Origin of the sequence: Paenibacillus sp. ALJ109b, assembly GCF_010747435.1 — a bacterium.
In the GTDB taxonomy this organism is placed as follows: domain Bacteria; phylum Bacillota; class Bacilli; order Paenibacillales; family Paenibacillaceae; genus Paenibacillus; species Paenibacillus taichungensis.
The window spans coordinates 57,672-173,014 of sequence record NZ_JAAIFP010000019.1; the positions used below are offsets into that span (position 1 = coordinate 57,672).

Below are 115,343 nucleotides of genomic sequence, written 5' to 3' on the forward strand. Positions count from 1 at the left end.
GTGCTATAGGGTTTGCCGTTGTACTGGATATTTCCGCCATCCGGGTGGATCAGCCCAAGCACCATACGCATCGTTGTTGTTTTACCAGCACCGTTGGCTCCGAGCAGACCGTAAATCTCCCCCTCTTTTACATTAAGCGTCACACCATTAACTGCTGTTTTGTCTGCGTATTGCTTGACTACCTGCTTCAATTCCAATCGGTTCATCATTTATCGTCTCCCTTCGGTTATTTCCACTGTACGGGTGCATACCCGGCAATCCAGAATGCCAAGACTTCATCCAATTCCAAGTTACGGATCTTCAATACCCGGTTATTTGCCAGCTCCAGCCTTTCCTGCGCTTCGCTGACCCGGGTTGTTATGACACGAACCAGTCCTCTCTCTTCAGAAGAAGATTCCACAACCCCAGGGATACTCTCTGGTCGTAAATCTCCTTCATACCAGACTTCTTTCCACTGATCGAGCACCATATCTTTCTCGGCCATCCCCAGTGACTGACCACGGTGCATCAATACGATGTAATCTGCGAGCCTTTTGACTTCATCCGCAATATGTGTGGCAATCAGAATCGTGGTGTCTCCCTCAGCCATGAAGGTACGGAACTGGTCGACCATTACTTTCCAGGCAAAGGGGTCCAGACCTGATGAAGGCTCATCCAAAAGCAATAGTCTCGGGCGAGCTGCGATTGCAGCAGCGATCTCGAATTTCCGTCGTTCCCCCTTGGACATCTTGTTCAGCTTCACATCAACAGGTACTTCCATATCGTGAATCAGTTGGTTGAACAACTTCATATCCCAACGCGGGTACCAGTAGGCTCGAAAATCAGCTGCTTCCTGTGCAGTAATCCGGTTCTCTTCGAGCCCAGCGTTGTCAGCCACAAAACCGATCTGTTGTCTCAGTTCAATGGGAAGAGGCCCCTCATGTTCCTTCCCAAACCATATAATCTGCCCTGCATCAGGCAGTACCAATTGTTGTAGCATGTTAAGAAGTGTGCTTTTACCTGAACCGTTATGACCGAGAATAGCAACTACATACCCTTCTGGGATCGTCAGATCGATCGGGCCAATAACTCTGCGTTTTCGCATTTTGGATACGCCGTTCAACTGAACTGCGATAGGTTCCATGTATGAATCACTCCCTCACTTCGAGTAAATAGCCCTAAGGACTTCCCGGAACAGACTCTCCAGTTCTTCTTCCGTACATCCTACCGATTTTCCGGACTGCACCGCTGCCTGCATCGCTTCCTGTGCGGCCTTCAATCTATAATTTTCTCTGTCGCCGGCTTCTACCTGAGCCACAAATGTACCTGTCCCCTGCTTCGTACGAAGCAGACCTTCATTCTCCAGATCCTGATAGACCCGTCTAACCGTTATAACACTGCAATTCAGTGATCCGGCGAATTCGCGAATGGACGGCAAATGTGTTCCCTCCCCCAACTGACCCGTAACAATTAACGATCTTAACTGGTTTTCAATTTGGTGGTATAAAGGTTCAGCGCTATTTTCATTAATTTGAATGGGTATTTTCACATCTTGCACCTCGCCCTCCGGTACACTCCAGTCTGTTACCTGTCCGTGCCGGTTTCATCCTGTATTCATTTTTGCGTTCATCCCTCATACCGTTAACTCAAATCCCGAGTGGAAAGTTTCTTCAGCGTCAACCGACTGAAAAGCCATAATCCTGCTATGCCAGCCACCAAAGCAACCCACATAATCGGGGAAAGCAGCCCCCATGATTTACTCACATCAATTACAATCGAAAATCCGTAACTGCCCGACGTTCGGATCAGCAAGGATATGATGATTGTAAGCGGCAAGAACAGCGAACTGAGAAGCAAATATTTTTTACCACTGTACAGAAACTCTCCGTAAATATATAAGCCTGTCATGAGAAGTCCGTAACCTGTACAAGTTATGCCAAAGGCCAGGTACTGATCCCACCGGAACCCTTCCTCGTTCAACCCAACCACATACAGTGATCCATAGAAAAATATACCATTATACGTAAACGCCATCAGAGACTGCTGAAGTCTCGACCACATCACTGTCTCGTTTGGAATGGGAAGTCTGCGATAATAGGCCAACATCTGTGTATAGGAATCCTCCTGTATGTAACGGAAAGATCGTCTGCTGAACACGAATCCCTGAAATGGCACCATGATCAAAAAGAAAGTATCTACAACAGGATTAATGAAATCTGTCTTCTGTTGTCCTAATAACATCACACCACTCATGCCACCCGTGTATATCATAAAAATTGCAGTCCACAGCCATTGGAGCTTATCCTTGTTCATCTCACTGCGGGTCAACCACCACGCCTGCTTCCATGCGCTCATATCATTGCCTGCCTTTCCATCTGTCATTGGAACACCTTGCTCACTGTATCTACTGTATATATCAATATACACAGTATATAGACCCCTCCCTATTCCCGTCAACCCCTTTTTTTCCTGAATCAGGAAGAATGGATGGGATTCAGGTTAGAGTTACGATAAAATAAAACTTGATTCTGAACATACAATGATTCATTGTAAAATCATTCGTTCAACTTATAGAGATACTGAAGAGATAGATAGAAAGGATTGATTCACCTATGGATTGGCTAGTTGAGATCGGGTTTGTGCTCCTCTTCCTTATTGTGGTCATCTGGCTCATTGTTCGCGACGAACCCAAACGGCATTCTGCCAAAAAAGGCAGACATCGTGTGCGGCGTAACAACGGTTACGCCGACTCATCTCCGGCGTACCCGGTCATTACCACCAATGATGACTCCTATACTCAACATTCTAAACACACTCACGATCACAAGCATCATGATGGTGATTCTTTTTCGGGATCTAATCATCATCACAGCAGCGATAGCGGAAGTAGCAACGACAGTGGTGGAGATAGTGGTGGTGGCGACAGCGGCGGCGGTGGAGATTAAGATGACTCCTCAAATCAAAAAAAGAGCTGTATCCGATATTGTGCGAACACAATTCGGAACAGCTCTTTCCTTTTTCCCGGCACCTGAATACTGAAGAGGTTTAATCCTTAAACGAGGTTGTAGCCACTTGGCAGGCTGCGATTACTGCGAATCGCACGAATTTCGGCCAAAGTAAGCCGTTGATTGGTGGAAATCAAAGATTCCACATCATTGCCACGAACCAGATCATCCAAATCTCTCAAGTTGGTGTTCCCACGAAAGACGCGGAATCCGCCTTGAAAGTTAGGTCTCGTAAACACAACCAGCGTTGCATTCGAACTTGTCGAGAAGAAACGCAGGCTCTCTACCCCACCCAGAATGTTATCCAGATTACGCAGACCCGTGTTACCACGATATACTCTGCTTCTTCCGCGATAACCCTCTTCTGAATACACCGTGAGACGTGGATACGTTTGACTGACATGGACTGTTTTTTTCATTTGTTTTCCCCCTCTCGATCTCATTCTATGAATGAATGCGAGAGGAAGCTTGGACCAATCCACGGGTGGATTCATCCATTTTCATATTTTCAAAGAATTCAATTCATCACATTAAACACCCAGGATGACTTCCCATACCGGGCGTGTATGCCCACCTGGATACAGCAAGTACAACAGAACGTATACAATAACGCCTGTGATGGCACTGCTAAACCAGATCATGGATGTGAATCTCCCCCAGCGGCGATGTGTCTTGAATTTCTTTTTGAACCCAAGCACCAAAGTGGAGATACCGAAGACCGCTGCCACGGTAGCAAGGATAATATGAAAGATCAGAAATATCCGATAAAAGATCTCCATCTCCGGGTCTCCGCCCCAAGCTGTATTGCCAACAAAGATGGTACGAGACGTATATATGACAAAGAACAGCAGCGCAGCAACGGCCCCTGCAACCATCGCTTTTTGATGCGCCTCCCGTTTGCCACGAATAATCAGCACCCAGCCAATTCCAACCAGCACTGCGCTAATCACAATGAAAGAAGTACTGATCGTGGGTAGCAGAAAATACATATCCATCGTGTGTTTCCCCCTCTTGTCCAAACAAAACTTGTGTTATTTCGCTGCAGGATTAAGCGGTCCTCCCGTTTTCTCTACAGGGTATGGATCATCATCATCTTCCCGTTTTTCCTTGCGGTACCATTGGAAAAAGACATACGCCAGCATGGAGACGAAGATGCCTTCCTGTATGAATTTCATCAAAATACCGCCCACCTGCTGATCCTCCTTGGCAGAGGATAGGAAGTTGAAGAACGCCGGCCCACCGAATGATCGCAGCAATGCCGTGGAATCGCCGGATACACAATACCGCATTGCCTCAGCCCATACGGCAGGATTGCTGTAGGTCGCATACAACGGTTCGGAAGCAAAAATAATCAGTCCACAAGCTGGTGTCAGAAGCACCATGTTCAGAAAAATAAATCCAATCTTGGACAGCCCCGATGCTTGTCTTCCTTCCGGCAACGGATTGAGCAGCGTCCACCACATCAGCATAGATGTAATAAAAAGTACAATGTAATACAAACGGTGAACCGTAAAATTTAACATTACGTAATCATGTACTACTGGCAGATGATATAACGAGAACAATCCGTTAAACAGCACAGCCGCCACGATTGGATGAGCCAAAAAAGATAACTGCCGTGTCGGCAGCCACCGGATGATCCCACGCCATACCCAAAGGGGCAATCCCTTCATCAGTAACGGTGGCGCTACCAGATAGGACAGAGCCATACTCACCATATGGAAGCTGAACATCACATGCCCCAGCAGATTGAATGGCCCCGCTTGTGCAAGATACAACACCGTAAGCCCTGTGATAAACATCATTTTCTGTGCAGCCGTGGCCTGATCTGCCCCCTTGATCCGCTCACTGAAAGGACCAACGAGCACCAGATAAGCTGCGGCAATGAGCAGAAACAACGCCAGAATAAGTGGACTCCATAAATCGTTGAAACTAAAATATTGCAACCCGAGCATACGGGAGACCTCCCCGTGACCTGATTTGGTTGTTGCCTGAATCCATTGACGGATTGGTTCGCCTAAAAGGGGAAAAGACGGCGACACTGCGCCGCCGCCATCTCTTTTACCACCAAACCCAATAGAGTGCCATAATGATGCACGTAAAAGCTACGAAAAATCCGAAGCACATGAACAGGATCGGCATCAAATGCCCTTTATCCTTCAAGTGCATCCAGTAACCGAGCTGTACAAACACCTGCAGGATCGCCATAACCACCAATATAATAATGGTAAAGGTCGTATTGACTCCTCCCGCGGCAGCAGCCGCGAACGCAATTAGCGTCAGGATAATCGAGAAGATAAAAACAACGACGTGTTTCTGTGGACCTTCCGCCCGGTGACGATGCTTCACAGGCTGCTGATCACTCTTATCCTGTACCGACATGTGTTACCCCACCTTTCCGAGCAGGTACACGACCGTAAAGATAAACACCCAGACCACGTCAATAAAGTGCCAGTACATTGCGGAGACGTATACTTTAGGTGCAGTTACGACCGTTAATCCTTTTCTGAACAGTTGCCCAATAATGAGCCCGATCCACATAATACCAAATGCAACGTGCGCTCCGTGGAACCCAACCAGCGTATAGAATGCTGAACTGAATGCACTTGTGGTCATGCCGAACTCTTTATGTTTCACATATTCATAGAACTCGTAGATTTCCAGACCGAGGAATCCGAGACCCAGTACAACGGTAATGCCAAGCCAGAGAGCAAGAGCATTGCGCTTGCCCTTATGCATAGCCTGGATGGCAAATACACTTGTCAAACTGCTGACCAAGAGAATAAAGGTTGCGGCAGCCACGAGTGGCAGATGAAACAATTCATTCGCCGTCGGTCCGTCATTCGTTTGGCCACGGAGGGCCAAAAAGGTTGCGAAGAGGGTTCCGAACAATACGGTCTCGCCGCCAAGGAACAACCAGAAGCCAATAAGCTTGTTGCGCCCTTCCAGCGTTGCTTTCTCCGGCTCATGCGGCAATTTGCCGTTTACCGGTTCGGCATGTGAAGTTGTCATGTTCTAACCCCCTTCTCATCCTGATCCTCCGGTTCAATATGCCAGCCATGGTCATCGTAAAGTGACCGCAGCGCCATCGCACCAAATGTAATCAGAAGGCCAATAATGACCACAATGTAATTGTTGAACAATCCGTTCATAAACGCATTGCCAAAATCATCTTTGCTGAACATGAGACCAAGTCCTGCAATGAATATACCGACAGACATAACAAACGGCAGCGGCGTCGCTGACGGCATATGGATCGATCCTACAGGTTCAGCCGGTGTCATCTCCGTATGTCCTGCCATCTTTTCCTTCCAATACGCATCGATTCCACGTACCAGAGGCGTCTGCTTAAAGTTGTATTCCGGCGGTGGAGATGGAATCGACCATTCCAACGTACGGCCATCTTCCCACGGATCATTCGGTGCGTCTGCTGGTTTTCTCGTTGTGATCACGATGTTCACGAGGAACATGATAACCCCAACACCCATCAGGAATGCACCAACCGAGCTGACCAGGTTAAGCAGGTCGAAATCCTGATTCGGCAAATATGTAACGATCCGGCGCTGCATCCCCATCAAACCAAGGAAATGCTGTACAAAGAACGTTAGTTGGAAACCGATCATAAACGTCCAGAACGTCCATTTCCCGAGCGTTTCGCTCAGGACACGACCGAACATCTTCGGCCACCAGTAATGTAGTCCGGAGAACAAACCTAGCACCAATCCACCAACGATAACGTAATGGAAGTGAGCCACAACAAAGTACGTATCATGGAACTGGAAATCCGCAGGCGCAGAGGCCAGCATGACACCAGTTACCCCGCCCATAACGAAGGTTGGAACGAATCCAACAGCAAACAGGTTTGCCGCTGTAAAACGGATCTGTCCGCCCCACATCGTAAAGAGCCAGTTAAATATTTTGATCCCTGTTGGTACAGCAATCAGCATGGTTGAGATCGAGAACAATGCATTGGCGACTGTCCCCAGACCTGTCGTAAACATGTGATGCGCCCATACCATGAATCCCAGAAAGGCAATCAGGATGGTTGCAAATACCATGGAGCTGTAACCGAACAATCTTTTACGTGCAAAGGTTGGAATAACCTCTGAGATAATACCAAATGCCGGCAAAATGAGAATGTATACTTCAGGGTGCCCGAAGATCCAGAAGATATGCTGCCAGAGTACCGGGTTACCGCCACCTGCAACATCGAAGAAATTCGCCCCAAGTATACGGTCAAACGTTAACAGTACAAGTCCTACCGTAATGGCTGGGAATGCAAAAAGAATGATGGCTGATGTAATAAATGTGGTCCAGGTAAACATCGGCATCCGCATATAGGACATTCCCGGCGCACGCATCGTAATGATGGTCGCGAGAAAGTTAATGCCCCCGATGAGTGTCCCTAGACCGGCGATCTGGAGACCTATCGTGTAGAAATCCACACCGTGCGTCCCACTGTACTCGCTGCCAGAGAGTGGCGTATACGAAGTCCAGCCGGCATCCGGTGCCCCTCCCATCAACCAACTCAGGTTCAAGAGCAGTCCACCAAACAGGAACGTCCAGAAACCAAGCGCGTTAACAAAAGGGAAAGCAACGTCCCGTGCCCCAATCTGCAAAGGCACAACGGCATTCATAACGGCAAAAATAATAGGCATGACACCAAGAAATATCATTGTTGTTCCGTGCATCGTAATCAATTCGTTGAAGACCTGCGCCGACACAAAATCATTCATCGGTTTCATGAGCTGAATCCGAATCAAAATGGCTTCAATGCCGCCGATTCCAAAGAAAAATCCACCTGCAATTAAGTAGAGCACGGCGATTTTTTTGTGATCGACGGTGGTAATCCAATCCATCAAGCCCCTATACCGCTTGACGCTATGAGCATGAGCCAAGGTTGTGTACCCCCTTCTTCGTCCTTGCTGTTCTATTCATAGTCCAATTTGTAGTTGGCCAAATATTCGGCAATTCCGTCGATTTCTTCATCTGTGAGTCCAAGGTCTTTCGGATTAGGCATCGTATTGCCTGGCTTCACAGATTGTGGATCATGGAGCCATTCTTTCATGTTGTCCAGCACCGGATTACCGTCTTCCTGGCCTTCGCCCTGGTTCAGCAGAATACCTGCCACGGATTGCTTGCCACCGATACCTGTAAGGTTAGGCGCAACTGGCCCGCCCTGATCCCCAACTGCATGGCAAGAAAGGCAGTTCGTTTTGAACTTCTCAGCCAATTGGGTATCTTCCGGAAGTACCGCCGGAGCTTTCATTTCATTGACCCATTTGTCAAAGGATTCCTGGCTGACCGCTTTTACCTTGAATTCCATGAAGGCATGTGATCTGCCGCATAATTCAGCACATTTCCCTCGGTAAACGCCTTCATTTGGCGCCGAGAAGCTGAACTTGTTAAGCGTTCCATCCGGGTTTGTGTCCATTTTACCCGCAAGTGACGGCACCCAGAAGGAGTGAAGCACGTCAGCGGTTTTCAATTCGAATGCGATTTTCTTTCCGGTCGGGATGATGAGATCTTGAGCGGTGGTTACGTCATATTGAGGATAAGTGAATTCCCACCAGTACTGATGCGAGGTGACTTTGACCTGAATTGCATTTTTGTCGTTGGACAGATCTTCGCCTTGGGCAAAAATCGTTTTTACCGTCGGTACTGCCAGAACGATAACAAGCAACAACGGAATGGCTGTCCATATTACTTCCAGCTTGAAATTACCTTCAACCTGTTCGGGCACTTCATTCTGCCCGGCTCGTCTGCGAAACCGGATCAACACATACGCAGCAATAGCAAATACAATGATGAGCACCACGATCATAATCGTAATGGACAGCTTCATCAGATCATATTGGCCTTGCGCCACAGGACCCTGAGGTTTCATTACCGACAAGTCTTCCCGCCCGCATGCGGATAGCAGCAAAGAGAACACCGCCAGCAAGGGGAGAATTCGCTTTGCAACCTGCCACTGTTTCATCATTGATCTACCCCACTTTTTTAACATTTTCGTAGATTGCCGTTGTCGCCCGAAATAAACTCAAATCAGTTCATTCCAGCACGATACACGTAATCCTGTCCGACATACAGAATGCTTACAAAAATAACGCTTCCACTACTCCCGTCATTTCCTGCTAAGGGCATGTCTGCGCATTCTTCCAATTCATTCTATATGGTTCAATCACTTATTAAATATAAGTTGAGGGTATGATTTTGTCAATCTTTGGACACATGTTCACAAATTGTTCACTATATGTAAAAAACCGCACCACAACTTGATTTGTAACCGATTTCAGTTAAAAATATTACTCTCTACTTTTGAAAATTTTTGCCAAATTTCGGTGATGAAATTGATTTTTTTGCCGATATTTCTCACATTGAAAACATGCAGTATTATGCAAAAAAGAAAAGCATGCATCAGGTTGTCTCTCTTACAACTACTGGAAGCCGCAGTAAAGCCCCATACCGCTCCCTTTTAGAACCAAACGGCATGGAGCCTGACCTATTAAACATCCCAGACACCATTAACGCACTTTCTTACCAGCATTCCATAGATTCAGCGTCTAAGTACCATCAGTTAGTATAAGAGGACCATCACTTGTGATGGCTATCGTATGCTCATACTGGACGCCCCAGCTTCCATCCACTGTTCTCACCGTCCAGCCATCCTCATCCCATACAACCGCCCCTGAACTTCCTTTTGTAAATATGGGCTCAATGGTGATGACCATGCCTTCTGTCAGCATCATGCCCGTCCTGCGTTTCCCATAAGGGAGCACGTTCGGGGGTTCATGGATGTATTGACCGATCCCATGACCAATCAGAGGCTTCACAATCCCGTAACGATACAGCCTTGCTGTCCGTTCAATCGCGTTACCGATATCCCCCAGCGTATTTCCTGGCACGGCCTGTGCTATCGCCTTATGAAGCGCCCTTTCCGTTCGATTCATTAGTTTGCGTATGGACCTGCGTTGTTCACCGATCCCATACGTCCATGCAGAATCGGCAAGCCAGCCGTCTTTGTTCACCACCATATCAATAGTCACCACATCCCCTTCGGCCAGTTTCCGGTCATTAGGGAAGCCATGGCAAACCACCTCATTAACTGAAGCACATGTAGCGTAAGGATAACCTTTGTACCCTTTTTGCTCAGGTGTAGCTCCTCTTTCAGCTAGAAAAGCCTCCACCCGTTCGTCAATATCTCCTGTCGTTACACCGGGGGCCAGCCATTTTTCAATATGCTCATGACAGCTGCGCAGGATTCGCCCCGCTTCCTGCATATAGCTAATCTCTTCTTTTGTTTTCAAAATAGGGTCCACTTGCATTCATCCTTCCTGCCATATCTGTACTTCCATGTATATGCAGTAGGAACGAAACAAAGCCCCCAAAAGTAGAGGGAAAGCTTACCGGCTTATTGTGTTTACTTTAGATGAACGGTGTAACCATTGGAAATATATACATACGATTTTCTAAACAAAAAAAACCGTCTGCCGGAGCGTGATGCCCGGGAGACGGTTCTATTCATATCGGAACAGTATAATCAGAGTTGTGTGTGTTTCAGGACACGGAAGAATCCATCTTGACAAGCTCATGCTCAACCACAGAAGTCAATTCTTCCTCGTATCCACCCGTAATCCGGTATTTTCTCACGTACTCCTTCACGAATTTTTTTGGATCTTTAGGACGGAAAATCCGAGTCATTTCCCTCAAACTTTCTTTGACCTCATTGTGACCTTTCGTTGCCATTGTAATTCCCTCCCAAAACGTTGAAAGTGAATGCTCCGTTTAGAGAATGCCGAATAAGTCTTAAATGCCATCCATGAAGTTGTGTGCGCGGCTCAAAGCAAGCTTTAGGTCGGGAACCTTGCTTAAGCAAGTACCTGACACTATAAATACCCGATATGATTCGGAATGAATCATAATCTTATTGTAGCATATTCGGAAGTATCTTACGACTTGACGATTTTACCTAATATTTATAACGGTTTTTATGCCCAAAAAGTTTAATTCCGAATCATATGTTATAAATACGTTGCTTCTATACGGAATAATATATCCAGCATAACACTGTACTATTCGGGGGATATTATCACGGACAACCCATACAGTTAAATTACTGGGAACTAAGGAGGCGTTGTTTCATGGCTGAGAATGACAAAGAAATGCTGCCCCTTTCACATGAAAAGGTGGAAGTGGACGGAATATACACCAATGAGGCTGGACAAGAAGAACATCTGCATCGGGGACAACACTTCCCGGCTGATCCCGTTCTGGGCAAGACAGAATGGGAACTGACAGAATTCGCCTTTGACAACCATCACGAAGGTCGTACTGACGAGCGTTTGGTTCCTAAAGAAAATGACACCGATAAAATCGGCAAGATCACCCACCCACGAAGACACTTTCAGCGTGGCGACCGTTAAGTTCTGAACGCAATAAATCACTTTAAAACTAGGGCGCATCATACCAGTCATTGGTTGGTGCTGCCCTGTTTCCTATACTATATGCAATATACAGAGGGTTAGCTTGCATCCCTTAGATCGTTAAGAAGAATTTTCTGGGAACGCTGTTCCAGCTGTCGAAACTCCTCATTGATTCTTCGTTCTTTAGCAGCATCCGGCCGATACGCAGGAATCATCGCCCAGTGCTCACGAATCAATTCGATGCGATTCTTCATTGGAGGATGGTAGCTACGGTTTTGAGTATCGTTCATTTCCTGTATCCGCTGAATACGAAGAATTTCCTGAGTTGGAACGGCAGAAATCCGTTTTCTAAACTCCTCATACAGCTCTTTGTTATATTGATATTCCGCAACCTGTTCAGCCGTTTGTGCAAAAAGACCTTCCATCTCGGCCTTCAATAATAGAGATAACACTGCCTCACTGCCAGCTGTCTCCGATGCTTCATTATCTGCGATGTAGAATACTCGCTGCATCTCATTCCGCATGCTTTTGATTAACAATACATAGATACCGCCTATAACAGCAAATAACGATAAGCGTAGTATTATAAGTGGAAACACCACCCAATATAACAGGCCGCTATCTTGTGGATCAACAGTGTCAATCCAAGAATTCAGTACATGCATGGCTCTCTCGACCAATGAGCTTTTGGAAATGTTCGGATGTGCAAATTGACTCATATGGTGACTAATGGCGGCTATCTTCTCCTGTAACGTTAGGGCTGCAAAAAAGGGAATGCCCAGGACAAGTGCTCTCTTTTTTCTTTTGAGATGCAAGTTGTATGCGTTATATTCTTCACTAATGATGACCATATCCACAGGTGGAACATTCAAGCGCTCCCCTATCTCGTCAATCATTCCATACAGTTCTGGATAATCGTCTCTAGAGATCACCCTGCCTGGAAGTCGCTTCCGGTATGGCAATATAATTGTGATCCAGAGGAAAAGCAATGCAATACCAAATATGCCCAGCCATGTTGAATTGGTTGAAAAGAAAAATATTGCTACGCCCAAAATGGATAACGTTGACAGATGCACGGTTAGAGCAACAAAATAGGTGTAAAACCTCTGTTTAGTGAAGGGAAGGTCCCGATTGACGTTATACTTAAACTCCTCTAACAATCGGTCTGATGATCGTTCATCAGCATTCCTGTTCATCCCGTTTAACCCTTCATCTGTTCCTTGTCCTCTTTCATCCTCATAAACATTCCAATTACACTTCTCACACCAGGTGCTATACCCCGGATTCACTTTCATCTTGTTTGCACATTCCGGACAAGTCTCTTGCTCTGTGTAATCCAAAATTCCTTCCACTCCCTAACTACACTATGTAATATCAAATTCCGAATGAAGCTTGCTGTCCCCTCCCTTTCATCTAAATCTAAATCGGAATTTTATGGAATATTTTGAATATGTAGAAAGTCTCAAATTGGATGTGTATATACGCACTTCTATTTTCAAATGAATCTATAGTCTCACGTGGAGTTTACCTATACTGAGTGTTACATTTTCTTTGTCCATCTGGAACATTCCTTGATCAAACCGGTTCAGTTCTGTCCCACTCCCTCATAACCTAGTTAAAAAGGACAAAGGAGGCTGGACCGAATGTCCCCCATGAAATCATCAAGCGGTCTGGATGAAAATATTGCCGGCATGCTCTGTTATCTGTTCACTTTTGTAGGTGGAATCGTCTTTCTGGCTGTAGAAAAACGAAGCCGATTCGTTCTGTTTCATGCACTTCAATCCGTTACGGTATTTGGCCTCATTATGGTCGGTCATGTGTTGTGTGCATTCCTCCCACTGTTTGGGCCACTGCTGGCATCGCTATTGTCCTTGCTTGGTGTGGTGGTCTGGCTTCTCATGGTGGTGACCAGTCTGCAAGGCAAATGGCTGAAGCTGCCATGGGTCGGAGACTTTGCAGAGAAACAGCTGCGCCATCTGTAGTATGTAACGCTCTAACGGCTTCCTCCCAAAGTAATTCATCCCGTGAGTCTACATAATAATCCATCTTGTTTTCGGCAAAAAAAAGAAAAAACACCGGATCTCCTGCTCTCTAACGAGCAAGGTCTCCGGTGTTTCGTTTATTTCATTTATTATGCCTTCAATAACGATTCACAGGATAGATGATTCATCCCCTGAATAGTTCAGGCCGTTTAACTTTTTTATTCACAACATTTATTATTCAATCCATGAGGAATTTAAAGTTAACATAATATACATGATGAAGGCATCGGGTAATAACAACGACGATTTCAGCTCTTTACTTTTTACGCCGACTTGCCGTTATCTCCAAGGATCACATCCGCTTGACGTTCAGCCATTTTGGCAGCCGTTGCTTGAGTACCCAGACCATTAAACAGCAAATTCATGAAAATGGCCGTAAAGCTACCTGCAATAATTCCGTTACCGAGCATAATCTGTGCCCAGTCCGGCGCACCTGCGAACAATTGAGGCACAACCGTTACACCCAGCCCCATGCCTACAGAGCAGGCAATGATGAACAGGTTCTCATGACGGTTCAGATCAACCTGGCTGCCCAGAATACGAATACCTGACGATACCACCATACCGAACAATGCAACCATGGCCCCGCCAAGAACAGAACCTGGAACTAGCTGTGCCAATGCAGCAATTTTCGGTACAAAGCCGATAACCACAAGCAGTCCACCCGCTACAACGATAACATCGCGCGTTTTGACACGAGTCATCTGTACAAGTCCTACGTTTTGTGAATAGGTCGTGTATGGGAATGAGTTGAAGATACCACCCAGCACAATTGCTAAACCTTCTGCACGATAACCACGGGCCAGATCTTTCGAAGAAAGGTCTTTATCCAAAATTTTGCCTAGAGCCATAAATACACCCGTGGATTCAGCCACGCTGACAATCGCCACCAAAATCATGGTCAGAATCGGCACAATCTCAAACGTCGGTGTACCAAAGTAAAATGGCTGCACGACATGGAACCAGCTCGCTTCGCGAATTGGAGCAAAGTTCACTTCACCCATAAGCCCTGCTGCCACTGTGCCCACGAGAAGGCCGATCAGCACCGAGATAGAACGAACGAATCCTGTCGTGAACCGTGTCATCAGAATGATGAACACCAATACGCCGAATCCGAGCAGAAGATGAACCCCACTGCCAAAATCTTCTGCGCCCTGACCGCCGCCGAGATCGTTGAACGCAACCGGAATCAGGGTCAGACCAATAATGGTTACTACTGATCCGGTGACGACTGGCGGAAAGAGCCGAATCAATTTGCCAAAAATGCCTGAGAACAATACAACGAATATCCCTGATGCAATGATCGCACCATAAATGGCAGACACTCCGCTCTTCATCCCAATTAAAATCATCGGTGATACAGCCTGGAATGCACAACCAAGCATGACGGGCAGCCCCACTCCGAAGAAACGATTGCCCCATACCTGAAGCAGTGTTGCCACACCACAGGCGAGCAGGTCAATCGCAATCAGATAGGTCAACTGCTCCGTTGTAAAACCAAGGGCCTTGCTGACAATAATCGGTACAACGACAGCTCCTGCATACATCGCCAGCACGTGCTGGAGACCTAGCGAGAACGTTTTGATCGGATGCCGATGCCGCTGAAAAATACGTTCGCGTGCCATATTAGATCGTGACCTCCTCGTCCGCAAACGTAACTTTCCCGTCTGACAGCGCCCCAATGCGAACCAATGATTCCACACGGTATCCTGCTTCTTTCAGCAAGCGGCCTCCTGGTTGGAACGCCTTTTCAATCACGATGCCAATACCAACCACTTCAGCGCCTACTTGCTCCACAATGCGGGCCAGACCAAATGCTGCCTCGCCATTGGCTAGAAAGTCATCAATGATCAGTACACGGTCTCCAGGCTGCATGAACTTCTTCGCAACTGTAATTTCGTTGGTCTCCTGCTTCGTAAAGGAGTACACTTTCTCAACCAGAATGTCTTCCGTGAGTGTAAGTGACTTCTGCTTCCGTGCAAAAATAAGCGGAACATTGAGTTCCAGCGCAGTCATGATGCCTGGTGCGATCCCTGAGGATTCAATCGTCAGTACACGCGTAATGTTCTCCCCTTCAAAACGGCGGATGAACTCCTTACCGACTTCCTTCATCAGAACCGGGTCCATCTGGTGGTTCAGGAATGAATCCACTTTGAGTACCTGGTCGGACAGGACAATGCCTTCCTGTATTACCTTGTCTTTTAACAATTGCATCGTAATTCTTCCCCCTGTGCGCCATCCCGTACAGAAGCCTGCATGACCTCGATCCCCTCTGTAAAAAAACAAAAAGCCCGCCTTTTTACACGCTGCGGAAGAACCGGAGACGGGAAAAGACGGACTTGTACATATGTGGACAAGCCGCATGGATACTGCAAGTATAATGTAGTGGAAGAGCAGGATAACAGGATAACTAGAGCAAACCTCAAACTCCCTATTCAAGAAGGGATATGAAGCTGCCTGAACATCCTTTTTCAGACACACTGCCCGATAATCATCTCTCTCCATACCTTAACAACCTTGCAGGATCTTTCCCGTAGTCCGATCATTCCGGTGATCGGGTAGAAACATGCAGGCCTATTCCTGCACATATACGAGTCGGCATATTAAATTTTTTAAGCTCCATGATTCGTTACAATGTATGATCGCGAACCTGAATGTAAAAGTATGAACGGAACTGATAATGTTAGAAGTATACCGAATCGGCGCCGTGAAATAAAGAAGTATTTTCATGGAAGTTGCGGAAACTTGTCTTAATTTGCATTAAAGGGATGATTGCTGCGGTTTTTTTATGTACAATATGAGAACGGAAGCGCGTGTCCGAACGGAGAATCGATGGAAACGCCGCCTGTATTATAAATTTATTGGGTAAAGGAGATTTGCAGACATGAAAGGCGTACTAAAGGAATTTAAAGAATTTGCTGTACGTGGCAACGTCATCGATCTGGCGGTCGGTGTCATTATCGGGGCTGCTTTTGGTAAAATTGTTACGTCCCTCGTGAATGACATTATCATGCCACCGGTAGGTAAGTTGCTTGGAGGGGTTGATTTCAGTCAGAAAATTTTCAATCTGGATTGGGATATGCGAACTGCCAGCGGACAGGAGATCACAACTCTCGCTCAAGCCAATGAGGCTGGCGCTACGGTAATTGCATATGGGCAGTTCATCAACGTGATGATTGATTTTCTCATCGTCGCTTTCTGTATTTTCATGCTGGTGAAGGGTATCAATTACATCAAAAGCAAAGAACACAAAAAGCCCGAGCCGCAAAAAACGACCAAGGCTTGCAAATACTGTCTGTCCGAAATCCCGGCTGCGGCTACTCGCTGTTCACACTGTACTTCAGAGCTGGAAGCAGAAGGTAACGGCGCAACAGCTTAATCGATTCCATGTTTCAAGTTCATCAGAATTTAAAGTGTACCCAAACTCTATATAGAGGTCAGTAGAGGTACATTTTATTAAAGCTTTATGTAAAAAAAACTCCTGCTTGATCTGTCAGCAATACTTCTTCATCCGTGTTGTTGCAATCCCGCACGGGGCGGGTGGAATCAAATCGGCTCCCACATGAAAGGTCTCACCGTAAAGGTGGGGCCTTTCTTTCTTATCTCACAAGCAGGGTATGTTGCTCTACTGTCATTATTATCCTTACGCTCACCATGCTTACAAACTAGAATCGACGCGGCAACAAGTGTTCCAAAATCGACTTCAAATCCCGATCTTCCTTATAAACCTCTTCCCCGGTATCAAGCTCTGTTACCCGGATATAATCAAAATTCATCGACGCATCCACAGGTTTAAACAACAATTGGCTCTCGTCTTCCAAACGTACATTAAATCCCATATCCTTAAACATTGTTGTTAGCTGGCTATTCGCCGGTTCCTGACCCTGTCCAACAAATATAAGACCTCTAAGACTTTTACGTTCCTGAGGTTGCGGATAAATGACCTGAAAGTGTACAATGCATTCCATAAGATGGTTCCCCTTTCGTTTAAAACAAACTTTGTGAAATTTTGAACTTTAAAACTTGCTATATAAGGAGATACGTATCATGACCCCAGAACGTTTCGATATTTACGACGATCAGCAAAATTGGATAGGTACAGAGCTGCGCAGTGTGGTCCATGCCGAGGGATTCTGGCATCGTTCATTCCACTGCTGGATCGTGCGAGACGAAGGTTCACAGCGGTTGGTTCTATTTCAGCGAAGACGGGATATCAAGGATACCTTCCCCGGATGTTACGACATTACCGCAGCAGGGCATCTCACAGCTGGAGAACAGCTGCATGAAGCCAGTCGTGAGCTTGAGGAAGAACTGGACGTACAAACGCCTTTTGAAACGCTGACCTACCTGTTGACGGCAAGACAGCAACTTGAAGGACAGGTTCGCGGTGTACCTTTTATCGATCGGGAATTCAGCTCTGTTTTTGGCCTGTGCTTGAACCAGCCCCTCGAAGCCTATACCTTGCAGGCAAGCGAAGTCGACAGCCTCTACGAAGTGCCTTTGGATGACCTGATTGCCTTGTTCCGTGGCGAAACCCATGTGATTCAAGCCGCAGGAGTGCAAGCCGTGCAGTCAGCGTCCGATCAGGTGGATCAGGCAAATAGTAACTCTGTTCCTCTTCCCGTTCAAACACGTCACATGCGCGAGATTAGAGCAGACGAGTTCGTGCCACACGGTACGGAATATTATATCAATGTACTTGAAGCGTTAGTTCATGTGCCCAAAAACTAACCAATTTTGCCTATGATAAAGTTACGTTCATAGCTTCATTTTCTCAAAAATAGCATGAATTCATACCCTATTACATTAGCTCAACAGGGAACATTTGCTGTGATGAACATCACTGCTTCTGTTAACTAGCATGAAGAGGCGTCTGCCTCATGGCAACGCCTGCTTCCTTTAAGCATGTATTTTGGAGTTCGTACTCACTCTGAAGGTACTGACCAATAACGTGCCGAGAGGTTTTGGTATCGAGGCCCGTATCGAGACTCCAGTTCTTCCCCCATATCCTGCTCCAGTTCATACAACACCAATTCCTGAGCAAAATGATTCAGCAGCAGTCCGGTCATGACCGGATGTTCTGTCACCATCGCTTGAGTGGCGCAAGATTCCCCACGCATCCCTAACATGCACCAACGACGATCAATCACTAAAGAGAACTTTCGGCCATTACCGGCTACGTATGAAGGCAAACCAGGCCAAGGAGCGGGCTGATCCATAATACCCTCTCCACCATCACATGACCATAACAGGCGCACGCCTCGGTCTTCGGCACGCTGCAAGTCGGCACGCAACAACTCCGCTTCCTCACGCCACACGTCCACCACAATCTCATGTTTGGCCTCAGCCAGTTCACGGCTTAGATTCTCAAATACATTTTTGTCGCCTTCAATGTTGTAAAAGACCGGCTTCTCCGGCTCATGCTGCGGCATACTGCTCTGCACATATTCAAGAGATGCACGCATCTGACCGGAGATCATGCTTGTCATTTCCTCAGGCTTCAAGACACTGTATTTCGCGGGCTCGCCTGCGCTGCAACGCAGGAATCCCCGCTGTTCCAGCCGTTGCAGGGTGGCATATACATTGGAACGGGACACACCCAGCCTTTTCGCAACCTCATATCCCGAGGCCGAGCCTTGACGAGCGAGTTCGACCATAATTTTAGATTCCATCTCGGTAAACCCCAGATGACGCAAATGATGCAGCAGTTGGTCCATATTCCCGTCCCCCCATGCTGTAAGCAACCAGCGCTGCCACACAATGGTTCGGCAGCGCGTCTACTGCATCAGATCTGTTCTGCTCCGCAGCGTGGGCACCATTTCGAACCTTTAGGCAGCTCTGCTGCGCAAATCTGACAATTCACCATTTCGCGTGGCACTTCGGTCTGTACGTCCACCGTGTTCACGATCGGATTATTTTCTTTCCAGTACCGAATACGCTCATCCAGCTCCTGCTGGCGCTCGCGCTCCCGTTGCATTTCTTCATCCCGACGGCGTTCCCACTCGGCATCAAAGGCTTCCTTTTCCTCTTGGGTAAATTCCGTACTGTTATACTCGGATTCGGTCTCCAGGTCCGCAATGGACGGAATTACCGTGTGATACGGCTCAGCTTCCTCCAGTTCCTCTTCAACTGGCGCATCATAGATTGGTCGCTCCGGGCTTTGGGCCACGGCTGCTTCCTGTCTCGCAGGATTTGTTGCCCCTACAGATGCTGCTGCGGGTTTGAATTCACCCAACTTACGTCCACATTTCGGACAGAAGTTGGCGTCCAATGAAGCGACGTGTCCACACTCGCATAAGCGCTCATTTTTGAGTTGTGCAATCTTGTTGCGCAGACCATCGATCTCATCCTGCAATTCATCGCACAGCCCTGATAGATCCACCATCTCTTTTTCGGCACGCGTCATGTCCTGTGCGCGATAACCTTCATAGAAGATACGACCCATATCTGTAAAATGGACTTCCTGCTCCTGTTGCAAGCCCACAATCTGATTATTTATTTTTCCGATTTCAACGGCGTGCTGCGCACGCTCTGTTGCTTTGTTTGCTCCGTTTTTAATTCGCTGAAGCAGTTTCATGACTTCTCCTCCTCTGTCCCGTCAGAGTTGAACCTTTTGATTCAACACCCATTTGTTCCAAAACCCATTTTCATTTGATTTTTTTATAGTATATAACTTATACGATATCATGCCAAAAAGTTGCGAAATCTCGCGTGAATGCCCGTTTTCTGTCGATGCCGGATGAATTCGGGGGCTTTCGTCAGGACCATACGTTCGGGTATAATGAAGCTTTGGCCCTGCTGATCCGCCTATTTGGGCGGTTATTCCTATCATACCAATTTACAATGCGATTGTGAAAAGGGCAAATGAATTACTTTTAAGCTGGGATAGTCCTATCCCTGAATGCATATAGAGGTGGATGAATGATGTTAAGTCCGAACTCAACGTTTTACCCCCGTCCGCTCGGGGTTACCCCGGCGGCATCCCTGCCCCAATCCCCTTCAGCTCCGCTGGAGACCAGTAGGCAACTTGTGGCCAGCGATGAACGGGATGCGCCTTATTTCCGCTCTCTGGAAGAGGTGGGCATCCGTCTGAACGGACCCCAGATCTCAGCGGTTCGCCACGGCAAAGGACCCCTGTTAACTCTCGCAGGAGCTGGCTGCGGCAAAACAACCGTACTTGCTGCACGTGCTGGCTACCTGATGGAGGTTAGTGGTGCTCACGCGGGAAGCATCCTGCTGGTGACGTTCACGAACAAAGCTGCCACTGAGATGAAAGACCGCATCGCATCGCTGCCTGGCATTCGTCCTGCAGCCGCACGAGCGGTGCAGGCCCGTACATTCCACTCGTTCGCGTTGACGCTGCTGCGTCATTACGGCGTGCAGGAGGAGATTTTTGGTGAGTCCCGTGCGCAGCATACCGTGCTCAAGATGCTCCTGCGTCAGAATGGCATGAGTGAGGCTTTTCAGCCTGAGAGTCTGCTGGCTATGCTGTCCGCTTGGAAAATGCAAGGCTCAGAGACGAGCGATCTTCCCGAGAAATCACAGGAGGAACGGGATGCCAAACGTGTTCTCCTTGGTTATGAAGCCTGGAAGCGGGATCGTAACAAAATGGATTTTGACGATATTTTGCTGCGAGCTGCGGCTCTGCTTCGTGATCCTGCTGTACTGGGGCCGCTTCAGCAGCGTTTTCAGTACATCATGGTCGATGAGTTCCAGGATACCAACAGTCTGCAATATGAAATTGTACAAAAACTGGCTGCCGCCAACCGCAACCTGATGGTTGTTGGAGACGATGACCAGACGATCTATACGTTTAATGGGGCACGGCAGGAATCCATTTTGGAATTCGATAAAGTTTACCCCGGTGCACGCATCGTGACGCTGGATATCAACTACCGCAGCGATGCGCGTATTCTGGGACTGGGCAGTGAATTGGTCGCCCGGAACAAACGAAGACGTGACAAGCGGCTGCGAGCAGCCGGACATCGTGGAGATGCGCCCCGGTTCGCAACCCCCTCCAATGCCGAGGAAGAAGCAGCTTGGGTTGTTAACCAGTTGTGTCAGCAAGTCGAGGAAGGTCTTCATACGTATCGAGATATCGCGATTCTGCATCGGACAGCCAGCAGCAGTCGGGCTATATTTGAGCAGCTTGTGTTGAAAGATGTGCCGTTTGTACAACATGGTGCTTCCCCGGTCTTCTATGACCAGTCATTGATTCGACCTTTAATGGATCATATGCGCTTGTCCCTGAATCCACGTGCTGTAGATGCTCTGCCGAGTGCGCTTGGGCCTCTCTATGTTTCCCGCGATGCAGGACTGGAGTGGATTCAACGCAGTGAAGAGCAGCAAGCGAAGAAATATCCGCTCATCCATCTGGCCAAATGGGACAAGCTGAAGCCTTTTCAGCAGGAACAGGTCAAGGAACGTATCAAGCTGATCAAATCACTGACGAAGCTGAAACCGGTGATCGCGATCCAGGAGATGCGCCGCCAGTTTTACGACAAGTATATGGAAAGCGGTGATCCAAGCATCTTTACTCATTATAAGGAAACGATGCTGGAGACACTGGACGAATTCGAAGTTGCCGCCAAAAAATTCGAAACCGTTGAAGAGTTCATCCAATTCGCCGATGAACTCTCCCGCAGACACCGCGAGATGGAATCACTGCGCCGTTCACAGGACAGCGATGCAGTCCAACTGATGACGATTCACCGGGCCAAGGGACTTGAATTCCCATGTGTATACTGGATCGGCGCCAGCGAAGGAATTGTGCCTCACAGCACTGCACTGCGGCAGGATATCCCTGAAGACCAGAAGGCTGCTCTTACTGTGCAGCAGACTGATGCCGAACTAGACATGGCTCTGGAAGAGGAGCGACGACTCGCCTATGTCGCAATCACACGAGCCAAACAGTACTTATATGTTACATCGCCAGCAAGTCATCACGGCAAGCCAGCAGACGTCTCCCGCTTTCTACTGGAGGCCTTCGGCATGGAGGTACCGGACAAACGCAAAAACCGCGAGGATGCCCCAAATGGCAATCACGCGTCATATGGCAGCGGTAGCAGCAACTGGAAGGGTAACGGGAACACGAATGGTAAAGCTAACGGCAATGAGAGTAGAAATGGAAATGCAGCATACGCCCGTTCAGGTTCGCGGCCGCAGGGACGGGATGCAGTGAGTCCAGTTCAGCGTGGTGCAGATCAGCGCAGCGCAATCCGTCAAAGTGATCGGCGTGATTTTGAAGTACTCGATGAACGTGACGAAGATCGGCTCAGCGAACGGCGTGGCAGCGGGGTGATTCGCAATCACACGGCGTTCAGCACCACGGGTATAAGTCAGACCGCTTCGTCCTCCAGCAGTTCGGGGTCGCATTCTTCAGGTGCAGAACGTACAGAGACCGTAGCAATCTGGAAGTGCAGTTCTTCCACCTGCAAAGCATGGCTTCGTCAGAAACCTGATGGTGCTTCTGCCAAGTCATCTAAAAAGGCGACCTCTGGTCCTCCGCCCTGTCCGCTATGTTCAGGCACCATGGAGGCCGGCACCCGTAAGGTTCCGGTAACTAGCCGGTTCGGAAGGTAACAAGCAAGTATAACCAATGCACATTATATGACGTTCAGAGGAAGAGCTGTCCCGTAAGTCATGAGTGTATGCAGGTTGGCAGCTCTTGTTTTTTGCCTAACAAAACTAGCACACGCTATTTGCTTCGATTTGCTTAGAGCTGAGTTGTAACGAATCACAGAGACCTTATTTCATCTATTTTGGCCGGTTCTAGGTCCTAAAGCCTTTTGATACCTAAATAAGTTCACTGAAGTTCGTTAAAATATGTAATCTTTGAGAATTAGCCTTTTAGGATGCTGAAGGTTCGTTAACGCATGGAGCGAGAGAAACGTCCCTTTCAGATAGCCCCTTTGCTCAAAATTAGAAGAGGTGAGTTATGGAACTGGAAGCAGTAATTAAAGAGCGGATACAAGAAAGATTCGACATATTACAAGAACTGTATACTATATGGTTTACTGAAAATCCTGCTTGTATCGTCCCCAAAAAAAGATTCTATCCGGATGCACACATAGAGAGACAGAGAACGATCACATATTTATTGAACAAAGGATTTATTGTTGTAGATCCCGTAGAAAATGAACCAGAAATGGTTGCAGTGAGTATCACAGTTAATGGAATTGATTTTTTTGAGCAAGGTCGTTTAGATGGGAAAGGCAATGGATGGTCGGTTGTAACCGAGCACCTTGATGAGTAAGACGAAGATGAACGATTGCCATTCGTTTCAGGACGCTTCCTGCTGTTTATTAACAGTAGAAGCGTCTTTTTTCCATTTTAGAATGGAGGTTGGATTATGCAGGACGGCAAAAAGCATTACTTTGTATCGGTAACCCATAATCTCATCGAACAGACCAAGAACGAATCAACACCCTTTGAAGTCATGGTGGACGAAGAACAGCTAAATCGGCTAAAAGACCTGATGAAAGTGCTGGAGGATGAAGATGCCTATACATTGCAACGGGCTCCGGTACCCTACAAATCGGCGGATCATGACGAGGCCACAGAACAATTCTCAGATGGCATGACGTTGCTGTACACGTTTCTTTACGACCATGGCACCTCGGATACCCGGCAGGCGATTGAGAGCATGAACGTACTTTCACGGCTGCAAGATACGGATTATGATGATCCAGGGTATGAGAACTCACCGCTGAATAAATGAACTCTTATCACAAAGGCTTCCTCTCCGATGAATTCAGGCCAATGACCTGCTTCGGAGTAACGGAAGTCTTTATTTTTTTACAATTCAGCCCCAGTAGTATCATTATTGATACTATAAACCAAAAATGATACTACTGTTTATTTTCGATATTATACTATATATTTTATGTATAACTTATTTCTACGAGGAGGTTAACTATAGCGATGGGAAATCCAATCATGATGAAAGCGTTCGGATATTACGAACCTGGGCTAGAGACCGACATACCACCATTTCAGGAGGTAGAAGTTGAGAAACCAAAACCTACAGGAAAGGATTTACTCGTTGCGGTGAAGGCGGTGTCTGTTAATCCGACGGATTGGAGATCTCATCTTTCCAAACATCCGGACGATTTATCCCTGACCGTGCCTGGTCGTGATGTAGCGGGCGTAGTAGTGGACATCGGCTCCGATTGCAATTTGTTCAACGTTGGTGACGAAGTGTATTATGCGGGGAGCAATATGCGACCAGGCGGACACAGCGAGTTTCATTTAGTGGATGAACGAATTGTCGGCAGAAAGCCGAAAAATCTGGATTTCGCCCAGGCAGCAGCTTTACCTCTGACAAGCCTTACGGCAGGAGAAGCTTTTTATGAGCGCTTGGGCATTTCCAGGAATGCATCGGATAACGAAGGCAACACTATGCTTATTATCGGGGCAGCGGGAGGCGTCGGATCGATCGCTACTCAATTAGCCAAGTTGGCTGGACTTAAAGTTATAGCAACTGCCTCTCGTCCCGAATCAGTCTCTTGGGTAAAATCAAACGGAGCAGACCATGTGATCAACCATCATCAACCATTTGGACCACAACTTAAAGATCTCGGACTCGCTGGTGTACAATATATTTTCGTGCTAAATCATATAGATGAGCATATGGATGAGATGGCAGAAGTTATTTTGCCGCAAGGAAAAATTTGTTCTATTCTGCCATTCGAAAAACCAGCCCAACTTCAAAAGTTATTCTCAAAAAGCGTAACGCTCGTTTGGGAAATGATGTTCACCCGCCCAATGTTCCAGACAGATGATATGATTGAACAACATCTTCTACTTAATGAAATCGCAGATCTGGTGGATGCGGGCAAGATTCATACAACGATGGCAGAGCGGATTGAACCAATTAATGCAGCTAACTTGCTGGAAGCCTACCGAAAGAGCAAATCGGGCACTGCAATTGGTAAAATCGTGTTGGAAGGGTTTGAAAAGTAAATGTACATCCGTTTCGTCTGATCACGATCAATGAATCAACCAAAGGGTGTTGTCCCCTGCGTAGCGAGGAAGGTATATCCTTTCGGTTCGGCGTATGCGGAGCCTGAAAGCTTATTTTGACAAATCAAAAACAACCGGGTATTCCAGAGATTCCTGCTTTGCAGCTTGCAAAAAGTAAGCTTGGAGGTCGAGTGGCTTTGCCTTGCCCACAATCTGCTTAAAAATGCCGCAATGACGGAAAAATGCAAAAGGACCGAAGCAGGATGAACCTCTGCTTCGGCTTTTTTGCAAGTACCCATGGTAACTATTATTCACCGATAGTTTCTAAGAACTTTTGAGACAGCCTCTTTCTTAATTCGCTGAATTATTTAATTGCTTGTGTCCATTCTACGAATTTATTAGGTTCTTGCCACGATCCAGAATAGGGCCCAGAAATGTCACCAGAGAAATTACCTTTTCCTGTTGCATTCCATGTTCCGCGATTTACGAATGGCGTTATCCAAAAAACATAAGAAACAATACCGCTACCAACTTTCGGTCCTGAATATTTAGTATTTATGCTTTGGGTAATTTCACTAGCCAACCCAGCTTCGATTGAGGTTTTTAAACTAGATGGAATCGTTACACTAGCAGAGACATTAGCACTCAACTTGTATGTGGTATTTATAGTTCTTTCTTGAGACTGGCCAACGCTTGTTATCTGTTGAGCAGCTAAGGGAGTATCTCTTTGAGTTACTTGTTTAGTAATATCCCAAATAATGTGAGTATCATACCATGCACTTGGAGAGACAGTGTTTTGTGAAAAAGGAGAGATTTGATTTGTACCTTCAATAACATTTGAAATGATGATATCCCCTGTTCCATTAGCTTGCTGAGAAATAGCTTTCAATTCCTCATCGGTTATTTTTCCAACTACATTGGGTGAGATGGAAAAGTTCTTTCCATCAATAACCTTTTCAATATTACTAGAAACTGGAGCAACCGTATCCTCAATAGATTGGGCCATTGCTATGGACGATAAAGAACTACCCAAACATAATGAAGCTGCAACAACTGGTATAAAAATTTTTTTCCTAATAGACAACATATATTCCCTCTTTTCGTTTATAATTTGGTACATAATCCATAATAAAGGAAAAATATATATTTGTAAAATAATTCAAATAAAGGAGGTATTTAAATGAATTTCCGAACTGCAGGCATATTACTTTTATCTTTAGGAGGATTTTTATATACTCTTGAACGTGTGGTTGCCTATTTCTCTACCTACATTACAAGTATTGGCAAAGAGGGTATCTCTGTTGATTTAACAGTGTTATACCCTGGATTTTTCAGTAATCTCTTCATTCCATTTTTTGTATTCTTAGGATTAATCTTTTGCGTTATTGGTTTTTCGAGTAAAAAAAATGACTAAACGCGCTATGTAATTCCAGTCCAGTTGCAGAGAAATGAATATTGTAAATTAGTCCAAGCTACTATTTTAAAAAATGTTCTGGTAGATCGATTTCTACCAGAACATTTTAAGTGTAACAACTATTTCACGAAAGACACGGATCTAAATTTTTCAGTCCAGACGAATCTCCTGACCTTTTTCGGCTGACTCGTAGATTCCGCACAGCATCCTTGTCGAAGCCACACCATCCGCAATTGGGCTGATGGGCTCGGTACCATTCAGACAACAATCCACAAAGTGATCAATCTGATTCTGGAAGGCACCGTGAATATCGAGACCTTTATAGTCTGTCTGAGGTTCAATGTTCAAGATCGTATTGTGTTTCTCGGTGACGATTAGCGTTTCGGGCTCCAGCTCAATTCCACCACGCTCACCGTACAATTTGACTGAAGATGCTTCCCCACGTGCATGCAAGGTAAAGCTCACATCTACCGCCAAAGAAGCCCCGTTCTCGAAGCGAATCAGCGCATTCGCCATATCCTCCACATTGTTGACAGCGGAACTGTAATCTGCGGCTTTGTAAAAAGAAAGATGCTCGATATGGGCACGGTTGCCCAGTTTTCGATACGTATTGCCACTCACCGAAACAGGTTTCGGTTTGCCCATCAGATACCAGCATTGGTCGATAATATGTACGCCAAGATCAATGAGCGGACCACCGCCGGAACGGTTTTTGTCCGCAAACCAGCCTCCCGGATTTCCCAAGCGACGCAGGATAGAAGCTTTGGCATAGTACAGCTCACCAAACTCACCCGCATCAATGAAACTGCGCATCATCTGCATATTGTTGTCATAACGACGCACAAAGCCCACGATAAAGGTACATCCGCTTTGCTTCACAGCCTCTTCAATCCGCAGCGCATCCTCCACATTGGTTGCTACCGGTTTTTCCAACAGCACATGTTTACCTGCCTCCAGGGCAGCGATGGCAAATTCGGCATGCGTATTATTCCACGTACAGATACTAACGGCATCCACATGCGGGTCCTTCAGCATCTCGCGATAATCGGTGTACACAGATTGTGCATCATACTTCTCAGCAGCCGCGGCTGCACGCTGTTCATTCAAGTCACAGATGGCGTAAATGACGGCATTCTCGTTTTTGGCATAACACCTCATATGAAGATCCGAGATGGACCCTGTGCCGATCATGCCGATATGCAGCATTTTGCTCTTGGTCATCTTCTTCCTCCCTTCCTTTTCCAGAACATGAATATCGTCTAGTCTGCCCGGAGCATGCCTTTGTAAATCCCTGGTGTTGAATTTTCGATCTTCACGGCCCCCAGGGTCTGAGCATAGAAATCCACGGGTCCCGCCGATCCAATAATTGCGTAAGCGTAACCATCTGCCTTCATGGCATGCATACAGGCCAACAGCAGCGCTGTACCGACACCTTTGCCCCGTGCCTCCTGACCAACACCTGTTGGACCAAAGAAATTACGACACGTTGCTTCATAACAAGCGAATCCGATCATTTTCCCATGCTCAAGCGCAATATAACAAGTCACGGGTTGACGTGCAAAAGCTACATCACATTCATCCACCCAGGGCTGGCTAAAATGGGATCTCACCCAATCCAGAACAACTTGCTTCTCTGGTGCGATGGCTCTTCGGATGACAATGGAGGACTCCTCCAACTTCTTCAGTCCACTCTCTTGCTCTGGCAAATGGTAAAGCGCAACCAACATATCACTCATATGATTGCCTCCCTCCTCATATTTGGATGCTCCAAAACCCCATGTAATCCAAGGTTATTTCAAATTCTGAATCACACGTCTTCCACACATTGATCCTTAACCGCATCCTGCTTCTTATAACCGGCAATGTGGTCTGTTTTTCAAATAATAGACTAACATGCTGCTCACATTATTTACCTCAAAGTGCAACACTGGACGAAGTTGTCCCGTCTATAAGTTTGGAACGTGGCCTTAATAGGAGTTTACCGCGTCATAACCAAGATGAGAAGGGATGAAATCAACGATGAACAACAACATGAAAAAAGTTAGCGCCCTGATGGTCCTGTCCTTGGCCCTGGGCGGGGGAGCCGCATACGCAGCAAACCTGGACAGCATTCAGCCCGTCAATTCAACTTCCGTATCAGCCGATAGCAAAGGAACTGAAGCTGTAAAAGTATCTGTGAACGGTGCACCGATGACTGACGGTTATTGGAACAAGGATGGTCAAGAACCCATGATCGCACTGCGTGATCTCACAGAAGCTCTTGGCATTGAACTGAAATGGAACAAGGAAAACAAATCTGCTGAGCTGACAAAGGGTACCCTCTGGACAATCGTTACCACAGGCAAAGACCAGTATTCAGTTAATAAAATGCTGCTTAAGCTGGGAACAGCGCCTGAGATCACAAATGGCACACTGTTTGTACCCGCTTCTTTTGCAGATAAAGTACTGCACGCACAAGTGAATACAACAGGTAACCAAGTAACCATCTCCAGTGAAGAGGAAGTGAAAACCGTTACTGAGCGTGGGGTCATTACGGGAATTAACAGCGAAGGCAAGTATCAATCCATCCATATCGGCGGTGCAGGTACAGATGGTATCGTACTTAATGTTGGTGAGGATACCGCTTTCAAATCCGCGGATGGCAAGGATATCAAGCTTACTGATCTGACCATTGGCATGAACGTGGAAGCTGAGCATTCAGAGATTGCAACCCTCAGTTTACCGCCTCAAACACCGACTTACAAAGTCACTGTACTGGATACTGCTGCTTCGGAATCCGAAGCACAACCTAAAGAAGTTTTGGGTACAGCAGGCACGATTGAAAATGTAAAAACAATAGAAAATAATGGTACTCAGATCGAGATCTCCGGCTCCCGCCTGACAGAGACATCACCTGACCATGTTATCCTTAACATTAGCAAAGATACAGAACTGGTGAATCATCAAGGGGAAACGATCAAACCAGAGGAACTAACCAAAGGTGCCAAAGTGATTGGTTTCTATAGCCCTGTCCTGACCCGCAGCTTGCCGCCAATCGGAACGGCTTGGAAAGTAGTAATCGAAACACCAGCCGATCAACCTGAAGCGAAATAAGTTGCCAGAAAAGAAGGCTAGCCTTACTTATGCGTAGACGCAGTAGAGCTAGATCACACTATATCAATGCAGAAATAACCTTATCCCTCGCTTCCTCCTTCATGGAGGTTAGGGTAAGGTTATTTCTCGATACTGCATTTTGTATATATGTATATATAATAGCTCTATTCCGTTATTTCGGCATCAACCTCAGCTTGTGCTTCAACAATCGCTTCTGCCTCAATCTCCACCATTAGCAAAGGATCAATGAGTGCACTAACCTCCACCATCGTAGCGACAGGCTGGATCTGACCAAAAAATTCACCATGAGCCTTGCCCACTTCTTCCCACCGGGAAATGTCAGTAACAAACATGCGGGTTCTCACGACATGAGACATGTCTGCTCCTAATTCTTTCAGTGCATTTTCGATGGTCTGCAAAATAAATCTCGCCTGTGCATATGGATCACCTGCTCCAACCACAACACCGTCCTGCATGGCTGTAGTACCCGCAACCTCAATTCGGTTGCCAACACGAATGGCACGGCAATATCCTACAAGCGGCTCCCATGGAGAACCGGTAAACACCTGCTGTCTGTTCATTCTGCTTTCCCTCGCTTTACATGTGATTTGAACTCCTGATTAAACATGAATTATATCAGTCTGCCGACCTGCTGAACAAGCAAATAAAATAGGATATAACTGAATTTAGCTCAAACCAAAAAGCCCCTGAGTGATCTCCCGTGCCTTGGGCAAGGGTGAATCATTCAGAGGCTTTATGAAATTGAGATCCTAGTCCTCAATCAAAAGATGAAGCACCAGGCTTACAGCTTGATATTAGCCTCATCAAAGTATTCTTCAAGTGTCAGTCCACTTTTCACAACATCAGGAGCAAGATCAGTGCCGACATAGCGAATATGCCACGGCTCGTACACATAGCCGGTTATCGCTTCCTCACCTTGTGGATAACGGATGATGAACCCATATTCTGCGGCATGCTCAGCCAACCACTGGCCTTCTTTCGATGTGCCAAACACCTCTTCTATGGCATTGCCTACACTTGGACTGGAAACGTCAATCGCTAGTCCGGTCTGATGTTCGCTATGGCCTGGCACAGAGCTTACACGATCCGTGTATTCTTTACCTTTGGTTTTGACATTGTTGTTATAGATCGAAACCTGACGCTGATAAGAACGATATCCAGAAACCGCACGAAGTTCAATGTCGTCCGCTTTGGCACCGGCAAACAGCTTCTCCAACGCCTCGGCAGCTTCCTTGCGCATATGACGCTTTTCATGCGGCCCGTCGAAGGAAAACGGTACGTTAGGCTCCACCAGATCATCCGGCTCGTATCCTTCTGGCAAGCTGCGCTGTTTGTTAACGATCACTGTCATCGCTTCTGAATTGGTCACTACCGCTTGTGCATCAATCGTCGTTTGCAGTGCGCTAATGCTGCGTTTCTCCATCAGGGGATCCTCTGATGTGGCTCCATTGCCTGCGTCAGAAGAACCCTCTCCGCCAGTTGAAGCATCGCCGGAACCACTATCTGTACCCTCATTGTTATTGTCCGAAGATGAGCTGTCATCCCCACCTGTGTTGTTGCCATCCTTGCCAGTATCCTCAGTCAAATGAACCGTGGTACCGTCCGACTCTTGTTGTGCGCTTCCTGCTGCGTTCAGATTCTGGTTCTCCTCTGAGCCCGAACCGTCCTGGCAAGCGGATAACAAAGCTCCGCATATCATAAGTGAAGACAGCATAACCGCAACTTGGCGCTGTCGTCCTGTACGTAATTTCATGTAAAAACTCCTATCGCATAGTAATAATAATTGCAGTATTCGTGCATGTGGGCTTGTCTTCCCCTGCGACAGTATACCTTAAATTGCAGCGAAGCTCCACCGGTAAAGACCTCCTTGAGAGGATGTCACCCTAAAGATATGCCGGGTGTACAGCTTGTACGGTCGTTTTTTGGACTTTTAGAGCCCTATCCCAAGGTTCAACGCCATAGAAGCGAATTAGAAATGTATATATCCATTTTGGATAAAAAGGATTACGCCGATGCACATCACAAACAAGCGGGGATGATCTGAGATCTCCCCCGCTCCGAATGGTGCATCATTTGGTTGCCGGGCTGTCCTTCTTCTTCTTTTGGACAGCCTCCCACATCCGCGCAGCTACGCGCTCGCGGATCAATGCCAGCCCTGCGGTGGCAGGCACGCCTGGCAGCAGCGCCGCCAGCTCCGGCGTTGCCGGGGGCTTCCCCGGCTGCGCCAGCCGCACCTTCACGGCGCCGAAGCCAGGCCCCGGCTGGTGCATGGCGCCGTCCGCAGCTGCCTCGGCGATCCACTCGCCGACGGCTGCGCCGCCTTCGCCGCCCCGCGCCTGCGGGCGGCCGGCCGTTTCGGCTGCGCGGCCGGGGCCGCTGGGATCATGGGCGAGTTCCTCCGCCCATGATCCCAGCACGCCGGCGAGCAGCGCTTCGCGCGGCAGGCCGGCGTGCGCCAGCTGCAGCAGCGGCTCGGCCGCGAAGCGCGCGGCAACGGCGCGCTCAGCGGCCTCGGCATGCGCGCAGCCCGGGCGGCCGCAGGTGCACGTCGCTGCGCCGCCCGCGCTCAGAGAGCTGCCAACGGCTGTGCCCGGCACGGCCTCGCTTGGCGCATGCTGCGGCAGCAGCCCGTCGAGCTCCGCCGGGGCAGGGCCGCCGCGCAGCAGCGCGTACAGCGCCAGCGGACGCTTGCGCAGCTGTGCCAGCACAGCCTCGCGTTCAGCTTCACTGAGCTGTGGCAGCGTGCCTGTTACCGTGAACAAGCCTTCGGCTGATTCGGTCTTGCCTGCGGCGTCTAATGCTTCTTTGCTTGCATCAGACGCCGCACTTACTTCTGCTGTCCATCCACCGGGGGACATATGCAGCTCTACATTCCATTTTTCGCTCACAACAATCCCCCTTCCTATCACTATATTTTGCATTTACTATTTATTCTCGCAACCTACAGCCATGTCTCTCCCTGAAGCGAGATCAGGCCACGCAGCTCATCATCCGACATCTCGGTCAACCAGTTCTCACCGGAACCGACCACCTGCTCAGAAAGTGCCTTTTTACTCTCAATTAGCTCATCAATCCGTTCCTCCAGGGTACCCTGACATATCAGCTTATGCACCTGTACGTTTCGATTCTGCCCAATTCGGAATACCCGGTCTGTCGCCTGATTCTCCACCGCAGGATTCCACCACCGATCGTAGTGAACGACATGACTGGCACGCGTCAGATTCAGGCCTACACCCCCGGCACGAAGAGACAGGACAAACAAGGATGGGCCCTCCCCTTTTTGGAAGGTTTCCACCATATCATCCCTTTGCGACTTCGAAACACCACCATGCAGGAAATACGGTTCTTCCTCATACCGTTGTGTAAGCCTGGATACGAGCAGTTCCCCCATCGCCACATACTGAGTGAAAATCAGCGCAGATTCCCCGTTGTCACGGATCGCATCCACTAATTCCAGCAGACGTTCCATTTTGCCGGATGCCTCAGCCTTACCATGTTCCTTCCGGCTGCTGTCCGCCAGCACCGGATGATCACAGATTTGCTTCAGCTTGGTCAGTGATGATAACACAATTCCCTTACGGGCGATACCGTTTCGTCCATCCAATCCACCCATCAGGTCATCCACCACCCGCTGATAAAGAACGGTCTGCTCTGGTGTCAGGGAACAATAGGATTTCAGTTCCAGCTTCTCCGGCAGATCCTTGCGGATATCCGGATCACTTTTCAGCCTGCGCAGCATAAAGGGCGATACAAGCCGATGAAGCTCACGCAAAGAAGCTGCATTTTCTTCGGATGGGCCCAGTCCGGTATAGCGCTGGCGGAATGAAGAAGCCGTACCCAAATACCCCGGATTAAGGAATTGGAATATGGACCACAGCTCGCTTAGTCGATTCTCCACTGGCGTACCCGTCATCGCAATGCGATGCGGCGTAGACAGGCGCATGACGCTTTGCGCTTGCTTTGTGCGGTAATTTTTAATATATTGCGCCTCATCCAGCACAACGGTAGACCAGTGCAACGAAGCCAGATCCGGGCCATCCCGGCCAGCCAGATGATAGGTCGTCAGCACAATATCATGGGACTGTGCTTCCGCCTGGAAGGCATTGCCGTGCAACCGTTGTCCGCCATGATGAATATATAGCGACAGATTCGGGGCAAACCGCTTCAGCTCACGTTGCCAGTTCCCAAGCAGCGAGGTAGGGCACACAATAAGTGCAGGCAGATGCGCATCATGCACGTGCGGCTGTTCACCGTTCGCGGACTCTTCTTCCATCCCCATAAACGCTTCGTGCTCACGTGCTTCCTCCTCCGCGGCTTGCTGTTCCTCATGCTTCAAGTCCAGCAGGCAGGTAATAACCTGTATCGTTTTCCCCAGTCCCATATCATCGGCAAGACATACTCCGAACCCAAGCTCACGCATGGCGGATAACCATTGATACCCCCGCTCTTGATAGGGTCTCAACTCGCCATGCAGCTCTGCCGGAACCTGCCGAGGCTCAATGCTGCGGAGCACCTGTCCGTCGAGCAAAAAGGACAGCAGCCCCTCGGATTCCGCCCCAAAGACGGAAAGCCCCTTCCATGCCGTATCTTCGCCTTCTTCCGCTGCCAGATGCAGCCATTCGGAGAGTGGCATATATTGTTCTTCTTCTTTTTTCATATAACGCAGAACCTGACGAATCTCTTTTGTATCCACTTCAATCCATTCGCCGCGGAACATCACATAAGGTACCGTTGCTTCTGCAAGCGCAGCCAGCTCCTCCGCCGTAACCGGTTTGCCGTCCAGCATCGGTTCTGCCTTAAAGGCAACCAGCTGCTCCATACCCAGTGCAGACGGAGCCCCAACCGGTCTTTCTATTCCCCGATTGAGCATTTGCAGACGTAGTCCAGCGCGGCGTTTCCCTGCACGGCTCCAGCGGGAAGGCATTAACACGGTTACTCCCGCCTTCTGCAGACGAGGCACAGCGTAGGTCAAAAATTCAAAAAAGGCTTGCTGTTCCAGCTTCATTCCTTCCGGTCGTGCATGAAGAAGCGCTGGTTCCAGCTCCGGTGCCAGTTCTGATGCATGCCCCAGCGCCATCAGGAGCTGTTCTGCAGCTGAAATATAACGTACTTTGCCTCGGTCCAGATCTCGTTCCGGATGAGCCCAGATCGTACGTGCAGGCAATCTCAGGCCAGATTCCTGCACACTGTCTGCCCAGAAGGTAATCCCCCACAAGGATTCATGATCACCAAGAGGCGGTTCCAGCCGCAGTACCAGCTTCAACTCACCTTCCGTGGGAGCCGTTTCTTCACTGCCTACCACGGGTTTCGCAGTGCCGCCAGCTTCTTGCAGCGTTCCAATGAGTTCTGCCATTTCTTCCGTAGGTCCCTGCACCGTCACCGGACGGAACATCGAGATCAGACTATTCCACCACAGCTCTGCTACCGGAGAGGACCCACGCCGGAATGGCGTGCGGTAACGAGACAGCTCACTGTCCATGCTTTCCATCTCACCCGTAACAACCGCATGGATCATTCCGCTCATAAATGAAAATAATACGGCCGCTCCCGCTTCCTCCCGTGATTCCGGTTCAGAAGATGCGTATGCTCCAGGAGCAGACAATCCGATCGGCGGCATAGATTCCGCCAACTCCCGGAATCGTTCTACATCCGCTTCCTGCAACAGACGTGGACGCCATACGCCTGTCAACGTTTCCTGTCCGGTGCGACGACGCGCCCCCGTCTTGGCCGCAAACTCAGCCGACGGAGCAAATTCTCCGCGCAGCAGCAGTTCCTGTGTAAACTGTGCTGCTTTTACCCAGTAGCGAATCTCTTCTCCGGCCTGAATTCCCGCCGCGTTCAATATACTGTCGTCCCAATGGAGCAGCAGCTTGAATGTATCTTTGGGCGAGATTGCGAGCCCTTCCAACGTCCGTCCGAGCAATTGACGTCGCTTCGTACCCTTCGCTTCCGCGGCATTACGCATCGGATTGGGCCAACGAAGCTCCGCAAGTCGCAGAGCGGCAGGCTGAAACAGACGACCCCCGTCGCCAAAATTCAGCTTCCGTACCACGTGGCTCCACGCATCCACACGTGGTTCCGATGTTTCACCGGAAAAACAAAAAAATACGTCACCAAGCCATACTCCATACAGCGATTGCATCATTACAGTCTCCCGTCATCCCTTCGCATTGTTACTCTCCATCATATACGAAAATGCTCGGATTTAAAAACTTTTACGGATAAAAAGTGCTACATTGCTTCGAAAAACCATCTCCAAACCGCTTCATACTATATTATGTATGGCTGTTAAAAGGTGAAACACACCGCCTCATTGCATTCAAGGATAAGGTGATCACAATAAAAAATGCCCCTCATCCCCACAAAGGGGTAAGGAGCATTATTATAATCAAGCGGATATGTGCTTTGTTTATAACATTTCAACGTTGCTTTTACTGCGATTTGGTTAAATTTCCGAGCAATACATCCAAATTAAGAATGCCCGCCTCATGATCGTCATTGTGTGCGATTTCCTTGAATATTCCCGTTGTGTAGCGACGATATTCTTCTGTAGGCTCTTCAAACCGATCATACATCACCACGGAATCCACGGAATCGACGACGAGCGGTACATAATCGTCGTGGTACGGCACAACAATGATACGAGTGGAAGGTGTAGTCTCCTCATCAGGCATGCCGAGCAGGACGCGCACACTCACAACAGAGACCACTTTTCCGTACAAGGGCGTGAAACCCTTAATCTCAGGGCTTCCAAAAGGAACGGTGGTTACCGGGAGCATTTTGATAATTTCATGAACTTCATCAATACGAAGCGCACAAATCTGATTTCCGACCGAGAAATTAATGTATTGAATTTGAACTTCCTCATCCATAGATGTTTTCATACCCTTCTTGTCTTCAGTTTCAATAGAAGCTTTTTTATAGTCATCTTGATCATGAATAATTACATTTCATGTTGCATTCTCTGTGTTTATATCGGTTGAAGGGAGAAAAATTTTTACCCATTTCTTAATATGGAGATACTATCGTCAGAAATAAAGGCAGAAGAGAAGATAAAAAAAGAAAAACGCAAACAGAACCCCAGTAAACTGGAGGTTTGTTTGCATTTTCCGAACGTATTTTTCAGCTCAAATGATCACTTCTAATACAAATGACATGCCACCTGGCGTCCTGGTGAAATCTCCCGCAGCTCCGGAATAACAGAGCGGCATTCGTCCTTCACATACGGACAACGGGTATGAAACGTGCAGCCGGACGGTGGATTTTCCGGATTGGGCACATCGCCGCCCAGGACGATTCGTTCCTTTTGCACATTCGGATCAGGAACCGGAACAGCGGACATCAATGCTTTGGTATATGGGTGCAGCGCTTCGGTGAACAGTTCGGATGTGGGCGCAAGCTCGACCACTTTGCCCAGATACATGACAGCCACACGATCACTGATGAACTTAACGACAGACAGGTCATGAGAGATGAACATATACGTCAGTCCGAATTGTTCCTGCAGATCCTGCATCAAGTTCAGCACCTGTGCCTGAATCGACACATCCAGTGCTGACACGGGCTCGTCACACACAATGAACTTGGGATTCAAAGCGAGAGCACGGGCAATCCCGATCCGTTGCCGTTGTCCACCCGAGAACTCGTGTGGAAAGCGGTGTGCCTGATAGGGGGATAATCCGACCACTTCCATCAGCTCTTCGATTCGGCTTTTCAACTCGTTTTTTTTCAGATTATGGTGGGTGAGCAGCGGCTCCTCCAGTGTGCGCTGTACCGTCCAGCGCGGATCCAGTGAAGCGTATGGGTCCTGGAACACCATCTGCATATCCGTACGAAAACGGCGCAGCTCTTCTGGCGGAAGCTTCCGTACATCCTTTCCTTCGAAGAACACCTCGCCATCCGTCGGCTCAATCAGACGCAGGATGGCACGCCCCGTGGTGGATTTTCCGCAACCGGACTCTCCAACCACGGCGAGTGTTTCCCCACGCTCCACAGACAGCGTTACACCATCGACGGCTTTGGCGGCACCGACCTGTTTGGAAAACAGGCCCTTGCGGATAGGATAATGCTTCTTGAGGTTTCTGACTTCCAATATCGCACTCATATGATCCCCTCCTGTTGCAGCAGACAGCGACAGCTATGACTTGGTGCTGTCTCCAGTAATTCGGGTTGTATCGTCTCGCACCGTGCTTCCTTCACCGGGCAACGAGGAGCAAAGCGACAGCCGGACGGCATATGGGCGGGGTTCGGTACCTGACCTGGAATAGATTGAAGACGATCCTGATCCCCCGCAAGCTGTGGCAGCGAAGCCAAAAGACCGCGAGTATATGGATGCTTGGGATCGGCAAAAAGGGTTTTGACATCCGTCTCTTCCACCACTTGCCCGGCATACATCACCATGACGCGATCACACATCTCAGCTACAACACCAAGATCATGAGTGATCATCATGATTGCCATATTCTCTGTCCGCTGGAGGTCACGCATCAAGTCCAGAATCTGTGCCTGGATGGTCACATCCAGGGCTGTTGTTGGTTCATCTGCAATGAGCAGCTGCGGACTGCATACCATCGCCATGGCGATCATCACCCGCTGGCGCATGCCACCTGAGAGCTGGTGCGGGTATTGTTCTGCAATTTTGTCAGGACGGGGAATGCCGACTTTGCGAAGCATATCAACCGACCGTGCCCAAGCCTCTTTTTTGCCCAGCTTCAGATGGTATCGTGCCGCTTCCGAAATTTGTTTACCGATTTTGAATACCGGATTGAGCGAGGTCATCGGCTCCTGAAAAATCATGGCCATTCGGTTACCCCGAATTCGGCGAATTTCACGCCCGGACAGCTTAAGCATGTCTTTCCCCTGGAAACGGACTTCCCCTGACGCCACGCGGCCGATCTTTTTGGGGAGCAGCTGCATGATCGATAACGATGTAATACTTTTTCCGCATCCCGATTCTCCGACAATACCCAGCGTTTCACCCTGCCGTATGGAAAGGCTGATCCCGTCCACGGCGCGTATCACGCCTGCACCCGTAATGAACTCTGTCCGCAAATCCGAAACTTCGAGCAGTTCAGTCATGTTGTTCCCCTCCCATGCCATTACGTTCTGAACCTTTAGCTTTACTCCTTCTAAAAAGAATTAGCGCTTGGACGTCGTGGCTTCTTCGGAAGCCGCACCATTCGAATTCTTCAATGACGTCTCATCTTCCTTACCTTCCACGCCCAAATATTTAAGCGCGCTCAGCGCATACACTTTGGCGCACTGGATAATCTGCCATACGGGTGCTTTTTCGTTAAAATTATGAATCGTGGACAGCTCTGCCGGACCATATTGCAATACCGGAATCTGATGATTACGGAAGTGGCGTGCATCGCTGGATGCCCATTGCAGCACACCATATGCCTCTTCACCGCTCACTTCACTGATGCTCTCCACCAATTGGCTCACGATTGGTTCATGCGCTGGAGTCCAGTTTGCGTTGCCCTGGAAACCAAACGGCTTCAGCTCCGATTCTATTCCTGCTTCAAGCAGAAGCGAGCGAGCACGGTCCAATACATCGCGGTAATCCACACCAAATGGAACGCGGGAGTCCACCTGAACAGTGCAGCGATCCGCTACCACATTCACCTTGGTTCCACCCTGAATTGAACCGATATTCACTGTTACATGGTCGAACACCTGATAGGCCAGACCAGCCTTCTCCCGATCACGCGCATACTCCTGCGAGATGCGGATAATATCCTTCACCTCTTCCGGGATGTCCGGCTTGAAGTCCCATAGACGCTGCAACGCTTCAATACCTTTAGCTGCCTTCACAATCGCATTATCGCCTACAATGGGTTGAAGACTGCCATGACCCGGTGTACCTTCCACCGTAAACTCAAACCAGCAGCTCCCCTTTTGTCCAATGGTTGGATGCTGCGGGCTGGATGGCTCTGCAATTACCGCGGCAGTTCCGGTTGCAAGACCACGTTCCAGAACCCATGGTACCCCCAGGTCACCGCCTGTTTCTTCATCCGGAACAATCATCAGCGACAGATCTCCGCGCAAAGGCACATTCAACTTTGCCAGAATAACCGTCGCAAAGATCAGGCCCGCAAGCCCACCTTTCATGTCGGATGCCCCGCGTCCAAGCATATATCCGTCCTTGATTTCACCGCAGAACGGATCAAAATCCCAACGAGAAAGATCACCGGCTGGCACAACGTCGGTATGACCACAGAAAATCAGATGTTTGTCTGACTTGTCTGCCCCTTCTCCGTTCAACGTCGAGATCAGGTTAAACATGGTTTCCGTTGCCGCATGTACTTTGGTGTCAATTCCGGCCTGATGCAAATATTCGATAATAAAAGCACTAATCTCACGCGAATCCCCTGGAGGGTTCTCCGTCGGAAAACGAATCAGTTGTGAACAGAGCTCCAGTAATTCATCCTGACCTTCCTCGATTGCATCAAGTACCTTCCTTTTCCAATCCATCCTGTTCAGGCTCCTTTCAATAATGGCTGTATTATGATCAGTACGAATCGTCAGAAGACAGGCATGACTGCCTGTCCCCCAAATCGTCCGTTTTTACTGCTCCTTGCTAAGTGGGTAGAAACGCAGAACTTCATCCGGGTAATACACGTATCCGCTGACCTTGTTATTCATACCGACAACCCGGTTGTATTCATATAGATACGCCCATGGCGCTTCTGTCGTAATAATCTCCTGCGCCTTCATGTATAGCTCGTTGCGTTTCGCCTGATCCGGTTCGGCGCCTGCTTCTTCCCACAGTTTGTTAACTTCCGCATTGTTGTAATGAATGTAGTTGGAAGAGCCTTCACCGTAGAGCAGGAAGCCCAGATGGTATCCAGGATCGTTAACAAAAGAAGTCCATTTGGAAATGTAAGAGACTAAATTCCCGTCTTTTTGCTGTTCCAGGAACTGCGCACGGGCGACCTTGTTAATGTTCATTTTGACACCGATCTTGGCCAGTTCCGCTTGAATCAGAACCGCATCATATTCCCAATCGTCAAAGCCCGAACCGAGGGTAAAGTCAAAGCTGAACCCTTCCGCATAACCTGCTTCTTTCAACAATTCCTTGGCTTTGTCCAGATTGTACTCATACACATAGCCTGCATCCGTAAAGCCCGGTGTGTTACTTGCTACAGCACTCTTCATCTCTTTGGCCTGACCATACATGACATCGTTGATCAATTGGTCATAAGGGATCGCATAGTTGATGGCCTGACGTACTTTTTCATTATCAAACGGTTTGACATTGTTGTTCATCGCGAAGAACAAAATACGGTTACTCGCATTCGATTTGATGGTCAAATTACTGTTCTCCTGCAAAGCTGCAACATCTTTGGGAGGAATCTCGATTGCCATGTCCACGTCACTCTTGTTCAGCAGCAGAACACGGTTGGAGGCTTCCTTCGTGAATTTCAGCGTGACTTTGCTGAGTTTCGGTGCTCCCTGCCAGTAGTCGTTATTGGCCTGGAAGACCGCTTCACTGGCCGGGTCCCATTTTTCAAGTGTAAACGGGCCTGATCCCGCAGCATTTGTTTTCAGATAATCATCACCTTTTTCCTCGACGAGCTTCTGGTCCACAATGGAGAAGGTATACATGGCAATGATCTGGGTGAACATGTGGTTTGCTTTATTCAGTACGATCTCAACGGTGGAGTCGTCCTTGGCGGTCACGCTCTTGATGTCGGCCATTCCATATAGAAAGCTGCCGGAGCTGGACTTCGCCACACGGTCAAAAGAGTACACAACCGCATCCGCATTGACCGGATTTCCACTTTGGAATTTCAGACCGCTTTTGATTTTGAATGTGTACGTTATATTGTCATCAGACACTTCCCAGCTCTCGGCGAGCATCGGCTGAATATCCTCCGTGTTGGCTACATCAGCACCATCCACCGTTTTGACACCATAGGTTACCAACTGGTCATAGGTTGCCAGTACCAATGTATCCGAGGTCAGGTCATTCGCCTCCGCCGGGTCCATCGTAGTTCCACCCTCAGAGTAAGCAACCGTCAGTGTTGGCGCAGGTTTCGTTTCCCCTCCTGAGCCGGATGCCGCAGGCTGCTGGTTGGCATTGCTGGCACAGCCACCGAGAACAACGGTAAGAGCAATCATTGCAGAAAACCATTTGAGCTTTTTCATTTTTAGTTTCCTCCCCTTTTTGAACCAGTCTTATGATGTGATACTGTAAAACGTTGCAGCTTTTATTAGACAAAGTAAATGTATGGGCTAATATCCCGGAAAGTAACTAACTCATATTCCTGATACCAACCGCAGCAGCATTCAATCTGCCTACTGACGGTGATGGAGCCTTGCATGCCATTATTCCAAGGCATTCCCCGCAAATCGGTTCCCCCAGCCAGCTATCTATGAATCGGTTCTGTAGAGGCAGATGGTAACCCACCCCTATTTTCCCGAACGCAACCTCGGGTCCAGTACATCACGGAAACCATCTCCGAGCAGGTTAAAGCCAAGAATGGATGTGGCTATAGCCAGTCCAGGGAATGTCACGAGCCACCATTGTCCGGAAATGATATACTCCCGACCTTCAGAGATCATGGCTCCCCACTCGGCTGTAGGCGGTTTGACGCCAAGACCGAGAAAGCTCAAACTGGATGCCGTCAGGATGGCAAAGCCCATACCGAGCGTGGCTTGTACCAACAGCGGTGCCAAAGCATTCGGCAAGATGTGGCGAAACAGAATCACTCTGTCCCTCACTCCAATGGCTCTGCTGGCCTCCACGTACTCCTTTTCGCGCAGGGATACGGTCTGCCCATACATCAATCTGGCAAATTCGGGAATACCCACAATCCCTACAGCAATCATGGCACTTGTCAGTCCGTTGCCGATGGAAGCCGCGATGGCCATGGAGAGTACCAGCGAGGGAAATGCAAGCAATACATCCATTAACCGCATGATGATATTGCCAGTACGTCCGCCGTAGTAAGCAGCGATTCCGCCCAGCGGAACCCCGATGACAAACGAGATGCTGACGGCAATCAAGCCTGTCCAGATGCTGATTCTGGCCCCATACAGAACACGACTCAGAATGTCACGACCATAGTTATCGGTACCAAACCAGTGACCACCTGATGGGGATTCCAGCTTCACAGCCGTATTTGTCACGTACGGATCATAAGGGGCAATCCAGGGGGCAATAGCCGCGATGACAGTCCACATCACGATAAAGGCTAGACCAATAGCAGCGAGCCGATTGCGGAGCAACAATCTCAGAAAGGTTTTGGGTTTGGGAACAACCGCTGGTGCAGGTTTGGTTCCCATGGAAGTCGGTGCGGCAGTACTCACAGCGGTACTCCTCCTTTCGCGGCGACCCTATTCATAACGGATTCGTGGATCAATCAATCCATAGACCAGATCCACCGCCAGATTTATAAAGCTGAACAGAATGGCACTTACCAGTGTGAATGCCTGAATTGGTGCATAATCGGCAGCCAGAATCGAATCTGTCACATAACCGCCGACACCGGGCCAGGAAAAAATAGTTTCCGTGATTACCGCACCACCGAGTAATCCGCCAAACTGCAGGCCAAGAACGGTCAACGTGGGAATCAGAGCATTGATCAGGGAGTGTTTGCCAACGACAGCGGTTTCGCTCAAGCCCTTGGCTCGTGCAGTACGTACATAATCCTGTCCGATGACTTCCAGCATACTGGACCTGGTCATACGCGCCACAATCGCCATTGTTCCTGTGCTCAGGCAGATGGCCGGAAGCAGCAAATGAGCAAGACTGCTTTTGAGTGCAACCATATCTCCGGTCATAAGACTGTCTACCACGTACAATCCGGTGATATGCGTCGGTGGATTGAGGTCTCCGCTGATGCGTCCCATTGGAGCTGGAGCCCAGCCGAGGATGGAATAGAAGATGTAAATAAACAGCAGTCCCAGCCAGAAAATCGGTACACATGCTCCAATCAGTGAGAACACCCTGGAGATGTGATCGATAAAGGACTCTTTTCGAGTTGCAGCGATAATGCCTACCGGAATCGCAACACAGATGGCTATAATCACACTGGCTAACGTCAGCTCAATGGTTGCCGGAAAGCGGGTAGCGAAATCACTCAGTACCGTATGACCGGTATGGTAGGCGAATCCCAGATTCCCTTGAAGCAACTGTCCCACGTAACTAAAAAACTGTACAAATAATGGCTTGTCCAATCCCATGTCCATTCGGATTTTGGCAATGACATCATCCGTGGCCTGTTCGCCAGCCATGACAATGGCGGGATCTCCCGGAAGAACGCGGGACAGGATGAAGGTAATCACCACAATGCCGATCAACGCCGGAATCATCTGCAGCAGCCTTCGGAGCGTGTAAGCAAACAATCGATCAACCCCTTTAACTCTGATGTCTCACTTGCTGTTTTACGGTTCTCTGTGGACGGCCCAGTCTTGAAAACTTGTCTGTTTATCCGTCTCTTCTTTGTAATTGTGCTTATTTTACCTAGAATCCGAGCGTCGAACTACGTCCCTTTTAGCTAAAAAAAAGCACAACCGTTTGTCGATTGTGCACTAATGTCTCCTATTAATGTCATGTTAAATTACACTCTAAGACATAGTTCGCTATTTTTCGACCTATATCTACCATTTCATCCATTGTTGATTTTGCTGTAGAAGCAAGTATCCGATCGGCAGGGCCTACACCTCTTGTTTATCTTGCTTCATGTAGTAGTACACAAGACACAGATGACAGACAAATTGTTCACGCGGATGATTCAGGTCGAATCCCGTAATGTCCCTTATTCGCTCCAGTCGGTATTTCACGGAATTCCGGTGAATATAGAGGCGGTTTGCTGTCTCGATCAGGCTGCCTCTGCTCTCCAGATAATAAAAAAACGTCCGCAGCAAATCTCCGCTGTGTTCTTCATCATAAGCACGCAATTTCCCCAGCTTCCGCTCAAACAATGCCGCAAAACCTGGATCATTCGCCGTTTCGCTCAGCAAGTGATATACCTCTACATCCTCAAACCGGGTTGTACGCCCACCCGACAAGCGGGAGGATACCAGCAGGGCATTTCTGGCCTCACCATAGCTTTGATGCATATTCCAAAGTGGAACCTGAGTGCCCACGCCTGTCCTGAATTGTCCAAGCTTGTTGGCCGGATCTTCGAGCCATAGTCCAATGGTATCAGACCAGGATTGAACGTCATCCATCCATGCCGCATCCCGGGACTCCGGGGTTGGCAAGAAGAGCACCGCCCTGTTTGTCCGAAACTCAATATGAGGTGCTACCCTCCGTTTTCTGGCCTCCTGACCAAGCAATTCGGTCAATAGATCTTCATCAGGAGCAGTCTCCCCTTCCATCACAGCTACTTCCCATAAATGCTCTGGATTCATGCCAAGCTTGCGGCCTCTCGATTCGGCTTCATGCGGCAACAGCAGAGGCGGTGTCAGCAGTTCGTCAATGAAATTGCCCCGAAGACGCAATTCGGTATCTTCCGCCACCTTGTTTCTCATCAATTCCAGGGATAATACTAATCTGGCTTGCTCAATGCCGACTTGTTCCATTTCATCTAAGGAGTCCTTGTCCACCAGTAATCGGGCAACCTTCCGCCGATCCAGATTTATCTCCCATACGAGTGGGTCCTCAGCTTCTTTCCAGTCATAATCTGGCGGTGAAGACACAATCATCTGACCAGCATTGTCGATAACACCCACAGGTGCCTGAAGCAGCTCGGCCACATTGTCCCCCACCGCCTGAATTCCACTGTTTTCAAGTACCATTGTCATCAGTGTCCGATATACTTCCTCTGACCTGCGGAGAAGTGCGGCCTGTCGATCCAGCACCAATTCCATAACAGGTTGCGTAATATCCATGTAGGGTATTTCTGGAGGAATTTCAATGATGGGCAGACCACAGTCATTACTGGCTGCAACGGCTTCCTTCGGGATTTCTTTGAGAAAACGCGCAGGCTTGATAGCCAGAGCCGCCGCCCCCGCTTCATTAAGCGTATAGATTAGTTCTCCGAGCAAACTGGGATTATCACGAATCGAATAGGCTGTCGTCAGCATAAGCATGCCTTCTCGCAACCATCCTTGCAGATCCGGCACCTCCATAATATCCACGAACCTTACAACCCGATCCAATCCTTGGTGCCCACTAATGACTTTGGCCTTGCTGAGTATAGGAATATTCAACAGTTCTTTCAATGTTATACCTGTCGTTTTCAAGCCTATCGACCACCCTGAGCCAGATTTGCAAATCATTTTTGCATACTGTATCTAATTTTTTTGGATAGTTTACCAGACTATCTGATCAAAAAAAACGGGAATTTCTGTGATATCCGTATGTTCTATTTTAATTTCATAAAAAAAAGTAATAATAATACGTTGTTAGTAGCAGTTAATATTACGAAAAAATAAATTTATTACTTTATCGCTTCACATTAAAAAATAAGAAAAGTTATCCCCACGCTCCTTGTAGACCGGCGCCATGCTATTCCAAGAGCCCCGATATCCTTATCCAACGCAAATAACGCCGATGCAGTTATACACACTGCATCGGCGTCAAAATCAAATTAACCCAAATATAAAATCATCCAATACCCACATCCGGCATTCTATAGATCAGATATTCAACGCAGACACGGCTGCTCCCAATGAATAGATCGGGTCAAGCGCCCGGATATGCAGTTCTTTTTCCACTTCCACGGCGAAACCCATCGTTGCAAAACCAGTACACGCAAGAACGATGGACTCGGCGCCCTTCGCCTTGAGTCTTCTGGCAGCTTCCATAGCCGCGATTCGCCCCTGTGGTGTGTTGAGATCCAGCGTAGTTACCACACCTTCGGGACGTTCCATCCCAATATAGGCATCACCTAGTGTTCTTCGAATCAGATGAGGCACTTCCTCTAGGATGGTCAATACACCTACACGCGCCGCTGATGTGAGTGCAAGATGAGCAGCACATGATCCTGCTCCATAGACTGGGATGTGAACTGCGGCACGCATTTCTGCAAGAGCCGGATCGGCTGCACAACTGATACCGATAGAGGTACAGCCTTCTTGTTCAAGTTTTCGTGCCAGATCCACAATTTTGGGAATCGATTCAAGCTCTGTGGCCTGATCATATACCCCCATCGGTTGATCGGGAATGCAGCGACTCCGAACCTGAATGCCATAACGTCCTTCAATCAGTGCCCCGTGTCTGTGGATATCTTCTTCATGATGAAGCGTAATCACTCTGATAAGACCCAACATCAGCATTCCTCCCCAGGCTGTGGATATCTTGTGCATATGTTACCCACAAACTGTTGATAGTTACCCCCAGTTATGTGGATATCTCTTTATATATTGTGAATATGTTGTGTATTTGTCCCTAAAACTACCGCGTAATTTACGTATTGGTCCCCACTGTGGATATGTTGTGCATACGCTCTCATTCACTTTTTTTTTTGATCCACAAGGTTATCTCTTGAATCTTCTGCTCATTATTGATCGAGCAAATCTCCCTGACGCATAATTAACACATCATCAATGTACACATCCGGCTTCTGCACAACGGCATCAATATGAACACCTGCTGCAACTGTGCCACCAAAGGTATTATTACTTCCAAAAGCAACATGAATGGTACCGTAGACTTTCTCGTCCTCCAGGACAACACCTGTAATTCGAGCCTTGTCATTGGTGCCAATGCCGAACTCGCCAAGAATTCGACCATCACCTTCGCCCAGCATCGATAACAGCTTGTCTCCTTCAGCGCCAGTTGCCGTAACAAGGCGGCCCTCTCTAACCGTCAATAGAACAGGTTCACCGATCGCACCTATTCCTGCAATTGAGCCATCCACCAGGATTTCACCTTCTCCAATACCTTCAACGGGGGCGATGTAAGCTTCACCGGAAGGCAAATTGCCGGACTCACCTGGATTGAGGTACATACCTGTGCTCGGCACGCCGTTACGTCCCTGAATTGAGAACGACAGCTGGTGTCCATCTTTCTCGATACGGACATTTCTCCCTGCACTCAGCATGGCTGTAACCTTATCTGTCAAAGCCTTCACTTTGGGATATTCTGCGGTAATCGCACCATTCATGAACATATCATCCGTCATGCCCGGCATCGTGGCTACCCGGGTTCCAGCAGCTGCCGCCTGTTTACGAGCCTGCGTATGGGTTAGTGAATAACGGGTTACGCATACCGCGACATCTGCACGCTTCATCGCTTCGGCAATCGGTGCAGGCGGCTCTTCACCGGATTTGCTCCGTTCCTTCATCACCATAAGCACCGCATCTGCTCCCAATGCCTTGCCTGCCTCATATATCGATTCGGCCAGTTCTCTCTTGGCATCATCCGCTACGACAGCCAGTGTCTCACCACTGCGAAGTCCAAGGCATTCCACCAAAACATTTTTACTGACGTCAATTCGTTGCTGATTCATTTGTTCGTCTCCTCCTGTGTCAGACCATTTCCGCTACTAGTTTACCCATTAGAGCATTCGACAAAATGACCGGGATTCCTGCGCTGGCATTGGCAACCCATTGACGGTGGCGCTCATCATACCCCATGCAATCCAGTAAAATGAGTTCAACACGCCCCTTTAATGATTCCGTCGCCTGCCGGAACTCAGACTCGCCGGATGTATAAGGAGAAGCAGCGGCAAACGCAGGCTGGACCAGGGAGGAAAACTTCAAATCAAGCTGTCCCGCTTGCTCTGGCAATGGTCCGATAAGCCCCAGACGGCGGCCATCGGCCATCGCCTGTACGGCTGGAGGAATAATACGATCAGGCTCAATAAGGTGCACCTTGGCTGAACGTAGACCCGGAAAGGAACCTGTGCACAGCAGCAGAATATTGGGGACACCCATGGCTTCGAATTCACGAATCTTTTGATTCAGCAGCGGTCTGATTTTTTCACGGGATACGATAGCGGCACTGCCATCCTGCATACGGGAAGTCAACACATATTCACCAGGTTCCGGGGCCAGCGCAACGATCTGAGTTGCCGACAGTCCGTCCAACACCCCGACCTGAAGGAGTTCCGCTCGTCCCTCTAGATACTTCTCTATGACAGGCGCAACATCAGTTCGCGGAGCTTGTCCAATCGTAATCATGCCAAGCTGCTTGGTCATCTTATTGCCTCCTACATATCAGATCGGCTGTAGAAGCCACGTATGTCCACAGCAGTGTTTCCACCTGCCGCTTCAACCGTGACCTTCTCGACTAAACTATGCAGACGGAGCTGCCTGGATCCCTGGGGTTTGAAGCACTTTCATTGATCCATACAGACGAGTAATCAGGTTATATTCCTCCACATTGTAGAAAGAACAGGTGCCATTCGTGAATTCCTTGGCTGTCTCCACGACCAAACGAACTGCGCTTGCAATATCAACCTCATGGCTCGCTCCTGTGCCGCATCCCGGAACTGCGGATTGAGCAGTTACTGCTACGCCTACAACAGGTGCATGTGTAGCCACAGCTGGCTGTAAAATGGAATTGATATGGTATAAGTCATTGCCGTATGGCGTAATATCCTGCGTTGTAATCGGGAAGGTCACAGGCAGCTGCCCTGTGGTCATCTCCATAATTCGGAGCAAATCATCGCTCACCCGTAAAATATATCCCTCTTTCACCGTTGGCGAAATGGCGATGCCTTTATGGTTAATCACCCGGTTTCCTTTGGTTGTATCGATGGACAAAATAGCTTCCATCTCAGGCAGAACCTCATGTTCGTTCATCTGTAAAATGTCGACCGGAGAGTCCATAAAATCAACCGGTTCATGCGGAAGAGTCGGGGCATCTGGACAGATATGCGTAGTCACAATGACATCACCTTTGAGCGAATCACCCTTGGTCTGCATATCGGCGAGTTTCAGTCCTGCTGCGACAGCAGCCACGGCACCATCGGCATCCGAAACGAGTCCAATGCGTGTTGGACGGGCGCCGATTCCACCCAGTCGTCCGACAATCCCCATGGTCGGGGCCTGCCCTCCTGACAACTTGCCGTTTGTACCAGGGATGATGATTTTAACAAAATCCGTACTTCCCTTTTCCCCTTGTACGGTCAGCACTTCAACGGAAACCTGTGGATATTGAACAAATAGTTGCTTTACACTTTCACCATTTACATAAGCGCTGTCCAGCGCGTCCAGTGCCAATAACGTTTTTTGAAGTGGCATCGTACACATCCTCCTCTTAGCTGTTGATCTTGAGATCAAGTCTATCGCAGTTCAGAAGAGGGTCACAATGTACTGCCTTGCCAAAATGAGCATCGTTTTATTGTGCGACAAGTATAAATGGGAGTGAAAATAACGCTTTCACCCCGTTTATCTAACTGTATGTGTAATATAATTTAACATTTTATTATCGAGTACACTGAATATTGTATATTCTATGGAACGCATACTTCGTTTTTTTCACTTACCTTCTCTTCATTTGCCATTCCACAAGCAGCGAAGCTGTTTCTTCTGCATGAAACAGTGGGAATTGGTGCCCATAGGGAAGTTCAGCACGTTGAATGGATGAATGGATATTTTCGGGGCGCGAGTATCCCTTATCCCTTGTCCCCCAAACCATGAGCGTGCGCTGCGCATCTGCACTTGTCTGTGACACTTTATCATTTGAATGAGACTGTATCCAGTGGAGCAAATCAGCATTCGCTCCTGCAATGCGGGGAGACTTCAAACCAGAAGAAGCTCTCCTCGCATAGCCCTCCAGCAGGGTTTGATCGATCTCCGAGGCTTCTGCTCTTTTTAACTGTCCAGCCACTTGCTGTGGAGTCATCCGAGATAACAGTCCTTGCAGTATTCTTCTCGGGAGCCTCGATATCAAGCGTTGCATTCCGTCCTTTGAAGCTCCCCATACGGGTTGCAGCATGGCAAGCTCGATATTTTCACGCCCACTCTCCTGCATCACCGTTGCGGCTATTGCTGCCCCAACAGAATGTCCTACCAGTTTGACCGGACCTTGTATCTCAACCAGCACACTTTGCACCGCTTCGACCTGCCCTTTGAAGGCCGTCCCTCTTACCTTGTTCCGATTAATCGGAGAACGCCCAAATCCGGCTAGATCCACAAGCCATATCGGGTTTCCCGTCATACTCCATAACGCATCTCCCAGCGGGATCATATCGTCAGCACTACTCATCAAACCATGAACTATCACCCAGGGCTCCCCTTGACCCTCATGGACCAGCACCGCAAGACTTCCCTTACGTGTCCGAGTCCAGCTCTTAGGCAGATCTTCCTGTGAAGGATAGCTGAAACGATAATCCAAATCGGCTGTTACGTACGGCACTAGCTCTCTAACTTCAGGCAACTTTTGCCCCATTCGCTGAAACAACCGCTCCGTTTGCCGAACTTCAAACTCCTGTTTGGTAATAAACGCGATTGATTCAGGCGGTATCCCGCTGATCTTTGTGCCACCAGCCTTCATCACTGCATGAATCATGGGCAGGGGCACTGACCATCGAGGTGCAGATACATCCAACTCAGCCGCCAGTAAACGAATCAGTTCCTTCATATCCGGACTGTCCGCTTTTCTGGACAACAAGGGATAAGTGCCGCCAGACGGATTGCTGTCCTGAGTCAGAAAAACAAGGGTTTGTGCAACCATATCATTGGATACAAGGGGTAGCCAGTGCTGTAGACCACCAGGAATCACCGGCATTCTACGCCTTCTCATCGCCTGTATCATCATGCCAATTCCGCCCGTTTGTTCGGTTGCCCCTGTAGGATATGGACCCACGATTGTACTCGGGTTTACAACAGATAAGACATATGAATGCTGCTCAGCATGTTGTCGAATATAACGGTCCGCTTCGAATTTCATATGTTCATAAGCACTTTCCGAATGGAAAGTTTTGCTAATCAATGACATCTGCCCGCTTGACTTATCCCCAACATCTTCATTGGGTGATGATATAGGCGGAGAATCCTTCCTCCCATACGGACTCATAAAACCAACCACGTGGATAAAATGCCTCAATCCATGTGTGCGCTGGATTTCTTCAGCGAGTTCAGCAATCCCTCTTGCTCCATTCATAAAAATCTGTTCTGCCACCTTCGGTTGTAATGTGACATCCATCGTCCCACCTGCATGAATTATGATATTGGCCTGAAGAGCACGTTCACGATCAGCTTTGGTTAGACCGAGGCCAGGAGCTGACAGATCCCCCTGAATACAGGTTATTCGGCTGAAATCCGTTACTCCGTATGCATTCAGAACCATCCTCGCTTTGGATTCAGAACGTACAAGCAGTAATAACTGCGCTTCACTGTTCCCAAGTTGTTTTACTGCCTCTTTGCCTATAAATCCGGTACTGCCCGTCATCAAAATAGTGCTTGATTCATTCGCCATGTTGTTCTTAGCTGGATTGGGGTCAGTCTCACGTTCTGCGTTTAATGATGATGAATTATGTATACTCATTTCTAATCTCTCTCCCTTTTTAGTACTATTTAGTACTAATTTTGATCAAAAAAAGAGCTTCGTTTACCGAAGCATCTGACAAAAGGTACGTACCGATTGTTCAATAATCCCTATATCACGTGCAGTCTCAGCGAGTACAAGTGAACCCTCGAATGCAGCGATAAATAATGCAGCCGCGGGTCCCGGCTCAATCCCTTTACGAAATTCGCCACGATCCACCCCTTGCTGCAACAGCTTTTCCATCATCGGCTGCAGCTCACGAAAGAAACGGGCTATGCTTTCTTTCACTTCGGGTGCGCTGGCTGGTGTCTGCATATACAATGTAATAAACGGACAACTTCCTTTATAATCGCGCCCTTCCATACCTGCAGACAGTAACGCCATGAACGAATATATCCGTTCTGTGACCTCTCGTTCACGCTGACTGAGCAGCAAGTAGAGCTCCGATTCATACTGGGCAATCCAGTACTGCACCACGGCTTGGAGCAATTCCTCCTTGTTTTTGAAATGGTAATAGATATTGGATTTGGATACCCCGCTTGCCCGCACGACCTCATCCATGCTGACATAGCTGTATCCCTGACGCAAAAATAACTGAGCAGCCACTTCGACTGCCTTGGTCCGATTGACCGGATTGGAACTTTTGGATTTCACAGAATCCGAGATCGATTTTTGATTTGTCATAAATAGAACTATACAGTACTAATTAAACAAACACAAGTTATGTTGTTAACAAAAGATGATCTTTGCCCCAATTTTCTCGTACTTGTCCACATTTAGAACATTGTACACACAGGATATCCACATATAGTATTAACTCTGTGTTAAATATATCATTGGGCCTCTAAATATGATGGGGTTATCCACATTCCAGGAGTAGTATCTCATGTTATTCTTTCAATCTGCGATAATGGAGTCCCAAAACTAAAAAATAGGCCAACCAGAATACAATTCTGATTGACCTATTTGAGTTGACTACTCATCCAAATCATGTGCGAATAGCTCTATTAGCCTGTGGATACTAGTATGTGGATAACCATTCAAGGATGAGACAGCACTATTTTACTTATACGGATAGCTAATCCCAGTGATTATTTTTTCAGACTATCCCAGTTTTGCTGCAATGCGTCAAGCAGGGCTTTTTTGTCCGATTTGCCTGCTACATATGCCTGAATCGTGCTGCCGAATTCCTGTGGGACACCCTCAGGGAAACGGTTGAAGTTCCAGCTTAATGTTTTGTTTTCTTGGCTGTACTTTATGATATCAGTTGCGAGGTCACCCAGATCCTCTTCGGATGCCTGAATGGAACTAAACGCCGGGATAAACTTGAATTCTTTGGTCATATACTGTTTTCCGGTATCGGATGTCACGAGCCATTCCAGAAACTCTTTCGCTTCCGGTTTCACTTGCGAATTCTTGTTCACAACCCAGTAGTTCGGTACGCCAACAAACAATTTGTCGTTCGGTTCATTCGTAATTGGCATCGGCAGAATGCCGAGATTCAGATTAGGATCGATGCCATCAATTTGTACTTGCGTCCAGTTCCCTTGCTGCATCATCGCTGCTTCCCCACTTGCAAACAGGGTTACCTGTGTGTTGTAGTCGGTTGTGAGCGGATTTTTGTTGCTGTATTTCAGCGTCAAGTCGAGCAAGTTCATCCAGTCCGTGAACACCTGATTGCCAGGGATTTTCTCCGTACCTTCGTTAAGGCCTTGAATAAATTTCACCGGATCAGCCTGATTCGCAAATGCCACGTTTACGTTATGATTGCCGAGTACCCACCATTCCTGATATCCATTGGAGAACGGGGTAATGCCTGCGGCTTGAAGTTTCTGTGCAGCCTGATCCAACTGTTCCAGTGTCGTTGGAATTTCAGTGATACCTGCTTTTTGGAAGAGATCTTTGTTATAAATGAAACCATAGCCTTCCAGTGCCAGCGGCTGTCCATACAATTTGCCGTCTTTGGTCATCGGTTCTTTGGCAACATCAAGCACATCTTTTACCCATGCTTCACCTGACAGATCTTCCAGGTATTCGAGCCATGTGTCCAGTTCACGATAACCACCAACGTTGAAAATGTCCGGTTGTTCGCCAGCAGCGAACTTGGCTTTCAATGCAGCGCCGTAGTCACTACCGCCACCAACGGTCTGAATGTCCAACTTGATGCCTGGATGGGTAGACTCATATTCCGCTTTGAGACGGTTAAGCGCTTCCGCAATTTCGACTTTGAATTGAAAGATTTTAATGGTTTTGTCTCCTGCAGCAGCCTCTCCGCCACCTTGGTTGTCTGTGTTGACAGGACTTCCACTCTTATCTCCGTTGCCACAACCCGCAAGCATTACAGAAAAAGCAATCAGCATAAGCAACGTCAACTTGGTCATTCTTTTCATACATACACTCTCCCTATAGTAGTTTCAGTATAACAGCTTCGTTGCATTTTTTATTCAGGCCACCAAGGAGCAGCAGCGACCGAAAGCGCACATGATCCCGGAGCGGTCCGCCCTCGCACTTACCCTTTAACGGATCCAGCGGTAATCCCCTGAATGATGTATTTCTGCATCAGCAGGAAGAAGATGATAATTGGCATGATGCCAAGCACCAGTGCAGGCAGGGCAAGATCCCATTGCTTCGTATATTGTCCGAAGAGCGCAAAGGTCGCAATCGGAATTGTACGCAAATTGGAGCTTTGCAGAATCAGGGATGGCAGCAGATAGTCATTCCAGATCCAGAGTGTATTCAGGATGATGACGGTAACATACATCGGCTTCATGAGCGGGAATACAATCCGGAAGAACACTCCGTAAGCGGAGCTTCCATCCACCCGAGCTGCCTCTTCAATTTCGAGCGGAACCGATTTGACGAATCCGTGGAACAGGAAGATGGACATCGGTGCGCCAAAACCAAGATAACAGATGATGAGTCCAAAGAGACTGTCGATCAGTCCAAGATTACTGGTTACGGTAACGAGTGGAATCATGATAGACTGAAACGGAATCACCATGGCGGCAATGAACATGCCGAACAAAATCCGGTTGAAGCGCGTATCGCTGCGTACCATTCGGTAGGCGGCCATGGAGCTGATCAACACGAGCAGCAGATTGCTGACTACGGTGACGATGAGCGAGTTCATCAGCGCTGACGGGAACTTAATTTTCTCCCAGGCGTTCGCATAGTTGCCCCATTGGAACACCTCTGGCCATGCGGCCGAATTGGTAAGCAGGTCACCGAATGTTTTGACCGAATTGACAAACAGGAAGTAAAACGGAACCAGGAACAATAATCCAATGAGCACCATAACGATCTCGGTTACAATGGTACTGAAACGATAATTTTTTGACGTTTCCATCTATGCCTCCACCTCCTTGCTCTTCGTCACACGCACCTGAATCATGGTGATAATGGCAACGATTACGAAGAACACAAGTGCTTTGGCAGTACCGATGCCGTACCGATTATTCACAAAAGCCTCATTGTAAATATTCAGTGCTACCGATTCTGTTGATCCAAACGGTCCGCCTTTGGTCAGCGACAGATTAAGATCGAACATTTTGAATGACCAGGAGATGGCAAGGAACAGACAGATTGTGACTCCCGGCATAATGAGCGGGAAAATAATGCTGCGCAGTACCTGCCAGCGGCTGGCACCATCAATTTCGGCAGCTTCCAGCAGATCGGGTGATACGTTGGTCAAGGACGAGATGTAGATAACCATCAGATATCCTGCGGTCTGCCAAACAAATACAATGACGATACCCCAGAAGGCGGTCGGCTCGTCTCCCAACCATGGGAGGTTGAAGAAGGACCATCCAGTTACGTCGCCCACTGCTGAAAACCCTTTCACAAATATGAACTGCCAGATAAAGCCGAGCAACAATCCACCGATCACGTTAGGCATAAAAAAGATCGTGCGCAGAAAGTTTCTCGTCTTGAGCGGCTTGGTCAGGAAATACGCCAGGAAAAAACCGATAACATTGGTCAAAATTACACCAACCACGGTGAAGCGCACCGTAAACCAAAACGCAGATAGAAACTTGGGATCATTCGCAAAAATTTGCTTGAAATTCTCGAATCCTACCCAATGAATGTTCGCCGACACCCCGTTCCAGTCGGTAAAGGAATATACCATGCCAAGCAGGAAAGGGACCACGATAATGAGAATAAAAAAGACGATGGAGGGACCCACGAACACAAGCTGCTGTAACAGCTGTGAAGATTTGCGATGCTTCATATCGTTCTCCCCTTCTATAGATGGATGAAATTGGTCTCTTGTTCTATTAAACCCCATTCTCGCACAGGGAAACACCGACCCTGGTGAACAGTTGGGTGTAAAATATTGTCCTTTCTTAACCTGCAACCAGAAGGGGTGTCACGATGTCAAAATACTACAGCATTCGCACCAAGCTAATCGCTTTTATGCTCATTGCCACAACGATCCCGCTGCTGGCATCCATCAGCATGACGTTTATCCAGACCAAGACGGCCCTGCGCGAGCAGGCCGTCGCAGAGAACAAACGCCTGATCTTTCAGGCGTCCACCAATCTCAACAATTACGTGGATAACGTAGCAAGGGCTTCGCTTGCTGTGTACAATGATCCGAATTTCCTGCGAAATCTGGCGAAAATCCCCGGCGACTATCGTGCAGTTGCAGAGGTATACACCACCTTGCAGACGATACGTTCGGCTGTACCCGATGTATTCCAGCTGTATCTGCACTCTTTTGCCGCCAATCAATCGACATTAATTGCGAATCCTTTCCCGAAGCGGGAAGAACGCAAACAGGCCTACTCCGACTCGCTTCATGGAAAATCGGACGAAAAAAGCCCGGATATCTGGGTCGAATCGGCGCACCTTAGTCATTCCTACGGCTTCAAGGCAGCGTCAGCGGATGATCCTCCAAGAACAGTGATTACCCTTCACCGTATAATCAAGGATGTACCTTCGACAGAACGATTGGGTGCGCTCGCCATTGATTTGAATATGGATACCATTGCCGAAATTTGCAGCAGACTGTATGATCCAGCAAAGGAACAGATCTATGTTATCGACAATCAGAACCAGATCATTTTCGAAGGAAAGTCGGAAGTCAGCGGAACGGATGCATTAAGGCAGGAAGCAGCGACTGAACTGAATTCAGCACGTTCCGGTGCAGGGACAGTACAGACCGCTTCAGGGCATTTTGAACAAGATCATTCAATGTATGTGTATCAACAGTTAGGAAGCCAATTTGCAGACTGGACCATTGTAAAACAGATTCCAAATGAAACGTTGTACGCGAGTGCCACCACTTTAACGTGGAATAATGCCATGATCGCTATTGCTGCACTGTTATTAGTCATTGTGGCAACCCTGTTCATCTCGATCCGGATCACCGGACCGCTCAAGCAATTAATGCGTTATATGAATCAGATTCAGGCAGGACGCCTGCATGTGGATATCCGTTTAACGAGTCGGGACGAGATCGGTGTACTGGCCCGTCATTTCCGGGATATGATGGATACGGTGAATAACTTGATTTTGCGGGAATATCGCCTTGAAATTGCGAATAAAACCAATCAGCTCAAAGCGCTGCAAGCCCAGATTCATCCCCATTTTCTGTATAATACGTTGCAATCTATCGGTACACTAGCGCTTCAACAGCAAGGACAACGGGTGTATGTGCTGCTCTCTTCCCTATCCAAAATGCTGCGCTACAGCATGCGTGACCAGACCCGGGTCACTTTGAACGAAGAAGCCGAGCATGCACGGCTCTATCTGGAATTACAAAAAGAGCGGTTCGGTGACCGCCTGGAGGTTGAACTGGATTTTGCCGAAGATACCCTGCGCGCCGAAATGCCGAGGATGACCTTGCAGCCTTTAATTGAGAATTACTTCAAGCATGGAGCGGATGTTCAGCCTGGCAAAGGTAGGATACGCATATCCAGTCAGCGAACGCCTGACGATTGGATTCAGATTCAGCTAGAAAATAACGGACCGTGCATTCCGGAAGACAAGTTGTCCGAAATTCAGCGTTGGTTGCGTCCGACATCTATATCTTCCGATTCTTCACAGGAACCGGACGAAACCGAGTCAATTGGACTGCGTAATGTGATGCGCAGACTCCAACTGAACTCCCCTCCGGGATACAATGCCACGCTTACGATTGGCAATATGGAACCGAATGGCGTGCAGATCATAGTCAAAATATACGCGGGAGAGTGAACAACATGAAAGCCTTGATTGTCGATGATGAAAAACACGTCCGCGATGCAATTAAGCTGCTTGGTCAATGGGAAGCCGCAGGAATTGATACCTTGTATGAAGCGGCAGATGGTCACGAAGCGGTCGCTGCCATTACGGCTCATCAACCGCAAATTGTACTCAGCGATATGCGAATGCCTGGCAAAGATGGTATGGCTCTGCTTGAATGGATATCTGTTCATGCCCCGCACAGCAAGGTACTGGTCATCAGTGGATATGATGATTTTGAACTGGTCAGACATGCGATTCGATATGGAGGTACGGACTACCTGCTCAAACCAGTCGAAGCAGACGAACTAAATTCATCCTTATTTAGAGCAGTCGACGCCTGGAAAGAAGACGATGCTGTTCGTGTGCAGTCCACAAGACAATCCATGGTGGTCAATCAGATGCGTCCGCATTATCATGACAGGCTGCTCACAGAGCTTGTCGTGGGACGTGGAAGCAACAATACCCAATTCCAACGGCTGCGGGACGAATTAAATCTGCCCATGCAGATCGACAGTTGCAGTGTGGCAGTCACCAGCCTTTCCCATCTCGATGCTGAATGCTTGGCAAAATATCGTAGTCAGCCTGACTTGCTCGTATTCTCTGTGTTGAATATCTGTGCTGAGATGTTATCCCCACCTGCCGAAGGTGTCGTATTCCGCCAGCTTGATCAGCCAGATGAAGTCGTTCTCCTGTATTGGGGCCAGTGCTCGACACTTCAAACCATTCTCGAAAAAGTGAACGATGGTTTGGAGCAGACCATCCAACGCCGTCTTCATTTTGGTATATCCAGCTGTGAGTTTTATCCTACCGGAACCTCGGGAGCCTATCAGGAAGCTAGTATTCGGTTGTGGCGACGCAATGCCTTGCAAACGAAACAGTGCATTCACGATGCAATGGAGTCCTCCAACGGAAACAAAGGGCTGCGGTTATCTACCTTTGAGGAGTCCTTACGACTGGCATCTATGAGTGGGCGCGCTTCCAGCGTGTCCAATGCGGTTGCAGAATGGATTGATCCCATCACCCGGCTCGATGTCATAACAGCGGAGCAGATACAGCAATGGATGGATGAAATGGAATGGATGATTGGCCGTTGGCTCGACGATGCCGCAGGCGCCCCACCGAAGGATGAAGATGAAGCGATAGATGAACAATCCATTCCATTCGCCGAGTTGCCTTTGGACCGTGACGGACTATTATCGCTGCCCTTGCTCCGCTCCCTGCTGGAACAGCGGTTGCTCGCAGCCGGAAAGGCCCTCACTGCACATCATCATGCAACACCGGACCCAATGAGTGAGATTGCACGTTATATGGATGCTCATTATCAGGAGGACCTGTCTCTGCAGCAGATTGCTGCACGGTTCTACCTGAGTCGCGAGTATATATCTCGCAAATTCAAACACCAGTTTGGATTGAACTGGTCGGAGTATTTGGGCAAACTGCGGATCAATAACGCCAAGCTGCTGTTACAGAACCCTTCCCTACGAATTACAAAAATCTCGGAAATGGTCGGCTATCAGGATGAGAAGTATTTCAGTAAAGTGTTCAAAAAAATGGAGGGCATCACACCAGGGGAATACCGTAAAACGTTATCTGACGGAAATGCTTAATTGAGCCGCCGGAACTGTGGAAATTCGTCTAATAGAACGTGCTCGATTCGTTAAACGATAAAAGGGGCATCCTGTCATGTTCATGACTCTGGGAACAGCCCCTTTCCTTTTTACATATATGGATGCATCTTAATGGATACACCCTGATCTTCTTTTCTAAAGGAATCAGTGATCCCGCAGTATGACGGAAGGAACAATACGAATATAGATTAACTCTCCCGCCAGCTCAACGATCGTCTGGGTTACAATCACTGCGGCAGCAATTGTGGCCCACTCTTGTGGCAATGCAAGTGCCAATGGTAGAACAACAAGCGAATTTCGGGTTCCTGCACTGAAAATAACGGCCCTGCCTGCGCCTGTGTCCAATCGGAATAGAGCCACTATGATTCGTGAGATGAGGGGCATAGCAATCAGAAAAATAATATAGATGGGCAGAACATCCACAATTACAGCAAAATCATTGTAGACCTTCCCGATTTGCGACGCGACAACCACTATCAAGGCCAAAGCCATCATGGGTACAGGCAGCCAGGCGGTTGCGTTCATCACCCGTTCTCCTCCGGCCTTGCCTTTGGTCACAACTTGCGTAAAAATAGCCAACAGCAACGGAATAACGATCAGGAACAGAAAAGCCTCCACGAAAGGTCCCACTTGCATGACCTGTGCCGCTTCCTTCCCTATGAACAGCCACAAATATACTGGCAATAAAACCATTTGTATAACAAACAGAATTGGCGTTGCAGCCAGCATCAGTTTCTCATTGCCCCGACCCAACTGTGTAAAAACAATGACGTAATCAATGCAGGGCGTCAGCAGTACCAGATAAACGCCAATGAGCACGGCAGGAGGTTGTGGAAACGCCAGTGTTAACAACCACACGACCACAGGCACTACGATAAAATTAGCCACTAGCAAAGCTCCAATAAATCGCAGGTTGGATAAGGATTCTTTGAGCTGTAAAAAAGGAATCTGTGCAAACATGCTATATAGCAAAATCGCAAGCACAGGTGAAACCGTATAATGCAGCGCTGAGCCCCATTCAGGGATGCCCAGCCCAATCGCTGCTCCTACGAATAGGGCAACGACATAAAACCACGTTTGTTGCTTCTCCATCGTTTCTCTCGTAAACAACCTTCTTCCTCCTTCAAAGTGAACATATTTCTGCTTCAACCAGCGTACATTGAGACGTAGCACAGCGAATAAGAGCATGGAAAAGCGCAGGGTATCCAGACAACAATCCTGTGAATTTTTTGCGGCTTCTTAATTAGAATGCGAAAGAACTGGGTATATTCATTGTAGACTGACCCGTGGTTCATTCATTTTTGTAAAACCAAGGAGGAAACACAATGTCACGTAACAATCCGTACAAGTGGTTAAACGCGCTTGGATTCATCGCTGTTATCGTAGTAAACTACCTTTCCAACGCGCTGCCTATTGGAGGCAGAACCAACAAGGAAGTATCGGATATGTACCCTGTATTGCTCACCCCTTCAGGCTATGCTTTCTCCATATGGGGACTGATCTATCTGCTGCTCGCTGGCTTTGTCATCTATCAGTTCGTTCCCTCTTCTTGGAAAAGGGACTCCATTACCCGCCTCGGTTACTGGTTTCTAGCAAGCTGTGCCTTTAATGTAGCGTGGATCTTTGCTTTTCAAAATCTCAAAATCGGTCTCGCCTTAGTCGTCATCGTTCTGCTTCTCTTGTCCCTGGTCATGTTATATGTAAAAACGCGTGCAATCACCCTTCCCACAACTGCCGAAATCTGGCTCGTGAAGCTGCCGTTCAGCATATATCTTGGATGGGTTAGCGTAGCAACCATAATCAATGCAGCTGTTTTATTATATAAAATCGGCTGGGATGGCTTTGGACTCAGTGAACCTACCTGGACCATCATCATGTTAATTGTAGGCCTGGTGCTGGCTGTACTGGTGAGCTTTCCTTACCGGGATAGTGTATACCCACTTGTCTTTACATGGGCATACATTGCCATCGCACTCAAACAAAAAGACGTTACCTCCGTATATTATACGGCAATAATCATTGCGATCGTGCTAGCCATTTATGCGGTATGGCTGTTCTTCGCCCGTAATCAGGATCGGGATTAACTCGGCACTTTTCATATAAATTCAAAAAGCCGATTTCGGTCATCTGACCAGAAATCGGCTTTTTATGTAACTTTCCTTGCTTGGCAAATATCAGTCTCCCCTATTTGAGGGCAATGACCTCGATCTCCACAAGTGCATCCTTCGGCAGACGAGCGACTTCAACCGCGCTACGTGCTGGATAAGGCTGTTCGAAGAACGTGCTATACACTTCATTCACCGGAACAAAATCATTCATGTCTTTCAGGAAAACAGTCGTTTTCACGATTTTATCCATACTCGTGCCTGCTGCTTCAAGAATGGCCTTTACATTGCTCAGGGACAAACGAGTCTGCTCCTGTACATCGGCTCCGAACTCTCCTGTTTGCGGGTTTAGGCCAAGCTGACCGGAAGTATAGATGAAATCGCCTGCTTCAACAGCTTGACTGTATGGACCAATGGCGTCTGGCGCCTGATCGGTAGAGATTGGTTTTTTCATGATGAGTTCTCCTTCATGTTCGCTGTCCTGCCGCCGCGAGGAGACAAGCCTCGAACTCATTTTGAAGCTTATTATACCACGATCCCGCCCAGGCAAGAAACGTCTAACCTTAGCTTTCATTACGGTATGGGCAAACCATGGATATCTCAGGACTCATCCAATCCCAAGACATGAATAACGTCATTGGAATACACGTGATTTCCATTGGTTTGAACAAGTGCAATGTTCATCATGGCCCGAGCAATGGTTGAAGCCTGGATTGCCCGGTATTTATCCACTCTGCCTTTCATCCAGCGATCCAGAAACGTCATGGCATGAGCTGCCAATTGCTCACCCAACCGTTTTTCTTTGCGATCTCCAAGGATTAACGACGGACGGAATATATGCAGTGAACGGAAACCGATAGCCGATAATGCTTCTTCCATCTCTCCCTTGGTCCGACTATAAAATACACGTGACCCGGCATCGGCTCCCATGGAAGAAATGACGAGCATCTGGGATACACCATGCTCTTTGGCAAGATTGGCGGCTTTTACGGGGTAGTGAAAATCCACTTGGCGGAAATTTTCCTGACTGCCGGCTTTTTTAATCGTTGTACCCAAGCAACAGTATAAGTCATCAACATCGCGAAATAGATCTTTTTGCTCTTCAAGTTGTTCCCAGTCCACGACATGCTGCTCCAGCTTTGCATGTTCCAATTCGAGCGGTCGTCTAACCAATACACGAATCCGGCCATAAGCCGGATTCTGAAGCAAGCTCCTTACTAGCAGTCCACCAACAAGCCCAGTAGCTCCAATCACAAGGGCTTGCCGTTCGTGATTCTCCAAGTACATCCCTCCACATATCTCTATTTCAGAAGTACACGACGTCCAAGGGTAAATGTAAGAACCAGCATCGCTGCACCAACACCCACTTGGAAGCCATAGGCGGAAACCCAATTCATCGCTTCCGGCCAGGTTTCCATTCTCTCATACAACCAGCCACCGATCAGCGGCCCTAGAAACGAGGTCACCCCGGTCATAGCCGAATACACGGCGACAAACATCGGTCTTTCGCTTTTTGGTGTATCTCCGATGGTGAAGTTGAAAGCAAGCTGGTTGAATCCACCCACACCAATACCGAGAAAAATATGGGATAAAAAAAGCGCTATCAAAACAGGCATAAACGACATCAATCCCCATGACAGACAGGAGAGTGCGATGATCGGTAATGTCCAAAATAATAAGGTTTTGTTGCTGAATCTCGCGTTCAGATTGCCCCAGATATAGAATCCGGCCATCATAACAAGCGTCTGCACCACGGTAATTATGGATACTGTCTGATAATTAATGTTAAGCAGGTCAAGCATCACGTAGGAAAATAGCGGAACGATCAACGTCTGGATCAGTAACCAGGCCGCGAGGAACAGTGCGGCTCTCAGAAAGGAAGGATCCTGAAACGGCTTCTTGAACATTCCCCAAAAAACCTTTTCAGTTGAACGTTCAAACGGCACATCCGGATAAAAGCAATAAATAACCGTATTGGCTATGGCACAGATCCATACAGGTATGAACAGGATTAAGAAACCCATCTCCCCCGGAAAACGGTCCAAAACGATGCCTCCCGCAAATAAGCATACGCTTCCAAGTGCGTTCAGAATCGTATTTCGAATCCCGAAATATCGCCCTCTCACCTTGGCAGGAACGATATCTCCAATCAACGAGGTCCAGATCATACCACCAATGGTATTGGCTATGAATGCAACCGTATACACACCAATATAAATGCCTACCCACCACTCCTTGGGAAACAGGAACGGTATCAGTCCCGTCGAACTCCACAGGATGCGATGTATCCCCACAAACAATACAAGCATGCGTTTGCGGCTGCGAATGCGCTGCATCCAGTAAGCCGCTCCAATCTGGGCGATATTGACAAACGTCGTAATGGCGAGCACAAAGCCAATATGTCTTGACCCGGCCCCAAGGTACAGCAGAAATCCGGTTAAAAATGGGCCTCCCAGCAACGTCTGCAAAATAATTGCCGGTACACCCTCCCATGTTGCAATGGATAAATTCGTGCGTTGTGTCGAACCCTTGCGCCGTGGTTTGCCTGCAAACGGAGGAGGGTTAACGTTGACCGTCTTCTGTATGGGGATACACTCCTTAGACCGGGTTTCAAGTGCCGGTCGATGCTAGTTGTCACCCCAAATTCTACTCACAGCGTGATGGTTGTCAACTCATTTTTTCACGGTTCAACGGGAGATAGAGATAGAAGGTACTTCCCTTGCCCTCAGCACTTTCAAGTTCAATCGATCCGTCTAGCAATCTGGCCAAATCCCGACTGATAGACAGGCCGAGTCCTGTTCCTCCAAATTTGCGGCTAATAGAACCGTCAGCCTGTTGAAATGCTTCAAAAATGGATTGATGTTTGTCTTCAGCAATGCCAATTCCCGTATCTTGCACCGAGAAAACAATCCATTGGCTCAGAATGCCTGACTTCTTCATTTGTTTGGTGCTCACGGTCAGTGTGACCTTCCCCTGATGCGTAAACTTGATGGCATTGGACATGAGATTACGCAAAATCTGTTGGACTCGTTGGGGATCAGACCATAGGGTCTCTGGCAGCCCTGGCTTCTTGTCCAGCTTCAGCTCTACTCCCTTTTTCTCGGCAACCAGCTGGAAATGAGCCATGGCATCTTCCGTAAGTTGTGCAACACTGATGTCCTCCAAGACGATATCCAGTCTGCCCGCTTCCACTTTGGACAGATCGAGAATGTCATTGATTAACGTTAGCAACTCCTGACCAGAATGCTCAATCATTGTGGCAAAATGTACGATATCCTCCTGTTCCATCGTATCTCCGTTCTCGCTGATCATCTGGGCAAAGTTAATGACACTGTTCAGGGGTGTTCGCAGTTCATGCGACATATTCGCCAGAAATTCCGATTTGTACTGTGAAGCAATCATCAGCTGCTTGGCACGATCCTCCAGCACAATCTGAGCCTTCTGCAATTCTTCTTTTTGCACAGACAATAAACGATTGGTACTCTGGATGAGCAAAATCCGATTTTGTTCATTCTGGAAGTCACGTAAAATAAATGCAAAAATAAGACTAAGCAAAATACCAACAGGAAGGGTATACGGCATAATATGAGAGAAAAAATATGTAGCCGGGATAACGCCGACGATAGCTATGTTCACACTATTAACCACATTTACAATCAATATGACGATGACACCTTTAATAATTAACCTATAGTCACTGCGTCTCATCCATATATTCAACCCTGCACACACCACGCCCAAAATCGACATATTAATCAGTGCAGCCACCGTAGCATCATTGATACCGAAAGTTAACCGGGTCAGCCCAATCCCAACACCCACGATAATAACGCTATAGGGTTGTCTATACGTCAAAACGGCAACAATTAAAGGAACAAAACGAAGATCAAAGACAACTTCATCATTAAGCTGAAATCCAAATACCGTGCTGATCCAGCCTGCAAAAATAAGTACAAACAACGAACATATCTGTTTTACTCGTGATGAAGCTCGTATTACGATGTATTTATAGAACACACTAGCAAGGTAAGCGATGGTTATGAGCATTCCCATATTTAATACGAACATTTTTGAAAATTGCATTCACTCACTCCTGTTGTCGTGTATTCATTGACAGAAAACCTATAGTCCGTATACATCTCTATCATATCATGCCCATTCAACCTTCGACATTCCTTCGTCGTCAAAAAAATGCACAAAAATACACAAATCAGGATTCAATTTGTGCGCTGAACGTAGTAGAATATATTGTTGTTCGATTTTATTTGCTGTGATCCAGTTCCTTGCGAACCTGGATGAAAGGAGAAACGGTGTTGTGCACGTGTTAAAAAGCAAATCCTACTGGCTGTCGTTAAGCTTGATGCTTTCCTTGGCTGTCATGGGGATGTTCTATGATATTCTGAATAGTCCGGAGCGCGGATTCTCTGTTCTTAATTCCCCATTGGACCGGATCATCCCTTATGTACCATCTATGTCCATACCCTATCTGGGTTGGTATCCGTTTGTCTTCGGTGTGTTGGCTTATTTATGTGCCAAAGATCGGCTCACTTATTATCGCGTCCTGTTATCCATGAACATCTGTGTCTGGATCTGTTACCTGATCTATTTTAATTTTCAGACCATGGTGCCACGTCCCGAGTTAACAGGTACAGGTCTCGGTGCATCTCTTCTTGGATGGCTCTACGGCCAGGACCGTCCATATAATTGTTTTCCAAGTATTCATGCCCTTCATTCTTATCTGGTTATGCGTGCGGTTCTCTCCGTTCAGAGCATTTGCAAACATGTTAAGGTGTTAGTTGCTGCCGGCGCAGCACTGATTATACTGTCCACCTTAATGATAAAACAACATGTAATCTATGACGCCCTGGGTGCGGTCGTACTCGGCGAATGCGTTTTCACGATTATCACTGGGCTCTCGCTTCACCGTCGTCGCAGAAAAGAATCGAAGTGGACAGAGGGGATCAGCTGACCCCTCGCTCCGACGTTTTCTGGAGATGCTGTTGCCGTCTCCACTCATCAATAAACAAACTTGCAAAATAGGGATCCCACTGGGTCCCTTTTCCTTCTTCCAAAATAGATAGCGCTTTCTCATGACTCATCCCATTCCGATATGGACGATCAGACGTCATGGCATCAAAGGCATCAGCCACGGCAATGATACGTCCAAACAGCGGAATCTCTTGGCCTGCTATGCCATCAGGATATCCTTTGCCATCATATCTTTCATGATGAGACCTTACACCCGGCAGGAAGTCTGCCATCGCATCAATCGGTTCAATCTGTAACAAAATACTCTCCCCAAGAACGGGATGTGTGCGAATGATGGCGAATTCCTCATCGGTGAGTTTCCCATCTTTCAACAACACCTCATCGGGTATGCCGATTTTTCCAATATCATGCAGCAGTGCTGATTTATATAACAGATCGGCTTGTTCTTCATTCATGCCACTCAGCTTGCCAATCATAATGGAATACTCCGCCACTCGCATGGAATGACCGGCCGTATATTTGTCCCGTGCGTCCAATGCGGCCGCCAGGGTGGAAAAATAACTTTGCAGCAACTGCCGATTACGTTCCTGCCTCATCTCAAGCCGATTAATCATCATATTGAATCCAGAGATGAGCGCAGAAAATTCATCCGCGTACAAATCAGGCGTTCTTCTGCCCAGGTCTCCCTCTTGAATTCGGTTCATCTCCTCAGTCAGCTCCGCAACCGGTCCGCGAACATCCCGAATCAGCAGCCAGCTTCCCACAAGAGCGAAGCCCCCGCCTAACACAACGATAAGAACTGCCCACAGAATATACTCTTTCGCAAACTCGCTATCCATATACTGAAGACGGATCGATGTAGCCAGGAAGAACAGAAATAATGGAAATAAACCGATCAGCGCTGTACTCAGCTGAAATTTACGCTGAATGGACACCAGAACACGTCCTCCAAGTGATGGCTCCATGCCATGCTGTTCTTTGCCTCTGCGGCGAACTTCCAGCAGCAACGGTCGAACGGTCCGAACGGTCAAAAAATATTCAATCAGGGCATGCATCACAGCGATCAATAAGGCACATGCAGCTGCAACTGCGACGTATCCATATGGGAATTCCAGCCACCCTGTAGAAATCATCCATATCGTCAATCCGGCAGCAGGCAAGGAAAATCCAAGCATATGTGGACCGAGAATGCGATAGATCGTTTTCCCTGGAAATCGGTGAATGCTTTCATATATCTTTGTCAATTCTGCCTTCTCATGATGCTCGGCGGCAAAAAACTGCCGGATGGGGCCAAGTTGAGCCCATAGAGTCATCAGTTCAGCAACAAGCATAAACGATAGTGAAATTAACACAATGATAATAAGTCGTACAAATTGAATGTTTGGTATTTGTAAGGTAGACACCATAACGACTGTACCTACCACAAAAACAGCTCCCAATGAACCGATAAGATAATTTCGCATCAGACGAAAGATAAATGAACGGTATACTTCCACCCTAACCCCTCACTCTCTAGCTGTAAACCAGTTCTCCCCATTGATGATGACAGAGGGAGATTAAGGGTACAGCCTCCTATTGTTATCGGTTACTCGGACTGAAAAAATTAATTCATTTCACGGATGGGAAACCTCCATCCTGGAATGAACTATGAATCGCTCATTTAACTTATATGTACGCGTACAACCATACAAAAAAGACTGCTCCCCGTAGGAAACAGCCTGATATGGCAAGACATTTCTTATCCTTTAATCTTGGCAGCCAGAATCATTGTACCACGCGGCTCATCACCCATCGCATCCGGTTCAAGTGTGATCGCGACCGTATCGTAGTCGTTGGCAGAGTCTAACGTATAGTATACCGCTCCCGTTCCATTATGACTTAGGAAGGTCCCCGCATTCTGAGGTGTATCGCCCTTGATCAGCCAAACCTGGAACGCCTCATTCCCTTCCAGAGTAGGCAAGTTCTCCGCCTGTACGACCAGGTGAGTGCCCTTGCTGTCAATAACGATGGTAGCCAGACCTTGGGCAACAATGTCCTGTGTCGCAGGACTGAGCTTGACGGCTTCGCCTGTCTGCATTCCCTGTGCAGGCTGCAGGGATGAAGCAAGCTGCTCTTGCAGCTGAGCATTCTGTGCCTGCGCCTGAGCAAGCTGCTCTTGCACCGTCGATGAGCCCGCAGCTTGCTGCTTCAGCGAATCGACCTGGCCTTGCAGCTGCCCGGCGTAGATGCCGAGCACGAGCGCCGCTGCCGCGAGGGCTGCGCTCGCTATGCGCCAGGCGCGGCTGCTGCGCGCACGCGCGCGCCCTTGAGGCTGCCACGGCTGTGCCTGTGCAGCCTCTTCTGCCCGGGCTGCAGGCACCGCCGTCTCCGGCGGCAAGCCTTGCCCGGGCTGCGCCGCTCCATGCTGCGGCGCAAGGTCACCCTGAAGCACCACGGGTGCTTCAGGGTGCGCAGGAGCAGCCGCCGGCTTCGTTCCGGCGCTCTCCTGCGCGTGTCCGAGCACGTTGCTCAGCACACGTGCTCGCATGCCAGGCGGCGGTGCAACAGGTTCCGCCGCGAGTGGCAGGAAGCCTGTTACTTCCTGCAATTCCCTCACCTCCTGGCGACAAGACTCGCAATTGGCCAAATGCGCTTCAAATGCTGCCACTTCCTCCGCTTCGAGTCCTCCCAGCACATACACCGGTGCCAGATCAGACCATTCCTCATGTCTTTCTATCATGGATGTATGCCCTCCCTTCCCGCGTCCGGATGCATTTCAGCATCGGCGAGCAGCTTCTGAAGCTGTCGCATCGCAAGCCTGACACGGCTCTTTACCGTACCCAGCGGAATCCCGAATCTGCTGGATACCTCCTGTTGCGTTAAGCCTGCATAATAGATCGATTCAATGACCTGTTGCTGGTCACCATTCAACTGGGACAAGGCCTCTTTAATTCGGACACCTTCCCATTTACGCTCTATTTCTTCTTCTGTATTTGTATGTTCATCGGCATATGCCGCCAGTGTTTCGTTTTCCACTGAGGTCGTAGCTGCGCTTTTGGATTTTCGCCTCAGCATGTCCACTGCAATGTTGCGCGTAATGGCGAACATCCACGTGGTCAGCTTCCCCTGTGAGGCCTCATATCGTTCAGCATTGTTCCAGACCCGCAGGAATAATTCCTGGACAGTCTCTTCTGCTGTCATTGGATCACCAACGATCCGATAAGCAAAAGAATACACCGCCCGCTCGTAGCGGTCATATAAAAGCTCCAGTGCGGAAGCATCTCGCTCTGCAATCTGCCGCATTAACCTGCTGTCCTCTATTGGTTCAGTCATGCGAGGGCCCCTTTCCGTGTCATCCCTCTTATTATAACCTACGCAGAATCATTTGAAGAGGATTACCTTATTGAAGAAAAAATCTGAAATGTTTTCGCAATTGTTTTCAAAAAAAGCTTCAACCTTCCTTTTTATTGCAAAAAATTACAGCCTGTGGTATACTCTAAGAGTTGGTATTTAAACAACCTCATATGATTTTCTGTCTTCTTTAAACCCCGGAATATTTTCTTCATGCTGCGACCGCAGCGAACATGCACATTAACCTATGAAGATTGAAGAACCTGAATCACAATAACCCGGTAGTACAGAGTTTCACAAGATGTTCCCATTCACACTGGCGCGGTCATCGGAGCCGCAAGGACAAAAGAGAGGTAGGGCTTTTGTTGTTTTGGATATCACTTATTCTTGAGAAGATTGAAAACATACACAAAGCACCCGGAATTGGGTTCCGGGTGTTTTTCCATGTCCACTTTTAATAAACAAATGGACAGACAGCTAAAAGGCGCCGATACAATCTCGGCGCCTTTCATCGGAGTTGTATGAATCAACTCCTTTATACAGTTGCTGTTGCACGATTTAGATAAACATCGTTTTGGAGATAATAACCAGCAGGATGAACAGTACGAGAATCGTACCCATGGATCCCCAGCTGCTTCCCCCACCGTGTCCATAAGATGTTCCACAACCTTGATGATAACCATGCAGCATTGGAGCATGATTGGCATGATGTGCGTATCCGTAGCCATACCCCGTTGGCATTGTACAACCATATCCGTACCCATGCATTTCATGACCTGTGTATTGGTATCCTTGCATATGCTCATACCCTCCCATATGTCCGTATACGTGTCCCTGTCCGTTCGGTGAATTCGGTTTTACTTCGCTCATTGTTCATTCCTCCTTAACATTTGCCTACACCCCTAAGCTATGTATTTTGCCTACCTCTGGACCGGGCTATGGCCCTACTTTGACAAAATAGGCGTTTTCACTATTCATATGGGCTTGTCCCCAACCTAAAAAAAACCCCACCGGTTAACCGGCGGAGTCCAACATATTATACCCAGAAAGATTTAGTGATGATAACGAGAAGAATGAACAGAACCAAGATGGCACCAGTTGATGTCCAGCCGCCGTATCCTGCGCCTCCAAGTACTTCGCTCATGGAGATTCCTCCTTTGCCAATGGTTTAGGTGTTAAGGGTCTATTAGATGAGGAACGCTTTGGAAATGATAACCAACAAAATGAAGAGAACCAAAATGGCACCAGTCGATGTCCATGCGCCGCCGTATCCACCTACAACTCCACTCATGCAAAACCCTCCTTTTATTTGAGGTACAGTTCACTATATGCAAAAGTCACTCGGGAGACCGGGCTCACGTTAAAAATGGGCCAGGTTACAATTGAGGTATGGCTATGAACCGAAATACACATCCAGTTTCCCTGTTGGCTGTGTTGTCGCCATCCAAACGGCGGCCAGGTTATCAGGCGACTGTGTATAGGCTGTAATGTAGTCACCAATGAGCACTGTTGGTACGGGGGAGTTCCCATTCGGATTGAAGGATGTCGTTGTGAGTCTCCTGTTCGTAAATGTCGATCCCCCATTAGAGGACTCAGCTACATATACATCTAACAAAAATCCATTTATCTGGTTGGAATAATAGATGACTCGGATTACTCCCGTAAATGGTGATACGGAAATCGAAGGAAAGAAATTCTGTGATCCTACAGGTGCTCCCGTTATACTTACGGGTTCGCTCCAAAGCAAACCATCTGGCGATTGACACATGAGTACATCCGTATATCCATTTCGGGCGTCATTCCAGACTGCATAGACTGTCCCACTATAGATACTGTTGGAAATATCTGCACCCAGACTCAGATTCGTTTGAACACGGAACGCATAATTGGGTACAGGCAAGGGAGAAGGTGCAGGTACCACCGAAGAAATTAGGGTCGACTGATTATTTACTGGAGGCTGAAATGTCGCACCTCCGTCGTAAGATATCCTTAACAAGGCATAAGGGCTGTCCGGACCTGTGGTAATATACCCGGCATAGACCTCACCCGTAAATCCAATAGCGATTGCCGCACGATCATGAAACCCTCTAGGACTGGAAATGCGGCTTGGCGTTTGCCAGGTCGCAGCCTGATCCAGAGACCTTTGCAAAAAGATCGATGATGCCGCTGTTGCCAGTGGTGTGTATCCAACATAAGCATTGCCGCGATAAGGGCTACCGGGTGTTCGATCACACGCTATATACGGTTCATCATTGTGAACGATGAGACCATATCCTCTGTTTACAAACACCGGGGGAGCCCATGTGAGACCGTCATCCATTGAAGTATAGCTAATAATGGTCCCGTCATTATCCCCATTAAAAACATGAACCGTTACAATAAACGTACTGGGGAATGTGTAATCAATCGTGGGGGCTTCAGCTCCAGCGTAACCCGCAGGTTGTGACAAGGTAGTCGTTGACCAGGTTTGCCCCCCGTCTATGGAGCGATATAATCCAGTAAGTGTTGGCCCAGTACTTGTATCTACTGCCACAACACACATTATATTGGGTAACAATTCATTTACTGCAATCGACGGTTCAAACTGGTTCCCACCTAATGCTCCTGTAATATTTACAACCGGCATCTCATTCACCTCCGTTATATTTGATTATGGAATATTTGTGAATCGGTCTACCCATACCATCTCCGATTGCAACACACGCTGCAGGATATTTCCGGAGGAGTCCAAACTGAATACTTGAATAACCGTGCTTGTTGCACTGAAATAATCGCTCTGAACCTCAAAATAATCTGCTGTGTTTAGCGTATATAACAACGTTCTAGATGCCTGGGGAGTCAATTGGAACAGATCATGACCAATGGGGATTCGGGTTGTCTGGGAAGTATCCCAGCGAAAGACCTGAAGCTCGATATTGGCTGGAATATTGAGAGAATCATTCAAACAGGTGACAATTAATTGAGTAGCTCGATCACTCCCATTGGGAGAGTTAAAGAGGAGACCTGTAGTGTAAGGCATTGTAATCCCTCCATTCCTCTATACATCTGCCGACAAAGGTTGTCAGTTTAATGTAAAATATGTAACCCCCAGATAAATGCCACGGCAAAATTCACGTATGTCCTACAAAAATCCGCCCTTATTGAGCCAATGAAATGCGAAAAACTGCAAGTCCCAGATACAGGACTTACAGTAATATATAAAACTATTTTCTATTCTCTGCTAACTGCTGCTAATTGGGCCGTGTCTGACGGGATGCCAGTTTCTCCTGAACAGATTGCAACTTCTGCACACTGGAAGCGTCGGGTTTGTCACGACGATCGTCAATCTTGACAGAAGTGGAGACACGCTGGGCCCCGGACAGAAACGGAGCTTCGTGCAAGGCCGCAATTGCTGTAAATACTTCATTGAGCAGGCCTTCGATAATGGTACTACTTATGGTTAGGCGAAAAAATTTGATTCGTAAGAAGCAAAAAAATAATAGTTTTCACCCGTGTCAATCCTACCTAATTAGGGTATTATTCTCAGGTATAACACATTTACATAGGAGTTGATGATAAAGGTGAAAATGAAAAAGGTTATTGTTGCTTTATCCGTCGGAATGTTGATCGGGTCCTCGTCCATGGCTGTTGCGGCCACTTCCAAAAAGGTACAAGCCACTCTTGCGAACTTTAAAGTTATCGTAAATGGCCAGTCTAAATCAGTAACATCCGATCAATTGCTTTATAAAGGTAATACATATCTCCAACTACGCGAAGCCGCTAAAATCCTCGGTTATGAAGTGAATTATGCAAGTTCAACTCGATCTATTGAGTTTTCCGCAAAAAGCCAATCTCAGGCAGATTGGATTACTCTGATTGATTTGTCTGCATCAAATGGATACCAGGTTAATCTAAAGGGAGATTCATCAGATGTATATAACATTTCAAAAAATTTAAAAACAATCCTCAGCGTCAACGCTAACGGCCTTAAAGAGGATGAGGAGAAAGTTGTAACCGCTCCATCCGGAAATACGGTTCGTATAAAGAAACTGCAAGGATCCTTGGTGTTAAACAGAGCTGATCTTAAAAAAGCCGGTTTGATCTTATAGTATCCTGAATATCATACAGCTTCGTATGGAGTAATCCTGCGAAGCTTTTATGAGTTTATATTTAATAAATAAAATAGTATTTACTTTCTAAAATTGTGACACCAGTATCATCCATCAATACTATAACAAAAAAAGCTGCAATTCCTAGACAAAGGATTGCAGCGAAATACATAAGAAAACACCTTTTTAAATTACTGATAAAGACTTCCGTCAGTTCGGACGCGCCTGACGGGATGCCAGTTTCTCCTGAACAGATTGCAACTTCTGCACACTGGAAGCGTCGGGTTTGTCACGACGATCGTCAATCTTGACAGAAGTGGAGACACGCTGGGCCCCGGACAGAAACGGAGCTTCGTGCAAGGCCGCAATTGCTGTAAATACTTCATTGAGCGGGCCTTCGATAATGGTACTCATGGAGGTCAACTGATATGTAACTCCCCGCTGGTTTTCCAACACTTTCTGCATGTCTGCCACATAACTGCTCAAGCTGGTCGTCCCGGTGCCAATTGGAATTACGGTCACTTCTGCTATTGCCATTTCGCTCGGCCTCCCTTGGGCCCCGCAAGATACCGGTGCCGCTCATTTTTAGTCGATTTTTGCCTGTTTTTATTCTACCAGTTGAAGGAGCCACAATTCAAACTGACGTGATAACGTCATCTGATTTGAACAAAAATTTTTTTTGATAAATCTTCAAATCTTCCAGTCCTTTTCCTTTGCGGAATCCTGGCTTAAATGGTATACTCGGAATTACGTTTTACTGTGTTGACCCTGTTTACAAACACTATATGTTGGGTTACAGTAAGAGAACAGCAACAAAATGTAGTGAAATTGAATTACCCCACTTCTATTAGTCATCTTCTGAAATCTCGCGAAAAACAGGATGAAATCACCTCCAAAGGCACGTCCCTGTAGGTGTAAATCGCTTTCTCGAAACAGACTTGACTCGGAGGTTAACGGGGCTATTTGGACTGCACCGGTATCCTCTAATTACAGGCGTGTCTGCTATAGACAAAAGATTACATAAGCACCCTTTTCTGTCTTTTTTTGAATCTTTAAAGACAGCAAGGAACTCAGGGCATCCATGGGCATTTTCAGCCGCGAGGCAAGGGGAATGCTTTTTATGTGACCATGTTCTGCGTGCTGCTCCTATGTGCAATATGAGGCAAGACTCGCTACTACCGCCGTTCAGTCCATAATATGCAGCTTATATCTTTATCTCACCGTAAGAAGACACTCAATTCTTTATATAAAGAATTTCTCCAATTTATCTCTTAAACATGCGAAAGCGAGGAATATTCATGCCACAAGTTGTGACCAAGCCGAACAACCGCCAGCTTGCCTTTGATGATATGCGCATCTCGGTATATGCAGATCGTATTCTGGAAGGACTGGACATGCTCGACAAGGAACGTCTGGTACGCGGGGTAAACAGCAAGCTCCGTCGTGACGAAGTTACCGGAGACGAGATCAGCAACGCTTTTATGATGAGCGCTCTGGAATTGGTAACGAAGGAAGAGCCTAACTGGAAATTCGCAGCGGCACGCTCCCTGCTTACTTCCCTTTACAAGAAAGCGGCAACCAACCGCAGATACAAATCTTACCCGGAAGAGCCTTACGGTGCTTTCCACCCCCTTCTAGTGGATCTTGTGAAGAAAGGTATCTACCGCGAAGAACTGCTGGAATGTTACACCAAGGAGCAGATCGACGAACTTGCTGAATGCATCGATTACCGAAACGATCTGTTGTTCGACTACATCGGTTTGCTCACACTAGCAGAACGTTACCTCGCTCACGACTTTGACGGAAAAGTCATGGAATTGCCTCAAGAGCGTTACATGGTTATCGCGATGTACCTGATGCATCAGGAGCCTGCTGAGAGACGTATGGATCTCGTTAAGGAAGCTTACTGGGCAATGAGCAACATGTACATGACAGCAGCTACACCTACAATGTCCAATGCGGGTAAAAAAGTGGCTGGACAACTCTCCAGCTGTTTCATTGATACCGTGGATGATTCCCTTGAGGGTATCTTTGACTCCAACACAGATGTAGCACGTCTCAGCAAAATGGGCGGCGGCATCGGCGTTTACCTCGGTAAAGTCAGAGCTCGCGGTTCGGACATCCGGGGTCACAAAAACACAAGTTCTGGCGTAATCCCTTGGATTCGCCAACTGAATAACACTGCGGTCAGCGTAGACCAGCTCGGAACACGTAAAGGTGCGATTGCCGTTTATCTGGACGTTTTCCACAAAGACATCCTGGCCTTCCTCGACCTGAAGCTGAACAATGGTGATGAGCGGATGCGTGCGCATGACGTATTCCACGGCATCTGCCTGCCTGACCTGTTCATGGAGCGAGTAGCGAGCCGCGGCGAATGGAGCCTGTTCTGCCCGCATGAAACGAAAAAAGTGATGGGCTGGAAAGATGAGAACGGTCGTCCACTTGGACTGGAAGATTTCTACGATGAGTCCGTAGGCGAAGGTGCGTTCCGTGAGAAATATGAGGAAGCAGTGAACCACCCGCTGTTGTCCCGGATTACGGTTCAGGCGATTGACATCATGAAACGTGTCATGAAATCCCAACTGGAAACCGGTACGCCTTACATGTTCTACCGGGATACCGTTAACCGTTCGAACCCGAACAGTGCACACGGCATGGTGTACTCTTCCAACCTTTGTACCGAAATCATGCAGAACCAATCTGCAACTGTAGTTGAAAAGGAAGAACTCGTAACCAAAGATGGACAAACCCGCATCGTGATTTCCAAAGTGCCGGGCGATTTCGTAGTCTGCAACCTGAACTCCATTCACTTGGCACGTGCTGTGCCTCATGATGTATTGGAGCGTCTCGTACCAATTCAGGTTCGTATGCTGGACAACGTTATCGACATCAACAACATTGAAGTGCTGCAAGCCCAATACACCAACAGTCAATACCGTGCGGTTGGTCTGGGAACATTCGGACTTCATCACCTGCTTGCTCTTGAAGGTATTCGTTGGGAATCGGAAGAAGCAGTCACATATAACGATAATCTGTATGAAAAAATTAACTATCTGCTCGTGAAAGCCAGCATGGAACTGTCCAAGGAAAAAGGACATTATCCGAAATTCCAAGGTTCCGATTGGCAGACAGGCAAGTACTTCGACCAACGGGATTACACTACAGGTGAACGCGTAGGCGAATTCGTTACAACTGAACAATGGAAAGAGCTGCAAGCCCAAGTACAGCAAAACGGTGTACGTAACGCTTGGTTGTTCGCTATTGCACCAAATGGTTCAACGTCCATCATTGCAGGTTCAACAGCCAGCATTGATCCGCTTTACGAACTGTTGTCCTATGAAGAGAAAACGACATACAAGATTGCCAACCCGGCACCTGACCTGTCTGAAAAAACGATCTGGTATTACAAAACAGCGTTCATGGTGGACCAACATGCTTCCATCAATATGGCCGCTGCCCGTCAACGCCACGTCGATCAGGGACAAAGCTTCAACTTGTATGTTCGTCCAGATATCAAAGCAACGGAGTTCCTGGAACTGCATCTGCACGCCTGGAGAGCCGGCATTAAATCAACTTATTATGTCCGCAGTCGGGCATTGACTATTGAAGAATGCGATTCTTGCGCAAGCTAAGTTTTATCGTGATGCTGAAAGCTCACTAGATTTACGATGACTACCAGGGCATCCTGTTTTGAATGCAAAATGGCGTTGCCCTGGTACTTTTTTGCCCAAAACACGATCACAACATCATGAGATGTTGATATAGATGCCACATTACAGCCCCTAATATATAAGATGAAATAATATTACAGTGTAAATTCATTCAAGGAGTGAACGGATTATGCAATTGCAGAAAATTTTCAATACCGAAGCGCCTAACCAGTCTACCCGTATCATTGAAGGTGAATGCTCCGGCATTCTGAACTGGAACGATATTCGTATGCCTCATATGTACAAACTGTACAAAGTACTGCTGCTCAACCACTGGATCGCGGATGAAATTCCAATGTCCAAGGATGCTTCCCAATTTGCCCAATTGGATCCGGAAGAACAGCGTACATTCAAAGTCAACATTTCCCTGCTCGCTGTATTGGACTCCATGCAAACGATGTTTGTAGGTGACGTGAAACGTTATTTCACGGATTCTTCACTGGAAGCGATCTCGGCAATCATCGGACAACAGGAAGTTGTACACAACCAATCATACTCTTACGTCCTGTCCTCCATCGTATCCGATCGGGAGCAAAAGGAAATCTTTGAATACTGGAAACATGATCCGGTGCTGCTTGACCGTAACCGGTTCATCGCAGACATCTACCAAACCTTCCGGGATAATCCGTCTCCACAGACGTTCTTCCAGGCCATGGTAGCCGATCTGGTACTTGAAGGAATCTTCTTCTATAGTACATTTGCCTTCTTCTACAATCTGGCCCGTGACCAGAAAATGATGGCAACCAGCCAAATGATCTCTTATATTCAGCGCGACGAGAACCAACACTGCTATTTCTTCGCTGAAGTGTACAAACAGTTGCTGGTAGACTTCCCTGAACTGAACACACCAGAGAACATGGACTATGTGTACAAAACGATCAACCGTGCCGTTGAACTCGAAACCAACTGGGCACACTACACTCTCAGCAACGTACGCGGGATTGACCTGAACGAGTTGGAAGACTACATCAAGTACATCGCCAACAAACGTTTGCGTCTGATGGGTATGGAAAAAGCATACGAAGGCGTGGATGTAAACTGCATGCCTTGGATCAAGCCTTTCTCCGACGAAGCGCTGAATGCAACCAAAACAGACTTCTTCGAAGCCAAATCCCGTAACTACGGCAAAGTCGGCGACGATAACGGATTTGACGATCTGTAAGTTGATATTGATCCAGTGACCGCAACCTAAAACAAAACACTCTTCTTGTTGAAATGTCTTGATGACTTTCTGCTTGTGGGAGTGTTTTTTCTATACATCTGAATAGGATACTGTACCCATCCATCCTGAGAGTTTGTAAGATATAATGGAAAAAGGTTCACATTCCCCTATTGAAATGAGGCATAGTGATGGAAAGAGAACTGCTGGAACAACTAAACAAGTGGCATGAACAGGACCAGTTCCGTCCCATTATTGAACGTATTCAACAAATCCCTGAATCGGAGCGGGATTATGAGTTAATTGGACAACTTTCCAGAGCGTATAACAATGAAGGACGTTACTGTGAGGCTGTCCAACAGTTACTATCCGTCCATCAACAGGGAGCAAGTGACCCTCTCTGGCAGTACCGGTTGGGTTACGCTTATTATCATATGGCAATGTATGAGCAGGCACTCAAAGCTTTTGAAATGGCAAACGAGCTCTTGCCCCATGACGAATCGAATATCGAATTTCTCGAATGGACACGGCCCAAAGCTGAAAAAATGCAACAGGACCGACAGCGCCATCAAGAGAAATTGTTGGAATTGGAGCACAGTGGCAGGCTGAACAACCTTAGAGCTGCTTCCGGGTCCTACGATCCGGCTTCATTCTGGGAACAGAGTGAATATGCATTAGAAAGTTATGTATCTCCACCTTTTGACGAAGAGTTGATCCAAACCATTGAACAGGAGCTAGGCTACAAATTACCTGCCTCCTATATTCAGTTAATGAACACTCAGAATGGCGGAATCCCTTCACACACCGTTTTCCCAACCAAAGAAGCCACTTCATGGGCCGAAGACCATATCGCCATTACGGGGATTATGGGCATTGCACGGGACAAGTCCAATACACTCGGCGGAGAATTTGGAAGTCGTTTCATGATTGAAGATTGGGGATACCCTGATCTCGGTGTTGTGATCTGTGATTGTCCATCTGCCGGACACGATGTGGTGATGCTGGATTATCGATTCTGCGGCCCTGAAGGCGAACCTGCTGTGGTTCATGTGGATCAGGAAGACGATTATGAGATTACATATCTGGCGCCTAATTTTGAAACTTTTATTCGCGGATTGGTTGATGCCGATACGTTTGATCTGTCTGACGAAGAGGATGAAGACTGAGATCGCAGGAGGGGCTTATGACAACCCGTATTTATTTTGGCTCCAATAAACTTGGTGAGATTGAGCAAGCATCCTTGCAAAAGGCGCTTCATGATTTCAATCTGGGAACTCTTATGGATTATAAGCGAACCGATGAGGGTGTGATGGGTCAGACACTTCTTATTCGCTCTTCAGAGGGAGAATATATTCTGAAAGGCAACCCATTATATGCGGGACAACTTCAGGAAGAGCAGTTTTTCGTAGAACAGCTGAGAACTCACACCAACATTCCTGTACCTGATCCATATTTATTGCATGAAGATACCGACATATTGGGGTGGAGCTATGCCATCATGCCCCGATTACCTGGAATGCACCTGCATGATCCGTCATTACAGGCTTCACTTTCACAGGAGGATCAGGAGAAGATCGCTACGATGCTTGCCCATTCCTTAGCAGAACTGCACCGTTGGAAGGTCCCGGACGCGGGAGAGTATGATCCTGTAGCAAAACAGATCGTTCCCTTTGCGGGCAAATATCTAGACTGGCTGTACGGGACAATTCATCACTGGCTGCAGGATGCAGCAAAGTACTCCGTGATAACAGACGAAGATATACAGTGGGTGGACGAGCAGTTAAAGAACGCTGAATCTGCATTTCAATCCATGCCTGTTCCTGGATTTGTGATGGGTGATTTTAAGGTTGAGAACTTTGTGATTCAGAGGAATGATGATAGCCTTGCTTCGGACTGGGAGATTAGTGGTCTGTTTGATTTTACAACGGCCTATTTTGGTGACGGTACAGCTGACCTAACAAAAATGACAGCCATGTATGTACGCGAAGGCCAACCCGAGCTAGCAAGACGATTCCTTCACGGTTACCGGGAGGTTGTATGCGCAGCGGATACGGAGCGATACCAGCACTTTGCCACACGTCTTAGGGTGCATCTGCTCTATCAGCGTATTTTGTTATGGGGTGAATGCAAAGCAACAGGGCGAGTGACCTGGGCAGCGGATATGCCTTTTGCACATTGGGCGGAGCAGTACATGGATTCGGTTATTGCTTTGCTGGATTAGCACACCAAAAAACCGCCAGAAGGATGAGATGCACTCACTCCTGGCGGTTTTCTCAAACCATCACTATCTTTAAATTGGTAATACGATCCTATGAATTACGATTGTGCAACCGGCACTTCCTGATGTTTCTGCAAAAACTCCAGCATCCGCCGATAAACGAGAATCTCATTCGTTTTTCTGGAGAAGCCATGGCCTTCATCATCCAGAACGATGTATTCCACGTCTACTCCTTTACCCTGCAACGCGGCCACGATCTGATCTGATTCCGCCTTCACGACCCTTGGATCGTTGGCACCTTGAATGACCAGCATCGGGTTCACCATCTGGTCGAGATACGTAATCGGTGAATCCTTCGTTAAACGTTCGCGGTCACGGACCGGATCACCCAGCCAGTTGTCCATCATCGGTTTCCAGTCTTCCGGAACAGATTCCAGGAAGGTAAACAGGTTGCTTGGTCCAAAAATATCAACCGCAGCGCGGAATAATTCCGGGTGACGTCCTGCCAGCAGCAAGGTCATATACCCGCCGTAACTGCCCCCCACCACGAACAGGCGCTCCGGTGATGAGATACCCTCGTCAAACAGCCAGTTTATACCGGCAACACAGTCCAGCCTTGGGCCCTCGCCCCAATCTCTCTCAACCATTTTCACAAATTCGGCGCCATATCCAGTGCTTCCCCGGAAGTTTGGAGCAAAAATATGATACCCCTGAGCCAGCATCAACTGGAACATTGGACGGAAGAATTTCGCTTCCGATGCCTGTGGCCCGCCATGCGGCCAAAATACCGTGTAACCATTAGCTTGTTCTGGCTTCGCTTTGAAAAAAAGCGCTTCGATCTCCAGTCCATCATAGGAGTTATATCGAATGACTTCCGGGTAGACGAGATCACTCGGATTAAGCCCCGTGACCCGATTGGCAGTCAACGGTTCCCAGGACTCACTACCTTCCATCAACCGATAGATATTATGCGGCTGGATGGCTCCACGCCCCAAAATATACACATTGCCAGTCTTGGTAACCGTCACATGTTCTACGGTATCCAGTGGCATGTCCACACGCCGAGGCTGATCTGAACCTTTGTCCAGCGTGTACATCCGATTCTCGGGACCTGTAAACGTCCAGAAGTATAACGTCTCTGAATCCTTGTGCCAGCGGATGATCTCCACGTCTTCTCCCTCCACTTTGCACAGAGGACGAAATTCATGAGTGTCCAGCCGGTATTCAGCTACATAGGAGTACGGTTCGTTATCATTTGTAATCATCAAAAGCCGATTATTGTCTGTAAATAGGACATACGAAACCTGGCTCTGCCGCTCGGTGACCGGAATAATGGATTCTGACTCACCGTTCCGGTACACGTATGCTGTCTGGTATGTATTGGAGTATACATTCAAGATCACATAGGCTTGTTCATCCGAACTCACAGCAATCAGATTGCTAGTGACCTCTTCCCCTTGATGCAAGAGCTCATCCTCTCCCGTTTCCAGGTTAATCCGGCGTGAATTGAGATAGTTCGGGTTATCCTTACTTGTCATATAATAAAGACGCTGTCCATCCTCGGACAGATGGGAGAAATAACAACGATCATTGGGCTCTGCCGGAACAACAGGAAATGGGACCCCACCTTCCGGTTGAAGTGCATACAGATGGTAATTCTCATCCCCGTCCCGATCAAACGCCGTGAGAATATGACGTCCTTCTGGGTCTGGTTTGATAAACTGGCTGCTCTGATTCAAATACGTCAAAGGATACGGGTAGCCACCCGGCAGATCCATCGCCCAGATATTGGGCTGGCCGTTCAGATTGCTGTCAAAAAACAAACGTTTCTCGTCAGCCGATACGGCAAAATGGGAAATCCGATACGTCTGGAAATACTGTTCTACATCCGGTTTGGGAAACTGAATCATAACAAACCTCCTTGAGTATGAACTAAGTATCAAACGGCGGTAAATTAAAGGTATATTTATCCATATTATATGTACATCCATTGTTTGCACAATAGATATGTCATATTTTTTCCATTTTAACTCAATTGATTACGTATAAAAGGTCATATGAGGTTTGTCTTCCCGGTAATAGTCCAGCCTTTGCTTCATATTTCCGGTATGCAGTTCGAACAAATGACCATCGGGATCGGTAAAATAAATGGATAATGCATCCTTCGGATCACGTGGTCTTCCGGGAAGAATGTCAGCCCCGGCTGCTCGCAGCTGCTGCACAGACTCGTCGAATTCCTCTTCTTTTACGGTAAATGCAATATGTGTATACGTTCGTTCCGTATAGTTGCGAATGACGTCTTCCTGATTCAATGCGATCCATAGTCCGGCAAGTTCGAAATATGCCAGCTTCCGGCCTTTCACCTGAATACGGGCACCCAGAGCCTGCTCATAAAAGGTAATGGACCGTTCCAGATTGGATACGGAAAAGCACAGATGATTAATCCCCTGAATATTCATTGGACTCCTGACACCTCCACATTTTAATGAACTGTTGTAATAGCTACATCCTTATTATGGTATATTTTGCACCAAAAACAAATGCCCTTCTTCCTCCTGGCGCACCTTATTCTGGGCGAATGCATAGTTTAGGCATATGAATGAATGTGCGAGGAGGATGTAAATCGAATGAATCCTGTCTATCCTTTTTACGGTGAGAAAACGGTGTGCAAACCGCAAAAGCTGGCTTTCCCACCCCAGCATCAAGACCAGCAGCCAGGTCTGGAAACCCTGATGGTGCCTGAACCGATCAGCGAAGATCCTGCTTATATTGGCAGCTGCAAGCTGAAAGGCAAGGTTGCGATTATTACCGGTGGTGACAGTGGAATCGGCAGAGCAGCAGCTATTGCTTTTGCCAAAGAAGGTGCAGATATCACCATCGCTTATTTATATGAACGGACCGACGCCGAAAGGACACGTGAACGCATCGAAGAGCTGGGACAACGGTGTTTGCTAATCGAGATTGATCTGCGGTTGAAGAAAAACTGCGAGGCTGTCATCCGTACGTCCATGGAAACCTTTGGAAAGATCGATGTCCTTGTTAACAATCATGGCGTGCAATATGTACAGCCGAGCATTGTCGATATTACGGAAGAACAGCTGTACCATACGTTCCAGACGAATGTGTTTGCCTATTTCTTTCTTATTCAGGCGGCTCTCCCTCATATGTGTAAGGGTGCTTCCATTATTAATACAGCTTCCATTACGGCCTATAAAGGTAACGTGCAGCTGATTGATTACTCCTCCACCAAAGGGGCTGTGGTCTCTCTGACACGGGTACTCGCCAAATCGCTCGCATCCGAAGGAATCCGGGTGAATTGCGTGGCTCCGGGACCCATATGGACACCACTCATTCCATCCAGCTTCTCCGCTGAAGACGTGCAGGTATTTGGAACCGAGACGCCGATGGGCCGGGCAGGCCAACCTTATGAACTTGCGGCTGCCTACGTTTATCTCGCTTCCCGCGACTCCTCCTATGTCACTGGTGAGTGCATTCATGTCAATGGCGGCGACATGGTAACGACCTAGTCATCTGGAGAACATCTCAAATCTTTGAAAAAAATATAATGGCACTGATATGAATACAACTGTATCATCTCCATTCACGGGCCATGTCAGGTTGGATTTCGCATTGGCAGCAGGAGATCACGTCATCTGTTCCGAAAAGGGTTAGGAATAATTGATCCGGCGAGCCGGAACCTGACATCTTGCGATAAGGAGCTGAACAACCTGATGAACTACGATCCACTCTACCAACCGTTTCCGTCTTACCGTGTGCCCGTTTATGCCAAACAAGGCATGGTCGCCACTTCACAGCCTTTGGCTGCACAAGCCGGTCTGGATGTGTTAAAAAAGGGCGGCAACGCCATCGATGCCGCTATCGCCACCGCTGCTGCGCTCACCGTGCTGGAGCCAACGTCCAATGGCATTGGGGGCGATGCCTTTGCCCTCGTCTGGACCGAGGGCAAGCTGCATGGCCTGAATGCCAGTGGGCCTGCGCCTCAGAGTATATCGATTGAGGCGCTCAAAGCGGCAGGCCATTCGGAGATGCCGAAGCTGGGGGTCATCCCGGTGACGGTACCTGGTGCACCGGCGGGATGGGCTGAGCTGAGCCGCCGATTCGGACGGCTCACGCTGGCGGAAGCGCTGGCACCGGCTGTCCGCTACGCGGAAGAAGGTTACCCGCTTGCGCCGGGGCTGGCCCGCCATTGGGCACGGGCAGCCGATATCTACGCACGCCAGGGCGATGCGGAAGCAGGGCGTGCATGGTTTGAGACATTTGCCCCAGGCGGGCGTGTTCCGGCCGTGGGCGAGATGTGGCGTTCGCCGGATCATGCGTCTACACTGCGCCGGATTGGCGAGAGTGGAGCGCGAGACTTCTATGAAGGCGAACTCGCGGAGCGTATTCATTCTTTTATGGCAGAACACGGAGGTTATCTGACCAAAGAAGATCTGGCTACATTCCAGCCTGAATGGGTTGATCCGATCTCGGTCTCCTATCGCGGATTTGACGTGTGGGAGATCCCACCGAACGGTCAGGGTCTGATTGCTCTGGCAGCGCTCAATCTGCTGAAGGGTTTTGATTTTGAAGAAAAGGAATCTGTCCTGGCATACCACAGGCAGCTGGAAGCCATGAAGCTGGCATTTGCCGATGGGGAGAAATACATTACCGAGGAACGCAAGATGGGCGTAACGGTGCAGGAATTATTATCCGAAGCGTATGCAGACGAACGGCGCAAGCTCATTGGTGATATGGCACTTCCGCCTGAAGCAGGCGACCCAAGGGCTAGCGGGACGGTGTATCTTGCAACGGCAGATGGTGAGGGCAATATGGTTTCCTTCATTCAGAGCAATTATATGGGCTTCGGCTCCGGGCTGGTTGTGCCAGGCACAGGCATTGCCCTGCAAAACCGGGGGCATAATTTCTCGCTTGATCCCAATCACGCCAACGCACTGGAGCCGGGCAAACGAACATTTCATACGATCATTCCGGGTTTCCTCACACGCGGCGATGAAGCGGTCGGACCATTCGGGGTCATGGGCGGTTTCATGCAGCCCCAGGGTCATGTGCAAGTCGTCATGAATACGGTGGACTTCCACCTCAATCCACAGGCTGCGCTCGATTCTCCGCGCTGGCAGTGGACCAAAGGCAAAACGATTCTGGTTGAGCCTGGATTCCCTCAACATATTGCACAGGCACTTGCTCGCAAAGGTCATGATATACAGAACGCCCTCGATCCATCGATGTTTGGACGAGGCCAGATCATCTGGCGCAACCCGGACAACGGCGTATTGTGCGGCGGCACGGAAAGCCGAGCTGATGGCTCAGTAGCAGCGTGGTAATACGCGCTGCAAGTGCAGCTGAATGAGAGCGGGAACCCAACGCTCAGGAGTATTGCATATGCTAAGGGAACAGGGAAAACCGTTCATATATATGAATTTTTTGATTCATGATATGTAATCATTCATCATTCGTTTGGTTTCAGGAAAAAGGCAAAGAAGAGATCTAATCGGTCTCTTCTTTGCCTTTTTTTATCTTTCTTTTTCCCGTTGACCATCAAGACGTATTCCAGGTTCTGTATAGAATTCATGCCTCTTCAAATGTAAACCCTATGTATAATTTATGAGTTTCATTGAAATTTCATTTAGTTTTCATTGATTTTTCGTAAATTTTCATCCTTACCCATTATGGAGACTCAGCTGCCGTCCGATATACATATAGAGGAATTGCTCACCTCACACGTCATCTCCATCTTATAGAAAAGAGGGCATACGCACATGAAAACACAATGGAAAATCAAATTCGGGATCACCATGATGATGGTTCTAGTTGTTCTGATGCTGGGAGCATGTTCAGCAACCGATAAGGTGTCCCCCGCAGATCAGCGAACCAAAGTCGGAATCGTTCTTACGGATGTCGGCTTGGGTGATCATTCTTTCAGTGACGCATCTTTTGAGGGGTTGGTACAGGCAAGAAACGAGAACAGTATTGTTTTTGATTACAAGGAACCGGGAAAGGATTTGACATCCGAGGCAGCTTTTGAGCAATTTGCGAAGGATAAAGTTGATCTGATTATTGGTCTAAGCGACACGATAAAAACCGATCTGGAGAAGGTTGCTCAGAAGTATCCCGATCAGCACTTTCTCATCATTGACGGACATTCCGATCTCCCCAATGTGACCTCCATGTCCTTCAAAGCAGAAGAAGGCAGCTATCTTGCAGGTATCATTGCTGGCTTTGCAACAACCGATGACCATGTAGGCTTCTTGGGTGGAATGGATATTCCGGTGCTTCACGATTTCCAGCAAGGTTTTGAGCAAGGTGTAAAGGCAGCCAATCCGGATGCCACAGTCCATGTCGTGTACGCCGGGGATTTCGGCAATCCTGATCTTGGAGGAAAGCTCGCGGCGCAGATGATTCAGGAACAGCGTGTTGATGTCATTTACGTTGCTGCCGGACTGACAGGCATAGGCTCAATTTCGGAGATTCAGCGATTGGGTAAATACGCTATTGGCGTGGACCAGGATCAGTTCTTTTTAGCAGAAAAAGCAATACTCACTTCCATGCTCAAAAATGTAGATGTCTCTCTTCATAACGCCATTAATACGTTCATTCAGAACCAACATTCATTTCCCGAAAAAGAAATGTTCTATGGTCTGGCAGAAAACGGCGTAGGTTTAACCGCCCTACATAACATCACACTCACGGACGAACAAGAGCAAACATTCGAAGATTTGAAAGCCCAGATCGCTTCCGGCAAAACCAAAATTACCCTAGATCAATAAACCAATTGCTAATATGGAGGCACGCTTATGAAATTGCAGGGAAAGCTGATATTGAATGCTATAGTATCGTTGCTGTTATGCCTTTTGCTTGTAGCCTATATCATTATTCAATTGCTAAACATGAATGCCAAAAATCAAAATCTGGTGCCTGCCATGCTGAAGGTCACGGAACTGAACGCTAACCAGATACAGACCGAGCAGGCGCTCGATGTGTACTCGTTCTCCATGACAGCTGGCAATCAGGATAATGTAGCACGCTTGCTGAATGAAGGTAAAACCATGGTAAAGCAGCTCACAGAAGGCTTGCTGGAAACGGATGAACAGCTTCGCCTGATTCAATCGATCCAAACCAAATTAACGGCTCTGGACACGGGCGCCACCGAAGCCATCACAGCCATGAACAGTTCGGACGCCAAACGTTTCAGCTCACGGGTCAAAGGCATACAAAATGATATTTATATGCTGGATGAGGTGACCCGGGATCGATATGACCAATACACAGTAAATCTTGAACAAGACATTCAGCGGACCTGGCAGATTGCTCTCGCCGGAGCCATCATCCTGCTTGTCGCTGTCCTGTTGTTCAATATGTACACTTCACGCAAATTGGCGAGACGCATCCGCACCTTAAAGGAAGCAGCAGGACAAATTGCGAACGGCGATCTTACGCAGCAGCTTCCGGAGACACGAGGCAAGGATGAACTGGATGACTTAAACCGCTCCTTCCGTCTTATGACTGGGAACATACGCAGTATCATTCAATCCATCGGTGCCGCAGGAAACCGTGTTGATGGGATGGCGCAGGACATTGACCGCGGTAATGATACCGTGCAGGCCATTGTGCAGCAAGTATCCAGAACAACCGAAGAACTGTCGATTGGCAGTCAGAAAATTGCTGAGGATCTAAGTGACACGGTCATGGTCGTGGACAAGATGCAGCATATGTTTGAAAGCAATCTTCAGGCGACTTCACAATCGGCCATCTATGGTAACGAAGTTTTGACTTCCGTGCAGGAGGGACACATTGCCGTACAGGAACAGCTTCGACTGGCTGAAGTAAACCGGATTGCCATGTCTGAGGTAGAAAAGACTGTCCAGGAATTGGAGGAGAGTGCCTCCCGGATCGCAACCATGACTGCTTATGTATCAAGCATCGCTACGCAGACAACCCTTCTTTCTCTGAACGCCTCCATCGAAGCGGCCCGTGCAGGTGAAGCCGGACGCGGCTTTGCTGTCGTCGCGGGGGAAGTGAAGAAACTGGCGGAGCAATCAGAGCAATCGGTACAGCATATCTTTGGGGCTGTCGGCGAAATCACAGCAGCTATGGGCAAAGTGAAAAACTCTGTGACACAGAGCATTCAGCTCTTTGCAGAACAGGAGCAGGCCACCGGAAAAACCGGCGAATCCTTCTCCGGCATTCGTCACAGTGTAGAGCGAATTAGCACAAGCATTAACCAACTTACGGAAGACATGCAGCAGTCCAGTGAACTTAGCGCACAGGTTCAGCAGGCGATTGAAAGTATAAGTGCCATTACGGAACAATCTGCTGCAAGCAGTGAGGAAATTACAGCTTCAACGGCCGAGCAACAACGTTCGTTCGCCGAAGCAAGCACTAAGGTGAAAACCCTGCGGGATATCAGTGCAGAGATGCATCAGGAACTTTTACGGTTCCGGTTGTAGTTGAATCATGATAAAAGAATGAAGAGAAGCGGCTGTACCGAAGGTTGGAAGGGACTTTCCTTGTCGGGTCGAAGTGCTAATCCATTCTAACGAATCGACCACACCTTAATTAGAGGATTGGGGTCGAATGCACTGATTAACGAACTTCAGTCACGTTATTCTCGTTATAATGGTATAAACTTAGGCCAGAACCTGCCGATCAGTGAAATCACGTCGCTGGGATTCGTTAAAGCGCAGATTAATGGAAAATGCAGCTCATAGCGTGTGTTTGATTCGTTAAAATGGCAATACACTAAAAAGGGATGTCCTCGTCATGTTTATGACTATGGGACATCCCTTGCTTTATGTTATGAGTGGTTTATATCTTTGTGCTGTGTGCAAAGGCATGCAGCACATGAAGGACATGTACTCTCTAACTGCACCTATCACACGTGCTCAAAGCGGTGTACATGCAGCTTATGGAGTAACGAATGTACGTTTCAAGAGTCGGCACCAATCATACCCCTAATTTATAGTGCATCCATGATATCCCCGGCGAGCAGGGATGCAGGATCACCGCGCAGCATCGCGGCTCTCTCCCCTGCCTGGCCGTGTAGAAACACGCCAAAGGCTGCAGCCTGCTCCGCGCTGAGCCCTTGGGCGAGCAGACCGGCGATGATGCCGGTCAATACGTCTCCTGCACCGCCGGTTGCCATGCCGGCGTGCCCCGTGGTGTTGATATATGCCTCGCCGGATGGCGTTGCGATGACCGTTCGTGCTCCCTTGAGCACCAGGGTCACGCCCTGCTCGCGGGCGTACCGTGTAGCGTGTCCAATTCGGTCACGCTGCACTTCTGGGGTCGACATGCCCAGCAGTCGGCCCATCTCCCCCGGGTGCGGCGTCAGGATAGTCGCCGCACTTCGTTTGCCCCAGTCGCAAGGCCCGGTTGGGCCAGCGTCTGCCAGCATGTTGAGGGCGTCCGCGTCGATGACGAGCGGGCGATCCGAATGTTGCCACAGACGGCGCAGCCAGTCTGTGTCGCCTTTGAAGCGGCCGAGGCCAGGCCCGGTCGCGAGCACGTCGCGGCTTTCCGCGAGACGCAGCACGGCGTCTGCGGAAGCCGCGTTCCATTCGCCGCTGTCGCCATCTGCGGCGGCAGCGAGCATGAGCTCGGGCACGGTGCCGATGACATGCGGCAGAAGTGCCGCGGGCAGCGCCCATGTGGCGAGCCCGCAGCCAGCGCGCAGCGCGGCCTTGGCCGAGAGCAGGCCTGCGCCGCTCATCGGCAGACTGCCTGCGGCCAGCAGCACGTGGCCGTAAGTGCCCTTGTGGCCGTCCGGTGCCCGGAGACGGCCCGTGTCCACGCGCAGCGCACTGCGCAGCACCTCTTCCGTCAGCATACGGACCGAGGGGCCATGCTCCGGCGCAAGCCGCGCGGGAATGCCGATGGAGCGCACTACGATGCGCCCCGCGGCAGATGCGCCCGGGTACTGCACCAGCCCGCGCTTAAGCAGCGCGAGACATACGGTCACCCGGGCCTGAATGCAGGGCTCATATACCTCCCCGGTGTCGGCATTCAGCCCACTTGGCACATCGGCGGACACGACCGGCTTGCCGCTGTCGTTCGCCGCCTCAATCAGCGCCGCGTATGATCCGCGCGGCGCCCCCCTCGAGCCGGTGCCCAGCAGCGCATCCACGATGCCTGTGCACCGGCCGAAGTCCACGGCTTCGCGCCCGTGGACCAGAGCTGGGATGCCGAGCTGCGCAGCGGCATCCCGCTGCACTGCGGCTTCGCCCCGCAACGCAGCAGGCGCATCGGCGTAAACCAAAGTCACGCCGAGCCCCGCTTCCACCAAATGGCGCGCCGCAACCAGCCCGTCGCCGCCATTATTACCCTTGCCGATCAGCATGTACCACTGCTGATCGCCGGGCTGCTCCATCACGAGCGCCGGATCGGCGATGATGTCGCCACCATGAGCAGGCCGATCCCCGGGCCCAGTGTGCGCCCGCTTCCCATTTTTGTCCCAGCAGCCATGCTGCTCCGAACGGCGGTCAGCATCGTCTCCCCGGCACAGCCGGATAACTTCCTCGGCGATGGCTCTGCCTGCGTTCTCCATCAAACTGGCAGCAGGAATGCCAAGCTTGTGAATCGTATACTCATCCACAGCTCTCATCTGTTCAGCGGTTACGATAAACAACGTTCATCCCTCCCCGGTTGCCTCTTCGGAAATTTACTGAAATATTGCTATCTTACCTGAAACCCTTAATACCCCACCGTAAACCGGGATTGAATAAATTGCGGATCATCCAGCTCATCCACCAAAGCCGCTGCAAAATCACCAACGGAAATCGAACTTTCACCCAGATCATCTGTGATCACACGATTCATGCCAACCCGGAATAGGCCTGTCCGTCTTCCTGTTGTGATCGTAGCCGCAGGACTCATGTAGGTCCAGTTGATATCCGATGCCTCAATCAGGTTATACGCATCGACATGAGCCTTCGCCAGTGGTTTGACTTCCTCAGGGAATCCTGGTGTGTCCATCAGCATTTCTCCAGAATCCGTAAGCAAGCTTCCTGCTCCGCCAACGACAACCAAACGTTCTGCTTTTGCACGCCGAACACCCTCAATTAATGAACGTGTAACTTCCAACATCTCTTCCTCCGCACCAAACTTCGGTCCATAGGCACTCACAACAGCTTCTTGTCCGGCTGTAAAATCGGCAACCTGGTCCGGGTTAAGCAAATCCCCCTGTAACACACGCAAACGCTCATGCTCCATCTCAACCTTCGAAGGATCACGAACAATCGCCGTTACCTCATGTCCGCGGTCCATTAACTCCCACAGTATCGTCTTTCCAATCGCTCCGGTTGCTCCAAAAATGGCAACTTTCATATTAAATCCCTCTTTTCAGTAGATATCATCTTGTCAACTTACTGTTATTTTAATACTTAATCCCATTGTTATATACCTTAAACGGCTCACGCCATCTTAAACCGTCTTCACCTACTTGTAAACCATCGCGAAAAAATCTCTTCCAGCTCTTACTTCACACAAAAAAGCCGCAATATGCGGCTCAGTATCAATTACTTCATATTATTTTGAGGTTTTGCATAATTCCCTCATTTCACTTTTCAAAGAACTGCGCTTTGTTTCCGCTCTATTCCCCTTGTCTCCACCACATACCTTCCGATTTCGGACTGGTGTAGGTGAAGCCAAATTGAGCGTACAGACGATCAGCAGGAACATCTGCCAGCAGGCTGACCAAACCACGAGCAGGCACATGTTCACACAAATAATTCATGATTTCGCTCATGATCAATTTTCCATATCCTCTGCCTTGCTGGTCCGGGCGCACGGCGATATCCACCACCTGAAAGAAGCAACCACCGTCCCCGATGACCCGGCCCATGCCTACGATTTCATTTTCTTCACGCAGACATACGGCAAAAAGACTATTGGGCAGCCCAATCTCCGCTCCCTCCTTGCTCATCGCACTAAGACCTGCGCTTTTCCGTAATGAAAGGTATTCTGCTGCTGAGGGCGGTGTACGTTCAATGTTGATCTGGTCCATAGATCATGCTCCCTTCCTATTAAATCTATAATTATGTGTAGAATTAAAAAATTCATGGAAATTACATCTTCTTTGCTTGGGTGCTCTGGTCCTTCTTATGACAGTAAATTCCTACTGTTCCTGCTTGAATTCAGGCAATTCCTGTGTAATAGTGAGAGAAAGCTTATGTGAACCGTGTTTCATGCTACACTACAGTTTTTGCAAAGGAGGAACCATTGTGCTTCAACGCTGGATGCTTGCTCTATTCTCATATCCGGGCTTCGTGGCGGTACTACTCGGAATGATCGCTGTGCTGCTTGGACTCTACATATGGTCAGCAACTGAGGTCAGACGAAGCCGTGACAGACGAATGCACGCGATACGAGATACATTATACATAAGTACCACCCTATTGGGACAACTCACAACCAAAGAACATCGGAATGTTGCTCTTACGGAACATGAACATCATGAATTATTAACGGCCATGCTATCCTGCAGAGCCGCAGTGCATCTGTCTCCACAGCTTCAGGATCAGATCCGCAGCTGTATCATCGATGTTGATCCCGCTCGTCTCGCATTGATGCACAGGGCTTTGGAGCGAGAGAGTGCAGCATTGTCCGATGAATTGAATCGATACGCACATCCTGACCATTGGGGAAGAGCGATCTGGAATGTCATCCGTCCAGCTGCCGAGCCCACCGCTGCCGCGGCTGTACTGTACCTAATCGCTGATTTTGTGTTTCGTCAACAAGGTCTGTTGTATCCTTTCTGGCATTCCTGGTTCAACGCTTTGCCATGGATACGCTTCGTTTCCTTAATCATCACGGTGTTCTATGGTTATCTGCTCTGGTCCAGCCCAAGACAGGGTTCATCGGGCACAGTAACCAAAGCACTTGTTACCCTAATTGCCATGTGCTCCCTACTTCATCTGATCGGACTTGCTGCTGCTCCCTACGCATTGGGATTACAACTCATCCTGTTCATCTCTGGCTTCAGCCTGACAGGAACGCCTTCTCGCAGTGATCGCCCCTATGTGGGACACACCGATTCGGATAAGGAATTGAATCGCAGTACAGAAGCACATCAGGATGAGAACTTGGATATGGATCTAAACCTCTATAAACCACGCACATCCGGAGCCATTTCCGAAAAGTAAACCTTTCTTTAGCTTGGTTTGCCCGGCGTCATCAGTCTCAGTTCATTCAACACCAAAAAAGAGAAGCCCGCAAAATCGTCGGCTTCTCTTTTTTTGGTTTCTACTTATTTCAGCGTTGCATAATTCGATTCCAATTCTATAAATAGTCCGTGCTAAAATCACAATCAAATCCTGGATTACATGAAGCCTATCCCTTCGCGCTTGCATTCGATGAGCGCAATGAACGGGGTGAGCTGCTTCGTGCAGTGCTGCCGGATTTGGAGGCGCTGCCGGAGGGCGTATTTTCAAAACGCTTGCGTTCAGTCCGCTCCATCTGCACAATCTGGCCTTCGTGTACAACGATGTGTAACGAGCCAAACTCCATGTCATTCAGTTGTCCGGCAATTCGATCCATCCATACCTCATCCACTTTTAACGGCTTAGCCATAGAGCCGCCTCCTCTTCTCGGGCTACTGCCCGCTATATTCCTCAAGTGCGCTGTCATCCAACCCGACTTATAATTCATTCTTATCCAACCTATATACTTGGTTTATACATTAGCAGGGCTTCCAGTAGCTGTCAATCCGAATTTTCATGAAGTTTAAACAAAAACCATTTTCATTCGGAACCCTCTTCAAAACCAAGATGATTGGCATGGATAAAGGAGTGTTACATCACTTTTCGGGAATCGTTTTATGACCCAACCAGCTCTTGAGCAGCAACGTTGCCAGAGCCAAAATCAGCAACAAGGAGGCGACGGCAAACGAAGCAGAGAATTGATATTCGTTATAAAGGATCTCGACATGCAGCGGCAAGGTGTTAGTCTCCCCGCGAATATGTCCCGATACAACAGACACGGCCCCAAACTCGCCCATCGCCCGTGCATTACACAGAATAATGCCATACAGCAGTCCCCACTTGATGTTGGGAAGTGTCACGTTCCAGAATATCCTCCACCCGGAGGCCCCAAGCGTAACCGCCGCTTCTTCTTCCCTCGTGCCCTGATCTTCCATTAGCGGAATCAGTTCTCTGGCGACGAAGGGAAACGTAATGAACAACGTTGCGATGACAATGCCGGGCAGGGCAAAAATAATTTTGATATCATGCTCGGCCAGCCAAGGTCCAAACCATCCATTCGACCCAAAGACGAGGACAAAGATCAACCCGCCTACCACAGGCGAGATCGAAAAAGGAAGATCGATCAGGGTAACCATGAGTCCTTTGCCCCTGAATTGGAACTTGGTAATGACCCACGCAGCCGCCACACCGAATATCGTATTGAGCGGTACGGTGATCCCGGCAACCAGCAGCGTAAGTTTCAATGCAGACATCGCGTCCGGCTCCGTAAGCGCGGCGATGTAGACACCCCAGCCTTGCTTTAACGCCTCCATCAGCACGATCACCAGCGGCAAGATGAGAAGCCAGAGCAGCACCAGACTTGCCAATCCGATCAACAACCATTTGACCCATGGTGCTTCCGTGGTTGCACGGTTTGGCCCCGGCCCGGTTCGTACACGGGAAGCAGGCGTTAATGGAACGGAACCCGCCATATTCTGTACCTCCTTTTGGTTTAGGTTGGCTCACTGCTCACTAAGCTCTGCCTGCCTTACGGCTCCAGCGTTGAAGTGAATTAATGATCAAGAGCAGGACAAAAGAGACCAGCAGCAGCAGCAAGGCTACCGCCGTAGCTCCCGCATAATCGAACTGCTCCAGCTTCGCCATGATCAGCAGGGGAGCAATCTCCGTTTTCATCGGCATATTGCCTGAGATAAATACTACTGAGCCATATTCGCCAATACCTCGGGCAAAGGCTAACGCAAAACCTGTCAGCAGCGGCGGGATCAGATCCGGAAGCAGGATCTTCCGGAATATCCGCCATCTTCCCGCTCCCAGCGTAGCCGCAGCTTCCTCCACCTCAGTCTCCAGTTCCTGCAATACCGGCTGCACCGTACGCACTACAAACGGAATCCCAATAAACATCAGCGCGAGAGTAATACCCGCCTGTGAATAGGCAAGCTTGATGCCCAGAGGTTCCACAAACTGCCCAATCCAGCCATTTCCGGCATACAGCGCCGTTAAGGCAACCCCCGCCACTGCTGTCGGCAAGGCAAAAGGCAGATCAATGACGGCATCAAACAGCCGTTTTCCAGGGAACTCATACCGAACAAGTACCCAAGCCAGGAGCAGCCCGAGTACCAGATCGATCAGGGCCGCTGCACCTGCAGTCAGAAAACTCACCTGAAAAGAAGCCAGTACCCGGGGATTCGTCGCCACCTCAATCAGTGTGGACCAGGTCAGCCCCGTGGAGTTAAACAAGAGCGCTGCGAGTGGAATAAGTACAACCAGGCTCAGGTAAAGCACACTGTAACCCATCGTTAATCCGAATCCCGGCAGTGTGCGACTCCGGGCCACCATCACCTTGCTCATGCACGTTCATCCTCTCTGCCTTCAGTCGGTTGGACTGGTTGGCCGCTTACATGGTCACGCAACATCATCGACGTCAGATGCATTAGCTGCCCGGAACATAAATCTGGTCAAAGATACCGCCATCATTAAAATGCTTGGCCTGCGTATCGCGCCATGTGCCAAATACATCGTTCAATGTGAACAGCTCAAGCTGCGGGAACTGATCCTTGAACTTTTCCTTCACGCTGTCCAGGGTTGGACGGTAATAGTTCTCGGCAGCAATGGTTTGCCCCTCTTCGCTGTACAAATATTTCAGATAGGCGTCAGCTACTTCGCGGCTGCCTTTTTTGTCTGCATTTTTATCTACAATCGCTACAGGTGGTTCAGCCAAAATACTGACCGAAGGCACAACAATATCGAATTTGTCCGGTCCCAACTCTTTAACTGACAAGAAAGCCTCATTCTCCCATGCAAGCAGTACATCACCAATGCCGCGCTCTACAAACGTAGTCGTCGCCCCACGTGCTCCAGAGTCAAGGACAGGCGCATGTTTGAACAGCTCTGCAACAAACGCTTTGGCTTTCTCTTCATCATTGTTGTTATGTTTGAGCGCATATCCCCATGCCGCCAGATAATTCCAACGTGCCCCGCCGGACGTTTTTGGATTCGGGGTAATGACTTGGGTATCTCCCTTGATGAGATCATCCCAGTCCTTAATGCCTTTCGGATTGCCTTTGCGTACCAAAAACACGATTGTTGAAGTATACGGGGAGCTGTTGTGCTCGTATTTGTCCTGCCAACCCGCATTGATCAGACCTTTATCTTCAATAGCATCGATATCGTATCCCAATGCCAGAGTTACCACATCCGCGTCCAGCCCATCAATGACAGAACGACTTTGTTTACCTGAACCGCCATGAGACTGCTTAACCGTTACTTCCTGGCCTTTCTCTTTCAGCCAATACGCCGCAAACGCCTTGTTATATTGCTCATAGAGTTCACGTGTCGGATCATAGGATACATTCAGCAGCTCGATCGCTTTTGCCCCTTCTTTGCCGCCTTCCGTTCCCCCCGATGTGCCTGTCGCATTCGTGCCACCGCTATCCGATCCGCATGCCGCCAGTACCCCTGTTAACACCAATGCCAGACCAACCAGAATACCCTTATGAATTCTCTTTTTCATAGATAACACTCCCCCCGAATGGATCTGCAAGATTACCTCAACAGGCTGAACAGCATGGAACGCACCGAAAAAAATAAAAAACGGAGGAACCCCCGCGCACTTCTCCCTCATAAAGTCATGCCGCCCCAAAGGCCGTGTATGCTCCATCCAGAAATGATGCGCTGCGGTGTTCCTCCGTCTATACGGTGAGAACGTTATTCTGTTCACGTTACGATCTCTCATGTGACTGTAAATGACTGCTTCCGCAAATAGAGCATAGTCATTTTTATTATTCCTACCTGTTTAGTGAGTTATATACGTATCATAAGGGCAGTACATATGACTGTCAAACGTTTTTTTCCGATTTCTACCGAATATCTGTGTAATTGGCAGAAAAAGAAGAACAACAGACCAAAGTCCGTTGTTCCCTTGTCAGCGGTAAGTTTTATTCGCTGTAACATCATTCCTGGGGTTGGCATGAGTTCATGCCCTTTCCCTCTTATTTGCCTGCGTACCGGATGTTCGGTACGGGAGGTGTGCTCATGCTATCTCCCAAATAAAAGCCCGTGTGTGGCGGTTGGTTATAGGCTACATTTTGCCAAGCTACGCCCAGGCGGTATACCGGATCATGCATCAGGGTGTAGATCCGTTTGTCCGTAACGGCTGTTGTCGTATAGATGCGCAGCGCAGAGCTATCATTGGTCCGCCATACCACTTCTTCTCTCCAGTCGCCGAACAGGTCAGCCTGCAGATTCGGTGTGGATTTCGTTCCATTATTGGAAGAAACACCGGATGCGGTCAACAGATTAACCGTTTTGCTATTGGCGTAGTCCCATTTATCAATCCGGTTGCTGTCCAGCAATTCGCGGAGCAGGTCACCGTCCCACCAGATGCCAAAATTCGTGGAGGAAGGCAGGGTTGTCCCAATTTTCTGCCCTTTGGCTGTATACAAACCACCATCTGCCCACACTTCGGCACCCTTATAACGTGGATCGATATCGGCTGCCATGCCGCGTCCAATATCTTTTGTCGTAGGTATGCCCCAGATCAACTGACCTGTGCGCGCATCACGGAATTCCACTCCGGCATTGGACGCTGTCTCATGCACCTGGAATACTTCAAGTCCCGCACGATCCGGGTCCAGATCACTGAGATGCATTGCATCCCCATGATGAAGCCCTGTCGTGTAGAGTCCTTTACCGTTATCATCTACCGCCATCGCACCATATACGATCTCATCTTTGCCATCGCCATCCACGTCCGCCACACTCAGATTATGATTACCTTGCCCAGCATAACCGGAATTACCTGATGTATTGGAATCAAAAGTCCATTGTTTCGTCAATTGTCCATCCCGCCAGTTGTACGCCACCAGCACGGTCCGGGTGTAGTATCCACGCGCCATGACCAGACTTGGCCGCTCTCCATCCAAATACGCAATTGCAGCAAGGAACCGATCGACCCGGTTGCCATAGTTGTCTCCCCAATCGGACACATTGCCGCGCGCCGGTTCGTAGTTCACCGTGGAAAGTGCTTTGCCGGTCTGTCCATTGAAGATCGTAAGGAACTCCGGTCCGGACAAAACGTATCCGCTGGAATTACGATAATCCTTGCTGGCATCTCCGGTAACTACGCCCGTACCATCCTTGGTACCATCAGCCGTCTTCATCGCCACTTCAGCCTTGCCGTCTCCGTCCAGATCGTACACCATGAACTGGGTGTAATGGGCACCCGCACGGATATTTTTACCTAGACTGATTCGCCATAGGCGTGTTCCATTCAGTTTGTAGGCATCGATAAATACTTCACCCGTGTAGCCGCTTTGGGAATTATCCTTGGAGTTGGACGGGTCCCACTTCACAATCAACTCATACTCACCGTCCCCGTCCAGATCGCCTGCACTCGCATCATTGGCACTGTACGTGTAGGCTACACCATCCGGCGTTGTGCCTCCTGCGGGTACACTGAGAGGTACAGACAAATAATTATTGCCCCATACGCTCGCTGCCGCCGAAGCAGCTTGTTCGGTTCCACTGACTACGGCTCGAACCGTATAATTGGAAGTGCTGGTCCCGCTTGCATCCTGGAGGTTGGTGCTGTTCGTTATGGGCGATGCGTTTACCTTGGTTCCATCCCGATAGACATTAAACGATACATTCGACCCTTCCGTACCCAGAAGCCGCCAACTGACAAACACACCTGTGCCTGTCTTCACTGCAACTACACCTCGGTCCAGAAACTCCATCTGACGGGGACCCGCAGCATGAGTGACCGGCGTGTTTCCAAGACCGAGCGAAGTAACCAGTAACGCAGAACTTAGCAGGGATACCCCTGCGGTCCGCAATGTATGCTTCCATAACGATCGTTTTCCCATAAAGCCATTGCCTCCCCAATCGAATTGGTAAGCCCGATGCCCTTGGTAGCGCCATCTCACATCCATGTAAGCGCTTTAATATATTCATTTTAAATTAAACATATAATTCCATCTATAGGTCTAATTTAGTAGTTTTGTGTATGAAAAAAAGGAAAAAAGCCGAAAGATGAATCTTTCGACTTGGATGCTTCTTTCTCGCTCGATCTATTGGAATCTTAACGTAACACAGAATGTTGTGTCATCCCACCTTATACTACCGGAGCAATACAGACTGGGCGGGGTATCTCCAACTTGAATCCGTTGTGTGTCAGACGTCCATCTTCACCATTGATCTGAAAAGCAACGAGGTTGTTGCTGTCCTGATTGGCCACCAGCAGAATACCACCGGGAAGCAGGTTGAAGTTACGTGGAGTCTGACCGATAGTGGAAGTCCACTCTATGGCCTCCAGCTCACCGGATTTCTGGTCAATGTGGTACAGCACAATGCTGTCGTCCCCACGGTTGGAAGCATACAGGAAGCGACCACACGGAGACACACGGATGTCCGCTGCCGTACCTTCTCCAGAATGTCCTTCAGGCAGTGTGGTGATATGCTGCAACGTGGTGAACTCACCTCTGCGTTGATCATACATGAATGCCGTAACGGTATTACTCAATTCATTAATCACATAGGCCCATTTCGAGCTTGGGTGGAAGACGAGATGTCTCGGTCCGGAGCCTGGAGGCTGATTCATCTCACGATGCGTTACCAGGCGACCTTCTTCCTGACGATACACAATAATCTGATCCAGGCCCAGATCACAGACAATGGCGTACTGACCCGAAGGGTCTGGTTGAATGGAGTGGGCGTGCGGCCCTTCCTGACGGTCATCATTCCGCCCTCTGCCGGTATGCTCAATCAACGCACTCATCTCTTCAAGCGTGCCTTGATCTCCTACCGGAAATACGTTCACACTGCCGCTGCTGTAGTTCGAAGTCAGCACCCACTTGCCGTCCTCCGTGACAGATACATAACAAGGCGATGCGCCCTTCGTCAATTTGCGATCCATCAAGTGCAGCTCACCCGTTGCGGCATCCCTGCGATAGACCAGCACCTCTCCCTCATCTGTCTCACTTACCACGTACAGACCATTCCCATCCGAAGATAAAGCCAGATAGGACGGATTATCCACCCCATCCATGTGATTTACAATCCGCAACTCGCCAGTATCCTTGTTCAACGCACAGAGGAAAATCCCCGGTTGATCTGCTGATGCATAAGTACCTGTATAGAAAAAAGCTTCATTCGTTGCTGTTGGTTCCATCGTTTCATTCTCTCCTTATTGATTCAAATGATTGATCTCACACTCTAATTACATGCAATTATAAGAAGTTGTAACCCGAATAGTTGATTCCACTGTTATGTACTTACCCAATTCACAGACTTTTGCTTCAGTGGTTATCTACCCTCAAGATAATACAAAGTGTAAGGCCTTACAATAGTCCATTCACTTTGTGCATATTCCATCAGAATTCCTTGTAGAGAAACAATGGAAAATTACAGCAACTTTTTGAGGAATAGGGTCGTCTATAGGGACAAATAACTTTTATACAAAGGGATATTCCCTGGAAAAGTGAGGCGAATCTGATATGAAAAAAAATATATTGGCTACATTAACAGCTGGAGCTTTACTTACCTTATCTCTGAGCGCTGGTCCGATTCATGCCGCTCAAGCGGAATTCACTGATATTCAAGGTATTGCAGGGGCAGATAAGATTGAATCCCTACATCAGGATGGTTTAATCAAAGGCGTAAGTGATAGCTTGTTCAAACCGGAACAGGAACTAAACACGGCTCAGGGTATCCAGCTCATTGCAGATGGTCTGAATCTGAATTTGGACACGATTCGTTTTATCAAGCAGCCCCTGCCAAGTGACTACTTTTCCAACGTAAAAGATGGCGTATGGTACAGTGATGCTTTTGTCCGTGCCCAGTTCAATGGTATTAAGATGACCAACGATATCGACCCTTCCAAGGCGTTGACCCGTGAACAGTATACCCTTTTCTTGATGCAGGGCATTGAAGCCAAAGGCGGCCTGCCAATGATTAACATCAAACCTGTAGATATCACGGACGATAAAGAGCTGACTCCAGAATTTCAAGGTGCTGTTCAGCGCTCCCTTGTCTTGAAGATTAACACGCTCGATGCAGAAGGCAACTTCAATCCGAAGGAAACGATTACCCGCGCCGAAGCTGCGGTTATGATGTATAACGCAATTGAGTATCTGGAAGATTTCAATGCACCGAAAATCCCGGAAACACCAGAGAAATAATGCCCTTCTTCATCATTTAAATACCAAATAGCCGCATGTTCCCTCTAGAAGGGACATGCGGCTATTTATGTTATATCTATTGATACCTATAGCGATAACTGATCCAAAATCAGTCTTAGAAAGAACCTTTAACAACAACTTCAGACAGCGGGAAACGACCTGCCGGACGAGCTGGAACTGCAGCTTTACCTACAGTGATCAACAACGTTGGCAAATAACGCGCAGGGATGTTGAACGTTTCGATCAATTGTTGCGGGTTGTAACCACCCATTGGGCAAGTATCATATCCCAGGGAACGTGCAGCAAGCATAATGTTCTGTGAAGCAAACGATGCATTGCGGATCGCTTCGTCACGGGCGATTTGCGGATTTTTGTAAGCACCATTGATCTGTCCAACCAACGCGTCACGAACTTCAGCCGGGATTGCACCTGCTTCAACAGCCTGATCATAAATCACGGCGTTGCGGTTCGCTTCCAGATCCCCGAGTACAGCGATCGTAACGGAGCTGTCTGTGATTTGACTTTGGCCGTAAGCGATTGGCAGCAACTTGGCTTTATCTGCTTCGGATTCGATCACAAGGAATTTCCAGTGTTGCAGGTTCCATGAAGACGGTGCTTCGGAAGCGGCAGTCAGAATAGCGTTCAGATCCGCTTCAGGCATAACAAAACCACTTTCGTACTTTTTGACAGCGTGACGTTCGTTAATCACGCGAAGTGTTTCATTGTTTTCAATGCTGGACATGCGTTCCACTCCCCAAGTTCTTTTTTATTTTTTTTACGTTCGCAAGGCCAAACTCTACCGAGTACTCACCTTCCGAAAATAACATCAGCGCAGACGACCGCTTCCATCTGTGTTCACGTTATGCCCGGAATCGCCTGAAACATCAACGGATCATACAACCGGAGCAAACGCCCTTATATAGCCTGTCCACCATGCCTGACAGCAGCAGTCCAAGGCCAGGTCATGAAGAGCTGTTAACGATCAGTTCTGTCACGACCTATCCTTCATGGACAAGGGTTCCATAGACAAAGAACATTCTTCCCCATTACCGATACGATGCTTCACATCCTCAATGGATATACGGTCAAAATAAGCACTCAGTGCCTCTTCGCCTCCATCGTAGATGCTTCCCATCACACCCTGCATATTGGAAGAAACAACGCACGTTGAACCGGATTCTCCCGAACACCAGCTGGGACCAAGTGATCCACCCGCTACCAGTCTGTACAGTTCTCCAAGCTTGATTTCATCACTCGGACGGCTCAGCAGATATCCACCGTGAGCACCTTCCTTGGTTGTCAGGTATCCATGCTTCCGCAGCACACTAAGCACCTTGCGTACTCTGGCTGGATGCGTACCCACACTTTGAGACAAGTCTTCACTATTGGCCATACACTCATCCTTCATGGACAGAAAGACCAGACAGTGCACAGCAATGGTAAATTCACTGTTCATTACTTACTCCCTTCCCGGCATATCGTTCACCGATGAAAATTCAATCCAAGGTAAGTATAACTGTTATTATAGGAATAACAGTTATGTTTGTCAACACTCTCAACTTAGGGGTTAGAAAACCCGATATCCCCTGTCATACCAGTATATACAGGCCCTTCATTGGCTAAGTAAAAAGCTTGAGATCCATCCGTGTTTTAAGCGAACAGAACAAAAAAGTGAGCCATTCGCTTCGCGAAAGGCTCCAATAAGATAGACATATGAAAGGGCTTACGAGATTATTATAATCGGTTATTCCTATTTTGAAAACGCTTTTTTTGTAAAGTGTTTTGGGATTTTAAAATATCCTATTTTTTTAGCAAATCAACATGGGGTATTGCAAAAACTAATGACATTAGTTATATTACTAACAACATTAGTTTTAAGGAGGATTCAATGATGCGAATTACACGTGAGCATGATGTTGTCCAAGTTTCATTCCTTCCACGCCTCTTCCCTGTGAATGTATATCTTGTTGAAGAAAAAGATGGGTTTACCCTTATTGATGCCGGAATGCCATTCAGTCTGAAGGGGATTCTGTCTACTGCACAATCCCTGGGTAAACCGATTACCAGAATCATTCTGACTCACGCCCATGGCGACCATGTTGGTGCACTGGATGGTCTTAAGGATGCGCTGCCTAAAGCCGAGGTCTGCATCTCCAGAAGAGATGCTCCGCTGCTGGCCGGAGACGCCTCCCTGCTTCCCGGCGAGCCGCAGACTCCGGTACGCGGCAGTATACCCAAAGCGATCCGCACCCAACCGGACCGCTTGCTCGATGACGGCGACCGGATCGGATCCCTGGTCGCCATTGCTACTCCAGGCCATACGCCGGGCCATATGGCCTTCATGGATACGCGCAGCCGCGTGCTCATCGCTGGCGACGCGTATCAGCTGCACGGTGGCCTCGCCGTATCCGGCCGCCTGCGCCCGCTCTTTCCGTTCCCCGCGCTAGCGACGTGGAACCGTGAACTTGCTCTTGCCAGCGCCAAGCGCCTGGCTGAGCTGGAGCCGTCCGTGCTCGCTGTAGGGCACGGACGAATGCTGCGTCAGCCCGCCGCGGCCATGCGTGCAGCTACGGCAGACGCAGAGCAGCGGCTGCGCCCTGCCGGGGGGCATCTGTGAGCCCCCGCCAAGGGCTGGATCGCGGCGCACTGTTAAGCGCCGCCGCCCAGCTTGCCGACAGCGACGGATTCCATTCGCTAACACTGGCCGCTCTGGCCCAGCGGCTGGATGTGCGCTCCCCGTCGCTTTATAACCACATCAACGGTCTTCCCGGGCTTCGCCAGGAATTGGCGTTGATGTCTTCACAGCAGCTCAGGCGTGCATTAACTGAGGCTTCGGTCGGCCGTTCGGGTGACGAAGCCATTCAGGAGGTCGCTGCCGCATATATCGGCTTCGTCCGCAAGCATCCCGGGCTATACGAAGCCTTCTTCCACGCCCCGGACCGTCAGGAAGCGCAGCTCGTTGTGGAGAGTACAGCTGCCCTAGATCTGCTGCTCCGCCTGTTGCAACCCTATACGCTAAGTGAAGCGGAAACGCTCCATGCCGTTCGCGGTTTACGCAGTCTTTGCCACGGCTTCGCCTCCATGGGTGAAAAAGGTGGCTTCGGTATGAACTTTGACCCGGATGAGAGCCTGCAGCTGTCCGTGGCCGCTTTCCTGAATGGTTTGCAACATCTTCATTCATAAAACCCGATATATCTTGATGCCAAATGGAAGAGGGCTGCAGTTCATCTGCAGCCCTCCTTATGTATCCTACCGTCCCACTACCGAAGGAACGGTTTTTCTATTGCCAGGGTGCTTGCCCTGTCTGGACTTCCTGCAGAATCTTCTTCATCAGGGGTACGTATACTTTCCAGTAAAACCGATCCGGAACGCCCTTTTGATCCGGTGTGAGCCTCGTTTTTACCACATCCCACCCCTTGATACGGCGCCAGAACGAATAATGCTCCAGCTCTCCGAAAGATCCTGCCATATAATACGTCCGATTATATCCCTCATGCCGGATAAGAGCAGCGAATTCCACCGGAATACCTGCGTCCATCAGTTTCTGCTGACCATTCTCCGTTAGATCCGTCTTATACCAGGCCAGTACAGTAGCCTTTTGTTCAGGCACAATGATGTCAAACCATTCGCTGTAATGGATATCCCGGGTAATTCCACTCCATTTCCCACCTTCCTGTGTAAAGGAGAGCTTTATGTCACCGGTCTTTACATCCCGGCCTTGCTTCAGTACAATCACCCGTCCATCCTCATGAACCAATACAATACCTGCTCCATGATAGGGCCACTCCTTTTTCTCCCTAAGCTCATAGTTCATTCGTACCCTCTGTGGCACTTCATCCAAGCTCTGCAGATCCGATACCGATCTCCCCTGCCATCCGCTGCTTTTCATGCCCAGAATCGGATACAATTGCTCTCTTGTCATGTTCGAAACAGCATTCGACAAGGCGCTGAACTCAGCGACAATCGTTACGCCTTTGGTTGCCGCTTCACGAATTTTGTGCGCATCATATATCGTAAGACCTTCATAAGCTTTGCCTTGTATACGTTCATTCCTATCTGTAGATGAAATATGATGATTCGCCGTCAGATAGATCAGGTCTGTGTCGGTCACCTCATCCGGCAATTTCCGCTCAATCCGGGAGATTCCGTTCTGTATATCATATCCGTAGTAGTCTTCTTCATACGTATAATGTTCCCCTGTCTGTTGGACAATCTTCTGCTGATTCAGAATCCAGACTAGTCCCTTATGCCCCACATAGGACAAGTCCGGTTTACTTTTGTCAACAATCATGATGTTAAGCGGTGTCGGTGCCTGTGATTGCCACAAAATCCAGGGGATAACCAGGACCACTGATACCACGGTCAGGCAAGCCAATGTCCATACCGTGAGCGGCCTGTGATTTCTATTCATGAAGCGTATTCCTCCTTGCTCTGTTCCAAGGTATTACTGTGATCGGTATATTACCCCTATTACCCCTTATCGTTTTTACTGTCCTTCTTCCCATATCCCTCCACCCGCTGCAGTCCGTGAATACGGAATATAACGTCCACAACTTATAACCACATGCCCAGGATCAGAAGAATCGTCCTACTCAACAGAATCAGCCCTATCAATTAAACCTAAATGAAATAAGAATTAATCCCATCCTCATCCATCCATAGACTGGATTTCGATCATGCTGCGCTATTCCACTTCCTGAATTCCCCTTACTCGAATAAACCGCCTCACACTGGGTACAATAATACAAATTTTTCAAATGAACCCTCTATATACAATCCGGGTAAATGATACACTAAGCATTCTATCGGCTTTCTTCGTTTGTGATATAATAGAAACAGAAAATTCCGGTAATTCGCATCATGTTCCGGATGTCCGGATAACATATTATTCCAGAAAGAGGGAGTTTTACGTGGCTCAAATCAGTCCGTCTTACCTTCAGATCGGTGCAACTCTGGGTATGCTCGTCATGGCCCTGCTTGCCATTTTTATTCGAATGAAAGCCAGCCACCGTCCGGTAACCATTCCCAAAATACTTATTCCTCCGTTGGGAATGAGTACGGGTTTTCTCATGTTTGTTGTACCTGAGACACATGTTCCGCTTCTATGGGCACTTATCGCGCTGTTGGTGGGCTGGTTTATATTCTCGTATCCCCTCATTCGCAGTACTCGCTTTGAACGAGTTAATGAAGAAATTTTTGCCACCCGTTCACGAAGCTTCGCGTTCATTCTGCTTGGATTGCTGGCAATACGTCTAATCCTGCATGAAGTCATTCAGCGTTATGTGAGCATTCCTCAAACCGGTGGACTGTTCTTCCTTCTGGCCTTTGGCATGATCGTACGCTGGCGGGTATATATGTACAAGCACTATAAGGAAGTTGTTGCTGCGGAATCTTAGAACCATCGCAACTTCCTAACAACTTAAAAGACACGTTCGTGCACTTCACCGTGCGGAACGTGTCTTTTCCTGTTCGGGCATTTGTTTAAAGGATTCTATTTTTATTCGGGGTCCGCAACCTTTACAAGCTGTTTGCCCAGGTTATCTCCAGAGAAGAGGCCCATAAATGCTTCAGGCGTCTGGTCAAAACCTTCCACAATGTTTTCTTCAAACTGAATGTGGCCTTCCTTGATCCATTTTGCTAGTCTGGCTCGGCCTTCCTTAAAGGACTTGGCATAGTCACCCACCAGGAAACCTTTCATCAACGCTGTATTGGTTAACAGTAACGTCTGCGGGCGCATGCCGATATCCGGTTTCTCCAGATTATATGACGAAATTTGTCCACAGAGTGGAATACGTGCATTCCGATTAATATGGCGTAGTACCGCATCGGAGATTTCACCGCCAACATTGTCGAAATAAACGTCTACACCAGCCGGGCAAGCCCGTTCAATGGCAGCAGACATATCCTCTTCGTGCTTATAGTTTAACACCACATCGAATCCCAGTTTTTCTTTCAGATAAGCACATTTTTCGTCAGAACCTGCAATTCCGATTACACGCGCACCTACAATCTTGGCGATCTGGCCCGCAATCATACCTACTGCTCCGGCAGCTCCCGATACAACCACCGTTTCGCCATCCTTTGGCTTACCGATGTCTTCCATGCCAAAATAAGCGGTCAAACCGGTCATGCCAAGCGCACCCAGGTAAGCCGTAATTGGAGCCTCTTCTGTATCAATCAAGGAAATATCTCCCGTATTTACGGCTGCATACTGCTGCCAGCCCCACATGCCGGATACCAAATCCCCTTTGCGCAGATTGGGTTCCGAAGACTCCACCACTTGCCCAATCGTTCCGCCCTTGATCACTTCATTCAACGCATAGGGGGGAGCATAGGATTTTGTATCTTTCATGCGGCCCCGCATGTATGGATCTACAGACAAATATAGCGTACGTACCAGGACTTGTCCTGCATCCGGTTCAGGAAGCGGTGCATCAATGAATTTAAAGTCTTCTCTGGATGGGGCACCTTCGGGACGAGACGCAAGTACGATCTGTTTATTTTCAGACACCAAAATGACCTCCTTCTTGCCAGTGGACAGGGGTTAACCCTCTGTCAGCTGATATCATTCACCACCGGCTCTATGTGTATCGCCTCTAAATAGTTTAAACCGAAACAGGCGGATCACAAACGTGGGCCGCCTTGAAATATGCAAATATCATCACATTGGAGACATCGGGAGCCATTATTGAGCAGTCAGAATGACAGGGCCATCCGCTGTAATAGCAATCGTATGCTCATATTGGGCCGACAGGCTTCCATCCTGAGTACGTGCTGTCCAACCATCCGAGTCCAGCTTGCTACGATACGTACCAATGTTCAGCATTGGCTCAATCGTAATAACCATGCCTTCCTTGAGACGTGGACCGCGGTGTGGTGGGCCGTAGTGAGGCACCTGTGGTTCCTCATGCATTTTCTCGCCGATTCCGTGACCGATAAATTCACGGACAACCGATAAACCTTCACCTTCCGCATACGTCTGAATCGCATTGGAGATATCACCGATCCGGTTGCCAATCACAGCCAGTTCAATCCCTTTGTAGAGAGATGTTTTGGTAACGTCCAATAGATGTTGTGCTTCTGGAGTCACCTGACCCACTGCATACGACCACGCGGAATCGGCCAGCCAGCCGTTCAGATTCACGACCATATCAATCGTAACGATGTCTCCATCCTGCAGTACATATTTCCCCGGAAATCCATGACAGATCACATCATTAACCGACGCACATGTCGCATATTGGTACCCGTTGTATCCCTTTTGTTCCGGCGTAGCGCCATTTTTCTTCATAAAAGCTTCTGCAAACTGATCAATTTCCTGTGTCGTGATCCCTGGACGGATCATTCCGGCGATTTCTCTATGGCATGCGGCTAGAATTTCTCCGGCCTTCTTCATAAGTTCGATTTGTTCTTTGGTCTTTAACGTAATCATTACAACTACTCCTGTCCGTTAAAATCTCATCCTGTCTTCTATTGTAACGCGAATTGCTCAAAATAAAAAATTCCGTGTAATCTTCAACATTCTATTATACGCCTCGCCCCTGTCCAATAAATACAATACCCCTTAAAAAAATCCGAAACCCGTCCAACGAAGCCCCGTATATGCTTAAAACGGTTGAAGACGAAAGGATGAACTTTCATGTTCAAAAAGATTATCGGCAAACTCCTCGATTCTAAATCTTCATCTCATCATAGGCGTAACAGCTCATCGGATAGACACTCATATAAACGTCACAGCAGTTCCTCAGGCAAGCGTGCCTATCAACGCTATTCATCTTCGGATGCGAAGCGTCGGGATAGCCGCCACGGCTCCGGTTATTATAAAAGCAGGAAATACAGCTCCAGCTAAGCTGATACTAATATTTCAAACAGAAATTTTCGCACTAGCTAGACTGATGCTAATCATGATATATGTATTGAAAGGGGTGTTCCGCCAACCGTCCTCACGGTTAGCAAAACACCCCTTATTTATTTCTTTATCGCAATTTCTTCAGCACACGCTCAATATCCGCCTGTAATTCCAGCCCATCGCCTTCATAGCCTGGACGAAGTCCAAGCAGCCGTTCCAACATGTGGCGAACTTCCGGCGTGAGCTTGAGTTCTTCCTGCCAGCTGGCCGGTTTGCGGCCCTTCTCTGGCTCGTAAGCGGAATACAGCATGAACAAAAGAAAATGACCGAGATCCTGCAAATCCTGGTCAGGTGCAGCCAGTTCATCTTCAGGATCGGGTAATTCACGCATCCGGCGTTTTAGCTCAGGCAACAACGGCTCCCCCATGCGCCGCGCCAGGCCAAAATCAATCAAATGCACCTGCCCGTCTCGTAAAATGACATTTGGAATACGCACATCCCCATGAATAAATCCCTGCTCATGAACATGCATAATGGGAGCCAGTAATTGCCTTACTAGCTCCAGACATTCCTGTTCCGTATATTTGTGGCCTTGCTCGAATATGCACTGTTCCAGTGTCTCCCCAAGGATATACTCGGTGACAATGTAGCTACGTGCACGGTAAGTGAACACATCCAGCAACTTAGGGATGGCCGGATGATCCATCCGATTCACCACAGCCGCCTCCCTGTCCAGCAACCGTACAGCGAGTCTACCTTTGCTGGGTTTGGATTCTTTTAACGCCACATCCTTGTCGGTCTGTTCATCGGTACACAGGTATGTCAGTCCATAACTCCCCATGCCGAGCAAGTCATATATCGTATAACGTCCGGCGATCTTCGTACCTTTCCGCCGGGGACGATCAGTCCATAGGCCGAGCAGTCTTTGCCAGCTTCGTCGCAGCTCCACAGATCCTCCCACGCTAGCCATCTGATCTCTTGTTATCCGATTAAGCAGAGCAGATCAGCAGCCAGTCTTGTTGTTGTATGGGCTCATTATATCAAGCTATCTGTGTAAAATCACGACGAGCATGGGCCGAGTTCTCAGGCTTCTTTGTGCTTTTTGGGCAGCAGCCCCAACAACATTCGGAGCGATGTTCCTTTGGGTTTGCGTTTTCTTCCCTGAAAGCTGCGCAGATTGGTGACCAGTTCACGGTCCCGCTCTTCTTCCAGCTTCTCATTCATCCAAAGACGCTGCTTCTCCATCTGCTCCTGGAGAGCAAGATGGGTATCCGCCAGATGCTGCAGCGTTAACTCCAGTTCGTCCACCCGATGCTGCAGCAGTTGTACCTGATCGTCCTGCTGTCCGACAGCACCGTATGTCACTTCACTCACCAGTTGTCCCAGACCTTCATAAGATCTCAATGCTTCAGTTGGTTCAGGTCCCTCAGGAAATATAGCGGGCATCACCGTTGCCGCACATTCCGTCTCTGAGGCCTCCTCCATTACCATCACAGGCACTTCTGGAGTCAGTACGGTCACCACAGCATCCGCAAGTGGCAAGTTATGCTCCCTAAGTTCTGTCATCAGTCGTTCGATGCACTCGATATCGTCTGACTTGAACAATCGGGATTTGTTGGCGGAACGCTCGAATCGATATCCTTGTTCCTCAAGCGCTGCCGCATATTTACGAAGAGTACTGGCACCAATACCCAGGCTCTTGGCCGTTTCCGTCGTTGCTCCCACTTCTTCAATCATTATTATTCCCTCCCGGAATGAAGTCTTTTTGATACAAGGTAGTGGCTTCAGCGTTCCCTTCTGGAACTGTCATCGGATCGGGTCAACCTGTCTCATAGATCAAGTACGCATTTTTCATTTGCTTGTCCGTATGTATTCGTCAGTCTCTTTGCAGATCCCTTTGGCGCTTTTCTTCTGTTTCTGCGGATTCATAAGAACTTTTGTCAGTTGCCTCATTCGTAAAAATAACCCTTCATCCGACAAAGAGCATGAATGCTGTCATGTCGAAATTCGTTAGTGCAAACGCCGTCAATTTTTATGAATATGGATTATTCATGTCAATTTTGTTAACTCCATTGCTCCAATACGCTCCCGCGACAGAGGAAATCATTGCTGCACAGCTTTTCTATGTGTTATCTTATGTAACGTAGAAGCAGTTATTCGCATAAAATAAAGGACTATACTTAACATATGTATCATTATGAACGGATAAATCAAATGTAAATGGGGGCTGAACGGCAATGTTAGGCAAATCAGGTAAAGTAGCGGTGATCGGGGCGGGACTTGTCGGTTCAAGTTGTGCGTATTCCATGATTAATCAATCGATATGCAGAGAAATTATGATGGTTGACCGGACGTATGATCGCGCGGTTGCACAGGCGCTGGATTTTTCCCATTGCATGGATTTCACACATAACCGCACGAAGGTATACGCTGGCACTTATGCAGATTGCGGCAGCATGGACGTCATTGTCCTGACTGCCGGAGCGAATCCAAAGCCAGGTCAGACTCGTCTGGATATTCTGGAAGAAGCGGAGTCCATCGCCAAAGATATCGTTGTTCCCATCATGAATAGCGGATTCCGGGGGATTTTTGTCGTCGCGGCCAATCCGGTTGACATAGTAACTTATATGGTATGGAAGCTGTCCGGTCTTCCGCGTGAACGAGTCATCGGTACAGGTACGTCTATTGATTCATCCCGGCTCAAAACGCTGTTGTCCGAAGTCTTCTCCATCGATCCACGCAGCGTGCACGGATATGCCCTCGGGGAGCATGGGGAATCCCAGTTCGTGGCATGGTCGCATGTCACCATCGGAGGTAAACCGATTATGCACATTATGGAGCAGCATAAGGAACGCTTCAAACATCTGGACCTGGAAGATATCGCCCGCAAAACGAAAGATGCCGGTTGGGAAATTTTCACTCGTAAAGGTTCCACCCAATTCGGAATCGGTAACGCACTCGCACATATTACCCGTTCGATTCTCAACGATGAACACAAGATCATTGCTGTCTCCGCGATCCTCGATGGTGAGTATGGACAGAGCAATGTCTGTGCAGGTGTTCCAGCCATTATTGGCGGGGATGGGATCCAGGAGATTATCGAATTGAATCTGGATGCATCTGAACGTGAGAAATTCGAGCGTTCCTGTGAAGTTTTGTCAGGCAACATCAATCGTCTTACCCTGGTTTGACCGGTTCAGCCATTCAAGGATGGCCCATAACAAAATAATTAAAAACACAAAAACGCCAATAACCTCCTGATTCAGAAGTGTCATTGGCGTTTTTGTGTTTGTTTTATCCACCTTGGGAGTACGGGTTTTCAGCTTGGTGCAAGCTGCGGTTCATCTGCTGGACCCCATTGCTGCAATACCCGCTTTAATTCACTTAACATGATTGGTTTGCTGATGAAGTCACGCATCCCAATTTCCAAACAAGCTTCCTTGTCTTCACGTTTGGCATTTCCGGTTACCGCTATAATAGCTGGAATACGCTCCTGCGGAATTAATCGGTGTACAAGGTCTGTCGCTTTGAGCCCATCCATAACAGGCATCTGAAGATCCATCAGGACAATATCATAGGCATTTTGCGAAATGGCTTCAATCGCTTCAACGCCATTGGTACATACATCTGCTTGGTAACCAAGCTTCTCCAGATACTCTGTCAAAATCTTTCGGTTTACCGGGTGGTCCTCGGCAACGAGAATACGCATCGCCACCTTGTCCCCCTGGCGTGTTCGATCATGGCTGAATTGACGTGCAGATTGCTCTGCAGTCGCATCCACACTTGTGGCAGGCACAGCGAAGCGGAAGGTTGATCCTTTTCCATCTTCACTCTCCACACTGATACTGCCACCCATAATCTCCACCAGCCGCTTCGAGATGACCAATCCAAGACCTGTCCCGCCATATTTGCGGTTAATGACAGGATGCAGTTGAGAGAACGACTGGAACAACTGATCCAGCTTATCTTCTGGAATACCAATCCCCGTATCCTTCACAGCAAAGTCCAGCACACTCGTTTCCGGTCTGCTGCCGCGAATGATATCCACAGTGACATCAATGCTCCCCTGATCTGTAAACTTCAAGGCATTACTCACCAGATTGACGAGAATTTGCCGAATACGCATCGCATCGCCCACCATAAACTCAGGAATGTCGGGATTGAGACGATATCGGATCTTCAACTGCTTCTCTTCCGCTTTAGACGAGAAAAGTTCTGCAACCTGTTCCAACATGATGCGCAGCGAGAACGGTTCGTAGGCCAAAGCCATTTTCCCGGACTCCAATTTACTGAAATCAAGGATATCATTCA

The 115,343-nt window shown here is 48.3% G+C and carries 106 protein-coding genes, 1 pseudogene and 1 riboswitch (2 of these 108 cut by a window edge); of the genes and pseudogenes, 30 read left to right on the forward strand and 77 right to left on the reverse strand.

All coding sequences use genetic code 11. The features are described from left to right. The 4 genes from G3352_RS19250 to G3352_RS19265 all read right to left on the reverse strand — a co-directional run. A protein-coding gene (locus G3352_RS19250) for an ABC transporter ATP-binding protein (protein WP_024632126.1) crosses the window boundary here: on the reverse strand, nt 1–206 show its 5' end (the start). Its footprint begins 697 nt before the window's first position; only the first 206 of its 903 coding nucleotides appear in the window; it begins with the start codon at nt 204–206; the stop codon falls past the left edge of the window. A 20-nt stretch (nt 207–226) separates the two neighbouring features. Further along, on the reverse strand, nt 227–1,123 hold the full coding sequence (locus G3352_RS19255) for an ATP-binding cassette domain-containing protein (protein WP_163758903.1): 897 nt from the start codon (nt 1,121–1,123) through the stop codon (nt 227–229). Nucleotides 1,124–1,138: 15 nt separating this feature from the next. Continuing rightward, nucleotides 1,139–1,528, reverse strand: coding sequence for a GntR family transcriptional regulator (locus G3352_RS19260; RefSeq protein WP_163758905.1), 390 nt, complete (start codon nt 1,526–1,528; stop codon nt 1,139–1,141). Between the two features lie 92 nt (nt 1,529–1,620). Next, nucleotides 1,621–2,406, reverse strand: coding sequence for a hypothetical protein (locus tag G3352_RS19265; protein ID WP_163758908.1), 786 nt, complete (start codon nt 2,404–2,406; stop codon nt 1,621–1,623). A gap of 185 nt (nt 2,407–2,591) precedes the next feature. Between G3352_RS19265 and G3352_RS19270 the strand changes: the two genes are divergently transcribed. Further along, nucleotides 2,592–2,924: a hypothetical protein gene (locus tag G3352_RS19270; RefSeq protein WP_163758910.1), complete on the forward strand. Its 333-nt coding sequence runs from the start codon at nt 2,592–2,594 to the stop codon at nt 2,922–2,924. Nucleotides 2,925–3,031: 107 nt separating this feature from the next. Here G3352_RS19270 and G3352_RS19275 read toward each other — a convergent pair whose 3' ends face one another. The 9 genes from G3352_RS19275 to G3352_RS19315 all read right to left on the reverse strand — a co-directional run bounded on the left by G3352_RS19275 (nt 3,032) and on the right by G3352_RS19315 (nt 10,730). Then, nucleotides 3,032–3,403 (reverse strand): hypothetical protein, encoded by a 372-nt coding sequence (locus G3352_RS19275; RefSeq protein ID WP_163758912.1) that lies wholly within the window; start codon nt 3,401–3,403, stop codon nt 3,032–3,034. Between the two features lie 111 nt (nt 3,404–3,514). Further along, entirely contained in the window at nt 3,515–3,979 is a 465-nt protein-coding gene (locus G3352_RS19280; protein ID WP_163758914.1) for a DUF420 domain-containing protein, read from the reverse strand. 36 nt (nt 3,980–4,015) lie between these two features. Further along, nucleotides 4,016–4,939 (reverse strand): cytochrome c oxidase assembly factor CtaG, encoded by a 924-nt coding sequence (gene ctaG / locus G3352_RS19285; protein WP_163758915.1) that lies wholly within the window; start codon nt 4,937–4,939, stop codon nt 4,016–4,018. A gap of 106 nt (nt 4,940–5,045) precedes the next feature. Further along, on the reverse strand, nt 5,046–5,366 hold the full coding sequence (locus G3352_RS19290; protein WP_163758917.1) for a cytochrome C oxidase subunit IV family protein: 321 nt from the start codon (nt 5,364–5,366) through the stop codon (nt 5,046–5,048). Nucleotides 5,367–5,369: 3 nt separating this feature from the next. Next, nucleotides 5,370–5,996, reverse strand: a complete 627-nt coding sequence (locus tag G3352_RS19295; protein WP_062326294.1) for a cytochrome (ubi)quinol oxidase subunit III — start codon at nt 5,994–5,996, stop codon at nt 5,370–5,372. Further along, complete coding sequence (ctaD, locus tag G3352_RS19300) at nt 5,993–7,843, reverse strand: cytochrome c oxidase subunit I (RefSeq protein WP_373561767.1); 1,851 nt, start codon at nt 7,841–7,843, stop codon at nt 5,993–5,995. The genes G3352_RS19295 and ctaD overlap by 4 nt, the downstream gene beginning before the upstream one ends. 71 nt (nt 7,844–7,914) lie before the next feature. After that, a complete protein-coding gene (gene coxB, locus G3352_RS19305; RefSeq protein WP_076290539.1) occupies nt 7,915–8,967 on the reverse strand; it encodes a cytochrome c oxidase subunit II in 1,053 nt (350 codons plus the stop codon). A 580-nt stretch (nt 8,968–9,547) separates the two neighbouring features. Continuing rightward, the gene (gene map, locus G3352_RS19310) at nt 9,548–10,309 is read right to left on the reverse strand and encodes a type I methionyl aminopeptidase (RefSeq protein ID WP_163758919.1); all 762 of its coding nucleotides are present in this window, start codon (nt 10,307–10,309) and stop codon (nt 9,548–9,550) included. 232 nt (nt 10,310–10,541) lie between these two features. Continuing rightward, nucleotides 10,542–10,730, reverse strand: a complete 189-nt coding sequence (locus G3352_RS19315; protein WP_017690840.1) for a hypothetical protein — start codon at nt 10,728–10,730, stop codon at nt 10,542–10,544. A 395-nt stretch (nt 10,731–11,125) separates the two neighbouring features. On the opposite strand from G3352_RS19315, the gene G3352_RS19320 reads away from it, so the two are divergent. Further along, the gene (locus G3352_RS19320; protein WP_163758921.1) at nt 11,126–11,407 is read left to right on the forward strand and encodes a transposase; all 282 of its coding nucleotides are present in this window, start codon (nt 11,126–11,128) and stop codon (nt 11,405–11,407) included. Between the two features lie 98 nt (nt 11,408–11,505). Here the strand turns inward: G3352_RS19320 and G3352_RS19325 are convergent, their stop codons facing one another. Beyond that, on the reverse strand, nt 11,506–12,759 hold the full coding sequence (locus tag G3352_RS19325) for a M48 family metallopeptidase (RefSeq protein ID WP_205524945.1): 1,254 nt from the start codon (nt 12,757–12,759) through the stop codon (nt 11,506–11,508). 291 nt (nt 12,760–13,050) lie between these two features. Here G3352_RS19325 and G3352_RS19330 point away from each other — a divergent pair, with 291 nt between their 5' ends. Then, nucleotides 13,051–13,389, forward strand: a complete 339-nt coding sequence (locus tag G3352_RS19330; protein WP_163758926.1) for a DUF4870 domain-containing protein — start codon at nt 13,051–13,053, stop codon at nt 13,387–13,389. Between the two features lie 323 nt (nt 13,390–13,712). Here the strand turns inward: G3352_RS19330 and G3352_RS19335 are convergent, their stop codons facing one another. Beyond that, nucleotides 13,713–15,074, reverse strand: a complete 1,362-nt coding sequence (locus G3352_RS19335) for a nucleobase:cation symporter-2 family protein (protein WP_090810282.1) — start codon at nt 15,072–15,074, stop codon at nt 13,713–13,715. Between the two features lies 1 nt (nt 15,075). Then, on the reverse strand, nt 15,076–15,663 hold the full coding sequence (locus G3352_RS19340) for a xanthine phosphoribosyltransferase (protein ID WP_163758928.1): 588 nt from the start codon (nt 15,661–15,663) through the stop codon (nt 15,076–15,078). A 300-nt stretch (nt 15,664–15,963) separates the two neighbouring features. Next, nucleotides 15,964–16,063: riboswitch (purine riboswitch) on the reverse strand. Nucleotides 16,064–16,333: 270 nt separating this feature from the next. Here G3352_RS19340 and mscL point away from each other — a divergent pair. Beyond that, a complete protein-coding gene (mscL, locus tag G3352_RS19345) occupies nt 16,334–16,828 on the forward strand; it encodes a large conductance mechanosensitive channel protein MscL (RefSeq protein ID WP_111620196.1) in 495 nt (164 codons plus the stop codon). 286 nt (nt 16,829–17,114) lie between these two features. Here the strand turns inward: mscL and G3352_RS19350 are convergent, their stop codons facing one another. Then, complete coding sequence (locus G3352_RS19350) at nt 17,115–17,417, reverse strand: hypothetical protein (protein ID WP_076290555.1); 303 nt, start codon at nt 17,415–17,417, stop codon at nt 17,115–17,117. A 79-nt stretch (nt 17,418–17,496) separates the two neighbouring features. Between G3352_RS19350 and G3352_RS19355 the strand changes: the two genes are divergently transcribed. Further along, nucleotides 17,497–18,180 carry an NUDIX hydrolase gene (locus G3352_RS19355; protein ID WP_163758930.1) on the forward strand — a complete coding sequence of 228 codons (684 nt, stop codon included), beginning with the start codon at nt 17,497–17,499 and terminating at the stop codon, nt 18,178–18,180. 194 nt (nt 18,181–18,374) lie between these two features. Here the strand turns inward: G3352_RS19355 and G3352_RS19360 are convergent, their stop codons facing one another. Both G3352_RS19360 and G3352_RS19365 read right to left on the reverse strand, forming a co-directional pair. Beyond that, nucleotides 18,375–19,166 carry a TrmB family transcriptional regulator gene (locus tag G3352_RS19360; protein ID WP_163758931.1) on the reverse strand — a complete coding sequence of 264 codons (792 nt, stop codon included), beginning with the start codon at nt 19,164–19,166 and terminating at the stop codon, nt 18,375–18,377. Nucleotides 19,167–19,234: 68 nt separating this feature from the next. Then, the gene (locus G3352_RS19365; RefSeq protein WP_076290558.1) at nt 19,235–20,026 is read right to left on the reverse strand and encodes a zinc ribbon domain-containing protein; all 792 of its coding nucleotides are present in this window, start codon (nt 20,024–20,026) and stop codon (nt 19,235–19,237) included. Between the two features lie 347 nt (nt 20,027–20,373). On the opposite strand from G3352_RS19365, the gene G3352_RS19370 reads away from it, so the two are divergent. From G3352_RS19370 to G3352_RS19385, 4 genes are all read left to right on the forward strand, one after another. Further along, nucleotides 20,374–23,031: a UvrD-helicase domain-containing protein gene (locus tag G3352_RS19370; protein WP_163758933.1), complete on the forward strand. Its 2,658-nt coding sequence runs from the start codon at nt 20,374–20,376 to the stop codon at nt 23,029–23,031. A gap of 355 nt (nt 23,032–23,386) precedes the next feature. Then, nucleotides 23,387–23,704, forward strand: a complete 318-nt coding sequence (locus G3352_RS19375) for a hypothetical protein (RefSeq protein WP_163758936.1) — start codon at nt 23,387–23,389, stop codon at nt 23,702–23,704. A gap of 96 nt (nt 23,705–23,800) precedes the next feature. After that, nucleotides 23,801–24,169 carry a hypothetical protein gene (locus tag G3352_RS19380; RefSeq protein WP_163758938.1) on the forward strand — a complete coding sequence of 123 codons (369 nt, stop codon included), beginning with the start codon at nt 23,801–23,803 and terminating at the stop codon, nt 24,167–24,169. A gap of 203 nt (nt 24,170–24,372) precedes the next feature. Further along, nucleotides 24,373–25,413 carry a zinc-binding alcohol dehydrogenase family protein gene (locus G3352_RS19385; RefSeq protein ID WP_345940781.1) on the forward strand — a complete coding sequence of 347 codons (1,041 nt, stop codon included), beginning with the start codon at nt 24,373–24,375 and terminating at the stop codon, nt 25,411–25,413. 364 nt (nt 25,414–25,777) lie between these two features. Here the strand turns inward: G3352_RS19385 and G3352_RS19390 are convergent, their stop codons facing one another. Then, nucleotides 25,778–26,500 carry a TASOR family protein gene (locus tag G3352_RS19390; RefSeq protein ID WP_205524946.1) on the reverse strand — a complete coding sequence of 241 codons (723 nt, stop codon included), beginning with the start codon at nt 26,498–26,500 and terminating at the stop codon, nt 25,778–25,780. Nucleotides 26,501–26,593: 93 nt separating this feature from the next. Between G3352_RS19390 and G3352_RS19395 the strand changes: the two genes are divergently transcribed. Continuing rightward, nucleotides 26,594–26,827: a hypothetical protein gene (locus G3352_RS19395; protein WP_064642526.1), complete on the forward strand. Its 234-nt coding sequence runs from the start codon at nt 26,594–26,596 to the stop codon at nt 26,825–26,827. 150 nt (nt 26,828–26,977) lie between these two features. Here G3352_RS19395 and G3352_RS19400 read toward each other — a convergent pair whose 3' ends face one another. Continuing rightward, nucleotides 26,978–28,048 carry a Gfo/Idh/MocA family protein gene (locus G3352_RS19400; protein ID WP_163758941.1) on the reverse strand — a complete coding sequence of 357 codons (1,071 nt, stop codon included), beginning with the start codon at nt 28,046–28,048 and terminating at the stop codon, nt 26,978–26,980. Between the two features lie 38 nt (nt 28,049–28,086). Then, entirely contained in the window at nt 28,087–28,563 is a 477-nt protein-coding gene (locus tag G3352_RS19405) for a GNAT family N-acetyltransferase (RefSeq protein ID WP_163758943.1), read from the reverse strand. A gap of 295 nt (nt 28,564–28,858) precedes the next feature. Here G3352_RS19405 and G3352_RS19410 point away from each other — a divergent pair, with 295 nt between their 5' ends. Next, a complete protein-coding gene (locus tag G3352_RS19410; protein ID WP_163758945.1) occupies nt 28,859–29,920 on the forward strand; it encodes a copper amine oxidase N-terminal domain-containing protein in 1,062 nt (353 codons plus the stop codon). Between the two features lie 164 nt (nt 29,921–30,084). Here the strand turns inward: G3352_RS19410 and G3352_RS19415 are convergent, their stop codons facing one another. From G3352_RS19415 to G3352_RS19515, 21 genes are all read right to left on the reverse strand, one after another. After that, on the reverse strand, nt 30,085–30,501 hold the full coding sequence (locus G3352_RS19415; RefSeq protein WP_163758947.1) for a RidA family protein: 417 nt from the start codon (nt 30,499–30,501) through the stop codon (nt 30,085–30,087). Between the two features lie 221 nt (nt 30,502–30,722). Beyond that, entirely contained in the window at nt 30,723–31,694 is a 972-nt protein-coding gene (locus G3352_RS19420) for a M15 family metallopeptidase (RefSeq protein ID WP_163758949.1), read from the reverse strand. Between the two features lie 316 nt (nt 31,695–32,010). Then, entirely contained in the window at nt 32,011–32,829 is an 819-nt protein-coding gene (locus G3352_RS19425) for a hypothetical protein (protein WP_163758951.1), read from the reverse strand. A 53-nt stretch (nt 32,830–32,882) separates the two neighbouring features. Further along, nucleotides 32,883–36,086 (reverse strand): DEAD/DEAH box helicase, encoded by a 3,204-nt coding sequence (locus tag G3352_RS19430; protein WP_163758953.1) that lies wholly within the window; start codon nt 36,084–36,086, stop codon nt 32,883–32,885. Nucleotides 36,087–36,372: 286 nt separating this feature from the next. After that, nucleotides 36,373–36,825, reverse strand: coding sequence for a chemotaxis protein CheW (locus tag G3352_RS19435; protein ID WP_163758955.1), 453 nt, complete (start codon nt 36,823–36,825; stop codon nt 36,373–36,375). 257 nt (nt 36,826–37,082) lie between these two features. Further along, a complete protein-coding gene (locus tag G3352_RS19440) occupies nt 37,083–38,045 on the reverse strand; it encodes an ABC transporter ATP-binding protein (RefSeq protein WP_163758957.1) in 963 nt (320 codons plus the stop codon). Continuing rightward, nucleotides 38,042–39,019 carry an ABC transporter ATP-binding protein gene (locus tag G3352_RS19445; RefSeq protein WP_163758959.1) on the reverse strand — a complete coding sequence of 326 codons (978 nt, stop codon included), beginning with the start codon at nt 39,017–39,019 and terminating at the stop codon, nt 38,042–38,044. Before G3352_RS19445 ends, G3352_RS19440 begins: the two co-directional genes overlap by 4 nt. A gap of 60 nt (nt 39,020–39,079) precedes the next feature. Beyond that, nucleotides 39,080–40,417, reverse strand: coding sequence for a M20 family metallopeptidase (locus G3352_RS19450; RefSeq protein WP_163758961.1), 1,338 nt, complete (start codon nt 40,415–40,417; stop codon nt 39,080–39,082). Between the two features lie 93 nt (nt 40,418–40,510). Beyond that, on the reverse strand, nt 40,511–42,094 hold the full coding sequence (locus G3352_RS19455) for an ABC transporter substrate-binding protein (RefSeq protein WP_163758963.1): 1,584 nt from the start codon (nt 42,092–42,094) through the stop codon (nt 40,511–40,513). A gap of 264 nt (nt 42,095–42,358) precedes the next feature. Beyond that, nucleotides 42,359–43,234 carry an ABC transporter permease gene (locus tag G3352_RS19460; RefSeq protein WP_163759167.1) on the reverse strand — a complete coding sequence of 292 codons (876 nt, stop codon included), beginning with the start codon at nt 43,232–43,234 and terminating at the stop codon, nt 42,359–42,361. 51 nt (nt 43,235–43,285) lie between these two features. Beyond that, nucleotides 43,286–44,296, reverse strand: a complete 1,011-nt coding sequence (locus G3352_RS19465; protein WP_170867904.1) for an ABC transporter permease — start codon at nt 44,294–44,296, stop codon at nt 43,286–43,288. 312 nt (nt 44,297–44,608) lie between these two features. Next, a complete protein-coding gene (locus G3352_RS19470) occupies nt 44,609–46,141 on the reverse strand; it encodes a PucR family transcriptional regulator (protein WP_163758965.1) in 1,533 nt (510 codons plus the stop codon). A 396-nt stretch (nt 46,142–46,537) separates the two neighbouring features. Then, nucleotides 46,538–47,170, reverse strand: a complete 633-nt coding sequence (locus G3352_RS19475) for an aspartate/glutamate racemase family protein (RefSeq protein ID WP_163758967.1) — start codon at nt 47,168–47,170, stop codon at nt 46,538–46,540. A gap of 230 nt (nt 47,171–47,400) precedes the next feature. Then, nucleotides 47,401–48,351 carry an aminopeptidase gene (locus tag G3352_RS19480; RefSeq protein ID WP_163758976.1) on the reverse strand — a complete coding sequence of 317 codons (951 nt, stop codon included), beginning with the start codon at nt 48,349–48,351 and terminating at the stop codon, nt 47,401–47,403. Between the two features lie 19 nt (nt 48,352–48,370). Then, on the reverse strand, nt 48,371–49,042 hold the full coding sequence (locus G3352_RS19485; RefSeq protein ID WP_163758978.1) for an AroM family protein: 672 nt from the start codon (nt 49,040–49,042) through the stop codon (nt 48,371–48,373). Between the two features lie 96 nt (nt 49,043–49,138). Beyond that, complete coding sequence (locus G3352_RS19490) at nt 49,139–50,089, reverse strand: DUF1177 domain-containing protein (protein WP_072734897.1); 951 nt, start codon at nt 50,087–50,089, stop codon at nt 49,139–49,141. Between the two features lie 241 nt (nt 50,090–50,330). Further along, nucleotides 50,331–52,337 (reverse strand): alpha/beta fold hydrolase, encoded by a 2,007-nt coding sequence (locus tag G3352_RS19495; RefSeq protein WP_163758980.1) that lies wholly within the window; start codon nt 52,335–52,337, stop codon nt 50,331–50,333. A gap of 63 nt (nt 52,338–52,400) precedes the next feature. Next, nucleotides 52,401–53,021: a TetR/AcrR family transcriptional regulator gene (locus G3352_RS19500; RefSeq protein WP_163758981.1), complete on the reverse strand. Its 621-nt coding sequence runs from the start codon at nt 53,019–53,021 to the stop codon at nt 52,401–52,403. 407 nt (nt 53,022–53,428) lie between these two features. Then, entirely contained in the window at nt 53,429–54,727 is a 1,299-nt protein-coding gene (locus G3352_RS19505) for an ABC transporter substrate-binding protein (RefSeq protein WP_163758983.1), read from the reverse strand. Between the two features lie 119 nt (nt 54,728–54,846). Then, nucleotides 54,847–55,683: a carbohydrate ABC transporter permease gene (locus G3352_RS19510; RefSeq protein ID WP_053779743.1), complete on the reverse strand. Its 837-nt coding sequence runs from the start codon at nt 55,681–55,683 to the stop codon at nt 54,847–54,849. Beyond that, entirely contained in the window at nt 55,684–56,565 is an 882-nt protein-coding gene (locus G3352_RS19515; RefSeq protein ID WP_163758985.1) for a carbohydrate ABC transporter permease, read from the reverse strand. A gap of 143 nt (nt 56,566–56,708) precedes the next feature. Between G3352_RS19515 and G3352_RS19520 the strand changes: the two genes are divergently transcribed. Together G3352_RS19520 and G3352_RS19525 are read left to right on the forward strand one after the other, a co-directional pair. Beyond that, complete coding sequence (locus G3352_RS19520) at nt 56,709–58,535, forward strand: cache domain-containing sensor histidine kinase (protein WP_163758987.1); 1,827 nt, start codon at nt 56,709–56,711, stop codon at nt 58,533–58,535. 5 nt (nt 58,536–58,540) lie between these two features. Further along, nucleotides 58,541–60,172 (forward strand): response regulator, encoded by a 1,632-nt coding sequence (locus G3352_RS19525; RefSeq protein ID WP_163758989.1) that lies wholly within the window; start codon nt 58,541–58,543, stop codon nt 60,170–60,172. A gap of 165 nt (nt 60,173–60,337) precedes the next feature. Here the strand turns inward: G3352_RS19525 and G3352_RS19530 are convergent, their stop codons facing one another. Then, nucleotides 60,338–61,285 (reverse strand): arsenic resistance protein, encoded by a 948-nt coding sequence (locus G3352_RS19530; RefSeq protein ID WP_205524954.1) that lies wholly within the window; start codon nt 61,283–61,285, stop codon nt 60,338–60,340. Between the two features lie 233 nt (nt 61,286–61,518). On the opposite strand from G3352_RS19530, the gene G3352_RS19535 reads away from it, so the two are divergent. Continuing rightward, complete coding sequence (locus G3352_RS19535) at nt 61,519–62,277, forward strand: tryptophan-rich sensory protein (protein ID WP_163758993.1); 759 nt, start codon at nt 61,519–61,521, stop codon at nt 62,275–62,277. A 100-nt stretch (nt 62,278–62,377) separates the two neighbouring features. On the opposite strand, the gene G3352_RS19540 is transcribed toward G3352_RS19535, so the two are convergent. From G3352_RS19540 to G3352_RS19555, 4 genes are all read right to left on the reverse strand, one after another. Beyond that, nucleotides 62,378–62,752 carry a RidA family protein gene (locus G3352_RS19540; protein ID WP_163758995.1) on the reverse strand — a complete coding sequence of 125 codons (375 nt, stop codon included), beginning with the start codon at nt 62,750–62,752 and terminating at the stop codon, nt 62,378–62,380. A 146-nt stretch (nt 62,753–62,898) separates the two neighbouring features. Further along, a complete protein-coding gene (locus G3352_RS19545) occupies nt 62,899–63,579 on the reverse strand; it encodes an oxidoreductase (protein WP_240343148.1) in 681 nt (226 codons plus the stop codon). 20 nt (nt 63,580–63,599) lie between these two features. Beyond that, a complete protein-coding gene (locus G3352_RS19550; RefSeq protein WP_205524955.1) occupies nt 63,600–64,757 on the reverse strand; it encodes an MFS transporter in 1,158 nt (385 codons plus the stop codon). 208 nt (nt 64,758–64,965) lie between these two features. Continuing rightward, a complete protein-coding gene (locus G3352_RS19555) occupies nt 64,966–66,381 on the reverse strand; it encodes a sensor histidine kinase (protein WP_076290586.1) in 1,416 nt (471 codons plus the stop codon). Nucleotides 66,382–66,613: 232 nt separating this feature from the next. Here G3352_RS19555 and G3352_RS19560 point away from each other — a divergent pair, with 232 nt between their 5' ends. Then, nucleotides 66,614–67,267: a phosphatase PAP2 family protein gene (locus G3352_RS19560; protein WP_163759000.1), complete on the forward strand. Its 654-nt coding sequence runs from the start codon at nt 66,614–66,616 to the stop codon at nt 67,265–67,267. Here G3352_RS19560 and G3352_RS19565 read toward each other — a convergent pair. The 9 genes and pseudogenes from G3352_RS19565 to G3352_RS19595 form a co-directional block, all read right to left on the reverse strand. Then, nucleotides 67,260–68,783, reverse strand: a complete 1,524-nt coding sequence (locus tag G3352_RS19565) for an HD domain-containing phosphohydrolase (RefSeq protein WP_163759002.1) — start codon at nt 68,781–68,783, stop codon at nt 67,260–67,262. The genes G3352_RS19560 and G3352_RS19565 overlap by 8 nt on opposite strands. A gap of 242 nt (nt 68,784–69,025) precedes the next feature. Further along, nucleotides 69,026–70,006, reverse strand: a complete 981-nt coding sequence (locus G3352_RS19570) for an anti-sigma factor domain-containing protein (RefSeq protein ID WP_163759172.1) — start codon at nt 70,004–70,006, stop codon at nt 69,026–69,028. Continuing rightward, nucleotides 70,003–70,599, reverse strand: coding sequence for an RNA polymerase sigma factor (locus G3352_RS19575; protein WP_163759004.1), 597 nt, complete (start codon nt 70,597–70,599; stop codon nt 70,003–70,005). The genes G3352_RS19570 and G3352_RS19575 overlap by 4 nt, the downstream gene beginning before the upstream one ends. 576 nt (nt 70,600–71,175) lie before the next feature. Continuing rightward, on the reverse strand, nt 71,176–71,487 hold the full coding sequence (locus G3352_RS19580) for a hypothetical protein (protein WP_163758823.1): 312 nt from the start codon (nt 71,485–71,487) through the stop codon (nt 71,176–71,178). A gap of 166 nt (nt 71,488–71,653) precedes the next feature. Further along, nucleotides 71,654–71,761 (reverse strand): sporulation protein YjcZ, encoded by a 108-nt coding sequence (locus tag G3352_RS30930; RefSeq protein ID WP_197521564.1) that lies wholly within the window; start codon nt 71,759–71,761, stop codon nt 71,654–71,656. A 42-nt stretch (nt 71,762–71,803) separates the two neighbouring features. Next, on the reverse strand, nt 71,804–71,908 hold the full coding sequence (locus G3352_RS31230) for a hypothetical protein (RefSeq protein ID WP_017690880.1): 105 nt from the start codon (nt 71,906–71,908) through the stop codon (nt 71,804–71,806). A gap of 102 nt (nt 71,909–72,010) precedes the next feature. Next, nucleotides 72,011–73,243: a sialidase family protein gene (locus G3352_RS19585; protein WP_163759006.1), complete on the reverse strand. Its 1,233-nt coding sequence runs from the start codon at nt 73,241–73,243 to the stop codon at nt 72,011–72,013. 24 nt (nt 73,244–73,267) lie between these two features. Continuing rightward, the gene (locus G3352_RS19590; RefSeq protein WP_205524948.1) at nt 73,268–73,561 is read right to left on the reverse strand and encodes a hypothetical protein; all 294 of its coding nucleotides are present in this window, start codon (nt 73,559–73,561) and stop codon (nt 73,268–73,270) included. Between the two features lie 286 nt (nt 73,562–73,847). Beyond that, a pseudogene (locus tag G3352_RS19595) lies at nt 73,848–74,066 on the reverse strand (thiamine-binding protein); the annotation flags it as partial. Between the two features lie 117 nt (nt 74,067–74,183). Here G3352_RS19595 and G3352_RS19600 point away from each other — a divergent pair. After that, nucleotides 74,184–74,705: a stalk domain-containing protein gene (locus G3352_RS19600; RefSeq protein WP_163759009.1), complete on the forward strand. Its 522-nt coding sequence runs from the start codon at nt 74,184–74,186 to the stop codon at nt 74,703–74,705. Nucleotides 74,706–74,915: 210 nt separating this feature from the next. On the opposite strand, the gene G3352_RS19605 is transcribed toward G3352_RS19600, so the two are convergent. Further along, nucleotides 74,916–75,242 (reverse strand): MTH1187 family thiamine-binding protein, encoded by a 327-nt coding sequence (locus G3352_RS19605; RefSeq protein WP_163759012.1) that lies wholly within the window; start codon nt 75,240–75,242, stop codon nt 74,916–74,918. A 761-nt stretch (nt 75,243–76,003) separates the two neighbouring features. Between G3352_RS19605 and G3352_RS19610 the strand changes: the two genes are divergently transcribed. The 4 genes from G3352_RS19610 to G3352_RS19625 all read left to right on the forward strand — a co-directional run bounded on the left by G3352_RS19610 (nt 76,004) and on the right by G3352_RS19625 (nt 81,795). Further along, complete coding sequence (locus G3352_RS19610) at nt 76,004–78,337, forward strand: ribonucleoside-diphosphate reductase subunit alpha (RefSeq protein ID WP_163759014.1); 2,334 nt, start codon at nt 76,004–76,006, stop codon at nt 78,335–78,337. A gap of 208 nt (nt 78,338–78,545) precedes the next feature. Then, nucleotides 78,546–79,577 carry a ribonucleotide-diphosphate reductase subunit beta gene (locus G3352_RS19615; protein WP_024632189.1) on the forward strand — a complete coding sequence of 344 codons (1,032 nt, stop codon included), beginning with the start codon at nt 78,546–78,548 and terminating at the stop codon, nt 79,575–79,577. Between the two features lie 188 nt (nt 79,578–79,765). Next, complete coding sequence (locus G3352_RS19620) at nt 79,766–80,740, forward strand: SMI1/KNR4 family protein (protein ID WP_163759016.1); 975 nt, start codon at nt 79,766–79,768, stop codon at nt 80,738–80,740. A gap of 17 nt (nt 80,741–80,757) precedes the next feature. Further along, entirely contained in the window at nt 80,758–81,795 is a 1,038-nt protein-coding gene (locus G3352_RS19625) for a phosphotransferase family protein (protein ID WP_163759018.1), read from the forward strand. 95 nt (nt 81,796–81,890) lie between these two features. On the opposite strand, the gene G3352_RS19630 is transcribed toward G3352_RS19625, so the two are convergent. Continuing rightward, nucleotides 81,891–83,702: a S9 family peptidase gene (locus tag G3352_RS19630; protein WP_163759020.1), complete on the reverse strand. Its 1,812-nt coding sequence runs from the start codon at nt 83,700–83,702 to the stop codon at nt 81,891–81,893. Nucleotides 83,703–83,831: 129 nt separating this feature from the next. Then, nucleotides 83,832–84,251, reverse strand: coding sequence for a metallothiol transferase FosB (fosB, locus tag G3352_RS19635; protein ID WP_072734912.1), 420 nt, complete (start codon nt 84,249–84,251; stop codon nt 83,832–83,834). A 168-nt stretch (nt 84,252–84,419) separates the two neighbouring features. Here fosB and G3352_RS19640 point away from each other — a divergent pair, with 168 nt between their 5' ends. From G3352_RS19640 to G3352_RS19655, 4 genes are all read left to right on the forward strand, one after another. Next, nucleotides 84,420–85,319: a glucose 1-dehydrogenase gene (locus G3352_RS19640; protein WP_163759022.1), complete on the forward strand. Its 900-nt coding sequence runs from the start codon at nt 84,420–84,422 to the stop codon at nt 85,317–85,319. Nucleotides 85,320–85,523: 204 nt separating this feature from the next. Further along, the gene (locus tag G3352_RS19645) at nt 85,524–87,134 is read left to right on the forward strand and encodes a gamma-glutamyltransferase family protein (RefSeq protein ID WP_163759025.1); all 1,611 of its coding nucleotides are present in this window, start codon (nt 85,524–85,526) and stop codon (nt 87,132–87,134) included. A gap of 435 nt (nt 87,135–87,569) precedes the next feature. After that, nucleotides 87,570–88,577: a BMP family lipoprotein gene (locus G3352_RS19650; RefSeq protein ID WP_240343149.1), complete on the forward strand. Its 1,008-nt coding sequence runs from the start codon at nt 87,570–87,572 to the stop codon at nt 88,575–88,577. Nucleotides 88,578–88,604: 27 nt separating this feature from the next. Further along, the gene (locus G3352_RS19655; protein WP_163759027.1) at nt 88,605–90,257 is read left to right on the forward strand and encodes a methyl-accepting chemotaxis protein; all 1,653 of its coding nucleotides are present in this window, start codon (nt 88,605–88,607) and stop codon (nt 90,255–90,257) included. A gap of 509 nt (nt 90,258–90,766) precedes the next feature. On the opposite strand, the gene G3352_RS19660 is transcribed toward G3352_RS19655, so the two are convergent. From G3352_RS19660 to G3352_RS19670, 3 genes are all read right to left on the reverse strand, one after another. Further along, the gene (locus G3352_RS19660) at nt 90,767–92,434 is read right to left on the reverse strand and encodes an NAD(P)H-hydrate dehydratase (protein ID WP_163759029.1); all 1,668 of its coding nucleotides are present in this window, start codon (nt 92,432–92,434) and stop codon (nt 90,767–90,769) included. A gap of 65 nt (nt 92,435–92,499) precedes the next feature. Beyond that, entirely contained in the window at nt 92,500–93,132 is a 633-nt protein-coding gene (locus G3352_RS19665; RefSeq protein WP_163759031.1) for an NAD(P)-dependent oxidoreductase, read from the reverse strand. A gap of 265 nt (nt 93,133–93,397) precedes the next feature. Further along, on the reverse strand, nt 93,398–93,811 hold the full coding sequence (locus tag G3352_RS19670) for a GNAT family N-acetyltransferase (RefSeq protein ID WP_163759033.1): 414 nt from the start codon (nt 93,809–93,811) through the stop codon (nt 93,398–93,400). A 217-nt stretch (nt 93,812–94,028) separates the two neighbouring features. Between G3352_RS19670 and G3352_RS19675 the strand changes: the two genes are divergently transcribed. Continuing rightward, nucleotides 94,029–94,949: a hypothetical protein gene (locus G3352_RS19675; protein ID WP_163759035.1), complete on the forward strand. Its 921-nt coding sequence runs from the start codon at nt 94,029–94,031 to the stop codon at nt 94,947–94,949. 187 nt (nt 94,950–95,136) lie between these two features. Here the strand turns inward: G3352_RS19675 and G3352_RS19680 are convergent, their stop codons facing one another. The 6 genes from G3352_RS19680 to G3352_RS19705 form a co-directional block, all read right to left on the reverse strand. Then, complete coding sequence (locus G3352_RS19680) at nt 95,137–95,376, reverse strand: YezD family protein (protein ID WP_062322628.1); 240 nt, start codon at nt 95,374–95,376, stop codon at nt 95,137–95,139. Nucleotides 95,377–95,602: 226 nt separating this feature from the next. Continuing rightward, complete coding sequence (gene cysW / locus G3352_RS19685; RefSeq protein ID WP_163759036.1) at nt 95,603–96,478, reverse strand: sulfate ABC transporter permease subunit CysW; 876 nt, start codon at nt 96,476–96,478, stop codon at nt 95,603–95,605. Between the two features lie 40 nt (nt 96,479–96,518). Further along, nucleotides 96,519–97,355, reverse strand: coding sequence for a sulfate ABC transporter permease subunit CysT (cysT, locus tag G3352_RS19690; protein WP_063566191.1), 837 nt, complete (start codon nt 97,353–97,355; stop codon nt 96,519–96,521). Between the two features lie 82 nt (nt 97,356–97,437). Beyond that, nucleotides 97,438–98,517, reverse strand: coding sequence for a sulfate ABC transporter substrate-binding protein (locus G3352_RS19695; RefSeq protein WP_099858614.1), 1,080 nt, complete (start codon nt 98,515–98,517; stop codon nt 97,438–97,440). Nucleotides 98,518–98,995: 478 nt separating this feature from the next. Then, on the reverse strand, nt 98,996–100,870 hold the full coding sequence (locus G3352_RS19700; RefSeq protein ID WP_163759038.1) for a rhamnogalacturonan lyase: 1,875 nt from the start codon (nt 100,868–100,870) through the stop codon (nt 98,996–98,998). A 248-nt stretch (nt 100,871–101,118) separates the two neighbouring features. Beyond that, nucleotides 101,119–102,174, reverse strand: coding sequence for a lactonase family protein (locus tag G3352_RS19705; RefSeq protein ID WP_163759040.1), 1,056 nt, complete (start codon nt 102,172–102,174; stop codon nt 101,119–101,121). A gap of 325 nt (nt 102,175–102,499) precedes the next feature. Here G3352_RS19705 and G3352_RS19710 point away from each other — a divergent pair, with 325 nt between their 5' ends. Then, nucleotides 102,500–103,183 carry an S-layer homology domain-containing protein gene (locus tag G3352_RS19710; protein ID WP_163759043.1) on the forward strand — a complete coding sequence of 228 codons (684 nt, stop codon included), beginning with the start codon at nt 102,500–102,502 and terminating at the stop codon, nt 103,181–103,183. 115 nt (nt 103,184–103,298) lie between these two features. On the opposite strand, the gene G3352_RS19715 is transcribed toward G3352_RS19710, so the two are convergent. Next, nucleotides 103,299–103,925, reverse strand: a complete 627-nt coding sequence (locus tag G3352_RS19715; protein WP_163759045.1) for a nitroreductase family protein — start codon at nt 103,923–103,925, stop codon at nt 103,299–103,301. A 249-nt stretch (nt 103,926–104,174) separates the two neighbouring features. Beyond that, complete coding sequence (locus tag G3352_RS19720) at nt 104,175–104,639, reverse strand: Rrf2 family transcriptional regulator (protein ID WP_076290611.1); 465 nt, start codon at nt 104,637–104,639, stop codon at nt 104,175–104,177. Nucleotides 104,640–105,074: 435 nt separating this feature from the next. Here G3352_RS19720 and G3352_RS19725 point away from each other — a divergent pair, with 435 nt between their 5' ends. Both G3352_RS19725 and G3352_RS19730 read left to right on the forward strand, forming a co-directional pair. Further along, nucleotides 105,075–105,800 carry an MBL fold metallo-hydrolase gene (locus G3352_RS19725; protein ID WP_205524957.1) on the forward strand — a complete coding sequence of 242 codons (726 nt, stop codon included), beginning with the start codon at nt 105,075–105,077 and terminating at the stop codon, nt 105,798–105,800. After that, nucleotides 105,797–106,366 carry a WHG domain-containing protein gene (locus G3352_RS19730; protein WP_163759047.1) on the forward strand — a complete coding sequence of 190 codons (570 nt, stop codon included), beginning with the start codon at nt 105,797–105,799 and terminating at the stop codon, nt 106,364–106,366. Before G3352_RS19725 ends, G3352_RS19730 begins: the two co-directional genes overlap by 4 nt. 97 nt (nt 106,367–106,463) lie before the next feature. On the opposite strand, the gene G3352_RS19735 is transcribed toward G3352_RS19730, so the two are convergent. After that, nucleotides 106,464–107,594 (reverse strand): hypothetical protein, encoded by a 1,131-nt coding sequence (locus G3352_RS19735; RefSeq protein ID WP_163759049.1) that lies wholly within the window; start codon nt 107,592–107,594, stop codon nt 106,464–106,466. A 499-nt stretch (nt 107,595–108,093) separates the two neighbouring features. Between G3352_RS19735 and G3352_RS19740 the strand changes: the two genes are divergently transcribed. Beyond that, the gene (locus G3352_RS19740; protein ID WP_345940782.1) at nt 108,094–108,579 is read left to right on the forward strand and encodes a CcdC family protein; all 486 of its coding nucleotides are present in this window, start codon (nt 108,094–108,096) and stop codon (nt 108,577–108,579) included. 101 nt (nt 108,580–108,680) lie between these two features. On the opposite strand, the gene G3352_RS19745 is transcribed toward G3352_RS19740, so the two are convergent. The 4 genes from G3352_RS19745 to G3352_RS19760 all read right to left on the reverse strand — a co-directional run bounded on the left by G3352_RS19745 (nt 108,681) and on the right by G3352_RS19760 (nt 112,769). Then, nucleotides 108,681–109,694, reverse strand: coding sequence for a zinc-binding dehydrogenase (locus G3352_RS19745; RefSeq protein ID WP_163759051.1), 1,014 nt, complete (start codon nt 109,692–109,694; stop codon nt 108,681–108,683). Between the two features lie 174 nt (nt 109,695–109,868). Further along, nucleotides 109,869–110,615 (reverse strand): type I methionyl aminopeptidase, encoded by a 747-nt coding sequence (gene map / locus G3352_RS19750; protein ID WP_063566201.1) that lies wholly within the window; start codon nt 110,613–110,615, stop codon nt 109,869–109,871. Between the two features lie 544 nt (nt 110,616–111,159). Further along, the gene (locus tag G3352_RS19755; protein ID WP_163759053.1) at nt 111,160–112,002 is read right to left on the reverse strand and encodes a serine/threonine protein kinase; all 843 of its coding nucleotides are present in this window, start codon (nt 112,000–112,002) and stop codon (nt 111,160–111,162) included. A gap of 113 nt (nt 112,003–112,115) precedes the next feature. Beyond that, nucleotides 112,116–112,769, reverse strand: a complete 654-nt coding sequence (locus G3352_RS19760; protein WP_163759055.1) for a MerR family transcriptional regulator — start codon at nt 112,767–112,769, stop codon at nt 112,116–112,118. Between the two features lie 500 nt (nt 112,770–113,269). Here G3352_RS19760 and G3352_RS19765 point away from each other — a divergent pair, with 500 nt between their 5' ends. After that, nucleotides 113,270–114,223, forward strand: a complete 954-nt coding sequence (locus G3352_RS19765; protein WP_064642616.1) for an L-lactate dehydrogenase — start codon at nt 113,270–113,272, stop codon at nt 114,221–114,223. A gap of 128 nt (nt 114,224–114,351) precedes the next feature. Here G3352_RS19765 and G3352_RS19770 read toward each other — a convergent pair whose 3' ends face one another. Then, nucleotides 114,352–115,343, reverse strand: partial view of a PAS domain-containing hybrid sensor histidine kinase/response regulator gene (locus G3352_RS19770; protein ID WP_163759057.1) — the end only. The gene runs 1,717 nt beyond the window's last position; only the last 992 of its 2,709 coding nucleotides appear in the window; its start codon lies beyond the right edge, outside the window; the stop codon is at nt 114,352–114,354.

Bases quoted from the DNA above. Each gene is read 5' to 3' on its own strand.
- G3352_RS19530 (WP_205524954.1), bottom strand. From the start codon at position 61,285: ATGGAGAAGCAACAAACGTGGTTTTATGTCGTTGCCCTATTCGTAGGA.
- G3352_RS19735 (WP_163759049.1), bottom strand. From the start codon at position 107,594: ATGAATAGAAATCACAGGCCGCTCACGGTATGGACATTGGCTTGCCTG.
- ctaD (WP_373561767.1), bottom strand. From the start codon at position 7,843: ATGGATTGGATTACCACCGTCGATCACAAAAAAATCGCCGTGCTCTAC.
- cysW (WP_163759036.1), bottom strand. From the start codon at position 96,478: ATGGCGGGTTCCGTTCCATTAACGCCTGCTTCCCGTGTACGAACCGGG.
- G3352_RS19580 (WP_163758823.1), bottom strand. From the start codon at position 71,487: ATGAGCGAAGTAAAACCGAATTCACCGAACGGACAGGGACACGTATAC.
- G3352_RS19355 (WP_163758930.1), top strand. From the start codon at position 17,497: ATGACCCCAGAACGTTTCGATATTTACGACGATCAGCAAAATTGGATA.
- G3352_RS19540 (WP_163758995.1), bottom strand. From the start codon at position 62,752: ATGAAAAAACCAATCTCTACCGATCAGGCGCCAGACGCCATTGGTCCA.
- G3352_RS19375 (WP_163758936.1), top strand. From the start codon at position 23,387: ATGGAACTGGAAGCAGTAATTAAAGAGCGGATACAAGAAAGATTCGAC.
- G3352_RS19755 (WP_163759053.1), bottom strand. From the start codon at position 112,002: ATGGCTAGCGTGGGAGGATCTGTGGAGCTGCGACGAAGCTGGCAAAGA.
- G3352_RS19705 (WP_163759040.1), bottom strand. From the start codon at position 102,174: ATGGAACCAACAGCAACGAATGAAGCTTTTTTCTATACAGGTACTTAT.
- G3352_RS19430 (WP_163758953.1), bottom strand. From the start codon at position 36,086: ATGATGCAATCGCTGTATGGAGTATGGCTTGGTGACGTATTTTTTTGT.
- G3352_RS19385 (WP_345940781.1), top strand. From the start codon at position 24,373: ATGGGAAATCCAATCATGATGAAAGCGTTCGGATATTACGAACCTGGG.
- mscL (WP_111620196.1), top strand. From the start codon at position 16,334: ATGAAAGGCGTACTAAAGGAATTTAAAGAATTTGCTGTACGTGGCAAC.
- G3352_RS19720 (WP_076290611.1), bottom strand. From the start codon at position 104,639: ATGAACAGTGAATTTACCATTGCTGTGCACTGTCTGGTCTTTCTGTCC.
- G3352_RS19725 (WP_205524957.1), top strand. From the start codon at position 105,075: ATGCGAATTACACGTGAGCATGATGTTGTCCAAGTTTCATTCCTTCCA.
- G3352_RS19480 (WP_163758976.1), bottom strand. From the start codon at position 48,351: ATGAATCAGCAACGAATTGACGTCAGTAAAAATGTTTTGGTGGAATGC.
- G3352_RS19435 (WP_163758955.1), bottom strand. From the start codon at position 36,825: ATGAAAACATCTATGGATGAGGAAGTTCAAATTCAATACATTAATTTC.
- G3352_RS19360 (WP_163758931.1), bottom strand. From the start codon at position 19,166: ATGGACCAACTGCTGCATCATTTGCGTCATCTGGGGTTTACCGAGATG.
- G3352_RS19475 (WP_163758967.1), bottom strand. From the start codon at position 47,170: ATGTTGGGTCTTATCAGAGTGATTACGCTTCATCATGAAGAAGATATC.
- G3352_RS19460 (WP_163759167.1), bottom strand. From the start codon at position 43,234: ATGGGAACCAAACCTGCACCAGCGGTTGTTCCCAAACCCAAAACCTTT.
- G3352_RS19330 (WP_163758926.1), top strand. From the start codon at position 13,051: ATGTCCCCCATGAAATCATCAAGCGGTCTGGATGAAAATATTGCCGGC.
- G3352_RS19760 (WP_163759055.1), bottom strand. From the start codon at position 112,769: ATGATTGAAGAAGTGGGAGCAACGACGGAAACGGCCAAGAGCCTGGGT.
- G3352_RS19455 (WP_163758963.1), bottom strand. From the start codon at position 42,094: ATGAAAAAGCTCAAATGGTTTTCTGCAATGATTGCTCTTACCGTTGTT.
- G3352_RS19510 (WP_053779743.1), bottom strand. From the start codon at position 55,683: ATGGAAACGTCAAAAAATTATCGTTTCAGTACCATTGTAACCGAGATC.
- G3352_RS19645 (WP_163759025.1), top strand. From the start codon at position 85,524: ATGAACTACGATCCACTCTACCAACCGTTTCCGTCTTACCGTGTGCCC.
- G3352_RS19615 (WP_024632189.1), top strand. From the start codon at position 78,546: ATGCAATTGCAGAAAATTTTCAATACCGAAGCGCCTAACCAGTCTACC.
- G3352_RS19520 (WP_163758987.1), top strand. From the start codon at position 56,709: ATGTCAAAATACTACAGCATTCGCACCAAGCTAATCGCTTTTATGCTC.
- G3352_RS19370 (WP_163758933.1), top strand. From the start codon at position 20,374: ATGTTAAGTCCGAACTCAACGTTTTACCCCCGTCCGCTCGGGGTTACC.
- G3352_RS19365 (WP_076290558.1), bottom strand. From the start codon at position 20,026: ATGAAACTGCTTCAGCGAATTAAAAACGGAGCAAACAAAGCAACAGAG.
- G3352_RS19335 (WP_090810282.1), bottom strand. From the start codon at position 15,074: ATGGCACGCGAACGTATTTTTCAGCGGCATCGGCATCCGATCAAAACG.
- G3352_RS19275 (WP_163758912.1), bottom strand. From the start codon at position 3,403: ATGAAAAAAACAGTCCATGTCAGTCAAACGTATCCACGTCTCACGGTG.
- G3352_RS19715 (WP_163759045.1), bottom strand. From the start codon at position 103,925: ATGTCCAGCATTGAAAACAATGAAACACTTCGCGTGATTAACGAACGT.
- G3352_RS30930 (WP_197521564.1), bottom strand. From the start codon at position 71,761: ATGAGCGAAGTACTTGGAGGCGCAGGATACGGCGGCTGGACATCAACT.
- G3352_RS19405 (WP_163758943.1), bottom strand. From the start codon at position 28,563: ATGAGTGATATGTTGGTTGCGCTTTACCATTTGCCAGAGCAAGAGAGT.
- G3352_RS19255 (WP_163758903.1), bottom strand. From the start codon at position 1,123: ATGGAACCTATCGCAGTTCAGTTGAACGGCGTATCCAAAATGCGAAAA.
- G3352_RS19500 (WP_163758981.1), bottom strand. From the start codon at position 53,021: ATGACAAATCAAAAATCGATCTCGGATTCTGTGAAATCCAAAAGTTCC.
- G3352_RS19680 (WP_062322628.1), bottom strand. From the start codon at position 95,376: ATGGCTAAGCCGTTAAAAGTGGATGAGGTATGGATGGATCGAATTGCC.
- G3352_RS19525 (WP_163758989.1), top strand. From the start codon at position 58,541: ATGAAAGCCTTGATTGTCGATGATGAAAAACACGTCCGCGATGCAATT.
- G3352_RS19380 (WP_163758938.1), top strand. From the start codon at position 23,801: ATGCAGGACGGCAAAAAGCATTACTTTGTATCGGTAACCCATAATCTC.
- G3352_RS19440 (WP_163758957.1), bottom strand. From the start codon at position 38,045: ATGAGTGCGATATTGGAAGTCAGAAACCTCAAGAAGCATTATCCTATC.
- G3352_RS19315 (WP_017690840.1), bottom strand. From the start codon at position 10,730: ATGGCAACGAAAGGTCACAATGAGGTCAAAGAAAGTTTGAGGGAAATG.
- G3352_RS19535 (WP_163758993.1), top strand. From the start codon at position 61,519: ATGTCACGTAACAATCCGTACAAGTGGTTAAACGCGCTTGGATTCATC.
- G3352_RS19420 (WP_163758949.1), bottom strand. From the start codon at position 31,694: ATGAAATTACGTACAGGACGACAGCGCCAAGTTGCGGTTATGCTGTCT.
- G3352_RS31230 (WP_017690880.1), bottom strand. From the start codon at position 71,908: ATGAGTGGAGTTGTAGGTGGATACGGCGGCGCATGGACATCGACTGGT.
- G3352_RS19665 (WP_163759031.1), bottom strand. From the start codon at position 93,132: ATGAAAGTTGCCATTTTTGGAGCAACCGGAGCGATTGGAAAGACGATA.
- G3352_RS19280 (WP_163758914.1), bottom strand. From the start codon at position 3,979: ATGGATATGTATTTTCTGCTACCCACGATCAGTACTTCTTTCATTGTG.
- G3352_RS19600 (WP_163759009.1), top strand. From the start codon at position 74,184: ATGAAAAAGGTTATTGTTGCTTTATCCGTCGGAATGTTGATCGGGTCC.
- G3352_RS19610 (WP_163759014.1), top strand. From the start codon at position 76,004: ATGCCACAAGTTGTGACCAAGCCGAACAACCGCCAGCTTGCCTTTGAT.
- G3352_RS19395 (WP_064642526.1), top strand. From the start codon at position 26,594: ATGAATTTCCGAACTGCAGGCATATTACTTTTATCTTTAGGAGGATTT.
- G3352_RS19630 (WP_163759020.1), bottom strand. From the start codon at position 83,702: ATGATTCAGTTTCCCAAACCGGATGTAGAACAGTATTTCCAGACGTAT.
- G3352_RS19670 (WP_163759033.1), bottom strand. From the start codon at position 93,811: ATGGACCAGATCAACATTGAACGTACACCGCCCTCAGCAGCAGAATAC.
- G3352_RS19605 (WP_163759012.1), bottom strand. From the start codon at position 75,242: ATGGCAATAGCAGAAGTGACCGTAATTCCAATTGGCACCGGGACGACC.
- G3352_RS19515 (WP_163758985.1), bottom strand. From the start codon at position 56,565: ATGAAGCATCGCAAATCTTCACAGCTGTTACAGCAGCTTGTGTTCGTG.
- G3352_RS19415 (WP_163758947.1), bottom strand. From the start codon at position 30,501: ATGAACAGACAGCAGGTGTTTACCGGTTCTCCATGGGAGCCGCTTGTA.
- G3352_RS19505 (WP_163758983.1), bottom strand. From the start codon at position 54,727: ATGAAAAGAATGACCAAGTTGACGTTGCTTATGCTGATTGCTTTTTCT.
- G3352_RS19640 (WP_163759022.1), top strand. From the start codon at position 84,420: ATGAATCCTGTCTATCCTTTTTACGGTGAGAAAACGGTGTGCAAACCG.
- G3352_RS19495 (WP_163758980.1), bottom strand. From the start codon at position 52,337: ATGAGTATACATAATTCATCATCATTAAACGCAGAACGTGAGACTGAC.
- G3352_RS19450 (WP_163758961.1), bottom strand. From the start codon at position 40,417: ATGGATTGGAAAAGGAAGGTACTTGATGCAATCGAGGAAGGTCAGGAT.
- G3352_RS19270 (WP_163758910.1), top strand. From the start codon at position 2,592: ATGGATTGGCTAGTTGAGATCGGGTTTGTGCTCCTCTTCCTTATTGTG.
- G3352_RS19570 (WP_163759172.1), bottom strand. From the start codon at position 70,006: ATGATAGAAAGACATGAGGAATGGTCTGATCTGGCACCGGTGTATGTG.
- G3352_RS19445 (WP_163758959.1), bottom strand. From the start codon at position 39,019: ATGACTGAACTGCTCGAAGTTTCGGATTTGCGGACAGAGTTCATTACG.
- G3352_RS19695 (WP_099858614.1), bottom strand. From the start codon at position 98,517: ATGAAAAAGAGAATTCATAAGGGTATTCTGGTTGGTCTGGCATTGGTG.
- G3352_RS19650 (WP_240343149.1), top strand. From the start codon at position 87,570: ATGAAAACACAATGGAAAATCAAATTCGGGATCACCATGATGATGGTT.
- G3352_RS19290 (WP_163758917.1), bottom strand. From the start codon at position 5,366: ATGTCGGTACAGGATAAGAGTGATCAGCAGCCTGTGAAGCATCGTCAC.
- fosB (WP_072734912.1), bottom strand. From the start codon at position 84,251: ATGAATATTCAGGGGATTAATCATCTGTGCTTTTCCGTATCCAATCTG.
- G3352_RS19620 (WP_163759016.1), top strand. From the start codon at position 79,766: ATGGAAAGAGAACTGCTGGAACAACTAAACAAGTGGCATGAACAGGAC.
- cysT (WP_063566191.1), bottom strand. From the start codon at position 97,355: ATGAGCAAGGTGATGGTGGCCCGGAGTCGCACACTGCCGGGATTCGGA.
- G3352_RS19710 (WP_163759043.1), top strand. From the start codon at position 102,500: ATGAAAAAAAATATATTGGCTACATTAACAGCTGGAGCTTTACTTACC.
- G3352_RS19585 (WP_163759006.1), bottom strand. From the start codon at position 73,243: ATGCCGGTTGTAAATATTACAGGAGCATTAGGTGGGAACCAGTTTGAA.
- G3352_RS19350 (WP_076290555.1), bottom strand. From the start codon at position 17,417: ATGGAATGCATTGTACACTTTCAGGTCATTTATCCGCAACCTCAGGAA.
- G3352_RS19320 (WP_163758921.1), top strand. From the start codon at position 11,126: ATGGCTGAGAATGACAAAGAAATGCTGCCCCTTTCACATGAAAAGGTG.
- G3352_RS19400 (WP_163758941.1), bottom strand. From the start codon at position 28,048: ATGACCAAGAGCAAAATGCTGCATATCGGCATGATCGGCACAGGGTCC.
- map (WP_163758919.1), bottom strand. From the start codon at position 10,309: ATGCAAGTGGACCCTATTTTGAAAACAAAAGAAGAGATTAGCTATATG.
- G3352_RS19490 (WP_072734897.1), bottom strand. From the start codon at position 50,089: ATGCCACTTCAAAAAACGTTATTGGCACTGGACGCGCTGGACAGCGCT.
- G3352_RS19340 (WP_163758928.1), bottom strand. From the start codon at position 15,663: ATGCAATTGTTAAAAGACAAGGTAATACAGGAAGGCATTGTCCTGTCC.
- G3352_RS19625 (WP_163759018.1), top strand. From the start codon at position 80,758: ATGACAACCCGTATTTATTTTGGCTCCAATAAACTTGGTGAGATTGAG.
- G3352_RS19295 (WP_062326294.1), bottom strand. From the start codon at position 5,996: ATGACAACTTCACATGCCGAACCGGTAAACGGCAAATTGCCGCATGAG.
- G3352_RS19575 (WP_163759004.1), bottom strand. From the start codon at position 70,599: ATGACTGAACCAATAGAGGACAGCAGGTTAATGCGGCAGATTGCAGAG.
- G3352_RS19655 (WP_163759027.1), top strand. From the start codon at position 88,605: ATGAAATTGCAGGGAAAGCTGATATTGAATGCTATAGTATCGTTGCTG.
- map (WP_063566201.1), bottom strand. From the start codon at position 110,615: ATGATTACGTTAAAGACCAAAGAACAAATCGAACTTATGAAGAAGGCC.
- ctaG (WP_163758915.1), bottom strand. From the start codon at position 4,939: ATGCTCGGGTTGCAATATTTTAGTTTCAACGATTTATGGAGTCCACTT.
- G3352_RS19555 (WP_076290586.1), bottom strand. From the start codon at position 66,381: ATGCAATTTTCAAAAATGTTCGTATTAAATATGGGAATGCTCATAACC.
- coxB (WP_076290539.1), bottom strand. From the start codon at position 8,967: ATGATGAAACAGTGGCAGGTTGCAAAGCGAATTCTCCCCTTGCTGGCG.
- G3352_RS19485 (WP_163758978.1), bottom strand. From the start codon at position 49,042: ATGACCAAGCAGCTTGGCATGATTACGATTGGACAAGCTCCGCGAACT.
- G3352_RS19390 (WP_205524946.1), bottom strand. From the start codon at position 26,500: ATGTTGTCTATTAGGAAAAAAATTTTTATACCAGTTGTTGCAGCTTCA.
- G3352_RS19410 (WP_163758945.1), top strand. From the start codon at position 28,859: ATGAAAAAAGTTAGCGCCCTGATGGTCCTGTCCTTGGCCCTGGGCGGG.
- G3352_RS19700 (WP_163759038.1), bottom strand. From the start codon at position 100,870: ATGGGAAAACGATCGTTATGGAAGCATACATTGCGGACCGCAGGGGTA.
- G3352_RS19765 (WP_064642616.1), top strand. From the start codon at position 113,270: ATGTTAGGCAAATCAGGTAAAGTAGCGGTGATCGGGGCGGGACTTGTC.